General features: G+C 41.3%; 113 protein-coding genes and 1 other annotated feature (1 of these 114 only partly in view). Of the genes, 11 read left to right on the forward strand and 102 right to left on the reverse strand.

The annotated features are described in order from the left end of the window. The 10 genes from smc to AC6CHU_RS03545 all read right to left on the reverse strand — a co-directional run. Window positions 1-418: the start of a chromosome segregation protein SMC gene (gene smc, locus AC6CHU_RS03500; protein WP_498120062.1), read on the reverse strand. 3,149 nt of this gene lie to the left of the window's left edge; only the first 418 of its 3,567 coding nucleotides appear in the window; it begins with the start codon at window positions 416-418; its stop codon lies beyond the left edge, outside the window. 44 nt (window positions 419-462) lie between these two features. Beyond that, a complete protein-coding gene (gene rnc, locus AC6CHU_RS03505) occupies window positions 463-1,203 on the reverse strand; it encodes a ribonuclease III (RefSeq protein WP_159862630.1) in 741 nt (246 codons plus the stop codon). A gap of 769 nt (window positions 1,204-1,972) precedes the next feature. Next, a complete protein-coding gene (locus AC6CHU_RS03510) occupies window positions 1,973-2,206 on the reverse strand; it encodes an acyl carrier protein (RefSeq protein WP_009330799.1) in 234 nt (77 codons plus the stop codon). 92 nt (window positions 2,207-2,298) lie between these two features. Next, window positions 2,299-3,042 carry a 3-oxoacyl-[acyl-carrier-protein] reductase gene (gene fabG, locus AC6CHU_RS03515; RefSeq protein WP_159862629.1) on the reverse strand — a complete coding sequence of 248 codons (744 nt, stop codon included), beginning with the start codon at window positions 3,040-3,042 and terminating at the stop codon, window positions 2,299-2,301. After that, the gene (gene fabD, locus AC6CHU_RS03520) at window positions 3,039-3,986 is read right to left on the reverse strand and encodes an ACP S-malonyltransferase (protein WP_159862628.1); all 948 of its coding nucleotides are present in this window, start codon (window positions 3,984-3,986) and stop codon (window positions 3,039-3,041) included. Before fabD ends, fabG begins: the two co-directional genes overlap by 4 nt. Before the next feature lie 26 nt (window positions 3,987-4,012). After that, window positions 4,013-5,017, reverse strand: coding sequence for a phosphate acyltransferase PlsX (plsX, locus tag AC6CHU_RS03525; RefSeq protein WP_159862627.1), 1,005 nt, complete (start codon window positions 5,015-5,017; stop codon window positions 4,013-4,015). Window positions 5,018-5,037: 20 nt separating this feature from the next. Continuing rightward, window positions 5,038-5,598 (reverse strand): transcription factor FapR, encoded by a 561-nt coding sequence (gene fapR / locus AC6CHU_RS03530; RefSeq protein ID WP_159862626.1) that lies wholly within the window; start codon window positions 5,596-5,598, stop codon window positions 5,038-5,040. Between the two features lie 111 nt (window positions 5,599-5,709). Beyond that, window positions 5,710-7,758, reverse strand: coding sequence for an ATP-dependent DNA helicase RecG (recG, locus tag AC6CHU_RS03535; protein ID WP_159862625.1), 2,049 nt, complete (start codon window positions 7,756-7,758; stop codon window positions 5,710-5,712). A gap of 231 nt (window positions 7,759-7,989) precedes the next feature. Then, window positions 7,990-9,666 carry a DAK2 domain-containing protein gene (locus AC6CHU_RS03540; protein WP_159862624.1) on the reverse strand — a complete coding sequence of 559 codons (1,677 nt, stop codon included), beginning with the start codon at window positions 9,664-9,666 and terminating at the stop codon, window positions 7,990-7,992. Window positions 9,667-9,682: 16 nt separating this feature from the next. Further along, entirely contained in the window at window positions 9,683-10,045 is a 363-nt protein-coding gene (locus AC6CHU_RS03545) for an Asp23/Gls24 family envelope stress response protein (protein WP_009330806.1), read from the reverse strand. Window positions 10,046-10,486: 441 nt separating this feature from the next. On the opposite strand from AC6CHU_RS03545, the gene rpmB reads away from it, so the two are divergent. Then, window positions 10,487-10,675 carry a 50S ribosomal protein L28 gene (rpmB, locus tag AC6CHU_RS03550; protein WP_019381740.1) on the forward strand — a complete coding sequence of 63 codons (189 nt, stop codon included), beginning with the start codon at window positions 10,487-10,489 and terminating at the stop codon, window positions 10,673-10,675. A gap of 144 nt (window positions 10,676-10,819) precedes the next feature. Here the strand turns inward: rpmB and spoVM are convergent, their stop codons facing one another. The 17 genes from spoVM to AC6CHU_RS03635 form a co-directional block, all read right to left on the reverse strand. Further along, a complete protein-coding gene (gene spoVM, locus AC6CHU_RS03555; RefSeq protein ID WP_019381739.1) occupies window positions 10,820-10,900 on the reverse strand; it encodes a stage V sporulation protein SpoVM in 81 nt (26 codons plus the stop codon). A gap of 176 nt (window positions 10,901-11,076) precedes the next feature. Further along, window positions 11,077-11,724, reverse strand: coding sequence for a thiamine diphosphokinase (locus tag AC6CHU_RS03560; protein ID WP_498120066.1), 648 nt, complete (start codon window positions 11,722-11,724; stop codon window positions 11,077-11,079). Between the two features lie 69 nt (window positions 11,725-11,793). Then, the gene (rpe, locus tag AC6CHU_RS03565; protein ID WP_498120068.1) at window positions 11,794-12,444 is read right to left on the reverse strand and encodes a ribulose-phosphate 3-epimerase; all 651 of its coding nucleotides are present in this window, start codon (window positions 12,442-12,444) and stop codon (window positions 11,794-11,796) included. 3 nt (window positions 12,445-12,447) lie between these two features. Then, window positions 12,448-13,329 carry a ribosome small subunit-dependent GTPase A gene (rsgA, locus tag AC6CHU_RS03570; protein ID WP_159862621.1) on the reverse strand — a complete coding sequence of 294 codons (882 nt, stop codon included), beginning with the start codon at window positions 13,327-13,329 and terminating at the stop codon, window positions 12,448-12,450. A 15-nt stretch (window positions 13,330-13,344) separates the two neighbouring features. Further along, on the reverse strand, window positions 13,345-15,339 hold the full coding sequence (gene pknB, locus AC6CHU_RS03575) for a Stk1 family PASTA domain-containing Ser/Thr kinase (protein WP_498120070.1): 1,995 nt from the start codon (window positions 15,337-15,339) through the stop codon (window positions 13,345-13,347). Then, on the reverse strand, window positions 15,332-16,096 hold the full coding sequence (locus AC6CHU_RS03580; protein WP_498120072.1) for a Stp1/IreP family PP2C-type Ser/Thr phosphatase: 765 nt from the start codon (window positions 16,094-16,096) through the stop codon (window positions 15,332-15,334). Before AC6CHU_RS03580 ends, pknB begins: the two co-directional genes overlap by 8 nt. Before the next feature lie 4 nt (window positions 16,097-16,100). Next, window positions 16,101-17,183, reverse strand: a complete 1,083-nt coding sequence (rlmN, locus tag AC6CHU_RS03585; protein ID WP_159862619.1) for a dual-specificity RNA methyltransferase RlmN — start codon at window positions 17,181-17,183, stop codon at window positions 16,101-16,103. Continuing rightward, window positions 17,184-18,539 (reverse strand): 16S rRNA (cytosine(967)-C(5))-methyltransferase RsmB, encoded by a 1,356-nt coding sequence (gene rsmB, locus AC6CHU_RS03590; protein WP_159862618.1) that lies wholly within the window; start codon window positions 18,537-18,539, stop codon window positions 17,184-17,186. Further along, window positions 18,536-19,486 carry a methionyl-tRNA formyltransferase gene (fmt, locus tag AC6CHU_RS03595; protein ID WP_159862617.1) on the reverse strand — a complete coding sequence of 317 codons (951 nt, stop codon included), beginning with the start codon at window positions 19,484-19,486 and terminating at the stop codon, window positions 18,536-18,538. The genes rsmB and fmt overlap by 4 nt, the downstream gene beginning before the upstream one ends. After that, complete coding sequence (def, locus tag AC6CHU_RS03600; RefSeq protein WP_159862616.1) at window positions 19,483-19,968, reverse strand: peptide deformylase; 486 nt, start codon at window positions 19,966-19,968, stop codon at window positions 19,483-19,485. Before def ends, fmt begins: the two co-directional genes overlap by 4 nt. Before the next feature lie 115 nt (window positions 19,969-20,083). After that, a complete protein-coding gene (gene priA / locus AC6CHU_RS03605) occupies window positions 20,084-22,498 on the reverse strand; it encodes a primosomal protein N' (protein ID WP_159862615.1) in 2,415 nt (804 codons plus the stop codon). Then, window positions 22,495-23,703, reverse strand: a complete 1,209-nt coding sequence (gene coaBC, locus AC6CHU_RS03610; protein WP_498120075.1) for a bifunctional phosphopantothenoylcysteine decarboxylase/phosphopantothenate--cysteine ligase CoaBC — start codon at window positions 23,701-23,703, stop codon at window positions 22,495-22,497. Before coaBC ends, priA begins: the two co-directional genes overlap by 4 nt. 196 nt (window positions 23,704-23,899) lie before the next feature. After that, window positions 23,900-24,121 (reverse strand): DNA-directed RNA polymerase subunit omega, encoded by a 222-nt coding sequence (gene rpoZ, locus AC6CHU_RS03615; protein ID WP_048007924.1) that lies wholly within the window; start codon window positions 24,119-24,121, stop codon window positions 23,900-23,902. A 2-nt stretch (window positions 24,122-24,123) separates the two neighbouring features. After that, entirely contained in the window at window positions 24,124-24,738 is a 615-nt protein-coding gene (gene gmk / locus AC6CHU_RS03620; RefSeq protein ID WP_159862613.1) for a guanylate kinase, read from the reverse strand. 10 nt (window positions 24,739-24,748) lie between these two features. Then, entirely contained in the window at window positions 24,749-25,012 is a 264-nt protein-coding gene (gene remA / locus AC6CHU_RS03625; RefSeq protein ID WP_026585597.1) for an extracellular matrix/biofilm regulator RemA, read from the reverse strand. A gap of 60 nt (window positions 25,013-25,072) precedes the next feature. Beyond that, entirely contained in the window at window positions 25,073-25,945 is an 873-nt protein-coding gene (locus AC6CHU_RS03630) for a YicC/YloC family endoribonuclease (protein WP_159862612.1), read from the reverse strand. A 177-nt stretch (window positions 25,946-26,122) separates the two neighbouring features. Then, the gene (locus AC6CHU_RS03635; protein ID WP_251282811.1) at window positions 26,123-28,801 is read right to left on the reverse strand and encodes a calcium-translocating P-type ATPase, SERCA-type; all 2,679 of its coding nucleotides are present in this window, start codon (window positions 28,799-28,801) and stop codon (window positions 26,123-26,125) included. 673 nt (window positions 28,802-29,474) lie between these two features. Here AC6CHU_RS03635 and AC6CHU_RS03640 point away from each other — a divergent pair. Continuing rightward, on the forward strand, window positions 29,475-31,190 hold the full coding sequence (locus AC6CHU_RS03640) for an Rqc2 family fibronectin-binding protein (protein WP_341070392.1): 1,716 nt from the start codon (window positions 29,475-29,477) through the stop codon (window positions 31,188-31,190). A gap of 44 nt (window positions 31,191-31,234) precedes the next feature. On the opposite strand, the gene pyrE is transcribed toward AC6CHU_RS03640, so the two are convergent. From pyrE to spoIIGA, 24 genes are all read right to left on the reverse strand, one after another. Next, the gene (gene pyrE, locus AC6CHU_RS03645) at window positions 31,235-31,870 is read right to left on the reverse strand and encodes an orotate phosphoribosyltransferase (protein WP_498120077.1); all 636 of its coding nucleotides are present in this window, start codon (window positions 31,868-31,870) and stop codon (window positions 31,235-31,237) included. Further along, window positions 31,860-32,576, reverse strand: a complete 717-nt coding sequence (pyrF, locus tag AC6CHU_RS03650; RefSeq protein ID WP_159862609.1) for an orotidine-5'-phosphate decarboxylase — start codon at window positions 32,574-32,576, stop codon at window positions 31,860-31,862. Before pyrF ends, pyrE begins: the two co-directional genes overlap by 11 nt. After that, complete coding sequence (locus tag AC6CHU_RS03655) at window positions 32,548-33,489, reverse strand: dihydroorotate dehydrogenase (RefSeq protein WP_159862608.1); 942 nt, start codon at window positions 33,487-33,489, stop codon at window positions 32,548-32,550. The genes pyrF and AC6CHU_RS03655 overlap by 29 nt, the downstream gene beginning before the upstream one ends. Then, window positions 33,486-34,265, reverse strand: a complete 780-nt coding sequence (locus tag AC6CHU_RS03660; protein WP_498120078.1) for a dihydroorotate dehydrogenase electron transfer subunit — start codon at window positions 34,263-34,265, stop codon at window positions 33,486-33,488. The genes AC6CHU_RS03655 and AC6CHU_RS03660 overlap by 4 nt, the downstream gene beginning before the upstream one ends. After that, window positions 34,262-37,474 carry a carbamoyl-phosphate synthase large subunit gene (gene carB / locus AC6CHU_RS03665; RefSeq protein WP_251282805.1) on the reverse strand — a complete coding sequence of 1,071 codons (3,213 nt, stop codon included), beginning with the start codon at window positions 37,472-37,474 and terminating at the stop codon, window positions 34,262-34,264. The genes AC6CHU_RS03660 and carB overlap by 4 nt, the downstream gene beginning before the upstream one ends. Then, entirely contained in the window at window positions 37,453-38,559 is a 1,107-nt protein-coding gene (locus tag AC6CHU_RS03670) for a carbamoyl phosphate synthase small subunit (protein WP_159862605.1), read from the reverse strand. Before AC6CHU_RS03670 ends, carB begins: the two co-directional genes overlap by 22 nt. Next, window positions 38,556-39,842 carry a dihydroorotase gene (gene pyrC / locus AC6CHU_RS03675; RefSeq protein WP_498120080.1) on the reverse strand — a complete coding sequence of 429 codons (1,287 nt, stop codon included), beginning with the start codon at window positions 39,840-39,842 and terminating at the stop codon, window positions 38,556-38,558. Before pyrC ends, AC6CHU_RS03670 begins: the two co-directional genes overlap by 4 nt. Beyond that, window positions 39,805-40,743: an aspartate carbamoyltransferase catalytic subunit gene (locus AC6CHU_RS03680; protein WP_498120082.1), complete on the reverse strand. Its 939-nt coding sequence runs from the start codon at window positions 40,741-40,743 to the stop codon at window positions 39,805-39,807. Before AC6CHU_RS03680 ends, pyrC begins: the two co-directional genes overlap by 38 nt. Window positions 40,744-40,895: 152 nt before the next feature. Further along, on the reverse strand, window positions 40,896-42,200 hold the full coding sequence (locus AC6CHU_RS03685; RefSeq protein ID WP_498120084.1) for a solute carrier family 23 protein: 1,305 nt from the start codon (window positions 42,198-42,200) through the stop codon (window positions 40,896-40,898). Window positions 42,201-42,338: 138 nt separating this feature from the next. Continuing rightward, a complete protein-coding gene (gene pyrR / locus AC6CHU_RS03690) occupies window positions 42,339-42,884 on the reverse strand; it encodes a bifunctional pyr operon transcriptional regulator/uracil phosphoribosyltransferase PyrR (protein WP_159862751.1) in 546 nt (181 codons plus the stop codon). Between the two features lie 189 nt (window positions 42,885-43,073). Then, window positions 43,074-43,985, reverse strand: a complete 912-nt coding sequence (locus AC6CHU_RS03695) for an RluA family pseudouridine synthase (RefSeq protein WP_159862601.1) — start codon at window positions 43,983-43,985, stop codon at window positions 43,074-43,076. Next, the gene (lspA, locus tag AC6CHU_RS03700) at window positions 43,957-44,454 is read right to left on the reverse strand and encodes a signal peptidase II (RefSeq protein ID WP_159862600.1); all 498 of its coding nucleotides are present in this window, start codon (window positions 44,452-44,454) and stop codon (window positions 43,957-43,959) included. The genes AC6CHU_RS03695 and lspA overlap by 29 nt, the downstream gene beginning before the upstream one ends. A 78-nt stretch (window positions 44,455-44,532) precedes the next feature. Further along, a complete protein-coding gene (locus tag AC6CHU_RS03705; RefSeq protein ID WP_159862599.1) occupies window positions 44,533-44,820 on the reverse strand; it encodes a hypothetical protein in 288 nt (95 codons plus the stop codon). Between the two features lie 387 nt (window positions 44,821-45,207). Next, a complete protein-coding gene (gene ileS, locus AC6CHU_RS03710; RefSeq protein ID WP_498120087.1) occupies window positions 45,208-47,979 on the reverse strand; it encodes an isoleucine--tRNA ligase in 2,772 nt (923 codons plus the stop codon). Window positions 47,980-48,073: 94 nt separating this feature from the next. Further along, window positions 48,074-48,337, reverse strand: a binding site (T-box leader). A gap of 50 nt (window positions 48,338-48,387) precedes the next feature. After that, the gene (locus AC6CHU_RS03715) at window positions 48,388-48,906 is read right to left on the reverse strand and encodes a DivIVA domain-containing protein (RefSeq protein ID WP_048007906.1); all 519 of its coding nucleotides are present in this window, start codon (window positions 48,904-48,906) and stop codon (window positions 48,388-48,390) included. A 312-nt stretch (window positions 48,907-49,218) separates the two neighbouring features. Beyond that, window positions 49,219-49,992 (reverse strand): YlmH family RNA-binding protein, encoded by a 774-nt coding sequence (locus AC6CHU_RS03720; RefSeq protein ID WP_251282796.1) that lies wholly within the window; start codon window positions 49,990-49,992, stop codon window positions 49,219-49,221. A gap of 63 nt (window positions 49,993-50,055) precedes the next feature. Next, complete coding sequence (locus AC6CHU_RS03725; protein WP_159862596.1) at window positions 50,056-50,319, reverse strand: YggT family protein; 264 nt, start codon at window positions 50,317-50,319, stop codon at window positions 50,056-50,058. Window positions 50,320-50,325: 6 nt separating this feature from the next. Continuing rightward, window positions 50,326-50,772, reverse strand: a complete 447-nt coding sequence (locus tag AC6CHU_RS03730) for a cell division protein SepF (protein WP_061790943.1) — start codon at window positions 50,770-50,772, stop codon at window positions 50,326-50,328. A gap of 4 nt (window positions 50,773-50,776) precedes the next feature. Continuing rightward, window positions 50,777-51,463, reverse strand: coding sequence for a YggS family pyridoxal phosphate-dependent enzyme (locus AC6CHU_RS03735; protein ID WP_251282794.1), 687 nt, complete (start codon window positions 51,461-51,463; stop codon window positions 50,777-50,779). Further along, window positions 51,464-52,291 (reverse strand): peptidoglycan editing factor PgeF, encoded by an 828-nt coding sequence (gene pgeF, locus AC6CHU_RS03740; RefSeq protein WP_159862594.1) that lies wholly within the window; start codon window positions 52,289-52,291, stop codon window positions 51,464-51,466. 69 nt (window positions 52,292-52,360) lie between these two features. Continuing rightward, window positions 52,361-52,630, reverse strand: coding sequence for a YlmC/YmxH family sporulation protein (locus tag AC6CHU_RS03745; protein ID WP_251282793.1), 270 nt, complete (start codon window positions 52,628-52,630; stop codon window positions 52,361-52,363). 94 nt (window positions 52,631-52,724) lie between these two features. Continuing rightward, window positions 52,725-53,504 carry an RNA polymerase sporulation sigma factor SigG gene (sigG, locus tag AC6CHU_RS03750; RefSeq protein WP_159862592.1) on the reverse strand — a complete coding sequence of 260 codons (780 nt, stop codon included), beginning with the start codon at window positions 53,502-53,504 and terminating at the stop codon, window positions 52,725-52,727. Window positions 53,505-53,670: 166 nt separating this feature from the next. Next, complete coding sequence (gene sigE, locus AC6CHU_RS03755) at window positions 53,671-54,390, reverse strand: RNA polymerase sporulation sigma factor SigE (protein WP_009330857.1); 720 nt, start codon at window positions 54,388-54,390, stop codon at window positions 53,671-53,673. Between the two features lie 44 nt (window positions 54,391-54,434). Further along, window positions 54,435-55,373, reverse strand: a complete 939-nt coding sequence (gene spoIIGA / locus AC6CHU_RS03760; RefSeq protein WP_159862591.1) for a sigma-E processing peptidase SpoIIGA — start codon at window positions 55,371-55,373, stop codon at window positions 54,435-54,437. Window positions 55,374-55,668: 295 nt separating this feature from the next. On the opposite strand from spoIIGA, the gene hmpA reads away from it, so the two are divergent. Further along, window positions 55,669-56,898, forward strand: coding sequence for an NO-inducible flavohemoprotein (gene hmpA, locus AC6CHU_RS03765; protein WP_159862590.1), 1,230 nt, complete (start codon window positions 55,669-55,671; stop codon window positions 56,896-56,898). Window positions 56,899-57,010: 112 nt separating this feature from the next. Here hmpA and ftsZ read toward each other — a convergent pair whose 3' ends face one another. The 24 genes from ftsZ to AC6CHU_RS03885 all read right to left on the reverse strand — a co-directional run bounded on the left by ftsZ (window position 57,011) and on the right by AC6CHU_RS03885 (window position 83,548). Further along, window positions 57,011-58,156 carry a cell division protein FtsZ gene (gene ftsZ, locus AC6CHU_RS03770; RefSeq protein ID WP_159862589.1) on the reverse strand — a complete coding sequence of 382 codons (1,146 nt, stop codon included), beginning with the start codon at window positions 58,154-58,156 and terminating at the stop codon, window positions 57,011-57,013. 146 nt (window positions 58,157-58,302) lie between these two features. Next, a complete protein-coding gene (gene ftsA, locus AC6CHU_RS03775) occupies window positions 58,303-59,601 on the reverse strand; it encodes a cell division protein FtsA (protein WP_159862588.1) in 1,299 nt (432 codons plus the stop codon). 126 nt (window positions 59,602-59,727) lie between these two features. Next, the gene (locus AC6CHU_RS03780) at window positions 59,728-60,096 is read right to left on the reverse strand and encodes a small basic family protein (protein ID WP_159862587.1); all 369 of its coding nucleotides are present in this window, start codon (window positions 60,094-60,096) and stop codon (window positions 59,728-59,730) included. Further along, the gene (locus tag AC6CHU_RS03785) at window positions 60,096-60,827 is read right to left on the reverse strand and encodes a DUF881 domain-containing protein (protein ID WP_251282789.1); all 732 of its coding nucleotides are present in this window, start codon (window positions 60,825-60,827) and stop codon (window positions 60,096-60,098) included. Before AC6CHU_RS03785 ends, AC6CHU_RS03780 begins: the two co-directional genes overlap by 1 nt. A 69-nt stretch (window positions 60,828-60,896) precedes the next feature. After that, complete coding sequence (locus AC6CHU_RS03790) at window positions 60,897-61,628, reverse strand: DUF881 domain-containing protein (RefSeq protein ID WP_159862585.1); 732 nt, start codon at window positions 61,626-61,628, stop codon at window positions 60,897-60,899. Continuing rightward, a complete protein-coding gene (locus AC6CHU_RS03795; protein WP_251282788.1) occupies window positions 61,576-62,367 on the reverse strand; it encodes a cell division protein FtsQ/DivIB in 792 nt (263 codons plus the stop codon). Before AC6CHU_RS03795 ends, AC6CHU_RS03790 begins: the two co-directional genes overlap by 53 nt. A 192-nt stretch (window positions 62,368-62,559) precedes the next feature. Continuing rightward, window positions 62,560-63,468, reverse strand: a complete 909-nt coding sequence (murB, locus tag AC6CHU_RS03800; RefSeq protein ID WP_159862583.1) for a UDP-N-acetylmuramate dehydrogenase — start codon at window positions 63,466-63,468, stop codon at window positions 62,560-62,562. A 66-nt stretch (window positions 63,469-63,534) separates the two neighbouring features. Next, window positions 63,535-64,638, reverse strand: a complete 1,104-nt coding sequence (gene murG / locus AC6CHU_RS03805; protein ID WP_159862582.1) for an undecaprenyldiphospho-muramoylpentapeptide beta-N-acetylglucosaminyltransferase — start codon at window positions 64,636-64,638, stop codon at window positions 63,535-63,537. Window positions 64,639-64,922: 284 nt separating this feature from the next. Then, a complete protein-coding gene (gene spoVE, locus AC6CHU_RS03810; RefSeq protein WP_159862581.1) occupies window positions 64,923-66,023 on the reverse strand; it encodes a stage V sporulation protein E in 1,101 nt (366 codons plus the stop codon). Window positions 66,024-66,191: 168 nt separating this feature from the next. Next, on the reverse strand, window positions 66,192-67,544 hold the full coding sequence (gene murD / locus AC6CHU_RS03815) for a UDP-N-acetylmuramoyl-L-alanine--D-glutamate ligase (protein ID WP_498120092.1): 1,353 nt from the start codon (window positions 67,542-67,544) through the stop codon (window positions 66,192-66,194). Continuing rightward, window positions 67,545-68,519: a phospho-N-acetylmuramoyl-pentapeptide-transferase gene (gene mraY / locus AC6CHU_RS03820; RefSeq protein ID WP_251282785.1), complete on the reverse strand. Its 975-nt coding sequence runs from the start codon at window positions 68,517-68,519 to the stop codon at window positions 67,545-67,547. A 2-nt stretch (window positions 68,520-68,521) separates the two neighbouring features. Then, window positions 68,522-68,971 (reverse strand): hypothetical protein, encoded by a 450-nt coding sequence (locus tag AC6CHU_RS03825; protein ID WP_251282784.1) that lies wholly within the window; start codon window positions 68,969-68,971, stop codon window positions 68,522-68,524. Between the two features lies 1 nt (window position 68,972). Then, complete coding sequence (locus AC6CHU_RS03830; RefSeq protein WP_159862577.1) at window positions 68,973-70,433, reverse strand: UDP-N-acetylmuramoyl-L-alanyl-D-glutamate--2,6-diaminopimelate ligase; 1,461 nt, start codon at window positions 70,431-70,433, stop codon at window positions 68,973-68,975. 235 nt (window positions 70,434-70,668) lie between these two features. After that, the gene (locus tag AC6CHU_RS03835) at window positions 70,669-72,585 is read right to left on the reverse strand and encodes a stage V sporulation protein D (RefSeq protein ID WP_159862576.1); all 1,917 of its coding nucleotides are present in this window, start codon (window positions 72,583-72,585) and stop codon (window positions 70,669-70,671) included. Between the two features lie 98 nt (window positions 72,586-72,683). Beyond that, window positions 72,684-74,906 (reverse strand): penicillin-binding protein, encoded by a 2,223-nt coding sequence (locus tag AC6CHU_RS03840; protein ID WP_341070411.1) that lies wholly within the window; start codon window positions 74,904-74,906, stop codon window positions 72,684-72,686. After that, window positions 74,906-75,274 (reverse strand): cell division protein FtsL, encoded by a 369-nt coding sequence (ftsL, locus tag AC6CHU_RS03845; RefSeq protein ID WP_159862574.1) that lies wholly within the window; start codon window positions 75,272-75,274, stop codon window positions 74,906-74,908. Before ftsL ends, AC6CHU_RS03840 begins: the two co-directional genes overlap by 1 nt. 43 nt (window positions 75,275-75,317) lie before the next feature. Further along, on the reverse strand, window positions 75,318-76,250 hold the full coding sequence (rsmH, locus tag AC6CHU_RS03850; RefSeq protein WP_498120095.1) for a 16S rRNA (cytosine(1402)-N(4))-methyltransferase RsmH: 933 nt from the start codon (window positions 76,248-76,250) through the stop codon (window positions 75,318-75,320). 111 nt (window positions 76,251-76,361) lie between these two features. After that, window positions 76,362-76,793, reverse strand: coding sequence for a division/cell wall cluster transcriptional repressor MraZ (mraZ, locus tag AC6CHU_RS03855; protein ID WP_251282912.1), 432 nt, complete (start codon window positions 76,791-76,793; stop codon window positions 76,362-76,364). Window positions 76,794-77,070: 277 nt separating this feature from the next. Continuing rightward, window positions 77,071-78,705, reverse strand: a complete 1,635-nt coding sequence (bshC, locus tag AC6CHU_RS03860; protein ID WP_251282781.1) for a bacillithiol biosynthesis cysteine-adding enzyme BshC — start codon at window positions 78,703-78,705, stop codon at window positions 77,071-77,073. 140 nt (window positions 78,706-78,845) lie between these two features. Continuing rightward, window positions 78,846-79,232: a DUF3397 domain-containing protein gene (locus tag AC6CHU_RS03865; RefSeq protein ID WP_311315877.1), complete on the reverse strand. Its 387-nt coding sequence runs from the start codon at window positions 79,230-79,232 to the stop codon at window positions 78,846-78,848. A 10-nt stretch (window positions 79,233-79,242) separates the two neighbouring features. Continuing rightward, window positions 79,243-80,136: a 2-dehydropantoate 2-reductase gene (locus AC6CHU_RS03870; protein ID WP_251282780.1), complete on the reverse strand. Its 894-nt coding sequence runs from the start codon at window positions 80,134-80,136 to the stop codon at window positions 79,243-79,245. Window positions 80,137-80,318: 182 nt separating this feature from the next. Further along, entirely contained in the window at window positions 80,319-81,860 is a 1,542-nt protein-coding gene (locus AC6CHU_RS03875; protein WP_498120098.1) for an acyl-CoA carboxylase subunit beta, read from the reverse strand. Window positions 81,861-81,977: 117 nt separating this feature from the next. Then, window positions 81,978-82,190, reverse strand: coding sequence for an acetyl-CoA carboxylase biotin carboxyl carrier protein subunit (locus AC6CHU_RS03880; protein ID WP_009330910.1), 213 nt, complete (start codon window positions 82,188-82,190; stop codon window positions 81,978-81,980). 14 nt (window positions 82,191-82,204) lie between these two features. Beyond that, the gene (locus AC6CHU_RS03885; RefSeq protein WP_498120100.1) at window positions 82,205-83,548 is read right to left on the reverse strand and encodes an acetyl-CoA carboxylase biotin carboxylase subunit; all 1,344 of its coding nucleotides are present in this window, start codon (window positions 83,546-83,548) and stop codon (window positions 82,205-82,207) included. Between the two features lie 263 nt (window positions 83,549-83,811). Here AC6CHU_RS03885 and AC6CHU_RS03890 point away from each other — a divergent pair, with 263 nt between their 5' ends. Beyond that, window positions 83,812-84,285 carry an N-acetyltransferase gene (locus AC6CHU_RS03890; RefSeq protein WP_159862566.1) on the forward strand — a complete coding sequence of 158 codons (474 nt, stop codon included), beginning with the start codon at window positions 83,812-83,814 and terminating at the stop codon, window positions 84,283-84,285. A 79-nt stretch (window positions 84,286-84,364) separates the two neighbouring features. On the opposite strand, the gene AC6CHU_RS03895 is transcribed toward AC6CHU_RS03890, so the two are convergent. The 4 genes from AC6CHU_RS03895 to AC6CHU_RS03910 form a co-directional block, all read right to left on the reverse strand. Further along, complete coding sequence (locus AC6CHU_RS03895) at window positions 84,365-84,997, reverse strand: RsfA family transcriptional regulator (RefSeq protein ID WP_251282777.1); 633 nt, start codon at window positions 84,995-84,997, stop codon at window positions 84,365-84,367. A gap of 107 nt (window positions 84,998-85,104) precedes the next feature. Beyond that, window positions 85,105-85,863 (reverse strand): enoyl-CoA hydratase/isomerase family protein, encoded by a 759-nt coding sequence (locus tag AC6CHU_RS03900; protein ID WP_159862564.1) that lies wholly within the window; start codon window positions 85,861-85,863, stop codon window positions 85,105-85,107. Between the two features lie 139 nt (window positions 85,864-86,002). Continuing rightward, a complete protein-coding gene (rpmF, locus tag AC6CHU_RS03905; RefSeq protein WP_009791160.1) occupies window positions 86,003-86,176 on the reverse strand; it encodes a 50S ribosomal protein L32 in 174 nt (57 codons plus the stop codon). Between the two features lie 118 nt (window positions 86,177-86,294). Continuing rightward, window positions 86,295-86,819, reverse strand: a complete 525-nt coding sequence (locus tag AC6CHU_RS03910; RefSeq protein WP_159862562.1) for a YceD family protein — start codon at window positions 86,817-86,819, stop codon at window positions 86,295-86,297. A gap of 222 nt (window positions 86,820-87,041) precedes the next feature. Here AC6CHU_RS03910 and AC6CHU_RS03915 point away from each other — a divergent pair, with 222 nt between their 5' ends. Further along, window positions 87,042-88,256: a nucleotidyltransferase gene (locus AC6CHU_RS03915; protein WP_498120102.1), complete on the forward strand. Its 1,215-nt coding sequence runs from the start codon at window positions 87,042-87,044 to the stop codon at window positions 88,254-88,256. Window positions 88,257-88,361: 105 nt separating this feature from the next. Here the strand turns inward: AC6CHU_RS03915 and AC6CHU_RS03920 are convergent, their stop codons facing one another. Continuing rightward, the gene (locus AC6CHU_RS03920) at window positions 88,362-89,372 is read right to left on the reverse strand and encodes a SepM family pheromone-processing serine protease (protein ID WP_498120104.1); all 1,011 of its coding nucleotides are present in this window, start codon (window positions 89,370-89,372) and stop codon (window positions 88,362-88,364) included. Then, window positions 89,369-90,160, reverse strand: a complete 792-nt coding sequence (locus tag AC6CHU_RS03925; protein WP_159862559.1) for a patatin-like phospholipase family protein — start codon at window positions 90,158-90,160, stop codon at window positions 89,369-89,371. Before AC6CHU_RS03925 ends, AC6CHU_RS03920 begins: the two co-directional genes overlap by 4 nt. Window positions 90,161-90,486: 326 nt before the next feature. Here AC6CHU_RS03925 and spoVV point away from each other — a divergent pair, with 326 nt between their 5' ends. Next, window positions 90,487-91,704 carry a dipicolinic acid transporter SpoVV gene (gene spoVV / locus AC6CHU_RS03930; protein ID WP_498120106.1) on the forward strand — a complete coding sequence of 406 codons (1,218 nt, stop codon included), beginning with the start codon at window positions 90,487-90,489 and terminating at the stop codon, window positions 91,702-91,704. A gap of 76 nt (window positions 91,705-91,780) precedes the next feature. Here spoVV and coaD read toward each other — a convergent pair whose 3' ends face one another. The 3 genes from coaD to AC6CHU_RS03945 all read right to left on the reverse strand — a co-directional run bounded on the left by coaD (window position 91,781) and on the right by AC6CHU_RS03945 (window position 94,632). Further along, window positions 91,781-92,260, reverse strand: coding sequence for a pantetheine-phosphate adenylyltransferase (gene coaD / locus AC6CHU_RS03935; protein ID WP_159862557.1), 480 nt, complete (start codon window positions 92,258-92,260; stop codon window positions 91,781-91,783). 59 nt (window positions 92,261-92,319) lie between these two features. Further along, window positions 92,320-92,874 carry a 16S rRNA (guanine(966)-N(2))-methyltransferase RsmD gene (rsmD, locus tag AC6CHU_RS03940; protein WP_498120108.1) on the reverse strand — a complete coding sequence of 185 codons (555 nt, stop codon included), beginning with the start codon at window positions 92,872-92,874 and terminating at the stop codon, window positions 92,320-92,322. A gap of 351 nt (window positions 92,875-93,225) precedes the next feature. Next, the gene (locus AC6CHU_RS03945) at window positions 93,226-94,632 is read right to left on the reverse strand and encodes a stalk domain-containing protein (RefSeq protein ID WP_498120110.1); all 1,407 of its coding nucleotides are present in this window, start codon (window positions 94,630-94,632) and stop codon (window positions 93,226-93,228) included. A 183-nt stretch (window positions 94,633-94,815) separates the two neighbouring features. Here AC6CHU_RS03945 and AC6CHU_RS03950 point away from each other — a divergent pair, with 183 nt between their 5' ends. Then, window positions 94,816-95,205: a DUF7147 family protein gene (locus tag AC6CHU_RS03950; RefSeq protein WP_498120112.1), complete on the forward strand. Its 390-nt coding sequence runs from the start codon at window positions 94,816-94,818 to the stop codon at window positions 95,203-95,205. Between the two features lie 32 nt (window positions 95,206-95,237). Here AC6CHU_RS03950 and AC6CHU_RS03955 read toward each other — a convergent pair whose 3' ends face one another. The 5 genes from AC6CHU_RS03955 to AC6CHU_RS03975 all read right to left on the reverse strand — a co-directional run bounded on the left by AC6CHU_RS03955 (window position 95,238) and on the right by AC6CHU_RS03975 (window position 97,377). Then, on the reverse strand, window positions 95,238-95,513 hold the full coding sequence (locus AC6CHU_RS03955; RefSeq protein ID WP_498120114.1) for a YlbG family protein: 276 nt from the start codon (window positions 95,511-95,513) through the stop codon (window positions 95,238-95,240). 155 nt (window positions 95,514-95,668) lie between these two features. Then, window positions 95,669-96,106, reverse strand: a complete 438-nt coding sequence (locus AC6CHU_RS03960) for a YlbF/YmcA family competence regulator (RefSeq protein ID WP_251282774.1) — start codon at window positions 96,104-96,106, stop codon at window positions 95,669-95,671. Window positions 96,107-96,165: 59 nt separating this feature from the next. Then, the gene (locus tag AC6CHU_RS03965; RefSeq protein ID WP_159862551.1) at window positions 96,166-96,597 is read right to left on the reverse strand and encodes a hypothetical protein; all 432 of its coding nucleotides are present in this window, start codon (window positions 96,595-96,597) and stop codon (window positions 96,166-96,168) included. A gap of 117 nt (window positions 96,598-96,714) precedes the next feature. Next, window positions 96,715-96,957 (reverse strand): YlbE-like family protein, encoded by a 243-nt coding sequence (locus tag AC6CHU_RS03970; RefSeq protein ID WP_159862550.1) that lies wholly within the window; start codon window positions 96,955-96,957, stop codon window positions 96,715-96,717. 12 nt (window positions 96,958-96,969) lie between these two features. Then, window positions 96,970-97,377 carry a YlbD family protein gene (locus AC6CHU_RS03975; RefSeq protein WP_159862549.1) on the reverse strand — a complete coding sequence of 136 codons (408 nt, stop codon included), beginning with the start codon at window positions 97,375-97,377 and terminating at the stop codon, window positions 96,970-96,972. A gap of 164 nt (window positions 97,378-97,541) precedes the next feature. On the opposite strand from AC6CHU_RS03975, the gene AC6CHU_RS03980 reads away from it, so the two are divergent. Together AC6CHU_RS03980 and AC6CHU_RS03985 are read left to right on the forward strand one after the other, a co-directional pair. Continuing rightward, window positions 97,542-98,039: a PaaI family thioesterase gene (locus AC6CHU_RS03980; protein WP_498120117.1), complete on the forward strand. Its 498-nt coding sequence runs from the start codon at window positions 97,542-97,544 to the stop codon at window positions 98,037-98,039. 13 nt (window positions 98,040-98,052) lie between these two features. Then, on the forward strand, window positions 98,053-98,427 hold the full coding sequence (locus AC6CHU_RS03985; protein WP_498120119.1) for a hypothetical protein: 375 nt from the start codon (window positions 98,053-98,055) through the stop codon (window positions 98,425-98,427). An 18-nt stretch (window positions 98,428-98,445) separates the two neighbouring features. Here the strand turns inward: AC6CHU_RS03985 and AC6CHU_RS03990 are convergent, their stop codons facing one another. From AC6CHU_RS03990 to AC6CHU_RS04000, 3 genes are all read right to left on the reverse strand, one after another. Continuing rightward, window positions 98,446-99,480 carry a CAP domain-containing protein gene (locus tag AC6CHU_RS03990; protein ID WP_251282770.1) on the reverse strand — a complete coding sequence of 345 codons (1,035 nt, stop codon included), beginning with the start codon at window positions 99,478-99,480 and terminating at the stop codon, window positions 98,446-98,448. 222 nt (window positions 99,481-99,702) lie between these two features. Then, entirely contained in the window at window positions 99,703-100,134 is a 432-nt protein-coding gene (locus AC6CHU_RS03995) for a CBS domain-containing protein (RefSeq protein ID WP_159862545.1), read from the reverse strand. A gap of 3 nt (window positions 100,135-100,137) precedes the next feature. Continuing rightward, entirely contained in the window at window positions 100,138-100,779 is a 642-nt protein-coding gene (locus AC6CHU_RS04000; RefSeq protein ID WP_498120121.1) for a CAP domain-containing protein, read from the reverse strand. 233 nt (window positions 100,780-101,012) lie between these two features. Between AC6CHU_RS04000 and AC6CHU_RS04005 the strand changes: the two genes are divergently transcribed. Continuing rightward, the gene (locus tag AC6CHU_RS04005; protein ID WP_159862543.1) at window positions 101,013-101,372 is read left to right on the forward strand and encodes a YugN family protein; all 360 of its coding nucleotides are present in this window, start codon (window positions 101,013-101,015) and stop codon (window positions 101,370-101,372) included. Window positions 101,373-101,457: 85 nt separating this feature from the next. On the opposite strand, the gene AC6CHU_RS04010 is transcribed toward AC6CHU_RS04005, so the two are convergent. The 9 genes from AC6CHU_RS04010 to cyoE all read right to left on the reverse strand — a co-directional run bounded on the left by AC6CHU_RS04010 (window position 101,458) and on the right by cyoE (window position 110,079). Beyond that, window positions 101,458-101,808 (reverse strand): Asp23/Gls24 family envelope stress response protein, encoded by a 351-nt coding sequence (locus AC6CHU_RS04010; protein WP_159862750.1) that lies wholly within the window; start codon window positions 101,806-101,808, stop codon window positions 101,458-101,460. 194 nt (window positions 101,809-102,002) lie between these two features. Continuing rightward, a complete protein-coding gene (locus AC6CHU_RS04015) occupies window positions 102,003-103,175 on the reverse strand; it encodes a GNAT family N-acetyltransferase (RefSeq protein WP_159862542.1) in 1,173 nt (390 codons plus the stop codon). 115 nt (window positions 103,176-103,290) lie between these two features. Continuing rightward, complete coding sequence (locus AC6CHU_RS04020) at window positions 103,291-103,758, reverse strand: DUF420 domain-containing protein (protein ID WP_159862541.1); 468 nt, start codon at window positions 103,756-103,758, stop codon at window positions 103,291-103,293. 244 nt (window positions 103,759-104,002) lie between these two features. After that, a complete protein-coding gene (gene ctaG, locus AC6CHU_RS04025) occupies window positions 104,003-104,905 on the reverse strand; it encodes a cytochrome c oxidase assembly factor CtaG (RefSeq protein WP_498120124.1) in 903 nt (300 codons plus the stop codon). Window positions 104,906-105,086: 181 nt separating this feature from the next. Then, a complete protein-coding gene (ctaF, locus tag AC6CHU_RS04030; RefSeq protein WP_159862539.1) occupies window positions 105,087-105,422 on the reverse strand; it encodes a cytochrome c oxidase subunit IVB in 336 nt (111 codons plus the stop codon). Window positions 105,423-105,426: 4 nt separating this feature from the next. Then, window positions 105,427-106,056 carry a cytochrome (ubi)quinol oxidase subunit III gene (locus tag AC6CHU_RS04035; RefSeq protein WP_159862538.1) on the reverse strand — a complete coding sequence of 210 codons (630 nt, stop codon included), beginning with the start codon at window positions 106,054-106,056 and terminating at the stop codon, window positions 105,427-105,429. After that, window positions 106,056-107,924, reverse strand: a complete 1,869-nt coding sequence (gene ctaD, locus AC6CHU_RS04040) for a cytochrome c oxidase subunit I (RefSeq protein ID WP_159862537.1) — start codon at window positions 107,922-107,924, stop codon at window positions 106,056-106,058. Before ctaD ends, AC6CHU_RS04035 begins: the two co-directional genes overlap by 1 nt. 28 nt (window positions 107,925-107,952) lie before the next feature. Then, the gene (gene coxB / locus AC6CHU_RS04045; protein ID WP_159862536.1) at window positions 107,953-109,029 is read right to left on the reverse strand and encodes a cytochrome c oxidase subunit II; all 1,077 of its coding nucleotides are present in this window, start codon (window positions 109,027-109,029) and stop codon (window positions 107,953-107,955) included. 111 nt (window positions 109,030-109,140) lie between these two features. Continuing rightward, window positions 109,141-110,079 (reverse strand): heme o synthase, encoded by a 939-nt coding sequence (gene cyoE / locus AC6CHU_RS04050; protein WP_159862535.1) that lies wholly within the window; start codon window positions 110,077-110,079, stop codon window positions 109,141-109,143. Between the two features lie 633 nt (window positions 110,080-110,712). On the opposite strand from cyoE, the gene AC6CHU_RS04055 reads away from it, so the two are divergent. Then, window positions 110,713-111,690, forward strand: a complete 978-nt coding sequence (locus AC6CHU_RS04055; protein ID WP_159862534.1) for a COX15/CtaA family protein — start codon at window positions 110,713-110,715, stop codon at window positions 111,688-111,690. Between the two features lie 200 nt (window positions 111,691-111,890). On the opposite strand, the gene pyc is transcribed toward AC6CHU_RS04055, so the two are convergent. Next, window positions 111,891-115,331 (reverse strand): pyruvate carboxylase, encoded by a 3,441-nt coding sequence (gene pyc / locus AC6CHU_RS04060; RefSeq protein ID WP_251282765.1) that lies wholly within the window; start codon window positions 115,329-115,331, stop codon window positions 111,891-111,893. Window positions 115,332-115,343: the final 12 nt, after the last annotated feature.

The following is a 115,343-nucleotide window of genomic DNA, read 5'->3' on the forward strand; positions in this document are numbered from 1 at the left end:
TTGAGAAGGCTTCCCTGCCAAGGCCTGAATCCATAAATAAATCTACGATATCTTTAAGTCTGCATGTTTGCTTATTGATCAGGTATTCACTGTCACCTGACCGGTAGACTCTTCTTGTAACACTGACTTCGCTATATTCGATCGGCAGACCCTGATCGGCGTTATCAAGAGTAAGCGTCACCTCTGCAAAATTCTGCGCTCTCCGGGAATCGCTGCCTGCAAAAATGACATCCTCCATTTTTGCACCGCGAAGGGACTTAGCTGATTGTTCCCCCAAAACCCAGCGGATGGCATCAGTTATATTGCTTTTCCCGCTGCCATTCGGACCGACAACCGCTGTGACCCCAGGAACAAAATCAACCGTTATCCGCTCAGCAAACGACTTAAATCCAATTACATCAAGCCTTTTTAAAAACAACCTTGGTCCCCCTCTGTCACCTCATGTATCTGCTCTTTGATGTTTTACTTTATATGGTTTTTTAATACTTCAAGAGCCATTTGGGCCGCATGCTGTTCCGCTTCTTTCTTGGATCGGCCGGTGCCTGTCCCAAGTTCTCTGCCATTTAGAGAAACAGTGGAAACAAATTCCCGATTGTGGGCAGGCCCCTTTTCCTGAAGGATCTTATATTCAATTGCACCTGCACCATCCCGCTGCACAAGCTCCTGCAGCTGGCTTTTAAAATCCATCACATGCGAAAAAGCACCAGAATCAATCTTTGGAAAAACAACTTTTTCCAAAAAGCCAACAACTGTATCCAATCCTTTGTCCAGGTATAATGCACCAATAAAGGCCTCGAATACATCAGCAAGCAGAGCCGGTCGGGTTCTTCCTCCTGTCATTTCCTCACCTTTACCGAGGAGTACCAGTCTGCCAAATGACAATTCGTGGGCAAATGAGACCAGGGATGGTTCGCAGACAACTGCAGCCCTCAGCTTCGTTAACTCACCCTCGCTCATCATTGGATATTTGAGGTAAAGGAATTTTGAAACAGTCAGTTCGAGGACGGCATCACCCAAAAACTCCAGTCTTTCATTGTCTTCATAAGGCTTTCTCCGATGCTCATTCACATATGATGAATGGGTAAAAGCCTGCTTTAGTAATTTTTCATTTTCAAATTGAATTCCGATTTCCGTCTGGAATTCTTTAAATTGTTTTTCGATTGCGCGAAATGATTTTCTTTCTTTATCTTTATTGCTGCGCATAATGCATCCACCTTGCTAATATTAATATTCTTTAAGTTTTATTCTCGATTAAAAAGGCCCTTTTCTGAAAGATTGTTGTTCTGGTTTGTGAATTCTGTCCGTTGATTGCAGCGAAAGGCACGCAGCGAACCCGCGGGGAGGAATGCGAGCCTCCTCGGCTTCGCCTGCGGGGTCTCACACTTCCCTCTCCTCCCGCTGGAGTCAAGTGCCTTCCGCACCAATCAACTCAGCAAAGTAAACTAGGTTATGAAAAAGCAACAAACTTTACGAAAACAGCCATTAAAAATAACTAGACCTTGATTTACACTGTCCTAAGCAAGCCAATGGGCTGTTCGAGATCCTCCTTGAAAGAACAGGGTCCGGAAAAAAATAAACAATCATTTTCGAGGATCTCGCACCTTTCGCCCCAATCAACTCAATGAAAAAAATTCCAGCCCCAAAGTCATAAGGTTTAAGTAAATATACATTCAAAAATTTTAATTAATTGTTCTTCCCTAAGTTTACGTAATAAAGAGGAAAAACGCAAAAAAACTTCTATATAAAGCTATTTATGTTTCATATGGCACGGCCATTTTCACAGAAGAAAGCCCCGTTATCAAACGGAGCTTTTGAGAAACATATTTACTGTCCACAGTCACCTGGTGCAGACCGGAAGCTTAATTCTATGGTGCCTTTCAATGCTGCAGGTAACACCGGACAATAAACATCTGCTGATAAAAATTGCTGCAGTGAGGGGGATTCCCTCACTGCAGAGTGGTCCTACTAACGATTATTGGCTAGCTTTTATGTAATTTACAGCGTCACCGACTGTTGCGATTTTCTCAGCATCATCGTCAGAAATTTCCATGTCGAACTCATCTTCTAATTCCATTACTAATTCTACTACATCAAGGGAATCAGCACCTAGATCATCTTTGAAAGAAGCCTCTAATTTCACTTCAGACTCTTCAACACCAAGACGGTCCACGATGATCTTTGTTACACGTTCTAATACTTCTGCCATGCTTGTTCACCTCCCCTCAAGTATTATAGATTATTTTTAGCCTTTATTGAAAGGTTTTATAAAAAAATTTGCATTACAAGCCTGTTACAATTTTACATGACCATTCCGCCATCAACATGCAGGGTTTGGCCAGTCATATAACGGCTGTCCTCTGAAGCAAGAAACACTGCCACATTTGCAATATCTTCAGGTTCCCCGAAGCGTGCCAATGGAATTTGCTTCAGCATTTGCTCCCTTACATCCTCGTTCAGCTTATCCGTCATATCAGTTGTGATAAAGCCCGGTGCAATGGCATTGACTGTAATCCCTCTCGATGCAAGTTCCTTTGCTGAGGTTTTTGTCAGGCCGATTACCCCCGATTTGGCAGCGACATAGTTAGCCTGTCCAGGATTTCCGCTGACACCCACAATGGATGAAATATTGATAATGCGGCCGCTGCGCTGTTTCATCATCTGTCTGGTAACAGCTTTTGTACACAGGAAAACACCTTTCAGGTTAATGTTAATAACATCATCCCATTCGTCTTCCTTCATTCTCATAAGCAGATTGTCCTTTGTAATCCCTGCATTATTAACCAGAATATCCAGCTTCCCGAATTTTTCAACGGTTTCTTTCACCATGCCGGCAACAGAATCACTGTTCGACACATCACATTGAATAGCGAATGCATTTCGGCCTAATGCTTTAATTTCGTCAACAACTTCGTTTGCCCTTGCCTCACTTCCGGAGTAGTTAACCGCAATATCTGCACCTTGCCTGGCAAGACCCAAAGCGATTTCTCTTCCAATTCCTCGGGAAGCACCTGTTACTAAAGCGGCTTTTCCTTCTAGCTTCATCTCAATTCCTCCTTCAAGGATTCAGTAACTGCCTTGCATGATTCCGCATCTGAAACGGCATACGTTTTAAGGGAACGATCTACCTTTTTCACTAAGCCTGACAGTACTTTTCCTGGCCCAATTTCTATAAATGTATCTACTCCAAGCTTAATCATCCTGCGTATTGAATCCTCCCAGAGTACAGGAGAATACAGCTGTTCAATTAATCTGCCATTTATTTCTGAAGCGGAAGTCATTTCAGATGCGGTTACATTGGCAATGACTGGAACCTTTGCATCTTTAATCTCAATTTCGTCAAGGATTCCCCTGAACTTCTCCGCAGCAGGCTTCATTAATTGGGAATGAAACGGGCCGCTTACCTCCAGTGGAAGCACACGCTTGGCACCTTCTTCTTTAGCCTTCACAGAAGCAAGTTCCACTCCTGCTTTTGAACCTGAAATGACAATTTGTCCAGGACAATTCAAATTTGCAAGCTGAACCGGATTTCCACCTGCAGAAACCTCTTCTGTAACTGCAGTAAGCTTGTCCCTGTCAAGGCCCAATACAGCAGCCATTGTTCCCTCGCCATTAGGAACTGCTTCTTCCATGAATTCCCCACGCTTACGCACAGCATACACTCCATCCTCAAAGGAAATAGCTTCCGCAGCTACCAGTGCTGTATACTCCCCAAGGCTATGGCCCGCCACAAAATCAGGTGTTATTCCAGATCTTTTAAAATAATCGAGAATGGCAATGCCAGTGGTCAACAGTGCAGGCTGTGCATTTGTTGTCAAAGTCAATTGCTCCTGAGGCCCTTCAAAAATAAGGGACGATAATGAAAATCCAAGTTTTTGATCGGCTCTTTCGAAAAATGATTTTACTTTATCATCCTGTGCAGCTAAGGCTTTTCCCATCCCTGCGGCCTGGGATCCCTGCCCAGGGAATATAAATGCGATTTTACCCATCGTGCTTCCCCCCAAGTTTAAATTGTTTATTTAAGAGCTGGTTTTTGGGCTTCTTTTTCAACTGCTTCCTTAATCGTATCAGCAACATTGTTTTCGACCATGTTCCTGGTCTGCCTCACTGCACTGAATAAAGCTGTTGCATCAGAAGAACCATGCGCTTTAATAACCGGCGCCTTTAATCCAAATAAACCTGCACCGCCGTATTCAGAATAATCCATTTGAGATTTCAGCTGGTATAAATCAGGCTTTAAGGCTGCTGCTGCCAATTTAGTTTTTAAGCTGCTGGTCAGAGCTGTTTTCAGCATTTTAAATACTGATAAGGCAGTACCTTCAATTGTCTTAAGCACCATATTGCCTGTAAAGCCATCCGTCACTACCACATCCGCAGCTCCTTCAAGCAAATCGCGCGCCTCTACATTTCCGATAAAATTGATATCTGCCTTCTTCAGCAGATCAAATGTATTTTTTGCCAGCTCATTGCCTTTTTTCTCTTCTGTTCCGATATTTAGAAGGCCTACTCTTGGGTTGGAAACTCCGCGGACCTTTTCGGTATATATAGAACCCATAATGGCATATTGAAGAAGATGCTCAGGCTTCGCGTCCACATTTGCCCCTACATCGAGCAAAAGGAATCCTTCTCCCCCAATTGTTGGAAGAGTCGGGGATAATGCCGGGCGTTCAATGCCCTCAATCCTTCCAACAACAAAAAGGCCTGCTGCCATAAGAGCACCCGTGTTTCCTGCCGAAATGCAGGCATCCGCCTTACCATCTGTTACAAGCTGCGCTGCAAGTACCATTGATGCCTTTTTCTTTCTGCGGACAGCTCTTACCGGCTCATCATCCGGCAAGATGACTTCTTCTGTATGTAAAATGTCAATCCGCTCATTTGAAGTAAGGTATTGGTTTATTTTTGACTGATCGCCTACAAGGGTAATATGTACATCTTTAAATTCTGCGGCAGCTTTCATTGCCCCAAGGACAATTTCCTTTGGGGCATTGTCGCCTCCCATTGCGTCTATGGCAATTTTCATGATGCTTCATCCTTTAGTGATTATTTTTTTCTGAACATGTCAAATTCGCCTTTAAATACTTGCTCGTTATTCACAAAGCTATTGACTTCAACTATCGTTCTTCCGCTGTCAATGTCAATTGTAAGGACCTTTGCTTTTGCGATGACACGCTCATTTAATCTCACTGGCCTGGTAAATTGAATATTGGCTTTTGCCGTTAATGCCAGCTCATCATTTATTACAGCAACTGCCAGTGAATTGGCCTGTGCAAAAAGGTGATGGCCCCTGGCAATTCCATTACGCTTAAAGACATGTTCATTTTTCACATCGAAAATGGATATTGCCGTTTTATCCAATTCTATATCTATTATTTCACCGATTATTTCTTCTATTGGTAAAGATCTCACTTCATCCTCAAAACTTTTTTCGGCAACATGCTTGATTCGCTCACGCAATTCGGGAATCGATAATTCCAGCCGATCGAGTCTGATTGTCTGGACGCTAACTGAAAATTTTTCTGCAAGTTCCTCGTCCGTGACAAAAGGATTTTCTTTTATTGTGTCCGTTAATAATGCTTGGCGTTCTTTTTTATTTCTTTTCATTAAAATCCCACCGTCCGAGATATTAAGACTAGGTACTAATAGTAGTATATAATCAAAAAAAGCAGATTGCAAGAAAGAACTTTTCTGCAATCTGCTCTCATCAACTTTTTTCTAGTCGAGTTTTTCCCCTTCCAGTACTCCTGTTTCCTTTAAATATTGCCGCAAAGGCAGATACTCATCTGCATGCCAGAATTCATTCGATTCCACTAGAGCTGCTGCATCGTTTCTAGCGGTTTCGAGTGCGCGGTAATCATGGACCATGTCGGCGACTTTAAATTCCGGCAGCCCGCTTTGTTTTCTTCCGAAAAAGTCTCCAGGACCTCTCAGTTCAAGATCTTTTTCACTTAGAGCAAAACCATCATTTGTTTCTGTCATGATTTTCATGCGTTCTTTTCCAACTTCCGATTTAGGATCAGCCAGAAGTACACAATAGGATTGTTTATCTCCTCTACCTACTCTGCCCCTCAACTGATGCAGCTGGGCAAGCCCAAACCGCTCCGCATCATAGATCACCATCATCGTTGCATTCGGAACATTTACACCGACCTCAACCACCGTGGTGGAAACAAGAATCTGGCTTTCATTTCGGCTGAAGGCTTTCATAACATTTTCCTTTTCATCCGGATGAATCCTGCCATGCATGAGACCGACATTATAACGGCCATGAAAATGATGCATCAATGTTGCATGGACATCTATTGCGTTTTGAACATCCAGTTTGTCTGACTCCTCAATAAGGGGACAGATCACATATACCTGCTGACCTGCTGAGAGTTCCTTTTCCATAAAACCAAGTACCCTGTCAAGCATTTCAGGTTTTGCCCAATAGGTTTCAATTGCTTTTCGTCCTGCCGGCATTTCATCTATTATGGATACATCCATTTCACCAAAGACTGTTATAGCCAATGTTCTTGGGATCGGCGTTGCAGTCATGAACAGAACATCAGGATTTTCACCTTTCTCCCTGAGTATACGCCGCTGCCCGACCCCGAATCTATGCTGCTCATCCGTAATGACAAGCCCCAGATTATTAAATTCCACTTCTTCCTGAATAAGTGCATGCGTGCCAATGAGAACATCAATTTCTCCATCCTTCAGGTGCTGGAGAATTTCTCTTCTGCGCTTTCCTTTTACAGAGCTTGTCAGGAGCTCACACCGCAGCCCAAACGGCACCAGCATCGTATTTAATGATTCCGCATGCTGTTCTGCCAGGATTTCAGTCGGGACCATTAAGGCTCCCTGAAAGCCTGCTGTCCTGCTGGCAAAAAGAGCAATCGCCGCAACTGCTGTTTTGCCGGAGCCAACATCCCCCTGTAATAGCCTGTTCATCCGGTATGGAGATTTCAGATCAGTCAGGATCTCATTAACTACCCTTTTTTGTGCTCCGGTTAAAGCAAATGGCAGTGAGTCAATAAACTCCATTAATCTTGAAAGATCATATGCCTGCGCAATCCCTTTTGAATGCTCTCTTTCAATCTTTCTTAGTGCCTGCATTTTTAATTGAAAATAGAAAAACTCCTCATAAACAAAACGCCGTCTGCCCTGCTTGAGTTCCTGATCATTTGCAGGAAAGTGAAGCGATCTTATAGCATCCTGCCTATTTAAAAGTCTATATTGCATTAGATATTTTTCAGGCAAAGTTTCCAATATTTCATTCCCATACTGTGAGAAAGCCAGTTTAATAAACCGCCTTATTCCTTTAACTGTGATATTCCCTTTTACTGCGTATACCGGCTCAAAATCCTTATTGTTAGAAGCATTTCCAATTTTCAGTTCACTGGCTGTAATGACCTGCCGATGCTGATCCCATTTTCCAGTAACTGTAACAGTTTCGTTTAATACTATTTTATTCTTCAAATAAGGCTGATTGAATAGGATCACTTGTATGAGATATCGTCCTACAAGCACTCGAACTGTCAGCCTGGAGCGTTTCCTGCCGTAATAAGCAAGTGAAGGTTCACTGTGGACCTTTCCTTCAACGGTTACTCTTTCATCATGCTTTATTTCTGCCAGGTCCTTGAGCCTGTAATCTTCATATCTATATGGTAAATATTCGAGCAAGTCTTTTACAGTGTGTATATTCATATCAGCGAGTAATTCAGCCGATTCCTCTCCGATGCCTTTTACAGCTGTAACAGACTGGATTAAATTTGGATTCACATTAATTGAACGGCTGCCAATTTTATTTTTCTTTCAGACAGTCCGCCACCCCTCCCTGTTCCGTTACTTTTTCTTACAGGCTTATGAAGCACCTGCTTTATAACTAGCACATTATGATTTGAATATGCAAGAAAGATACTTTAATGGCCAATAAAAATTTATGTTTTACAAGCATTAAAAATAGGCTGAAATGGATAAAAGCGAAGGCTGGGCCCCCGCTTTATTTATTGGTTATTCAATTGAGAAAATGAAAGAGTATAGTGGCTGTTTGCCATCGTGGATCTCGACTTCAATATCTTCATATTTATCTTCTATATAGCTGATAAGTGAGTCTACATCCTCTTCTGATGCATCTTCACCCTTTAAGACGGTAAGGATTTCAGAGTCAGCGTCGATCATTCCTTCCAGAAGATCTTTAGCAGCCTGGACTCTATCCTTGTTTTTCACAACAATTTTCCCGTCTGCAATACCCATGAAATCGTCTTTTTCAATCTCAAGGCCATCGATGCTTGTATCACGGACAGCAAATGTTATTTGGCCTGTTTTCACATGCTGAAGGGCATCTGTCATGCCTTCTTCGTTTTCTGCAAGTTCAGCACTTGGGTTAAAAGCAAGAAGTGCAGCCATTCCCTGAGGAACAGTTTTTGAAGGAACAACTACTGCCTCTTCTTCTGTCACTTCTGCAGCCTGCTGTGCAGCCATAATGATATTTTTATTATTTGGCAAAATGATTACTTTTTTTGCATTTACCTCTTTAATGGCTTTTACGATATCTTCCGTGCTCGGATTCATTGTCTGCCCGCCCTCAATGACCGCATGTGCGCCGATGCTTCGGAAAAGATCTGCGATGCCGCTGCCCATTGATACAGTCACAATACCGTACTCCTGTTTTTCTTTAGGCTTAGCTTGAGCTGCTAAAGGTGTAGGGACGTCTTCGACCAGGTTGGTGTGCTGCTGGCGCATATTTTCAATCTTCATATTGATTAAGCTGCCATAGCGCTGTCCGTATGTCAGGCAATCACCAGGCTGTTCAGAGTGGATATGTACTTTAACAAGCTGCTCATCAGCAATTACTAACAGGGAATCGCCATATTGACTTAAATCCTGGCGGAACCTGTCTTCTGAGAAAGGATTGGCAGCAAGCTTTTCATCTTCGAATTTAACCATAAATTCAGTGCAATAGCCAAACTCAATATCCTCGGTGTTCATAAAGCTATGAACATTTTTATGGTGTTCTGCACTTACCAGGTCATCCATCTTCGGAAGGGCTGCCGGTGTATCAGGAAGTTTTTCGCCTTTTAACTCGGCAAGAAATCCTTCATACACAAAAACAAGGCCCTGGCCGCCGCTGTCTACAACTCCAACTTCTTTTAAAACAGGAAGAAGATCAGGAGTGCGGTTTAGGGAAGCCTTGGCTTCCTTCAGAACTTCCTCCATAATCACGATGATATCATCTTCATGATCCGCAGCCTGGACCGCTTTCTTGGCGGAATCTTTAGCAACGGTAAGGATTGTTCCTTCAACCGGCTTCATTACAGCCTTATAGGCCGTTTCTACCCCAGCATTCAAGGCGTCGGCAAACTCTTTTCCATTGATGGTTGCTTTTTGTTCAATCGCTTTTGAAAAGCCCCGAAACAGCTGGGAGAGGATTACTCCCGAGTTTCCCCGTGCTCCCATCAGCAATCCTTTAGAAAGAGCAGAGCCTACCTTTCCAATATGTTCCTGGATATTAGCTTTTACTTCCTTTGCTCCGGAAGTCATTGACAAATTCATGTTGGTTCCTGTGTCTCCATCAGGAACAGGGAAAACATTTAAGGCATCCACTAATTTTGCATTAGCAGATAAATGGTTCGCTCCTTGTATGACCATTTCTGCAAAAAGCTTCCCATCTAAATCTTTTTTTGACACAAGTCTTTCCTCCTCACTACGGGTTCGTTACTCGAACTCCCTGAACGTAAATATTAACCGAGTCAGTGCTAAGCCCAACTGTTTTATCAAGGGTGTATTTCACTTTAGATTGCACATTATGGGCAACCTCGGAAATTTTCGTTCCGTAACTAACAATAATATACATATCAATATGTACTTCATCTTCTTCCTGACGCACAATTACACCACGGGTAAAATTTTCTTTTCGCAGGATATCTGTAAGGCCATCCTTAATTTGATTTTTAGAGGCCATTCCTACGATGCCGTAGCAGTCCACTGCTGCACCACCCGCTATTGTTGCAATTACATCATTAGAGATATCAATTTGCCCGAAATTTGTTTTTAATTCAATGGACATGGTTCGTTCCCCCTTTAGAAATTGCTTTACATAAAAGTTTCTTCAAGCACTCCCGCCTAACGATAGTGCTGGCCTGAATTGAACCCTCCCGAGGCTTAGCCTGCCGGCAAGATACCATTCTCTTTCTAGCCGGGCAGCGGTCTTTCTAACTCCAAGCTTAAAGCATACCTTATAATATTCTACTATATGAGCTTTGATATTGAAAGTCATACTTCTTTATCCCTATTATAGCTCATGCTCCAGCCCCCTATGTCAAGGAAATTTTCTTGAAAGCAAACTATTGCAATCAGAAGGGTTGTATGATAAATTATTAAAGTATCTTTTAATGCCGAAACCCGCAAAGGGATTCCGCATTAATTCAGATGGATGAATCTGACTATTGCAAATGAAAGCATTGAAAAATAGTTTCAGCTTATGCTTTTAGTAAGGAGGGAAACATACATGCCACGCAAATGTGTAGTAACTGGTAAAAAAACAACTTCAGGTAACGCACGTTCTCACGCAATGAACGCTAACAAGCGCACTTGGGGTGCTAACCTTCAGAAGGTACGTATTCTTGTAGACGGTAAACCTAAACGTGTTTGGGTTTCTGCAAGAGCACTTAAATCAGGTAAAGTTGAGCGCGTCTAACATGCTCAGGGACATCCCTTTTGGATGTCCTTTTTTATTTTCCTTCTATGACCCCTTAACATTCTCTCCCATTAAGGCAAAAAATAAAAGCACCCCAATGAGGTGCCAAGTTTAGATGCTATTTTCTTTTTAATTTATGGGTGTCTACCCTTTTTTGAAGGTCCCTAACATGGCACGCACAATGCCTCCTAGAAATTTAGGAAGTTTGATTGTATAAAATCTCATTACTCGTGTCCCTCCTCACGATCTTACGCATCCATTCTGTCCTTAAATCGTCTTTACCATCTTATTCAAATAATGAAAGATGAGTACTCATGATTACAAAAAATGATCAGAAAGCAATTCATGCTAAGACATTTATCCAGCTTCCTGCATCCTGCTGGGCAGCATCTGCCCGGCATTTAATCCTTGCTTCTTACAACCATTAATATGCCTTCAGTAAAAGAAAAAGTACCACAATCATCAATAAGTTCATTGCTGATACAAAGAGTAGAACCGGCAAATACGGTGCGATCTGTCAGCGGATACTTGAAATTTCTTAGGGTGAGGCCTTTAATTTCCATTGTGATCGGAACAAAAGAAATATATTTGAATTCTGAATATTTCTTTATGCTGTACTGCCCCGGAGTCTTAATATAAACCATATTCGTTTTGTCAATAATTTCAACAGGAACTAAGAATTCCGCAAGTGCGGGCTTTATTAGCAGCTGAATATTTGCAAACAAGTGGTCCAGCCTGCCGCCAGTTGCACCAAGTAAACGGACTTTTTCAGGTTTTTGGCCGAGTGCCCAATTCAGGGCAAGCTCCATGTCCGTTTCGTCCTTCTCCGGCTTGAACCTGTTCAGCTCTTTTACATTTTCTTCAATGATAAGAAGCTCGTCTGTTGACACCGAATCAAAATCACCAAATGCCTTTTGCGGCTGAATCCCTCTTTGAATTAGAGTAAGTACCCCTCTGTCTACCCCGACCCAAATATCAGCAGTATCATTTAACGAACTCAGATCAGGCAGCAGGTCATCAGGGCCGCCGGCTAAAATATTGATAATCATTATACATTGCTCCATTCATTTTATGTATCTTAAATGACAAAAAGCCAGCTGTATTCCAGCTGGCTTTTATTAATGCGAACCCTTTAAAGCAGCAATCGCCGCAGCTCTGTCTTTTTGATTATAAATTGCTGACCCAGCAACCAGCACGTTCGCTCCAGCTTCAATACACAATTGGGCTGTTTCTTCATTAACTCCGCCGTCCACTTCAATTTCGATGTTTAGACCTTTTGAGTTAGCCAATTCCTTAACGGCTGAAATCTTCGGAAGAACAGCTGGAATGAATTTTTGCCCTCCAAAACCGGGATTAACAGTCATAAGCAATACCATATCAATATCTTCGATAACATGCTCTAACATATTAACTGGTGTAGCTGGATTTAGAACCACTCCTGCCTTGACATCTAAGGATTTAATAAAATGAACCGTTCTGTGAAGGTGCTTGCATGCTTCTGCATGAACAGTGATGTAATCTGCCCCCGCATTAGCAAATGCTTCAATATAGCTATCCGGATCTTCTATCATCAAATGAACGTCAAGGGGCAGCTTGGTAACAGGACGGATGGCATCAACTATTAATGGACCGATTGTGATATTCGGCACAAAATGGCCGTCCATTACATCCACATGAATATAATCGGCGCCGCCGCGTTCAACATCTTTAATCTCTTCTCCCAATTTAGAAAAGTCTGCCGATAAAATAGAAGGTGCTATTTTTACCATAAATTAATACCTCGGCTTTCTATCTTTGATTTCCTGCAGAAAGGTTTTATAATGTTCATACCTGTAGGCTGGTATTTCACCTTTTTCACAGTCGGCCTTTACAGCACATTTAGGCTCAGCCATGTGCAGGCATCCTCTAAATTTGCAAAGTTCGCTTTTTTCCTGTATTTCCGGAAAGCAATAATTGAGATCCTCCAGTTCAATATCTGTGAATTCAAGTGAGCTGAAACCCGGTGTATCAGCAACAAGCCCTTTTCCAACCTCGATCAGCTCTACATGTCTGGTCGTATGCTTCCCCCGGCCCAAATGTGAAGAAATATCATTTGTTTTCAGCTCCAGGTCCGGTCTTAAAACATTTAACAAAGAAGATTTCCCTACCCCTGACTGTCCGGCAAAAACAGATATCTCACCTTCCAGATAGGGCATAAGATCTTTAACGCCTTCTTCTGTTTCAGAGGAGGTCAGCAAGACATCATAGCCTGCTTTGCGGTAATCCGCTGCATATTGCTGAATTTCCCTATACTCATCCTCGTCCGCCAGGTCAATTTTAGTAATGCAGATGAGCGGCTTAATATGATTAAATTCAACCAGAACCAGGAAACGATCTAAAAGAGAAGTGCTAAAGCCCGGTTCAACAGCTGAGAATACTAGAATGGCCTGATCAACATTGGCAATCGGCGGACGAATCAGCTCATTTTTCCGTTCCTTTACTTCTAAGATGTATCCTTCTGTATTACTTTCAGCCTGAAATACAACTTCATCACCGACAAGCGGTGTAACTTTATTTTTCCTAAAAACTCCGCGTCCGCGGCACTGAATGACTTCATTGCCGCTTAATACATAATAAAACCCGGCTAAGGCTTTAATGATTTTGCCCTCAGGCATAGCAACACTCCTTGCTTATGATTCTTCATCCGGATAAGGTATTTCCTTTTCCTCAAAAACCTGGCCATCCCGCAGAACCTTATAGGAGGCATTCTGTCCAGGGGCTATTGTCAGATCGATTGGTATTACCACATCTTCATATATCAGCTCTGTATGCATGGGTTCAGAACCTGTATTATTCATATCTTTAATGATAATCTGAACTTCGTTTGGCTCACCTTCGGAGGCAGGCTCATATGGAACACTGATCTCAATATTTTCAGTCTTAGGAAGGAGCTCTTTTTTTCCCTTCGAAAGAACCACTGTCACCTTCTGTCCCCTCGTCAGATTAGTTCCTGGAGCCGGATCCTGTTTGATAACAAGCCCTTCAGGGACTTCCTCATGATACTCTTCTTCCCCATAATCAACTTTCAATCCGGAAGATTCTTCGTACTCCTGCAGACCTTTTTCGTTATAGCCGCGTAAATCTTTTAATGCAATCGGCGCTGGGCCTTTGCTGACAGTGAAAATCAATTCCGTATCCTCCGGAACGACGAGATCACCATCTGATAGGTTTTGATCCAAGATGGTCCCGGCCGGCTCACTATCATTAGTTTCTTCGTTTTTTTCAATGCTTTTAAAATTTTTGCTTTCAAGAAGGCGGACAACATCATCAAATTGCCTTCCCTGGTAATCTGCTAATTCAAATTTTTCCTTGCCTGAGCTTTCATAGATATCAATGGCAGTTCCCTCTTTGACAGTCCTGCCTGCTTTTGGATCTGTTTTAACAACCAGGCCTTCTTCAACATCAGGGTCACTGATCGGCTTTGTATCCCTAACCGTAAATCCTGCGGCAATTAGCTCTGCCACTGCATCTTCCACCTCTTTGCCGGACACATCCGGAACCTGAACATCCTTTGGCTCCAAAAGATCAGGGAAAACGGTTATAGCCAGGATTGCTGTCACAATCAAAAACATAAAGACTGATACAAGTATGATTGGCCATTTCTTTTTCTTTTTTTTCTTCTTTTTCTCCTTCTTATTCTTTTCAGGGAGAGGTTTTGCTGCAGGCTGCGTGTCACCCTTTGGATCCTTTGCATGCACAAGGGTTTCGTCCATACTCTGAAATGAGCCGTCATCTGTAATAACAGGGATAGCTTTGGTTGCATCATCGTCAATCGGCACTATAAATTTCTTTTCATGCAGCCTTTCGGGCTCTAGAGCTGTTCTGATATCTTCTTCCATTTCTTCAACAGAATCATACCTGTGAAAAGGATCTTTGGCGGTTGCTTTTAAAACGATATTTTCAACACTTTGCGGAATGGAGGGATTCCATCTCTTAAGCGAAGGCGTCTCCGACTGCAGATGTTTAAGTGCTATTGATACAGCAGATTCACCTGAGAAAGGAAGTCTGCCTGTCAGCAGCTCAAACATAACAATGCCAAGGGAATAGATATCAGACTTTCTATTGGCCATTCCCCCTCTTGCCTGTTCAGGAGAAAGATAATGAACAGAGCCTAACACCGAATTGGTCTGGGTTATGCTGGTTGCACTTAAAGCCATTGCAATTCCAAAGTCAGTAATCTTAACATTACCATGCCTGTCTATCAAAATATTATGCGGTTTAATATCCCTATGGATGATATGGTTCTGATGTGCATGAGAGATGGCTGAGGTCAGCTGTTTCAAAATTTCCAAAGCATCATCTATGGGAATAGGGCTGTTTTGCTGTATGTATTGCTTTAACGTTTGTCCATCTACATATTCCATCACAATATAATAGATTGTATCCTCCTCGCCAACATCATAGATATTGACGATATTCGGGTGGGCTAGGCTGGTAGCAGACTGGGCTTCACGATGAAAACGGCGGATAAATTCTTCATCTTCGGCAAAGTCCATCCGAAGCACTTTCACGGCTACATCACGATCAAGAATCATATCATGGGCCAGATAGACATTTGCCATGCCTCCTCCGCCAATCATTTCAATAATCTTATAGCGGCCGCTTAATCTTTTTCCCTTAATCATCATTTATCATCCCGCTCTCATTGCTTTCATAATACTCAGCAATCACGAGCGTAATATTATCTTCTCCGCCATTATCATTGGCTTTTTCTATCAGCACTGAGGCTTTTTCTTCCAGTGTACCTCCGCTATTGAGAATTTCACTCATATCAGGCACAGCCACCTTGTTAGATAATCCGTCAGAGCATAATAATAATAAGTCGCCTTCTTCGAATGTAATGGTTTTAATATCCATCTCAACAGCTGCTTCAGTTCCCAATGCTCTCAGCAGAACGTTTTTTCTTGGGTGATGCTCGGCATCTTCCTTTGTAATCTGCCCTGACCTTACAAGTTCATTCACCAGGGAATGATCTTCCGTCAGCTGCTGAAAACCTGATTCATTTAAAATATAACATCTGCTGTCTCCGATATTTGCAATAGTCGCAAAACGGTCGGTACAAATCGCAGCAACAACAGTAGTCCCCATACCCTCGCACTGTTCATTCACTTTCGAATGTTCATACAGAATGGTGTTGACCTCTGCAATATGCTTCTGCAGCCACCCTTCAGCCTCATCGGCCGTCTGAAAGTAATCTGTTTGATCCCAGAATCCTTTTAAATTCGTTAAAGTCATTTCGCTTGCCACATCACCAGCACGGTGGCCGCCCATGCCATCTGCTACGATGGCAAGGCGCTGTCCCCCGCTGTTAATATAGATGCCGCCATTATCTTCATTATGCTGCCTGACTTTGCCTCTATCTGTCATAAAAACAGCTTTCATTCTGTCACCTCGTCTCCTCTTTTCGCTCCTTTGCACGAAGTTGTCCGCATGCTGCATCTATATCATGACCGTGCTCCCTGCGAATGGTTACATTAATGCCGTGATTCTTGAGTGTCTTTTCAAATGCAAAAATCTGATCCTTGGGTGTTCTTACATAATCCCGCTCCGGCACATAGTTTACTGGAATCAGGTTAACATGGCACTTAACATTTTTTATTAACTTAGCAAGCTCTTCTGCATGTTCCACCTGATCATTTACCCCTCCAAATAAGCCATATTCGAAGCTTACACGCCTGCCTGTCTTATTAATATAATACCTGATTGAATCCATAAGGTCCGGCAGCTTATATGCTCTATTTATTGGCATAAGGCGGCTTCTGATTTCGGTGTTTGGAGCATGTAAGGAAATCGCGAAATTAATCTGCATATTTTCATCTGCAAATTTATAGATTTTTGGAATGATTCCGCTTGTCGATACAGTGATATGGCGTGCGCCGATGTTCAGTCCTTTATCATGGTTGATAATTTTAAGGAATGAGAGCATGCTGTCATAATTATCAAATGGCTCACCAATTCCCATAATAACAACTGAACTGACCCGTTCATCTGTCTCATCAAGTGCCTGTTGTACTTTTACGACTTGAGCAACAATTTCTCCTGCTTCAAGATTACGTTTTAATCCGCCTAATGTGGAAGCACAGAATGTGCATCCGATCCGGCAGCCAACCTGAGTGGTAACACATACTGAATTCCCGTAGTCATGTCTCATCAGTACAGTTTCAATCGAATAGCCGTCATGAAGTTCAAATAAAAACTTAATCGTCCCATCAGCTGACTCCTGCTGGATGATCGTTTTAAGGGTTGTCAGCGAAAAATTTGCTGATAAGGTATCCCGCAGCCCTTTTGACAGATTTGTCATATCCTCAAATGATGTGACTCTCTTTGTATAAAGCCAATCAAATATTTGCTCAGCCCTGAAGGCTTTCTCATTATTTTCTTTAAGCCATTCCTTCAGCTCATGGAGCTGTAAAGTATAAATGGATGTTTTTTGTTCTGCTGTCATTTTCTCTGCTGTATTTTGTTCCATTTATTGCACCTTCTTTCTCAGACAGGCAATATAAAACCCGTCCGAACCAATATCCTGCGGTAAAATCTGCATTTCAAATCCATTTATTAATGGAGTAATCGCATTAGGCATCCGCTCCTGAACAGATGGATCTCCCTCAAATTCCGCATTGTCCTTTAAAAACGCGTGAACAACATGCTGATTTTCTTCTTTGTCCACTGTACACGTACTATATACAAGAATACCACCTTTTTTCACTAAAGGTGAAACGGCATCCAATAGATCTCTCTGAATCTTATGGAGATGATATAAATCTTCTTCTTTTTTCGTGTATTTCATATCAGGCTTTCTTCTCATGACTCCAAGTCCTGAACAAGGAGCATCCACTAAAATACGGTCAAAAGATTCTTTTTCATAATGCTCCTGGACTTTTCTGCTGTCAAGGGCATTTGTCCTAATATTTGAAAGTCCCAGCCTATCAGCATTATCATTGATCAGCCTTACCTTATGCTCGTGAAGGTCCAGTGATATAACCTGTCCGGTATTTTGCAGTTTTTCTGCTATATGTGTGGTTTTTCCTCCTGGTGCTGCACATGTGTCCAGGATTCTTTCATCTTGATTTCCTCCAAGGGCATAAGCAGCAAGCATGGAGCTTTCATCCTGAATGGTAATCAGCCCATCTTTGAATACACGGGAATTGGCCAGGTTGCCTCTTAAACATTTTATGGCAACTGGTATAAATGGGCTTGGTTCGACTTTATAACCTTCTTCCTCCAGAAGTGACAGGCACTCCTCCCTGGAAGTCTTTACCTCATTTACCCTTGCCGTCTGCAGAGGGGCTGTTAAGTTTATTTCACACATTTTCTTTGCTTCTTCAAATCCAAGCTGATCGACCCATCTTTTAACTAGCCATTCGGGATGACTCGTTTCAATTGAGAGACGCTCCACACTGTCTTCAATTTGTTCGAGATCCGGGAGCCCCTTCCTCTGAATATTTCTTAACACACCGTTGACCATGCCGGAAATTCCTTTATGCCCTCTTCGTTTTGCTATTTCTACTGCTTCAAAAATGGCTGCGCGGTCAGGAATTTTGTCCAGATAAACCATCTGATACAGAGTTAGCCTTAAGAGCTGATTGACCCAGCTTTCGACTTTTTTATTGCCTGCCAAAAAGGGCTTCAGGTAAAAATCGAGTGTCATCCGGCGCTGGAGAGTACCATATGTCAGTTCGGTAAGAAGCCCAATGTCCTTCTGTTCTATTTCATTCTTTTTGATAGCGTTATTCAATAAAAGATTGCTATAAGACTGGTTTTTTTCAATGGCCTCGAGAAGCTCTAATGCAGTTTCTCTTACATTTTTCGTCTTTAGTTTTTTCATTCGGTGTCTCCAAAACGGCTGCCGTCTGTAAGATTGGACCCTGCACCTCTTAAAAATTGTTCTGCTGGCATCTTTTTCTTACCTGATGGCTGCAGTTCAGTAATTTTAACCGCTGTTTCATTCCCTGCTGCCACAACGATTCCGTCTTCTTCAAGCCTGATGATTGTTCCCGGGTCATGGTTTTCAGCATGTCTGATCTTCTTTGAATTCCAGATTTTAATTACTTTGCCTTCAAATGTTGTATAAGCAACCGGCCATGGGTTTAACCCTCTTATGTGGTTATAAATTTCTTCGCCGGTATTGCTCCAGTCGATTTTTTCCTGTTCTCTTTTGATGTTATATGCAAAAGTAGCTTCTTCTTCATTTTGCCTGATGGGATTCAATTCACCATTCAGAAGCTTTGGCAGGGTATCTGATAAAAGTTTGGATCCCGCCTCGCTGAGTTTATCGTGAAGAGTGCCGACTGTATCTGTTTCAGTAATCGGCACCTCAACTTGTGTTAAAATATCCCCGGCATCCAGCTTTTCGGCCATATACATAATCGTGATTCCAGTTTTTTCTTTCCCCTGAAGAATGGCGTAATGAATAGGTGCACCGCCCCGCAATTCCGGAAGCAATGATGCATGTACATTTATACAGCCAAACTTAGGCGCTTCCAAGAGATCTTTCGGCAAAATTTGTCCAAACGCAGCTGTGACGATCAGGTCAGGCTTAAGAGCCAGAACTTTCTCCAGCTCTTCCGGCTGGCGGATTTTTTCGGGCTGATATACAGGGATCCCCTGTTTTTCAGCTTCAACTTTTACAGGCGGGGGAGTAAGGACCTTTCTTCTTCCAACTGGTCTGTCAGGCTGTGTAACCACCCCGATTACTTCATATCCGTCCTCTATTACTTGCTTTAATACCGGCACTGAAAAATCCGGTGTGCCCATAAAAACTATTTTTGTCATTCAGCTTCCAATCCTTCCAACTCTTCTTCGGTCAAGTATCTTGATACTTTTGAGGTAAATAGTACTCCATGCAAATGATCAATTTCATGTAGAATCGCTCTTGCCAGGAAACCTTCAGCCTCAAGGGTATAATATTTCCCTTTTCGGTCCTGTGCCTTTATTTTGACATAGATTGGCCTTGCTACTTCACCATACAATCCCGGAAAACTCAAGCACCCCTCAGGGCCTGTCTGCTCGCCATCTATTTCAAGGATTACCGGATTGATCATTTCAATTGTTCCAAACTCATCATCTATATCAACAATGGCAATTTGCTGCTTTTGCCCAATTTGCGGAGCAGCGAGACCGACACCATCGAATTCAAGCATCGTATCATACATATCATTTAATAATTTGCCAAGCTTCTTATCAAACACTTTAACTGGTTCGCATTCAGCCTCCAGAATTTCAGCCGGATAAGTAACAATTTTTTTTACCGCCAAAACATTTCCTCCATTTTTATCTATTTTCAACCAATGTGGGTTTATATATAACCAAAAAAGCAGAAGCCCCGTAAGGGACTTGGGGGATTTCTTCTAAAAGATGAATCTTTTGGTACTACATTAAAATATATGGATTCAGATCAATAGAAACGGTTAGGCCCCCTGAAGAAATTTCCTGCTGGTAATTATCCAGGATTTTCTTCAATATTTGGCCAAGTTCCGGCTCCCGCTTGTATTTTATCAGACATTGATACCGATATCTATCATTGATCCGCGGTATCGGGGAAGCAACCGGACCAAGAACTATGCTCTCTGCAGATAATTTTGACTGAATGTACTGCGTGATCTTCTCGGTTACCGAAACAGCCTTCATTAATTCCTCATGACTGACAGTGACAAGGGAAATATAGAAGAAAGGAGGATATCTATGGATTTTGCGGACCATCATTTCTCTATCATAGAATTTATTGTAATCCTGATCCCCAGCCAGCTCTATACTATAATGTTCAGGAGTATAGGTCTGAATGATTACCTCACCCTCCAATTGGTGCCTCCCGGCCCGTCCGCTTACCTGTGTCAGCAGCTGAAAGGTTTTTTCTGAAGAGCGGAAATCAGGCAGGTGCAGCATGGTATCTGCCGATAGGACACCTACTAACGTAATATTGGGAAAATCAAGGCCTTTTGCAATCATCTGAGTCCCAAGGAGAATATCTGCATGCCCTTCCTGAAATTGATCGAGGAGTTTTTCATGTGCACCCTTCCGGCTGGTTGTGTCAACATCCATCCGGATTACCTTCGCTTCGGGAAGAATCTTTGTCAATTCCTCTTCCACTTTCTGAGTACCCGTCCCAAAATAACGGATATGCTCACTTTCACATTCCGGGCATGTATTTGGAACCGCTGCCTCATGGCCGCAGTAATGACATTTCATCTGCTGGCTATAACGATGATACGTCAAAGATATATCACAATGCGGGCAATTAAGGACATAACCGCAGTCCCTGCACATAACAAATGATGAGTGACCTCTTTTATTTAGAAATAATACGATCTGTTCTTTTTTTTCCAGGCGGTCTTTTACTTTTTCAAGGAGCTTCCTTGAGAACATTGACCGGTTTCCTTCGCGCAGCTCTTCCCTCATATCAATAATATCAACAGAAGGGAGAGCCTGATTGTTCATCCTTTTTTCGAGAGTGAGGAGATGGTAAACTCCTTTTTGTGCCCGTGCAAAAGATTCCAATGAGGGAGTTGCACTGCCGAGCACCACAGGACATTTGTGATTTCCCGCTCTTTGGATGGCGACGTCCCTTGCATGGTATCTTGGGTTTTCTTCCTGTTTATAGCTGGTTTCGTGTTCTTCATCAATTATAATGATTCCAAGGTTTTCAAAAGGTGCAAAGATTGCCGAACGGGCTCCGACAACAACCTTGACTTCCTTCCGCTGTATTTTTCTCCATTCATCATACTTTTCTCCTGCTGAAAGACCGCTGTGCATAACAGCCACCTGATCGCCAAACCTTCCTTTAAAACGTTTAACCATCTGTGGAGTTAAAGAGATTTCAGGAACAAGGACAATGGCTTCTTTGCCTTCCTCCAGCACCCGCTGGATGGATTGCAGATAAACCTCCGTTTTTCCGCTCCCTGTTACCCCATAAAGTAAAAAGGTTTCATGACGATTGTCTTCAATAGAATTAAGGATAGGGATAATGGCTTTTCTTTGTTCATCGGTCAAAGAGAGCGGATCGGTTCTTTCGAATTTACGGTCTCCAAAAGGATTACGGTAAATTTCTACGTCCTTTCGGCCAATCAGCCCTTTTTGCATAAGACCTTTTATTGTAGAAGAGGTGATGCCAAACATGGAAAATAACTCTTTCTGATCGACCGTTCCCTCTTCCTGAAGAAAATACTCAAGCACTTCCTTTTGTTTAGTTGCATTTCCTGGCAGCTTTTGTAGGTAATCAGCAAGCTCCTCAGAGGGAGCCGCAGCAAACACTTGCTTGATTTTTTTCTTTTTCACCCGTTCTTTAACCTGATAGATAATTTCAATATTTCCTTTGGATGCTTCCTTTTGAAGAAGTGATAAAGCTCCGCCTTTTACAGCATCATCCCAGGTAATTTCATCGGCATTCCGGAAGATTGCCCATACTTTTTCCGGAAGAAGCTTTCGATCTGCCTTTTCGGACATTACAAGTTTCTTTTCATATTTAGCCTTTAATGCTGCAGGCAGCATAGCCTGGAAGGCAGACACTTTATAGCATAATGTTTTTTCTGTCAGCCATTCCCCAAGAGTCAAAAGCTCCTGGTTGAGGACTGGATTTAAATCCATCGGCTCTGCTATGGATTTTAACTGATGAAAATCCGACTCTTCCTTTAATCCTATAACAAACCCCTGTATTTTTCTCGGCCCAAATGGAACAACCACCCTCATGCCAGGGAGAATAACACCTATCAGATGAGAGGGTATTTTATAATCAAACGCCCGGTCAGTCTGTTTGGCAGGAACATCGACAATAACACTAGCTATATTCATTCATGCTCATCCTTTAGCAGCTTCGCAGCTTCTTCAAGAATTTTTTCGGCAACATCCTTCTTGGACATAAGCGGAAGTTTTTCCGATGACCCATCCTTTTTATAAAAGGTAACTATATTAGTGTCCGTTCCAAAGCCTGCACCTTCAGCAGTTACATTATTGGCAACGATCATATCGGCATTTTTCTTCATTAACTTGCTCTTTGCATACTCTTCGACCTGTTCGGTTTCAGCGGCAAACCCTATCAGGATTTGCTTCCTCTTTCTTTGTCCCAGCTCGAACAATATATCCTTCGTCCTTTCAAGCTCCAAAACTTCATCCCCAGGCTTTTTCTTCATTTTATGCGCAGAGGTCTTCTTTGGACGATAATCTGAGACGGCAGCGGTCTTTACGACAATATCGGCATTTTCAAATTCATTTATTGCCGCCTGATACATTTCTTCAGCTGATTCCACCTTTATCAGTGTTAAGCCGGCAGGCGCATCGATTGAAACCGGGCCGGATATTAAGACAACTTCAGCACCTGCAGAGACCGCAGCTTCCGCGATTGCATAGCCCATTTTCCCCGAAGAATGGTTCGTAATATACCGGACTGGATCGATTTTTTCCCTCGTCGGGCCTGCAGTTATGACCACTTTTCGGCCAGTAAACTTAAATCTGGCAGGCTTGAAAAATTCACTAATTGTTTCTGTGATTTTTTCCGGCTCTTCAAGTCTGCCTTTTCCAACATAGCCGCAGGCAAGGTACCCTTCTGAAGGCTCTATGAATCTACAGCCAAAGCAATATAGGGTTTCAATATTTTTTTGGACAGCAGGATGGCTGTACATATGCACATTCATTGCAGGTGCAATCCAGATAGGTGATGTTGCAGCCAAGAGAGTGGTTGTAATCATATTATCTGCAATTCCATTGGCAAGCTTCCCGATAACATTTGCTGTAGCCGGAGCAACAAGAATTAAATCGGCCCAATCAGCCAGGTCGATGTGTGCAATTACTTTCGAGTCTTTTTCATCAAAAGTGTCGGTGTAAACATCATGTCTTGAAAGGGCCTGAAAAGTTAATGGTGCAACAAACTTAGCAGCCGATTCACTTAGGATAACTTTTACCTGTGCCCCGCCCTGTGTCAGCTTGCTCGTTAAGGCTGCAACTTTATAAACAGCAATTCCACCGGTTACACATAATAATATTTTCTTTCCAGTCAGCATTATATGACCCCACCAATCTAAAAAATAATTCTTCTCTATGAAAAACAGCCTGGCTATCTATTTCTATTTAAAGCCTGGCCATTAATAGCAATTACCTTTCATGATAGTTCAATTATGCAAGAAGAGCAGTGAATTTTCATCTAATAAAACCTCAAACAAAAATAACAACCTTTGGAAAGGTTGTTATTCAGCGATTTCACTCGTATGATTCATTGGCAGTTTTTTCGCCCAGGCGGTAATGAAGCTGGTCTGCATGTATTTCCTCAAGTGCCTTGCCCACATTTTTATGTGATTTATATTTTTCAAGCTGAGGTCTGGCATTAAGCTGAAGCTTGCGGGCACGCTTGGCCGCAACTGAAACAAGTGAATATTTGGAGTCAATCTTTGTCATTAGAGAATCAATAGATGGATAAAGCATATTTATTCTACCTCCAGCATTTTTTTATATTTAGGTTCTACACGTTCCCTGCGGCAGTGTTCAGCTACTACAATGGCTTTTATTCTTTCACAGGCCAGATCGATTTGATCATTCTCTACAACATAATCGTATAAATTCATCATTTCAATCTCTTCTTTTGCTGCATTCATGCGATTGTTGATAATATCTTCTGTCTCTGTCCCTCTCGTCACGATACGGTTCTTAAGCTCTGATAAACTAGGGGGAACCAGGAAAATGAACAGGCCGTCCGGAAATTTCTCGCGTACCTGTCGGGCACCCTGAACTTCAATTTCAAGGAAAACATCTTTTCCGCGGTCAAGTGTTTCTCTTACATAATCAACTGGAGTTCCATAGTAGTTCCCCACAAACTCCGCATATTCCAGCAGCTTATCCTGCCGGATGAGCTCTTCAAACTCCTCACGCGTTTTGAAAAAATAATCAACTCCATTGACCTCTCCCTCTCTTGGGGATCTCGTTGTCATTGAAATAGAATATTCAAAAGCAGTATCAGACTGAGCAAATATTTCTTTTCTTACTGTTCCTTTTCCTACACCTGAGGGTCCGGATAGAACGATCAATAACCCTTTTTCTTTCATTTATAAAATCCTACCCTTCCTCAATAATTTCATCACGGTCATTTAATCGGTGCGCGACGGTTTCCGGCTGGACCGCAGACAAAATAACATGGTCACTGTCCATAACGATAACAGCCCGTGTGCGCCTGCCATATGTAGCATCTATTAAAGAGCCCCGGTCCCGCGCGTCCTGAATAATCCGTTTAATCGGGGCAGATTCGGGACTGACTATTGATATAATCCGGTTGGCTGATACAATATTGCCAAAACCGATATTGATCAGTTTAATTGACATTTGGGTCCTCCAATCATCAGTTATTTAGTTTGACCCGCAGAGACGGAATCTAAACAACTGCTATTCAATATTTTGAACCTGTTCCTTCATTTTTTCCAATAAACTCTTTATTTCAACAACTTCGGCAGCTATTTCTGCACTATTTGCCTTGGAGCCGATTGTATTCGCTTCACGGTTCATTTCCTGCAGAATAAAGTCAAGCTTTCTTCCGGCTGGTTCTGTTAGCTGAAGTGTATGCTCAAATTGACTTATGTGGCTTTGCAGTCTTATTAGTTCTTCACTGATATCAGCTTTATCAGCGAATACCGCTACCTCTGTCAAAATTCTCGGTTCATCCACCTGACCATCCAGAAATTCCTTCATGCGCCTCTGCAATCTTTCCTGGTAAAGCTTTGCAACGGTTGGTGCATACTCTTTCAGTTTGATGACCCGATTGCTTAAAAGACTTAGATGGCTGCGAAGATCTTTTTCCAGCTCATCTCCCTCTGCTTTCCTCATCTGCATTAACTGCAGGCATGCCTCTTCAGCAGCAGAAAGGACCAGCTGGCTCAATTCCTCATTGCCGGCCTCTTTTTCTTCAATCCCAATTAATTCTTCACGTATGACATCCCCGATGGAGAGGTCCGTTTGAATTTGATACTTTGCTTGAATTGCAGTTATGTATTGATAATATTCATCTAATAGTTCCCAGTCAACATTTACTTTTCGGCTGGCCAGGCCATCGCCGTCAATAGTGATAAAAACCTCAATTCTCCCTCTTTTGATATGCCTGTTAAGCTTTTTCTTTATTTTGTCTTCAATATGCATCAGCTGTCTGGGCATTCTTATCTGAAATTCGGAAAAGCGATGATTTACAGTTTTTATTTCAACCGTAATGGAGCATTGCCCGGAATCTTTCTTGCTTCTGCCATAACCAGTCATGCTTACTGCCATTTTTCACACTTCCTTTTGGGAAAAGCACAGCTCGTAAAAAGCACTTACTTTCAGTCAGCGGCATGGTGCCTGTGCAGTTTATGTATAAAAATCAAGTAGTGATGGAGATTTATATGTTTGCGCAAAAAAGAAAGGTAATAGAGATCTTCTCTACTACCTAAAGGATTATAACATATTTTATTTTGTTTTTCTTGCCAAAAATGTGCCAGCCAGTAAAAATGTTGGAATGGCTGAGAGCCCTGTAATCATAAACCAGTCGCGGAATTCTATAGGGACTGTGTGAAATATTGGCTGAAGAGGAGGATAGTATATGACAACCAGCACTAAAGCCAGGGAAGAGATGACTGCCCAGACTAAATATTTATTGCCAAATGGATTTCTTGAGAACACAGACTTTTCACTTCGGCAATCAAATACATGAATCAGCTGAGCCATTACCAATGTGGCAAACGCCACTGTCTGTGCATACGCAAGATGATCCGGATTGGCCCGGTAGGCAAAAATAAACGCAAGTAATGTCACAAGTCCGATTAAAAAGCCTCTTGAAACCACTTTCCAGCCAAGCCCTCTTGAAAAGACGCCTTCCTTAGGGCTCCTTGGCTTCCTTTTCATCACATTCTCCTCGGGCTGATCAAGGCCCAGGGCCATTGCCGGAAGTCCATCTGTAACAAGATTCACCCAGAGAATCTGAATTGGAACTAATGGCAGCGGAAGGGCTAGAAGCATAGCAAACAGCATTACCAGAATCTCACCAACATTTGATGCAAGCAAATACCTGATAAACTTGCGGATATTTTCGTAGATATTTCTTCCTTCTTTTATCGCGGCTTTTATAGTAGCAAAATTATCATCCAGCAATACAAGTGCAGATGCCTCTTTAGCAACATCTGTGCCTGTGATGCCCATTGAAATGCCGATATCTGCTGCTTTAATTGCTGGCGCATCATTAACACCATCACCTGTCATGGCGACGATATGACCTCTATTTTGAAGAGCCTTGACAATTTTCAATTTATGTTCAGGCGATACTCTGGCAAATACAGCAACATCCTCAACTACATCTTCAAGGTTTTCTACAGACATCTCTGCCAGGTCTTTGCCTTGAAGTACTTTGGAGCCTTCTGTTAAAATACCTAATTGTTTTGCAATGGCTTGTGCTGTAATCACATGATCTCCTGTGATCATGATCGTTTTGATTCCTGCTTCCCTGCATTCCTTTACTGCTTCTTTAACCTCCGGCCTCGGCGGGTCAATCATCCCCTGGAGCCCGATAAAAGTTAATCCCTTCTCCGCCTCTTTTTCATCCAGAATGACATTTTTTGACGGGATTTCTTTATAGCCTATCGCGATTGTTCTTAATGCCTGTGATGCCAGGTCTTCTATGGCTGCCTGAATTTCACCTGAAAGCTCCCTCGAAAGAATCTGCCGCCTTCCCTCCCAAAGAACTGCTTCACTTTTCCCGACTAAGACATCAGGAGCACCTTTAGTAACAATGAATTGCCTGCCATTATGGTCCTTCACCACAACACTCATCATTTTTCTGGCAGAGTCAAACGGAAACTCATTAATAATCTGAAATTGATTTAGCAGACTGCTCCTGTTATAGCCGCCTTTCATGGCAGCTACAAGGAGAGCACCTTCAGTCGGATCACCATCAATCACAAACTCACTATTTTTCTGCTGTATTTCCGCATGGTTGCACAGCATGCCAAACATAAGCATCTGCTGCAGCGCTTTATCACTTTTCGGATCAATTTGGCTGTCATTTCTATAAAACTGCCCCTGCGGCTCATACCCGACACCATCTACTCTCCATTCTTTCCCTCCGCTCCAGAGATGGGTGACGGTCATTTTATTCTGGGTCATGGTTCCGGTTTTGTCTGAGCAAATAACAGACGCACAGCCAAGTGTTTCAACGGCAGGCAGCTTCCGTACGATTGCCTTTTTCCTTATCATCCTTTGAACACCAAGTGAGAGCGCCACCGTCACAATGGCCGGCAGCCCTTCGGGAATTGCCGCAACAGCCAATGAGACACCTGCAAGGAACATTGTATATAATTCCTGTCCCTGCATTACACCTGCTGCAACAACGAGAACGGTTAGAAAAATCGCTGCCGTAATGAGAATTTTACCGAGCTGTTCCAGCCTCCGCTGAAGCGGTGTTGTCATGGTTTCTGCATTTTGCAGCAAATCTGCAATTTGGCCCATAGCGGTATTCATCCCTGTTCCGACAACCACACCCAATCCGTTGCCGCGGGTCACCATTGTACCCATAAATGCCATATTTTCCATATCGCCAATAGCAAGGTTAGGTGTTTTCAGAGAGCCGGTCCTCTTTTGAACAGGCAGTGACTCTCCCGTTAAGGCAGATTCCTCAATTTCAAGGCTATTGGATTCTACTATTCTTACATCAGCTCCCACTCTGTCACCAGTGGAAAATTTCAGCAGATCCCCAACAGCTACTTCTCTTGAGGGAATCTTCCTCCATTCCCCATCTCGAAGCGCAAGGACCTGTGGAGCAGATAACTCTTTTAGTGCACTTAGTGACTTTTCTGCTTTCCTTTCCTGAAAAAAGCCCAGAAACCCATTTATGATTACAATTGCAATAATGGCAATCGCATCAATATATTCACCAAGCAGCCCCGAAATCAAGGTGGCAGCTAATAAAACAAGAACCATGAAATCCTTAAATTGACTAAAAAATAAGAGCAAAGCAGACTGCTTTTCTCCCTCTTTCAATTCATTTAAGCCATATTGCTTGTGGCGTTTTTTTACATCTTCTTCAGTTAAGCCTGCCTTAATGTCTGTATTTAAGGCTTGCTCAACCTCCCTTTCGTTCATTTCATGGAACTTCATCCGGACATCACACTTCCTCCTTTGTGGTTTGAGAAAAGCCATAAAAGCCTCCGGTGCAGGGATTAAGAACCGAAAAAATCCCGGAAGCACTCACAGCCAGACTTTCAGAGAATCCGCCAAATGGCAGACTATCCTTTTCTGCTAAATCAAGGCAGAGTTGTCCAATCTCACTCTAAAGAAAGCATATTCATCCCTGTCCAAAAAAATGCTATTATTATTAGAAAAGCGGAAGCGCCTTGCCCACCCCCGACAAGCATAAGACGGGGCTGCCGAAAAGGCGTCCTTTGCCTTTTTGGAAGATCCGGCTTGTGACCTCGAGGGGGTAGGCGCTGGAGCTAGACAATTATCGAAGTACAAAGACATAATTTTAGCCCTATTAGAAAAGCGGAAGCGCCTTGTCCACGAAGGAATGCAGACTAAAAAAGCCACGACCAATAGCTGCCGCTTTTGGTCGTGCGATGTATCGCTGCCGCAGCTATCCTTGTCCTGCGGCAACGTCTGCATGACCTTCATCCTCCCACCTTGTTACCTCGAGGGGGCATAGGCATAGGAGGCAGACAGCTTCAGAAAAACGGTAGCTCTTGCAAAAAGTAAGCATTAAAACTTGATTTAATTCAATAAATGAAAGAATAATGTATATCTAGTTATTTTAAAAAGAAGAGAGTGTTTCAATATGTCATTTGATGGTTTGTTCACAAGAGCTATGACGAAAGAGCTTATAGATACTATAAAGGGCGGGAGAATCAATAAGATTCAGCAGCCATATAAAAATGAAATCATTTTAGTTGTGAGGGCAAATGGTAAAAATCACAGGCTTTTGCTGTCTGCCCATCCAAGCTATGCGAGAGTCCAGCTTACAAATGAATCACATGAAAACCCTTCAGAGCCTCCTATGTTCTGCATGCTTTTAAGAAAGCACCTGGAAGGCTACATACTTGAAGATGTACATCAAAACGGGCTAGACCGTATTATGGTGTTTGAGGTAAAAGGCAGGAATGAGATTGGCGATACATCCTATAAACAGCTGATTGTTGAAATTATGGGCCGGCACAGCAATATTACGCTGGTGGATAAATCCCGCAACATCATTCTCGACAGCATCAAACATGTTTCCTTTGCCGTTAATAGCCATCGTGCGATTTTGCCGGGACAGGAGTATATTCTCCCTCCGTCTCAGGACAAAATGAATCCTTTTGAAGCGGATGAAGAAGCTTTACTGCGCAGAATTGATTTTAACAGCGGGAAAGTTGATAAACAGCTTGTGGCAGGTTTCTCCGGAATCTCACCGCTCTTTGCAAAAGAAGTGATTCACCATGCCGGTCTTGTTAACAGGACAACTCTTCCTAAGAGCTTCCAGTATTTTATTGATTTGCTTAAAGACCATAGCATAAGGCCGGCCATTACAGCAGGGGAAAACAAAGAAAGCTTTTATCTATTTCCCCTCCAGCATATAAAAGGCCAAAGCAGTCTATTCAGTTCCCTGAGTAAAATGCTGGACAGATTTTATTTCGGTAAAGCCGAAAGAGACCGCGTAAAACAGCAATCCAATGATCTTGAACGGTTCATCGTAAATGAGAAAGAAAAGAATGAGAAAAAAATTGAGAAATTGAAAAAAACCCTTCATGAAGCTGAAAGTGCCGATAAACATCAACTATACGGGGAATTGATCACAGCAAATATTTATGCGATTCAAAAGGGAATGAAAGAAGCGGAAGTCATCAATTATTACGATGAAAATGGAGCTTCAGTTGTGATTCCTTTAGATCCTCAGAAGACACCTTCAGAAAATGCACAAAAGTATTTTACAAGATACCAAAAAGCAAAAAATGCCGTAATAGCAGTTAAAGAGCAAATTAAAAAAGCAGAAGAAGAAGCGGCATACTTTGAGTCTCTCCTTCAGCAAGTAGAAACGGCATCAACAAGAGACATTGCCGAAATAAGAGAAGAACTCACTGAAGGCGGTTATATTCGTGAAAGGCAGAAACGGGGAAATAAGAAACAGCAGAATCTTAAGCCTGTTCTTGACCGTTATATTTCCAGCGGCGGAACGGAAATTCTAGTGGGTAAAAACAACAAACAGAATGATTACTTAACGAACAAATTAGCCGCAAGGGATGAAATCTGGCTGCATACAAAAGATATCCCCGGTTCACATGTGGTGATCCGAAGCAAGGAACCGGCAGAAAATACAATTCTTGAAGCAGCATCCCTTGCAGCTTACTTCAGCAAAGCACGGAATTCCAGTTCCGTACCTGTTGACTTCACCCAAGTCAGACATGTGAAGAAACCAAGCGGAGGAAAACCTGGATTTGTCATATATGACAATCAGCAGACGGTTTATGTTACCCCTGATGAAGAACTGGTGTTGTCTTTGAAACAAAATCTTTAAATAATTGAAAAAAGCAAGCTCTGATGCTTGCTTTTTTCATTTGACTAAAACTGAGAGACTTTTCCCCACTCAGCAGGGTCTTTTCGCCATTCAATCAGCTTTTTCATATCTTCTTCCTGGATAAAGCCCTTTTCAACTGCTACTTCTGTCAGAGCTTCAATATCAGTCAGTGTATATGCTTCAATTTCCTCTTCGGCGAGCATTTGTTTTCCTTTTTCAAGCTGGTAGGTGAAGATTGCAGCCACACCCAGCACTTCACAGCCTGCTTCCCTTAAAGCTTTGACAGCAGTTATGGCACTTCCTCCTGTTGAGATGAGGTCTTCAACAACAACAACCTTTTGGCCCTTGACTGCTTGACCTTCAATTTGTTTTCCTTTTCCATGCCCCTTTGCCTTAGAGCGGACATAGCACATTGGCAGTTCCATCTTGTCACTGACCCAGGCTGCATGCGGAATGCCTGCCGTGGCTGTCCCTGCAATTAGCTCTGCTTCAGGAAATTTATCAAGGATGATAGCCTGAAGGCCGGCAGCAATTTCTTTTCTGACTTCAGGATGAGACAGTGTCAGACGGTTATCACAATAGATTGGGGAACGCAGCCCTGAAGACCATGTAAACGGCTCGTTTGGGTTTAATGCTACAGCTTTAATATCCAGTAATTTTTCTGCTATTTTATGCTTCATTCAGAACACCCTCCCAGGATTGTTTGCATTGAATATACTTTTCGAATGGATTTTCTGCTCTGGTAATCGACCTTCCCACCACAATGGCAGAAGCCCCTTCTTTTCTTGCGAATTCAGGTGTGGCCACTCTTTTTTGGTCACCTTTATCGTCAGATGACAGGCGTATTCCCGGTGTTACAGTCAAAAAGGCAGAGCCTATTTGCGAAGCTATCGCCCTTGACTCAAAGCTTGAACATACTACACCATCAAGCCCTGCTTCTTTGGCAAGATTAGCATAATGCAGAACAGATTCGTTTAATGAAACAGCGATTAATTGGTCAGACTTCATTTGCTGTTCGGACGTGCTTGTCAGCTGCGTCACAGCAATACAAGATGGCCTTTTCCCTGTACTGCCTGCATCAAGTCCTTCACGTGCAGCTTCCATCATCGCTTTTCCTCCTGCAGCATGCACATTGACCATATCGCAGCCAAGCCCCGCAAGCCGCTTCATGGCACTTTTAACTGTATTAGGAATATCATGAAGCTTGAGATCAAGGAATATATCATGCCCCTGTTCCTTTAACTCGTAAACAATGGAAGGCCCCTCCTGGTAAAATAACTCCATGCCAACCTTTAGAAATAACTTTTCATTTTCAAAGTTTTGCAGAAAATGATGAACTTCCTGTTTCCCTGGAAAATCAAGAGCAATAATGAGCGGCTTTTTCATGTTTCTTCCAGCTCCTTCCTGTGCATTCTGCAATATGATCATACCCGAGTTTTCCAATAAGTTCCGGCAGCTCACCAATAATGTTTGGACAGACAAAAGGATTTACGAAGTTAGCTGTTCCAACCGCTACCGCACTTGCACCTGCATAGAAGTATTCAATGACATCCTCTGCAGATTCGATTCCTCCCATGCCAATAATCGGAAGAGATACCTGCTGGCTCACTTCATATATCATCCGCAGCGCGACTGGCTTAATGGCCGGTCCTGAAAGCCCGCCTGATTTATTTGCCAGAATTGGATTTCCGGTTTTTAGATCGATTCTCATGCCAACAAGCGTGTTGATCATCGTTAAACCGTCTGCTCCCCCATCTTCAACTGCTTTAGCCATTTCTACAATATTTGTGACATTTGGTGATAGCTTCACATAGACAGGTACCTCAGATACCTCTTTTACTTTTTTCGTTAAATTCTTAGCAATTTCCGGAATAGTGCCGAATGCTATTCCGCCTGTCTTCACATTCGGGCAGGAGATGTTGAGTTCAAGCGCATGTACATTCGGGCTTGCAGAAATTTTCCTGGCAACCGCTATATAATCCTCTTCCTGCGAACCGGCTACATTGGCAATGATCGGAACATCAAATTGTTCCAGCCATACTAATTCTTCATTTACCACTTTTTCAAGGCCGGGATTCTGCAGCCCTATTGCATTAAGCATCCCTGCAGATGTCTCAGCCACTCTTGGTGTTGGATTTCCAAATCGGGGCTCTAAAGTCGTCGCCTTGATCATGATTGCGCCTAATTGGCTCAAATCATACAGCTGGCTGAATTCTCTTCCGAAGCCAAAGCACCCTGATGCAGGCATGATTGGATTTTTCAATTTCAGTCCAGGCAAATTGACGCTTAATGAATTCATAGAACTACCTCCCCTGCTTTAAAGACCGGTCCGTCACTGCAGACTTTTTTATAACTGTATCCTTCCGGGTCATCCCCGGTATGGCAGACACATGCAAAGCACGCCCCAATGCCGCATCCCATTCTTTCTTCCAATGACAGGAATACCTTTTTATGCGGGTATTGATATTCAAGCGCCTTCAGCATCGGTGTCGGGCCGCAGGAATATAAAACATCGAAATCAATATTCATCCCATTAATAACATCTGTAACAAAGCCTTTCGTTCCTGCACTGCCATCAGCTGTAGCCAGATAGGTCTGGCCCAGCAGTGCAAACTTTTCTTCATAGAAAACTGCATCGGCTGCTTGGAAGCCCAGAACATGAATTACCTTAACGCCGCGGTTTACAAGCTTCTTAGATAGTTCATATAAAGGGGGTACTCCGATTCCTCCCCCTACAAGCAGTGCTGTATCTCCCCGGCCAGCTTCACTGATTGGAAATCCATTACCAAGCGGTCCCAATACATCAGCGTAATCACCAGGCCTTTTTTCTGAAAGTAATGTTGTTCCTCTGCCTTCAGCACGATAAATCATCTTAAACTGGCTTTGATCAGGTAAAATTTCGGCTATGCTGATTGGCCTTCTCAGCATGGGGTCATAGCCCTCAGATATTTTCAAATGGACAAACTGCCCAGGTTCTTTCATTTCATGAACAAGCTCACCTTGAAGGGTGAGCTCGTAAATGTTTTCGGCCAGTTTTATTTGTGATATTACTTTACATTGTTCCTGTCTGATCAAGATAAAACCGCCTCCCGGACTTCTTCTGGTTTATCCATCGCGTCTGCTGAAAAATTCATTGATTCCACTACTTGAAGAATTGCTTCTGCCGTATCAAGTGAGGTTAGGCACGGCACGCCATTTTCCACTGATTCGCGGCGGATGCGGAAACCATCTCTTGCAGGCTGTTTCCCTTTTGTTAGTGTATTAATAACAAATTGTGCTTCGCCATTTTTTATAACATCCAGAAGGTTAGTACCTTCCGAGCCAATTTTCCCGGTCACTTTTACAGGTATGCCTTCAGATTGCAGGTATAGAGCCGTTCCGCTTGTCGCCATTAGCCTGTAGCCGATGGATACAAATCTTTTTGCCAGCTGCAAAGCTTCTTCTTTATCCTTGTCAGCGACAGTCATGAGCACAGTGCCATACGGCTGGATTTTCATGCCGGAAGCAACAAGGCCTTTATAAAGGGCTTTTTCAAGCGTGGAATCTTTCCCCATAACTTCACCGGTCGACTTCATTTCAGGTCCTAAAGTGATGTCTACCCTTCTTAATTTTGCGAAGGAGAACACCGGCACTTTTACGTACACGCCTTTTCTCTCCGGAAGAAGGCCGGAACCAAAGCCCTGCTCTGCAAGAGTTTGACCCATGATAACCTTTGTGGCAATTTTGGCCATCGGCACATTCGTAATCTTGCTCAGGAACGGAACTGTCCGGCTTGAACGCGGGTTGACTTCCAAGACATATACTTCCCCTTTAGCCACTACATACTGGATATTCAGAAGACCTATAATGCCAAGGCCTTTGGCCATCTTTCCGGTATACTCGACAAGCTTGTCTTTAATAGCTTCTGAAATATTTTGAGGAGGATAGACCGCAATGGAATCACCTGAGTGAACTCCAGCTCTTTCTATATGCTCCATGATGCCGGGTATAAGGACATTTTCACCATCCGAGATAGCGTCCACTTCAATTTCCTTCCCAGTTAAATATCGGTCGATTAATACCGGGTGTTCCGGATTCACTTTTACAGCGTTTTCCATATAGTACAGAAGCTCATCTTCTTTATAGACGATCTCCATGGCTCTTCCGCCAAGTACATATGATGGACGGACAACCACCGGATATCCTATTTCACTGGCAATTGCGACTGCCTGCTCCACAGATAGGGCAGTCTTTCCCTTTGGCATTGGAATGCCAAGCTCTGTAAGAGCATGTTCAAATTTATCCCGGTCTTCTGCCCGGTCTAAGCTTTCGAGAGACGTTCCCAGAATTTTTACGCCTCTTTCTACCAGATCTGCTGCAAGGTTAATCGCCGTTTGTCCTCCAAATTGCACAACTACACCTTCCGGCTTCTCAAGATCGATGATATGCATGACATCTTCTATTGTAAGCGGCTCAAAATATAACTTATCGGAGATGCTAAAGTCAGTAGAGACTGTTTCAGGATTATTATTAATGATGATTGCTTCGTATCCTGCTTCCTTAATGGCCCAAACTGCGTGTACTGTTGAGTAATCAAACTCTACTCCCTGCCCGATACGGATTGGCCCTGAGCCGAGGACGACAACACTTTTGCGGTCAGTTACTTCCGATTCGTTCTCATCTTCATAAGTTCCATAGAAATACGGAGTTTCCGATTCAAATTCTGCTGCACAAGTATCAACCATTTTATAAACCGGTACAATCGCATTTTCTTGTCTCCAGCTGTATACTTCTTTCTCACTCGAATTCCACATTCTAGCAATTACTTGATCGGCAAAGCCCATTTCCTTTGCAGCTTTCCCTGTTTCAGGGTCAAATGGATTTTCAGTTAATACACTCTCAAAATCTATGATTTTCTTAATCTTATGAAGGAAGAATAAATCAATTTTGCTCCATTCATGGATCGTCTCGATCGTGACTCCTCTTCTGATGGCTTCCCCGATATAAAACAGACGTTCATCTCCAGCTTTCCGGATCCGCTTTTCGATTAATTCATCAGAAATTTGGCCGGCATCCTTCAGCTCAAGGTGATAAATGTTGGCTTCAAGTGAGCGGACTGCTTTCAGGAGAGATTCTTCAAAAGTTCGTCCTATCGCCATTACTTCTCCTGTAGCCTTCATTTGGGTGCCAAGCGAACGGTTCGCTGATTCGAACTTATCAAACGGCCAGCGCGGGATTTTTGAGACAATATAATCCAATGCCGGTTCAAAGCAGGCATATGTTTTTCCTGTCACAGGATTCATCATTTCATCAAGTGTCAGCCCCACCGCTATCTTGGCTGCCAGCTTGGCAATCGGATAACCTGTTGCCTTGGATGCCAGCGCTGATGAACGGCTGACACGCGGGTTAACCTCAATGATGTAATAATTGAAGCTTTCCGGATCAAGTGCCAGCTGGACATTGCATCCTCCTTCAATCTCGAGGGCTCGGATGATTTTTAATGAAGTGTTTCTAAGCAGCTGATACTCACGATCACTCAAAGTTTGGCTTGGAGCTACCACAATTGAATCACCTGTATGGACACCTACTGGATCGAAGTTTTCCATATTGCAGACAACAATCGCATTGTCATTGGAGTCCCGCATCACTTCATACTCAATTTCTTTGTATCCCGCAATGCTCTTTTCAAGCAGGCACTGTGTAACTGGGCTGTTCTTTAAGCCGCTTGTCACAATTTCGGTTAATTCTTCATCATCGTGGCAGATTCCGCCGCCCGTTCCCCCCAATGTGAAAGCAGGGCGTACAATTACCGGATAGCCAATTCTGTTTACAAATTCAAATGCTTCATCCAAGTTATGAATAATATCACTTTCAGGCACCGGCTCGCCTAGTTCATTCATCAGGTTTCTGAAAAGATCCCTATCTTCCGCTTTTTGGATAGCAGATAACTTTGTACCGAGGATCTCAACTCCGCATTCTTCCAGTACACCTGATTCGGCAAGTTCTACTGCCAGGTTTAATCCTGTCTGTCCCCCCAGGGTTGGAACGAGTGCATCAGGGCGTTCTTTTCGGATAATCCGGCTGACGAATTCCAGCGTAAGCGGCTCTATATATACTGCGTCAGCAATCTCAGTATCTGTCATAATCGTGGCAGGATTTGAGTTTACTAGAATGACGCGGTAGCCTTCTTCTTTCAATGCAATGCAGGCTTGTGTTCCAGCATAATCAAACTCTGCTGCCTGCCCGATGACGATTGGTCCTGATCCGATTACTAAAATGCTTTTTATATCTGTACGCTTTGGCATGCTGCAGCACCTTCCTCTTTATGTGATTCAATCAATTGCATGAATTGTTCAAATAGCCCGTTTGCGTCTTCAGGTCCCGGCGAAGCTTCAGGATGATATTGCACAGTGAATGCAGGGGCCTGTTTATGCTTTAAGCCTTCGATTGTCCCATCGTTTAAGGCGATATGTGTTACTTCAAGCGGAGTTCCTGTAATGGAATTCTCTTCTACTGAGTATCCATGGTTTTGAGATGTTAAAGCGACTTTTCCGGTTTGCAGATCTTTTACCGGATGGTTTGAACCGCGATGGCCGAATTTCAGTTTTTCTGTATTGGCACCGCAAGCCAGGGCAAAAAGCTGATGTCCCAGGCAAATTCCGAAAATCGGTACTTTACCCAAAAGACCTCTAATCATTGTGATGGCCTCCGGAACATCTTTTGGGTCTCCAGGGCCATTGGAAAGCATTACTCCATCCGGGCTCATGCTGAGTATTTCTTCAGCCGATGTATTATATGGCACAACTATCACATCACAATCCCGTTTGTTTAGCTCTCTTAAAATCCCGTGTTTCATGCCGAAATCAACCAGTACAACCCTTCTGCCGCGGCCGGGGCTTGGATAAGGTGTCTTAGTGGAAACTTGCTTTACCTGATCATTGCGCAGATTGGTTGCCCGAAGTTTTTCAATGATTACTTCAGGGCTTTCACTCATGCTGCAGATAGCACCTTTCAGCGTCCCATGCTGCCTGATAATTCTTGTTAATTTTCTAGTATCAATCCCAGCAATTCCGGGGATGTTTTTCATCTTAAAATAATCAGCGATAGATTGTTCATTTCTCCAGTTTGAAGGAAAATCGCTTGCTTCTTTAACAATGAACCCGGCGATTGCTGGAGAAATTGATTCAAAATCATCCCGATTTATTCCGTAATTTCCGATTAAAGGATATGTCAATGTTACTATCTGCCCGCAGTAGGAAGGGTCAGAGAGAATTTCCTGGTATCCCGTCATTCCTGTATTGAATACTACCTCTCCAATCGATGCTGTATCACTTCCAAATCCTTTTCCAATAAAAATTGTTCCGTCTTCCAGAATCAGCTGTTTTTTCATGCTTTTACACTCCCTCTGTTCCAAACAATTTTTCCGCCTTCTATCGTCACTACTGGCCAGCCTTTACAATCCCAGCCGGCAAATGGCGTATTCTTCCCTTTCGATAAGAACTTTGCAGGGTCAATTTTTTCATGCTGTTTTAGATCAAGCAGGACAAGGTCAGCGATTTCTCCTGCTTGCAATTTTCCAGATTGCAGGCCGAATGCCTGTGCAGGCTTGATGGTTAAAAATTCAATCAGCTGTTTTAGCGTGAATATCCCTTTTTCTACGAAATGTGTGTAAAGAAGCGGAAAGGCTGTCTCAAGGCCGACAATCCCGAAAGGAGCAAGCTCCATTCCTTCTTCTTTTTCTGCTGCTGTGTGAGGTGCATGGTCAGTTGCGATGAAATCAATCGTTCCGTCCAGCAAACCTTCAATTAAGGCAGATCTGTCGTCTGCTCCTCTTAAAGGAGGATTCATTTTAAAGTTGGCATCAAGGCCAGGAATATCCTCTTCACAAAGAAGGAGGTGATGAGGCGTCACTTCAGCCGTTACTTTAATGCCTGCACGCTTTGCATCTCTCACCACTCTGACGGACTCTTTTGTGCTGATATGGCACACATGGTAGTGGCAGCCAGCTGCTTCGGCAAGAAGCACATCCCTTGCGATTTGTACTGATTCACAGACGGAAGGAATACCATTTAAACCATTCTCTTTAGCAAAAACTCCATCATGTACAGAACCTTTGTTAATGAGGGTATTTTCTTCGCAGTGGGCCACAATCGGCATGTCGATCTCTGCTGCATTTTTCATTGCCTGCAGCATCATTGCTGCTGATTGTACCCCAACTCCATCATCTGTAAAAGCAAACGCTCCAGCTTCTTTCAGGGCTTTAAAATCGGTTAATTCCTGGCCCAGCTCACGGATTGTAATCGATGCATACGGCAAAACTTTGACCGCTGCATTCTCTTCAATTCGGCTGTTCAATTTTTCAAGCTGTTCTTTTGTATCAGGTACTGGACGAGTATTTGGCATCGCAGCAACCGTTGTGAAACCGCCTTTAGCAGCTGCCTTTGTGCCAGTTTCAATGGTTTCTTTCTTTTCACCGCCGGGTTCACGCAAGTGTATGTGCAGGTCTATAAAACCGGGTGCGATCAGCAACCCTTCTGCATCAACCACTTCCTGCGCTTCATTTCCGACGCCTGCACCGATCTCAGCGATTTTCCCTGACTTTATATAAATGTCAGTTTTTTTAAGTTTTCCTTCTTTAGTAAGCAACTGGCCATTTTTTATTAACATTGACATGTTTAGCTCCCCCTTCAATATGTTTAATCGATCTTTTTAATACAGCCATTCGGATGTACACACCATTTTGCATTTGCTTAAAGATTCTGGAACGCTCGCATTCCACTAGGCAATCCGCAATTTCCACACCGCGATTTACTGGTGCCGGATGCATGATAATGCTGTTTGGCTTCATTGTTTTTTCACGATCTTCTGTAAGTCCGTATGCCAGGTGGTATTCTTCAGCAGTTTGATTGGTCTTCGATTCATGCCGCTCATGCTGAATTCTCAGCAGCATTACAACATCAGAAGTTTCTATGGCTGTGTCTACATCTTCATACATACCATTTTCAAGCAATTCTTCATTAAACCATTCTTCAGGACCTGAAAAGACAACCTTTGCACCGAGCCTTACAAGCGCATCTGCATTGGATCTCGCGACGCGGCTATGTGCTATATCTCCGATTATCGCTACTTTTAATCCGTCAAAGGAGCCGAATTCCTGTTTAATTGTCAAGAGATCCAGCAGTGATTGGGTTGGATGGTGCCCGCAGCCGTCCCCTGCATTCAGGATGGAAACACCAGATCTACCTGCCAATTCATCAAAATAGCGATCCTGGCTATGGCGGATGACAACTGCGTGAACACCGATTGCTTCCAGGGTTTTGACTGTATCGTATAATGATTCACCCTTGGATACGCTTGATGTGCTGACTTCAAATGGAATGATGTCCAGTCCAAGCCGCCTTTCCGCCACTTCAAAGCTGCATTTTGTTCTTGTGCTATTCTCAAAAAAGAGGTTGGCGACAAAAGTCTTTTGTTCAGGTGACCATATTCCGCCGTTTAAAAAGTATTGTGCATCTTCAAGAATTTCATTGATTTCATTAATTTCTAACTCTGAGGTAGTGAGCAAATGGTTCATTATTAACCTCCTCTTTCAGTAAAAAACACCCTGCCAATTTGGTCAGGGTGCTGCAAAGTTGAGGCAGACAGATATACGGATACACTTTTATACCGTATAGCCAGTTTGCCCCAAACACCCTTTTAAGCCTCGCTGGGCTTAGTTAAAAAGCGTTAAGCTACATTATTTTTTTTTTCATTTTCAGTTTTAAACATGTCTTCCTTCGCCTCTTCCCTGCCAGGGAGAATAAGGTTCAGCAGAACTCCGCTGATCGCCGCCAGGGCCATTCCTTCAAGCTTAAATGCCCAGATTTCTATATGAGCTCCGCCAATTCCCAGTACAAGGATAACTGATGCGATGACCAGGTTGCGGTTGTTTCCAAAATCAACCTTGCTGTCAACCAGCATTCTTAAGCCTGATGAAGCGATGATTCCAAACAGCAGGATGGACACGCCACCCATTACTGGAGTAGGAATGGAGCTGATCAGTGCGGTAACCTTCCCAATGAACCCGAAGATAATGGCGATGACTGCAGCACCGGCAAGTACATAGACACTGTATATTTTCGTAATGGCGAGTACACCGATATTTTCACCGTACGTTGTCTTTGGCGGTCCGCCAATGAGTGCTGAAATCATTGTTCCAGTTCCGTCAGCAAGGATGGAGCGGTGAAGACCCGGTTCTTTAATGTAATCTTTTCCAACTACTTTTCCAAGGACAAGCTGATGGCCGATATGCTCAGATATTGTCACCACAGCCACCGGAATCATTAGAAGTGCCAAATCAAGCGTTACCCTCACTTTATAGTCTGCAAATGGAATCAGGAATTCCGGCATTTCAAACCAAGCTGCCTGCTGTACAAGCGAGAAGTCGATCAGGCCAATGGCCAGAGAGTATACATAACCGATGATGATACCCGCAAGAATCGGAACCATATTGAGTATTCCTTTTGCATATATGGAGAAGATGATTGTTGCACTTAAAGTGATAAGCGCTGCTGAGAAATGCAGCATGCTGTATTCTCCAGTTTCAGGATTGTTCATAGCCATTCCAACTGCTGTTCCTGCTAATGCCAGCCCGATTACAATGATTACAGGACCGACTACAATTGGCGGGAGCAGTTTCATAATCCAGCGGTAGCCTGCTTTTTTGATTATCAAGGCAACTGCTCCATACACAAGTCCAGCCATAAAGCTGCCGATCATGGCAGCACCAGGGCCCCCGGCAGCTTTTGCTGCGATGATTGGGGCAATGAATGCGAAGGATGACCCTAGGTAAGCCGGCACCTGCCATTTCGTTATGATGAGAAATGCTATTGTTGCAAGTCCGCTTGATATTAAAGCAATGGCAGGATTCAATCCAACTAGATAAGGTACAAGTATGGTGGCTCCAAACATTGCGAATAAGTGCTGTATACTTAATGTCAGCCAGTGGACTGGTTTTGGAACATCTTTTATATCTAAAATAGGTTTGTTCATTGCGATCTCTCCTCTGCTTTTTAGTAAAAAACCCTCTTTGCATGGGTGCAAAGAGGGTGCAAGAGCACAGCAAATGACAGACCGATTCTGCTGTGTTCCCCTTTGCCAGCCTCTCTGGACTGCATTTAAAAGGGCTATTTAATTTTCGTATATACTTACCTGGTCGTTCTCATCTACTTCCTTCAGCTCGACAACAATTTTTTCCGAACTGGAGGTTGGAATGTTTTTCCCGACATAATCAGCTCTAATCGGAAGCTCCCTATGGCCACGGTCCACAAGGACTGCCAGCTGGATTTGCGAGGGCCGTCCGATGTCAATCAGTGCATCAAGGGCAGCTCTAACTGTTCTTCCTGTATAAAGAACATCATCGATCAGTATCACTTTCTGATCATTTATATCTTTTGGAACCTCTGACCCTTTGACAAGCGGCTCCTGATTTTCAGTCTTTTTCGTAAGATCATCTCTATACAAAGTGATATCAAGCTCGCCAACATCAATTTTGGCACCTTCTATTTGTTCAATCCGCTCAGCAAGGCGGTTCGCAAGGTAAATCCCCCTTGTTCGGATACCAATAAGAACGCAATTTTCAATCCCTTTATTTTTCTCAATGATTTCATGAGCAATCCTTGTCAGCGCTCTCCTGATTGCCTGGTCATCCAAAACAATTGCTTTTTGCTGCGGCATCATGATCACTCCTATTGTCAAATATTTTAACAAAAAACCCTCTCACCGATTAGGCGAGAGGGTAAACGATTCTTTCAGCAGAATAAGGACACAGTACTCCTTATTCAATCCGTTTCCTTCCCAGCCTCACGGGACTGTTTTAAAGGACTTATTCAACTATAGTCATCTTATAGCACAATTGGACAAATGTCAACGATTATTTGCAAGATTATCGACTAGTTCCTTAAAATAATCCGGTGCAGGTGCTTCAAACTCAAGGTACTCGCCGGAACGCGGATGTTTAAAGCCAAGGACGCCTGCATGTAGTGCTTGTCCCCCAATATCGAGAGTCTTTCTAGGACCATATTTAGGATCTCCTGCCAAAGGAAAGCCAATGTATTTCATATGAACCCTGATTTGATGTGTTCTTCCCGTTTCCAACTGGCATTCCACCAGTGTAAAATCCTTGAAGCGCTCAAGGACCTGAAAATGCGTAACAGCATGTTTCCCGTTGTCCACAACACTCATGCTCTGACGGTCTTTAGGATCGCGGGCGATTGGCGCATCAATAGTACCGTAATCGTGTGGAATAATTCCATGGACAATGGCCCGGTACTTACGTGTAACCGTTTTGTTCATTAGCTGGTTCACAAGACTTTCATGTGCCATATCATTCTTTGCAACCATGAGAAGACCTGATGTATCTTTATCGATTCTGTGAACGATTCCTGGCCTCATGACTCCATTAATTCCTGATAAATCCTTGCAATGAGCCATAAGACCATTTACAAGTGTTCCTGTTCCATGCCCGGCAGCAGGATGGACAACCATTCCTTTTGGTTTATTTACAACAAGTACATCCTGGTCTTCATAATAAATATCCAAGTCCATTTTTTCAGGCACTACATCGAGTTCTTCTGGTTCAGGAATTGATATTTCAATTTTATCGTCTGCTGAACATTTGTAATTGGTTTTAGGCGTTTGGCCATTCACTAAAACATTGCCTTCCTTGATCCATTGCTGTACCTGAGTTCTTGACCAATCTGCATTTAATGAGGATAATACTTTATCTATTCTTTCTCCTGCCTGTTCATCAGGAATGATGTGTTCCATTTTCTCCATAAGATTTCTCCTTCTTCTTTGCTTCTCTCTCTTCAAGCAGCATCTGAATCATCAATAGCCCTACACCGATAACCAGCGCCGAGTCAGCAATATTGAAAACGGGAAAGTCATAGCCAAAAATATAAGTGTTGATAAAATCCACAACTTCTTTTCGATATACCCTGTCAATAAAGTTCCCAATCGCTCCGCCCAGCATCAAGCCTAAAGAAACTCCAAGAAGCAATTTGCCTTTTGCTGCTTTTTGAATGTAATAAATAATCCCAAGAATGACAATCACGGTTATTACGTAGAAGAACCACATTTGCCCCTGCAGGATGCCCCATGCAGCGCCCCGGTTGCGGTGAGATGTTATATAAAGAAAGTCCTCAATAACTTTAACACTTTCACCTAATTCAAAGTTCTTAACAATCAGCCACTTCGTAAACTGATCAAGTAAAATTACGAACAATGCAATTATGTAATAAAACACAAAGGCAACCCCCAAATCTCATATCATTACCTTTGCATTTTAGCACAAACTGAATAAAAAACACAGCACACACCCAGCTCAGTGGAAAATAGATTTTCTATAGAATTTCTCCAGCCTGCTGCAATCCTCCAATGATTTTAAGGTAGGAATCATCTCCAGCAAATTTTCGGGCAGCAGTTCGCCGGAAATTTCACACTTGCCGAAATTTCCCGATTCAATTTTGCTGAGTGTTTGTTCAATATCATGCAGCTCTTCCAATAAAATAGGCTTTATCAGCGCGGAACTGTTGCCTTCCATGAGTCTTTCCAATATTTCCTGTCTTGTATTACGGAGTTCAGTATATAGCCCTTCTGCTTTTGCATCCATGCTTTTTCCTCCGTTCTGTGATGTTTACTTTATTATTTTCTTCGAACGAATTTCAGACACGGATAAACTTTTAGCAAACGGCACAACATTTAGTGAAGGTGGAATTATTTATAATAGGCTCTTTTCGTATAAATTGTTGTTTTTCGCTAAGCAATGTTGTCCGTGATTGCAGCAAAGGGATGGCAAGCGTTCTGCACTGTCCCGCTGCTCCTGCTGGACATTGAATTAGCTTCCTTGAATATACACCGCACAAAGAAAATGCGCAGGCATTTTCGAGGATCTTGCTCCTTCCGCTGCAATCAACTCAGCAAATTTGATACAAAAAACAGCAAGCCTTGCGAAAACGGCAAAAAAACAGTCCCCCAATATTTGAGGGACTGCAGGTAATTAAACCAAATGGCTATAATTATTTTTTACAACATCAGCACAGCGAGGGCAGAGGGCATCATAACCTTCCTTCTGGCCAACTTCCGGAGTGACTGTCCAGCAGCGGTCGCATGTTTCGCCTTCTGCCTTGGAAACTACAATTGCGGTGTTTTCAAACTTTATAGCATGGTCAGGAGCATCGGAAAGGCTGCCTGCTACTTCGAATCCAGATACGATAAAGATCTGCTGAAGATTTTCCTGAATTGAATCAAGAAGGCTCTTTGTTTGATCATTTACATAAAGGGTTACTTTTGCAGTCAGAGATTTGCCGATCACCTTTTCATTACGCGCCTCTTCCAATGCTTTAAGAACGTCATTGCGCAGCTTCATAAATGCAGTCCACTTTTCTTCCAGCTTATTTGCATTAAGAAGCTCTTGATATTCTGGCATATCCGTCAATTGTACACTTTCTTCCTTCACATTTGGAATAAAGTTCCAAACTTCATCTGATGTATGTGAAAGGATAGGTGCAACTAATTTTGTCAGAGCAATCAGGCTTTCATATAGAACCGTTTGGATTGCACGGCGTTCTGCATTATCTTTCGCTTCAATGTAAAGGACGTCTTTCGCAAAATCCAAATAGAATGCACTCAAATCTAAAGTACAGAAATTATTCACAGCATGATAGATGCTGGCGAATTCATAGCGGTCATAAGACTCGCGGACATTCTTGATCAGCTTATTTAGCTTAACCAGCATAAACTGGTCAACTTCGCGCAGGTTTTCAAATGAAACCGAATCTGTTGCCGGGTCGAAATCATTCAGATTTCCAAGCAGGAAGCGGAAAGTATTACGGATCTTTCTATAAACTTCGGCCACCTGTTTTAGAATAGCGTCAGATACCCGGACATCAGCCTGATAGTCAACCGAAGCTACCCATAGGCGCAAAATATCAGCACCAAGCTGGTTCATGACTTTTGCCGGAACAACTACGTTTCCAATGGATTTACTCATTTTTCTTCCTTCACCATCAAGAGTAAAACCGTGGCTCAGCACCCCTTTGTAAGGCGCTTTCCCCGTTACAGCTACAGCAGTTGAAAGGGAAGAGTTAAACCAGCCTCGGTATTGATCAGATCCTTCAAGGTATAAATCAGCAGGACGCTGTAAATCGTCACGCTCTAAAAGAACTGCCTGGTGGGAAGAACCTGAATCAAACCAAACATCCATGATATCCGTTTCTTTTGTAAACTGGCCATTAGGGCTTCCGGAATGCGTAAACCCTTCAGGCAGCAATTCTTTTGCTTCTCTCTCAAACCAGATATTTGAACCATGTTCGCGGAAAAGATTCGATACATGATCAATAGTTTCATCTGTGATAATTTCTTCGCCACTTTCCGCATAAAAGACCGGAATAGGCACTCCCCATACACGCTGGCGGGAGATACACCAATCACCGCGATCCCTGACCATATTAAATAGTCTGGTCTCTCCCCATGCCGGATACCAATTTGTTTCCTTAACAGCTTCCATAAGTTCATTGCGGAAATCTTTAATGGATGCAAACCATTGGGCAGTAGCACGGAAAATAACAGGCTTTTTCGTTCTCCAGTCATGTGGATAAGAGTGAGTAATGAATGACAGTTTTAATAAAGCGCCCGCTTCCTCGAGTTTCTCAGTAACCGGTTTATTGGCTGCATCATAGAATAATCCTTCAAAACCTGGAGCTTCATTTGTCATGTTTCCTTTATCATCTACCGGGCATAATACATCAAGCCCGTACTTCATGCCGACCTGGAAATCATCTTCCCCATGGCCAGGAGCAGTATGAACACATCCAGTACCGGCATCGGTTGTTACATGTTCACCTAGCATGACAAGTGAATCACGGCCATAAATCGGATGTTCGGCAGTAATATACTCAAGGTCAGTTCCTTTTACCGTTTGAACAACTTGATAACCTTCCCATTCGAACTCTTTAGCCACAGCAGTCAATAAATCTTCTGCTACCATAAACTTTTTGCCGTTTACTTCCACTACGGTATAGGAGAGATCCGGATGAACTGAAATTCCAAGGTTTGCCGGAATGGTCCATGGAGTTGTAGTCCAAATGACGATATGAGTATCTTGATCCAATACTTCTTTGCCATCTTTTACTTTAAAAGCTACATAAATGGATGGCGAACGTTTATCTTTATATTCAATTTCTGCCTCTGCCAAAGCAGATTCAGATGATGGAGACCAATAAACAGGCTTTTTGCCTTTATAAATATAGCCTTTTTTCGCCATCTCCCCAAAGACTTTTATTTGCTGGGCTTCATACTCCGGCTTAAGTGTGATGTATGGGTTCTCCCAATCACCGCGTACACCTAAGCGCTTAAATTGTTCGCGCTGGCTGTCGATCTGCCCATATGCGTATTCTTCACATAGTTCGCGGAACTCTGCAACACTCATTTCTTTACGCTTTACACCCTTGTTTGTCAGCGCCTGCTCAATTGGCAGACCATGTGTATCCCAGCCGGGAACATAAGGAGCATTATAGCCAGTCATCGACTTGGACCGTACGATAAAATCCTTTAAAATCTTGTTCAGCGCATGGCCGATGTGAATGTCGCCATTTGCATATGGAGGACCATCATGCAGTACAAACATCGGACGCCCTTTTGTCCGTTCCTGGACTTTTTCATAAATATTCATCTCTTCCCATTTTGCCTGAATTTCTGGTTCGCGCTTTGGAAGATTGCCGCGCATTGGGAATTCTGTCTTTGGCATTAATAAACTATCTTTGTAATCCATTCCTTTTCCTCCTGTTTGTATCTCATTAAATACCATGATAGCCAATGAGGGCTTAGAAAAACCTCAGGAAAATACAAAAAACCCTCTCATCCCGAAAAGGGACGAGAAGGTTCTATTCTCCCGCGGTACCACCCTTGTAGATGAAATAAAATGAAATTTCATCCGCTCAAAGCATTCTTAACGTGAATGATTCGCCTTGGCCTACTGATTGATGAAAGTTCGGCAAGGAACTCAAGGGTGATTTTCCAGCTTTTGCTTATTCCCGGGCTTCCACCATCCCCGGCTCGCTTACAGAGTGAGTATCCACTCTGTATATAAGCTATTGAAAAGACTGTACTGTCCCTCTCATTGTTGATAAACATTGTATTTACTTTGTTTTAAAATTATATGCGATATTTCCCGATTTCGTCAAGCCAGTGATTCTTCTTCTTCTCTTAATGATTTTAGTTCAGTGGAATCCAGCTTATATTCCATCAAATGATCCCAATCATCGTTATTCAGCATATCAAGCTGTGCTTCAACAAGCATTTTGAAGCGTGTTCGGAATACTTTGGACTGTTTCTTTAAATCTTCAATATCCAGCGCAATTTTTCTTGCTTTGGATAAGGACTCGTTTACAATCCTGTCAGCATTTTTTTCTGCTTCCTTGATAATTAGCTTTGCTTCTTTGTGAGCATTGCGTTTCACTTCTTCTGCTGCTTCCTGTGCAACCACAATAGATTTATTCAGTGTTTCTTCTATTGTGGTAAAGTGGCCAATGCGGTCATTTGTTTCATTTAGCTTTTCTTCCAGCTCTTTTTTTTCCCTGATCAGGATTTCGTAGTCCTTTATGATTTGGTCGAGGAATTCGTTCACTTCATCTTCATCATAACCGCGGAACCCTTTGCTGAATTCCTTGTTATGAATATCTAACGGTGTTAATGGCATAAGTGCCACCTCCCAGGTCTGTTGATCTTATGTAAATTGGTTTGAGCCTGCTGGTTCTATTTAATTATAGCAGACTCGGCTGTCTTTTGATTATTTATTCGACAGGTTGTTTCAAAATCCTTCAAGATAATAAAAAATTATATCTGTTTGGAGGTGCTGATTTTCTCTTCAGGCACTCATCGGGAAGAAATGTAAAAGCATTTTTAGGGTATTACACCCTCCACTCTAATCAGTACATTATCACAGTTTGATTAAACATCTTACGGATCACCCATACATAATCATGCTGGAGGAAATTAATCAGCCATTTAGCTATCTCTGTCTCCCGGCAACTATCCTCCATTTGTCCTTTTTTGTTTTCCCGTCTATTTCTATGATTTTGGAGCGGCCCTGCCCCCTGACTGAGATGATATCGCTTTGCTGGCATTCAAATGAAGGATTTTCTATTTGCATCCAATTGACTTTGACAATCCCCTGTTGGATATATAACTGGGATTTTTGTCTCGAGATGTTGTAGATAGCTGACATTACGGTGTCCAATCTAAGGGATGAAGTGGTAACGGAGCTTTCTTTCCACACTTCTGCCGATTGGATCGCCTGAGAAAAGGGCTGTTTTTTTAATGTTACTGACGCTCTGCCAATTGACTGCAGCTGCAGGCTAATATATTCCTCAATTTCTTGTGCAGCAAAGAATTGAATTCTGTCACCTTCAAATAGGATATCACCAAATTTTCCTCTTTTTAGGCCCATTGACATCAGACTGCCGAGGACTTGAGGGTGTTCTATGGTAACAAACTTTTTGGGGTATTCCAATTCAAAAAGCTGAATATGGAAATCACCATCATTGCTTTCATAATAATCAGGAAATATCAGTGCCCTTTTTCTCTCAGCACTTGGCGTCCCGCCAAATAAAGCAAATAAGATTCCCGAATCCTGTCCTATAACGCTTTTTAGAATTTGCTGCTCTCTTGGATCAAGAAAATCAGTAAGCTTTGGTGCGTATGTATTTTCTACAATGTTTTTCCAGTTAAGAACCTGGTCAATAAATTCTCTTTCCTCCGGCCGAAAATGCTGATATATATTCATATCTGGTGAACCTCCTTTTAAACAAATAAAAAAGGGCCATCAATATAGCCCTGTTTGTTAGTCTTATGAAATCCAATATAGAAGCTGGTGCAAACCTCCTGTGGCAAATCGCAAAACTAAGATAGCCACAATTGGAGAAATATCAATCATCCCAAGCGGAGGAATAATTTTGCGGAACGGCTCAAGATACGGTTCACAAATTCTTGCCAGAAATTGGCCAAAGGCTGATTCCCTGGCATTAGGAAACCAGGACAGCAGAATATAAATAATTAGTGCCCATGAGTAATAATAAATTGCCGATGATAATATTCCAAATACTAATTCCATTAAGTGCTACCACCTCGTATTTTCTAATTCTTGTTCTTTCATCAGCTGAGAAATGTTTCCTGATACTTCAACATTGTCAGGTGTACATAGAAAAATATCAGTTCCAATCTTTTGAATATCTCCTCCAATGGCATAAACTGTTCCGCTTAGGAAGTCGACAATGCGCTTTGCCTGATCTTTTTCTATCCTCTGCAGATTGACTACAACAGCTCTTCTGTTTTTCAGCTGATCCGCAATATCCTGTGCTTCTGCATATACCCGCGGTTCAACAAGAACTACTTTAGAAGACTTCTGCACACTTTGCAGACTGACAATGTTTTGTTTTTGAACTGGCTGCTGCTGTTTCTGCACCTGCTTCACCGGCTCTCTTTCTTCTTCGATGTTTTCCTCTTCCTTATAGTCATATTCATCATCCAGGAAGAAAAATGTTTTAAATTTTGATTTTATACTCATTTTATTAAACCTCCTGACCCTCTTGGCCTACTAAAGCTGTCCCAATCCTAACCATGGTGGCTCCTTCTTCAATTGCCAGAGTAAAATCATTGGACATGCCCATTGAAAGCTCGGTACAGGGAGCAAAATCTAAACCTAGCTCTTTTACCTTATTTTGAAGGTCCTTAAGCCTGCGGAAACAGGCACGAAGAATATCCTTGTCTTCTGTAAGTGGTGCCATCGTCATTAGACCAATGATATTGAGATTTTTATAATCGGCCAGACTTGAAATAAAGTCAGCTGCCTCATCAGGGTTTATCCCCTGTTTGGAGGTTTCTCCTGATACATTAACCTGAACAAAGCAATTTATCTTTCGATTCGCCCGCTTGTCAATTTCTTTGGCGAGGGATAGCCTGTCCAGTGAATGTATATAGTCAACTTTATCAATAATATTTTTCACTTTGCGCGTTTGCAGTGTTCCGATAAAATGCCAGGACGGCCGGTCTTTTAACACTTCCCATTTTGCAAGAAGGCCATCATCCCTGTTCTCGCCTAGGTGATGAATACCTGCTTCAAGCGCTTCCTGTGCCCTTTCAGCCGAAACATACTTAGTTACCGCAATTACGGTAATTTCTTCGGGCTTACGGTTAGCCTTTATACATGCTTCGCTGATGGCTGTCTCTATTTCCTTTAAATTTTCTTCTACTCTCATTTAAGTTCCTGCTTCCTCCTTCCAGCCAATAAAGCTCATCATCCTGCCGGTATTTCCCTTATCTCTTCGGTGGGAGAAAAAATAGTCAGTATGACAGCTAGTGCAAAAATCAGTATTCATGATATTTTCATTTGGTATCCCTGCGTTAACAAGAATTTTCCTATTTAATTCTTTAAGATCAAGCTGGAATTGATTGTCACTAATTTGATTATATGGCTTTGTATCGACATCTTCTAGTATTTTTTGCACTTTCGAAATAACATGATTATCAACAATATAACAATTTGCACAAATGGAAGGCCCAATCACAGCCTGGATCTCATTTAAGTTTATTCCTTCACCTGCAAATAGTTCAGCCATATTCCTTCCAATTCCCCCAACAGTCCCTTTCCAGCCTGCATGGGCAATTCCTATGGCTCCTGTCTTTTCATGCAGGAAATAAAGGGGTACACAATCTGCATAACACAGGGTCAGCATGACGCCTTTAGAATAAGTGAAAAAGCCGTCAGTATCCGCTAAGGAATCCTTGTAAACAAGAGCACCTTTTCCACTATCACTCCGGGTAACTTTCTGTATATTCACTCCGTGAGTTTGTTCAGCGCCAACCCAATCTCCAAGAGAAAATCCAAGCAAGTCAGCCACATGCTGCCGATTTTGACTGACTGCTTCATAGCTGTCATTCACATGCAATCCAACATTAAGCGTTTCATATGCGTTACGGCCAAAACCGCCATTTTTAGTTGTAAAACCAGCCATTATATTTGGAAAACGATCCGCCCACTCTTTTATGACAAAATACTCTTCCGTTTTTAAAGAAAATGGTTCCATACGATTAACCCCATTTTATTTTTCTATAGTTTACCACAAGGAAGGCAGTGATGACACCATTTACAACTCTTATGCTTCACCTTCTATATATTTTGGCTCAATCCCATCTTGATAACGGACAAGTATGACATCTTCACCAATTTTTAAAATATTTCTCCATGGAATGACAATTTCTGCGTCTCTGCCAAAGAAACCTAACATTTTCCCCGCTCCTCCGATAATTACAGATTCAATTTTCCCTGTATTTATATTAATATCTATATCCCCAATATTTCCAAGCTTTCTGCCGTCAGCTACATTTACAACATCCTTCATTTGGAATTCAGATATTTTCACCATCGACACTTCACTCCCAATTTATTTTCTTATTCAATATATGTTTGACTCTATAAGAAAAATGTTTGGTAAATATAAAAAGCAGCCAAATTGGCTGCTAGCTTTGAATATTTTTATTCATTTGTTTGATAGCCGCTTTTTCGAGCCTTGAAACTTGTGCCTGGGAAATACCGATTTCCTCCGCCACTTCCATTTGGGTTTTGCCCTGGAAGAAGCGTTTTCTGAGAATCAGTTTTTCCCGTTCATTCAGTCTCCTCATTCCCTCTTTGAGCGCTATTTCTTCAATCCATTGAATATCTTTGTTCCGTTCATCGCTAAGCTGATCCATCACATAAATCGGATCTCCGCCATCATTATAAATCGGCTCAAATAATGAAACAGGATCCTGGATGGCATCCAGTGCAAAAACAATTTCTTCATGAGGCACATCCAGCTCTTTAGCTATTTCCTCTGCTGTTGGCTCTTTGGATGTTTTACTCATCAGGCGTTCTCTTACTTGCAAAGCTTTATAAGCGATATCCCTTAAAGAACGAGAGACACGGATCGGATTATTATCACGCAGATACCTGCGTATTTCCCCAATAATCATCGGAACGGCATAGGTGGAAAACTTAACGTTTTGACTTAGATCAAAATTATCAATAGATTTCATCAGACCGATACAGCCGACCTGGAAAAGGTCATCAACAAATTCGCCTCTGTTATTAAAACGCTGAATCACACTCAATACGAGGCGCAAATTGCCGTTGACGAGTTTTTCCCGTGCGGTTATATCCCCCTTATGCATTTGCTTGAAGAGCTCTCTCATTTCTTCGTTTTTTAAAACTGGAAGCTTTGAAGTATCAACACCGCAAATTTCTACTTTATTTCGAGTCAATCCATTTCCCTCCTCACAGGAGCTGCTGTACAAAAAACAGTATCTCCTCGGGAAGGAAAAATATGCACCTTCTAATCAGCCTGCCGGATGGGAAAACGGTCAAAGCATCATAAATACTAGGTTTCGCCTTGCAAAATTTTGTAAAAAATATTCCTGGATTAAACTTCTAAACCATCTTGTTAAATTCTTTTTTTAGTCTTTTTATTATTCTTTTTTCCAGACGGGAAATATAAGACTGGGAAATCCCCAGCATATCTGCCACGTCCTTTTGAGTTTTTTCTTCACCAGATCCGAGTCCGAATCTGAGCTCCATTATCTGTTTTTCACGATCTGAAAGCTGATGTAATGCTTTTAAAAGGAGCTTCTTATCAACATTTGCTTCAAGATCCTTGGTAATAATGTCATCTTCAGTGCCGAGTACATCTGAAAGAAGGAGCTCATTGCCATCCCAATCAATATTTAGTGGTTCATCAAAGGAAACTTCAGAACGTATTTTATTATTCCTTCTTAAATACATTAGAATTTCATTCTCAATACAGCGGGATGCATATGTAGCCAGCTTGATTTTTTTCTCGGGATTAAAAGTATTTACTGCTTTAATAAGCCCAATCGTTCCAATGCTGATTAAGTCCTCTATATTTATGCCTGTATTTTCAAACTTTCTCGCAATATACACAACAAGACGCAGATTTCTTTCGATTAAAATGGATCTTGCCGCTTTATCTCCTTTTGGAAGCTTGATCAGGAGCATTTCTTCTTCTTCCTTACTGAGTGGAGGAGGTAGTGCTTCGCTTCCGCCTATATAATATACTTCATCTGTTTTAATCCCCAGCTTAATCAACAATTTATACCAATAGTAGGATAAGCGAAGTTTTAACTTTTTCATGAATTGTCCTCCTTCTAAATTAAGTTCGTGCAGAGTATAGTATATTAACTTACTTTTGCATCCGGCTTCAATGTACTTTTACCTGTAAGCATTTTGGGGTGTACGATGCACTGAAACGCATCGTCAGCTGAAAGCTGCTGCATCGAAAATGATATTAACCCGCGTTCCGCCTCAATAATTTCATTCTCTTTCTCAAGGAGAATCCGGTCAGGCTTAAACCCTATGATTAATTGATGCTCTTGTCCAACAACCTTACATGGGATGACCCTCATTTTATGCTCCCAATCCTCTCCAATTGACTCGCTCCCCATGATAATATCCTCCGGGTTACCTGCCATTTTACAAATTTCAGAAGGAAACTCATCTAGCCTGTCTTTAATCGATATGAACATAACAGGCATTTTCGAAATGGGGTCGTATAACTGGTTGCCGCTGTCAATCAGTCCTTTGAAGCAATATTCTGTTTCATTGATTACCACCCGCACGAGAATTAATGAGTCATATTGAATTTTTGTCATCTCAATACCTTCAACATTTTTCTTAGAAAAGTGCCAGGCTAGGGGAAATCCAAGAAGGACGAACAGCCAGCTGATTGGATCACCAAAACCTTTAACACTTGCCAGCATGACAGATGAAGAAAGCTTAAAATCAAAATTGATAAAATAATGAATGCCTATTAAGGCGCCTCCAACTAAAAAAGTAGCAAAATAAAAAGTCATAAGACCTTTTACAAAATAACGCAATCGCTTAAAGCCGAAAACAGCTATTACCATTGCAATCGAGAATAATAGCTTAGTGAAGGGATGCCCTGAATATTCATTAAATGGTGTAAATACTAATAAAATGATGATCGAACCTATGAAGCCGCCCGCAAGTATTCTCCAAAGTCTGATTTCTCTTTTTAGAATTATGGCTGTTAAATAAAGGAGAAGGCTGTCAAACATTAAATTTAATGCCCAGATAACATCCAAATAGATCGTCAATTATCTTCCTCCCTTATTAAATCAGAATCTGATAGATTGACGTGAGGTAACTATTCTCTCATATAGGTAAAGTGCGATGATTCTGTTAGAAAAAAGTATAGCGCATTTAAGTAATGGAAGTGTGTCGCTTTCTGTATGCAAAAAGATAGAAATTTTCCCTATTCCCAACGGAATTTGTCATTATTTTTCTATTGATTTTCCTTCCTATTTTCAATGGGTGTGATTTATATCACATTTTTTATTTTCATTATCAACTATAATGACAGTGAAAATAAGAAAAAGGAGTTTTGCTGATATGCTAGACACAAAGACAATTGAAATTATTAAAAGCACTGTACCTGTACTTGAAAAACATGGTGAAGCTATTACAAAAGCATTCTATAAACTCATGTTTACAAATCACCCAGAACTGCTGAACATTTTCAATCATGCTAATCAAAAGCAGGGGCGTCAGCAAAAAGCACTTGCAAACTCTGTATATGCTGCAGCAAAATATATTGATAATCTAGAAGCTATTATTCCGGTTGTCACTCAAATCGCACATAAACACAGATCATTAGGAATCAAACCTGAACATTATCCTATTGTAGGAGAACATTTAATTCTTGCCATCAAGGAAGTATTGCAGGAGGCTGCTACTGAAGAAATTATTGAAGCATGGGTTAAAGCATATGGTGTGATAGCTGATGCATTTATCGGATTAGAAAAGAGTCTGTACGAGGATGCAGCACATAAGCCAGGAGGCTGGAATGACTTCAGAGCTTTCACTGTAGCCAAAAAGGTAAAAGAAAGTAATGTGATTACATCATTCTACTTCACACCGTGTGATGGAGGAAAAATTTCCAGCTTCCTTCCGGGTCAATATATTAGTGTGAAATTATCGATTCCCGGAGAAGAATACACTCATATTCGCCAATATAGCCTGTCCGATTCCCCGGAAAAATCATATTATCGAATTTCTGTAAAGAAAGAAGAGGGCAACTCTGAGAAGCCGGACGGAAAGGTTTCCAGCTATCTGCACAACAATATTAACGAAGGCGACCTTATAGAAATCAGTGCCCCAGCAGGCGATTTCGTTCTTGAGAATGCAGATAAGCCTGTGGTTCTTCTTAGCGGCGGGGTAGGCATTACACCAATGCACAGTATGCTGCGTCATCTTGATGCCACTGGAGTAAATCATGAAACTATTTTTGTTCATGCTGCACTCAATGGAAATGTACAGGCATTTGCCAACGAGGTTCAGGAGATTGCAAAGAATAACCCATTAGTTAAACCATATTTCTGCTTTGAAAAACCAACAGATAAAGATAAAGCTGACAAAGTTTACAGCAAAGAAGGCTATATTACCTCTGAGTGGCTAAAAACAATCGTGCCAAATAAAGACAGCATGATTTATATGTGTGGACCAGTTCCTTTTATGCAGGCTATGTATGAAGTGTTGCTTGATGCAGGCTTCAAAAAGGAAAACATTCGCTATGAATTCTTCGGGCCAGCAATGCAATTAAAGGAAACTCAATCAGTATAAACAAATTAAGCATGGCTCATATTTTGGGTCATGCTTTTATATTTAAAAACTTAAATGATAATAATAAAAGCACCTGGAATCAAGCTGATTCCAGGTGCTTTTTACATATATATTATCTTCTGCGATTACGATTGCGCAGGAACGTTGGGATATCCAGCGTTTCATCCGGCTGATGAGATTGGCTGCTTCTTACAGTTTCCTGTGGAGCTTCCTCTCTCTTCGGCTCACGCTTGGCACCCGTGCCCATGCTTGGAGCAGATTTAGGCTGTCCAAATGTTGGCCTCATAGGCTTTGGCTGGATCACTTCTTCATTAAAACCCGTTGCAATGACCGTCACAACGATCTCATCTTTAAGATTTTCATTTATAACGGAACCAAAGATCATATTTACGTCCTGATCTGATGCTGAAGCAACAATATCAGCAGCTTCTTGTACTTCATACAGGCTTAGGTTCGACCCTCCCGTAATGTTCATTAAGACACCTTGTGCACCATCAATGGATGTCTCAAGTAAAGGAGATGAAATAGCCTTTTTCGCTGCTTCTGCTGCGCGGTTTTCTCCTGCAGCCACACCAATTCCCATTAGTGCTGAACCTTTATTGGACATGATTGTCTTCACATCTGCAAAGTCAAGGTTAATTAAACCTGGGACAGCGATTAAATCGGAAATACCCTGAACACCCTGGCGAAGAACATTATCCGCTTCGCGGAATGCTTCAAGCATTGGAGTGCTTTTATCAACGATTTCTAATAGCCTGTCATTTGGAATAACGATTAATGTATCAACCGCTTCCTTCATAGCAGCAATTCCGCCGGCTGCCTGAGTGGAGCGCTTTCGGCCCTCAAACGTGAATGGGCGCGTAACAACACCGACTGTAAGAGCTCCTAAATCGCGTGCAATCTGGGCAATAACCGGAGCCGCTCCCGTTCCAGTTCCTCCTCCCATTCCTGCAGTAACGAATACCATATCCGCACCTTTAAGTGCTTCTTCTACCTGCTCTTTACTTTCTTCTGCTGCTTTTTTTCCTACCTCAGGGTTGGCACCAGCCCCAAGCCCCCTTGTTAGCTTGCCTCCGATTTGCATTTTCACTTCTGCTTTTGATAAATTCAGCGCCTGTGCATCCGTGTTCACTGCAATAAACTCAACACCCTGAACACCGTGCTCAATCATTCTGTTTACTGCATTGTTACCGCCGCCTCCAACGCCGATGACTTTTATCGTTGCTAATGAATCCAAATTTGTATCAAATTCCAACATGACTAATCCTCCTAATTCGTCGACATTCCTAAGAACACCTTTTTTGATTCGCTTTAACGCACTTCCCGAATGGGGGTAACAGTGCTTTTTTCTTCCGCCGTATGGCTATCAATTCCGTTTCCCTAACCCTTGCGAATCAAATCAAGTTATTCGAAAAAGTATCCGAGGAACTTTTTAACTCTTGATGTGATCTTTTCTTCCGGCTGTTTTTCCGGCTTTGTTTTTGGTTGCGGTTGCGGCTGCGATTGCGGTTTTTGTACTCTGTTTTCTTTTGTTTCAGGGACAGTCACTGGCTGTTCCATTTTTCTGCCCTGTATTTTAGCATTCTTATATGCGAACTTAATCAATCCAACAGCAGTTGTGTACTGAGGTTCCCTTACTCCAATATAATCTGGAATTGCGATGCGTACTCTGTTTTGGAAAACATCCTGGGCAAGTTCAAGGATTCCCTGAGTGTTCGCTACGCCACCAGATAAAACATAGCCGCCAGGAAGATCTTTTGCACCCAGACGCTTCACTTCGTGCTGGATAAGATCAAAAATTTCTTCCATTCGAGCTTCTATGATATCTGAGATTTCCAGCTGATTAAATTGCTGATGCTGATCACTTCCGATGATGGGCACACTGAACACTTCATCTTCAGATGCATGGTCATAGAATGCGTAGCCATACTTTGTTTTAATTTTTTCTGCATCTTCTGTAGAAGTACGGAGTCCGATTGACAAGTCTTTTGTAATGTGGTCTCCTCCTACAGGAAGCACACTTGTTGCCTTTAAAAAACCATTTTCGAATAAAGCAATGGTTGTGGAGCCGCCGCCAATATCAACAAGTGCCACGCCAAGATTTTTTTCATCCTTGGATAATGCGAATGCACCTGCCGCCAGAGGCTGAAGTGTAATATCCATGATTTCGAGTCCGGCGCGTTCCACACAGCGCAGTGTGTTATGTAAAATTGTTTTTGATCCAGTAATAATCGTGCCTTCCATTTCCAGACGCACACCAATCATTCCACGGGGATCACTGATCTCGTCTAAGCCGTCGACAATAAACTGTTTTGGAATAACATCAATGATATCCCTTTCCGGCGGAATTGATACAACTTGTGCCGCATCTATAACTCTAGCAACATCTTCATCTGTAATTTCCCTATTTTCACTCGAGACTGCGACAACGCCATGGGATGGCTGAAGCATAACATGATTGCCAGTTATTCCCACAATCACATTTTTTATTTCCATTCCTATCATTCTCTCAGCCTGTTCGATTGCCTTTTTAATAGAATGAACGGTTTCGTCTATATCTACAATTGAGCCCTTGCGTAACCCCTCTGAATGTACATTGCCAACACCAATAATATTTAAAGAGTCATTGACCATTTCCCCAATGATTACTTTTACACTGGATGTACCGATGTCAAGACTAACATATATTTCATTGCTGTTCATTCTCTGGCACCTCCTTTTTTTTTTTTGCTATTCCGATTATTGAACAACAATTAATTTTGCTGTTGTTAATTTTAATAAGTTAGTTTATCTATAAAATTATTCGTCAAAACTAATATTTTCCCTTTTTTAAATATCATTTTTTTCTATTTTTTCTCTGTTTTGAGACCATTTTGCGATTAAAATTCTTCTGATGACCGCTATATTCTGAAATAGCCGGACCCCAAAAGCAAATACTGCTGCTAAATACAAGTCTACACCAAGATGCACACCCAGAAAAGCTAAACTTGCTGCCAGCAGGATGTTAAAAAAGAAGCCGGAAACGAAAACTTTTTCATCATAGATGTTTTGAAGCTGTGCCCGAATCCCGCCGAATAGAGTATCCAATGCAGCAAGAACAGCAATGGACAAATAATTCGAGTATTCATCCGGCACTTTTATGTCTGTCATAAGTCCAAGTATCACACCTATGATTAATCCTAAAACAGGAAGCCACATTATGATTTGCCTCCTTCATCAGGTTTCACAGGCTCCATATATCTGATTCTCAATGCCTCGTCATATGCAGGAACCGTGATAGGCTCCACAGCCTTTTCTACCGTTATCCGAAGATTGTCAATAAAGAATTCTTCAGCAGATTTTGATACCTGCATGCGGTTAAAAAGCTTCTCGGCAGATTGAAAATTCTCAGTGATTACTTTCACTTCAATAGGCAGGGATTTTAAGGCGTAGCCGTCAATCATGGTCTCCCTGTTAATATCCCTAATGACAGTAGTGTTGATGATCCTTCTGCCTCCAATGGAAATGTGCATGGCATCATACATATTTAACTCGTTGACCAGTCGCTTAAGCAAATCAGGGGAAACTGACTCAGCCTGCTTTCCGAGGAGCAGCTCCTCATGTACTGGTTCAATGGTTAAGATTATGCCTGGTCCCGTCACTTCACTTAATCCGGCTTCCATTTTTAATTCCTCCAGCGTCTCACGGAGCACTTGTTCTTTGCTTTGTTTGCGCTTTGTTTCATATTGGGCAATTTTTTCTTCATTTGAACTGATTTCACGCAAAAGTTTTAATTGCAGTTCCTTTTCTTTAAGGATGTCAGCTCTAAGCTCCCAGGTATCTCTTGTATCCCGGACAGCAGGTTCCTTAACTGTTTGAAACTGTATGGCAATCATAAAGCCAATTACAGCTGTTATAAAGGTAAAGCTGAGCTTCTTTTTGCTGTCCACTTAAATTCCACCTTGCTTTCCCGAATAAATTATTCTGTGGACAAATTTAATACAAAAGCTGGTTTGGCTTTACGAACCCAGTAATGGTTCAATGATAATTTCGCCCTTTTTCTCTAAAGTGAATTGGATATTTTCATCTACCAATGAATCTTTCACGCCGCCTGTCAGATTGAGAGCTGACGAAAGCACTTCGGCGTCACCAATGGCAGTGATGACAAAAGGTGCAGGATGCTGGTACCCGTCTACTTCTATCACAGGTCCATTGCATACAATATATGAACTGTGGGACAGCCTCTGCCCGTTTATGGCAACTGCAGAAGCACCGGATATATATAGCTCATTAATCACTTTAAAGACATGGTGTTCATGTACAATATAATTATTAATGTTATCTTCATCCGGATTGTAATCGCCATCTGCAAGAGTAACTTCCACACCTGGTCCCTTAACTTTAACTTTTCCAAGATGCATCCTGTACTTCTCAGCATCCTCTGCAAGATTAAAATAAACCTGGGCTTCCTGTGAAAGCTCCTTTTCAATATCAAGAACGTTTTCCTGCTTTTGATTTAATTCTTTTTGAAGAGCTCTGTTTTTTTCCTCAAGCTCAACAAGCTGATTGCGGAGCTCTAGGTCTCTTTCCCACTGTTTCCCGCTCAATGCCGGCTTTTCTTCTTCTCCCTGTGTAAGGTGATAGGAAAAAGCCATCATGTAACCCAGCACGAGAAAGACCAGGGAGAATATTACATGATTACCCTTCACCTTCATTTTCTTCTTCAACCTCTTCAGCTCCCTCTTTTTCATAAGCTTTGAAATAAGAGCCTACTTCCAAGTCAATAATTCCCTTTTTCTCGGGATCCAGCTGGCTTATGATAGAAGGGTAGTGTGCCATTTTTTCTGAAAAGCTTCTTAATGTAGCACTGACTTCAAAACCATCATTCATATACAAAGTAATATGATTGGAATCTGTTTTTTTGGGAGTGTGATGGACTTCGGAAATGGAATTTAATACCTCTTCAGGCAGTGTTTCAAGTTCTCCGATCATCATATCAAGAATGGCTCCCTCAGAAAAGCCATTTAGGATTGGTGCGTTAACAGGGATCTCTGCTGCCTTTACATCCTTTAATATGCTCCCATTCTCCATAACAGGAAGGTAGTGCTTCTCTTTCGCTATGTAGGCAATGCGCTTTAGTTCATCAACCTTGATTATGATTGTGCTTGGCAGCTGAACCTTAACAGTTGAAGATTTTATTTCAGGCAGCTCTTTAAGCTTACCCTTCATTCCCTCTTCGTCAACCTTCCAAATATTTGTTTTTTCAGTAACACCGCTGATTTGAATAATTTCTTCTTTATCATAAATTGAATTGCCGGTGACTTTAATTTGTTTAATATGGCTTAAGGGCGATTGAAAGTAGATAACTAAAACAATCAGTGAGAAAAAAAGCAGCAGCAAAAAGATCAGTCTTCTATTTGCTTTCTTTTTTCTTTGCTGTTTAAGCTTCGGGATTCGATCCTCAAGCGAGACAACCTTACTTTTCTCCACATTTATCACCCCATCAAGAAAAGCGCAAGGACAATAAATTTAAACAATCAAGTGGCTTGTCCAGCACAATTTATGCAATTAATAAATTAGGGAAGAGAACGGCATGCGAAACATGCCGTTTACACTGCATTTACTGTTATCTAATTAATCATTATATCACAATAAATGGTATCTGCGAGGTATTATTTCCCGTTACTTTCGACCGATTATTTCCACTTCTGTCTCCATCTTTACCCCGTACTTATCAAAAATTGTATCCTTAATATGCTGAATAAGTGCAAGGACATCTTCCGCTTTTGCATCTCCTGCATTCACGATGAAGTTCCCATGCATATTGGAAATTTGAGCACCTCCAATGGAGTGGCCTTTCAAGCCGGCTTTTTCTATGAGATTACCGGCATATTCAGGAAGCGGGTTTCGGAAAATACTTCCTGCACATGGGAAGTTCCAAGGCTGAGTTTCCTTCCTGTAATCCTTATTCTTTTGCATTGCAGAGGATATCTTTTCCCTGTCTCCCTCGGCAAGTTGAAAAACGGCTTCAAGAACAATCCCTGGCCGTTTCTTTTGGAGAACAGAGGTTCTATATGAAAACTCCATCTCATCGTTTGTGAGCCAGCCCATCTTTCCATCCTCAAAAAGAACATGAGCTCTGGTCAGGATTTGCGAAATATCCGATCCGTGAGCTCCAGCGTTCATATAAACTGCTCCGCCTACTGATCCGGGTATACCACTGGCAAACTCGAGTCCTGACAGCCCTTTTTTACTGATTATCGTGGAGAGGGCTACAAGTGAATAACCGCCGCCTGCTCTTAGCTCCGTTCCATTAAGATCCAAGTGATCCAAGCCGCGGCCCAATTTAATGACCACACCTTCTATTCCGCCATCCGAAACGAGCAGATTCGACCCTCTTCCAATTGCTCTCCAGTTCACTTCATATTGACGGATCAGTTCCATCGCTTTTGCCAGGCTTTCTATGGATGAAGGCTCAATAAACAAATCGGCGGGACCGCCAATCTTCATTGTTGTATGATTAGCCATCGGTTCATTCTCTTTAATTGTTCCAATGTTTAAATCTCTAAGTTTGCTGATAAATTCGTCCATATTTACCTCCCTTTCTATTGATTTCTGCCTAAATTTATTTATTTTATGCAAATATAGAAGTCATGGCTACTTCCCGCTTTTTGAAACCAATTCTGCCATTAATTTATATAGTCTATTTGATGCATCCCGGATTCCCAGCTTTTTTGAAGCTTCCTTCATGCTATCCATTTTATCCTTATCGAGGATAATCCGATCAATGCTATCTATAAGCTTTTTACCTGTTAATTCTTTCTCAAGCAATAGCTCTGCAGCACCATGGTCACTAAGCGCTCTTGCATTTTTCTCCTGGTGGTTATTTGTGACATACGGACTTGGGATTAAAATGCTTGGAATGCCTAAAGAAGTTATCTCTGCTAAAGTAGTGGCCCCAGCACGTGATACAACAAGGCTTGCTCCGGCCAGCACTTCAGGCATATTGTGAATAAACGGTTTGATTATTACATTTTCAGGGCTTCCCACAAGTTCTACTTCTTTTTGCACATCATCATAATGAACATCCCCTGTAATATAAAGAACCTGATATGGCTTTTCACCCAGCTCTGCCAGTGTTTTTAACACTGCATCATTTATTGGCCTTGCTCCTCTGCTGCCGCCAAATATCAACACAGCCGGAACGCCTGTCTTTAATCCAGCTGACAGCCTTCCTTTGATTCCATCCTGTCCAAGCACCTCTGAGGCACGCGGGTTCCCTGTCAGGACGGTTTTAGTTTCCGGAAAGAAAGCCTTAGCTTCTTCAAAGCAAACAGCGATTTTATCTACATATCTGCTTAAAAATTTATTGGTTAATCCGGGAACGCTGTTTTGCTCATGAATAACAGTTGGAATGCCCAGCTTTGATGCAGCATAAACAACAGGACCGCATACATATCCTCCTGTACCGATGACAACATCCGCCTTAAATTCCTTGAGCATCTTTTTACTGTCGCGAACACCTTTCAGGAACCTTAATACAGTTTTTACATTATCCACGGAGATTTTTCTTTTAAAACCGGTTATATGTATTGATTTAAAAGGGATATTTTCCCGATTCACAATCGTGTTTTCAAGCCCCTTTTCAGTCCCAATATATAAAAATTCAGCATTCTTATGTTCTTTCTGAATTTGTCTTATGAGCGCAAGTGCGGGGTATATATGACCGCCAGTTCCTCCGCCGCTAACAGCAATTTTCATTCTTTCACCTCATAAAAGAGTAATAATCTATAAAATTTTCATTTGTTATGCCATCCAAGAAGATTTAAGATGGCCGCAGTGGGCTGGTGTGAAAACACTCCCTCATTTCCCTATTCTACTATATTCAAAACAAATAGATAGGAACGAACATCATAATGTTAAAGAAATGTAATAATGTGCAAAATTGCAAAGAAGTTTGATAATTCTGCGTCCCGATAAATGATTTCTTTCAAAAAAGGAAACCCTGCTTTACAGGGTTTCCTAAAATGCATGTTATAAATGCGCTAGTACCTTGCATATCTGCTGATATTAAGCAGAACCCCTATAGCCATTAGCATCAGTGTCAGGGATGATCCCCCATAGCTCAGAAATGGGAGTGTTATCCCCGTAACAGGCATCAGACCAGTTACAACCCCGATGTTAATCATTACCTGAATTGCGACCATTGCAATAATGCCAACAGCCAAAAAACTGCCATACAAATCAGGGGCGCCAAGAGCGATGCGGATGCCGCGCCATAAAAGAAGCGCAAATAACAATATGACAAAAGATCCGCCGATAAATCCAAGTTCCTCAGCTAAAATGGCAAAAATAAAGTCTGTCTGCGGTTCAGGAAGATAGAAAAACTTTTGTCTGCTCTGTCCCAGACCAAGGCCAAACAGCCCTCCTGGACCTATTGCATATAAGGATTGTATAATCTGGAATCCGCTGCCCAGCGGATCCTCCCATGGGTCTAGAAAGGATGTTATTCGCTTTATCCTGTAAGGCGCTGACAGAACCAGTGCCACAAATCCGGCCACCCCTGCAGCGGCGAACCAGACAAAGTGGCTGATTCTGGCCCCTGCTATGAAGATCATGACAACACAAGTACCCACCATTACTGTTCCGGTCCCTAAATCAGGCTGCAGCATAATTAATCCAAATGCTAAAAACACAAGCCCCAGAGATGGTACAAGTCCTTTTCGGAAAGAAGTGATCAGCTTCTGCTTTTCGGAGAGGAATTTTGCCATAAACACAATCATGGCCAGCTTCATAAACTCCGAAGGCTGTACAGAAAAGGCACCAACGCCAATCCAGCTCCTGGAACCGTTTCGCACATTGCCAACACCCGGAACCAGCACCAGAAGCAAAAGCACAAAACAGATGATGATCAAGACTTTTGCCCATGTTCTCCAGGTCCAATAATCCACATTCATAATAAAAAACATCGCAATTATTCCAACTCCAGCAAAAAGCATTTGCCTTTTCGCAAAAAAGAAAGAATCGGCAAATTTATAATCTGCCCAAATTGCACTTGCACTGTAAACCATAGTCAGCCCAACAGCAAGCAGCATTAAAGTGACGATCATTAATATAAAATCGGGAGTGGTTTTTTTTGCCGGCAACGAAAACACCTCGAATGCAAGTTTTAGGGCTATTAAAGAGAATAATCTGCTCTGCCGTTAAAAGCTTACATCTCTCCGGCAGGATTTTATTCCTTTTTAAAGCTCTAAATGTCACGCGAGGAAGATGAATTCCTTTGATGAAAGTTTCCTGGTCCCGCAGACAAGCCCTTAACTAAGTTTATGCACCGCATCTATAAACATGTCTCCCCGAACCTCAAAAGTTTTATATTGGTCCCAGCTAGCGCAAGCAGGAGAAAGCAGAATGACATCTCCAGGCTCTGAAAGCTTAAAGGCAGCAGGTACGGCTTTTTCCACATTATCGACACGCTCAATGGTTTTTATTCCCGCTTCCAATGCTGCACTTTCAATCTTTTCAGCTGTTTCCCCGAAGGTTACCAGAGCCTTTACCTTTTTTAGAGATGGAATGAGTTCTTCAAAGCCATTGCCGCGGTCCAGACCGCCCGCAAGAAGAATAACAGGCTGGGCAAATGCTGAGACTGCATTCTTCGTTGCCAGGATGTTTGTTGCCTTTGAATCATTATAAAATTTCCTGTTCTGATATTCTCCAACATACTGAAGGCGGTGTTTGACTCCCGTAAACGAACTTAGAACCTGGCGGATGGCTTCGTTGCCTACACCGGCCAGCTTTGCAGCTGCCATTGAGGAAAGTATATTCTCAAGGTTATGCTCCCCTGGCAATGAAACATCTTTTCTTTTCATCACTTGTTCATCATTAAAATAAATCCAGTCATCTTTCACATATGCACCTTCAGACAGCACTTTGGAGGTTGAAAAAGGAATTATGCGAGCCTTTGACCGGGCAGCCGCTTCCATTACTTTATCTTGATCAGCATTGACAATGAAATAGTCCTGTTCAGTCTGATTCATCGTAATGTTTTCCTTGGCTGCATGGTATTCTTCTCTTGTGCCATGGTAGTCCAAATGGGCATCATATAAATTTGTTAAAATGGCAATTCTCGGCCTGAAATCCTGAATTCCCATCAGCTGAAACGATGAAAGCTCAATCACGATATTGTTTTCTTCCCCGGCATCCTGGGCAACTTCGGAAGCCACTGTACCAATATTTCCTGCAATCAGCGGCATTTTTCTTCCTGCCTGGAGCATTTCAAACACAAGTGTAGTAGTTGTAGTTTTTCCATTTGTACCTGTAATCCCAATAAAAGGAGCTTCAGAAACCTGATAGGCAAGCTCCACTTCTGTAATAACCGGTATGCCCTTTTCGAGGGCTCCTTTTATCATTGGGTTATGATAAGGAATACCAGGATTCTTTACAATCAGCTCGAACCCCTCTTCAAGAAGTTCAATAGGATGGCCACCGCAAATAACCGTAATCCCCTGCTCAAGCAGTCCCTGTGCTTCAGGATTTTCTGAGAGCGGCTTATAATCATTAACAGTCACAAATGCTCCAAGGTTATGTAAAAGGGAAGCTGCACTCACTCCGCTTTTGGCCAGCCCCAGTACTAATATTTTTTTATGTTGATAGCGATTGACTTCTTTCACTTACACCCACACCTCAATATAAATTCCTAAGATTGCAAATAATAACCCAACCGTCCAGAACGTAACAACAACCCGCCATTCTGACCAGCCCACCAATTCATAATGATGATGGAGCGGGCTCATACGAAAAATCCGTCTGCCGGTGGTTTTAAAAGAGGCCACCTGTAAAATAACAGATAATGTTTCAATAACAAAAACACCGCCGATAATAATCAGGATGATTTCAAGTTTTGTCAGAATAGCTATAGTCGCAATGGCGCCGCCAAGAGCTAATGAACCGGTGTCTCCCATAAACACCTTTGCAGGATGGGCGTTAAAGACAAGAAAACCCAATACCGCTCCCACTACAGCCACTGAAAAAATGGCTACATCAAATTGTGACTGATTCCAGGCCAATACTGCAAATGCTCCAAATGCGATTGCAGCAGTCCCTGAAACAAGACCATCGAGTCCATCTGTCAGATTGACAGCATTAGAGAATCCCACCAGCCAGAATATAATAAATAAAACATACCCCCATCCCAAATCAATCGAAACATCTGTCAGCGGAATATGTACTTCTGTAGAAAAGTCATTCTGCTTGAAAACAAAGTAAAAAATCACTGAAATAATAATCTGGCCAAGAAGCTTCTGTTTTGAAGTCAGGCCAAGATTCCGCTTTAAAACCACTTTGATAAAATCATCCAGAAAACCGAGGAGTCCAAAACCCAGGGTAACCAGAAGCAGCAGATATGTTTCTACTGTAGGTTCTGAAAATTTACCTGTCATAAATAAAGTGGTCACCGTAACGGAAAGGAGAATCATAATCCCCCCCATTGTCGGAGTACCTGTCTTCTTCTGATGTGATTTGGGGCCTTCTTCACGGATGCTTTGGCCAAATTTCAATCTTCTCAGAAAGGGAATGAATATGGGAGACAGCAATACCGTAATTAAAAAGCCCGCCAATATTGTGAAAAAAATAACTTGCTCCATCATACTTATCCCCTCCTTTCCTGCTTGCCAATTTCAGCAGCTTCCGCTAATCTTTCAGCCATTACAGCAATATCATATGTTGATTCGTTTTCTTTAAGACTTTCTTCATCCGAAATAAGGAAATTAGTTGTGTTCACACTTTCTTCTGCTTTACTTAATTTATTTAAATATAATTCCATGATATCCTTTAAGCCTTTCGTTAAGTCGTTTGTATAAAAAATAGGAAAATGATTTGGGGTGTATGACGGCGTTTCTGTATCCTCATTCCAGATTGCAGCAATAGCCCCTTTTTCAATAGCTTCCTTCAGATTGCCGGCTTCCCTGTAAGGAATATAGATTCCTTTTGGCTGTTGGTCAGTCGAGGACGAAGCGACGGTATGAAATTCCAGCTTATGATCCTTTATCCCTTTTACAGCCGGAAACAATTCCGCTAAATCCTGATACGTCAAATACATTTTATCGCTCCTCTATTGCCTCTTTTGCCACAAGACGGTCATCAAAATCAAAAACATGGCTGCCTACAATCTGATATGTCTCATGACCCTTTCCTGCTATTAAGATTACGTCTCCTTCATCGGCATTTTTCACCGCATAGTGAATGGCCTCTTTTCGATCGACGAAAACTTTGTAACTTTCCTCTTTTACTCCCTCTTCCATATCCTTCAGGATTTGAACTGGGTCTTCACTTCTCGGATTATCTGAAGTAAAGATTGGGTCTGTACTGTACTGGCATGCAATTTCAGCCATAAGCGGCCGTTTGGATCTGTCTCTGTCTCCTCCGCATCCCACGATGGCAAAGATGCGCTTCCGTGCAAATTGCTTTACCGTTTCCAGAGCATTTTTCAGGCTGTCGGGTGTATGAGAATAATCAACGATCACAGAAAAGTTCTGACCCGCATCCACGGTCTCAAATCTGCCGGCTACACCTTTAACTTCTTCCGCAGATTTAATGATTTGAGAGATTGGTATCCCCGCAGCGATCCCGGCTCCAATACTGGCAAGGACATTATAAATGCTGAACTTGCCTATCATTTTTAAGGAAACTTTATACTTCCCGAAAGGAGAGATCAAATCAAATTCCGTGCCGGCAGCAGTCATCTGAATATTAATGGCCCTCAGATCAGCTTCCTGGTCAATACCATAGGAAATGACATGAGCAGATGTCGATGTTTCATACTCTGCTGAAGCAGGGTCATCTGAATTTAAAATGGCATATTTCGGTTCTACATGATTATAGGCACTTCCAAGCTGGGCAAACAACAGCCCTTTTGCTCTCCTATATTCATCCATTGTTTTATGATAATCCAAATGATCCTGTGACAGATTCGTAAACACGGCTATATTAAAATCACATCCATGAACGCGGCCTTCAACAAGTGCATGTGAAGACACTTCCATTACAGCTGAATCTACACCTGCATCTGCCATTTTTCTAAATGTGCTTTGCAGAGTCAAGCTTTCAGGAGTTGTATTTTTCACTTCAAAGATTTCATCATTTATCTTTGTATACATCGTGCCAATTAAGCCGGTTTTCCTTCCTGCATCCGCAAGAATTTTTTCAATCAAATGGCTTGTTGTTGTTTTGCCATTAGTCCCTGTTATTCCAATCAAATGAAGCTGCTTGCTTGGCTGTTCATAAAAAGCATCAGCAAGAACCGCCAGAGCCCGTTTAGTATTTTTAACTACTATAACCGGGATATCCAAGTCCAGCTCTTTTTGGGCAACTACTGCAGCTGCACCTTTTTCAGCAGCAGAACCTGCAAAGTCATGGCCATCAACCGTATAGCCCTCAATGCAAACAAACAAACTTCCAGGTGTAACTTTCCGGTTATCGTTAACAATTGCTGTTATTTCCAGGTCTTCCCCTTTATAAGTCGTATAAGGCTGTAAAAATCGCAGCAGTTTATGTAATTCCATCTTTACCATTCCTCTCATGTTAAACAGAGCAAACTATTCCTCTTTTTAGTGAAGCTGGTCAATGTAAATAAATATAATCAAAATAACATTCTAAATGATGGCGATATATATTGTACAGGATAATTGCTTTTTTAGCTATTTAATATATAGGAGCCAAACCTGGAAAGTATGTTACAGTTTCCTTACAAACAAAAAAATCAGGCGGCCCAGGAGGACGCCGCCCTCATCCCTCTTCTTATTTATCATCAAAATACAGGCGGATCGTTGAACCTTCTTTTAACTTTATGCCCGGCTGAGGCGTTTGCTTCACCACCGTATTTCCTGTCCCGCTTGCATCTATTTTAAGGTTCAGATAGAGTTCACCAAGATCTTTCTTTGTCAGACCTACCATATCCGGCACCTCAATCATTGGGGAATCCATCCAGGTAAGCTCTTTTTCAATTTGATTTTTGCGGGGCTTTACACCCATCGCACGCAGGCTGTCACCCATGATTTCTCCAACGATTGGAGCAGCAACCACGCCGCCAAATTGAACGGTTCCTTTTGGATTATCCACAGCCACATACACGACGAGCTGAGGATCATCAGCAGGTGCAAATCCAATAAATGATACGATATGGTTATTTTCAAGGTACCGGCCATTTTGCGCTTTTTGCGCAGTTCCTGTTTTTCCCCCAACACGATATCCGTCAACGAACGCTTTTTTTCCTGATCCTTTTGCCACAACCGATTCAAGCGCTTTGCGGATTTCATCTGATGTTTCCTTTGAAATTACTTTCCTTTTTGCATCCGGCGATTTTTTCATCAAAACTTCACCTGTAGCAGGATTTATAAGCTCTTTCGCTATATATGGTGTGTATAATGTCCCGCCATTAACTGCAGCAGAAATGGCCGCTACCTGCTGGATCGGGGTAACGGAAACCCCCTGTCCAAAAGCAGTAGTTGCCTGCTCAACAGGACCAACACGATCGAGGTTAAATAGAATCCCCTTTCCCTCGCCCTGCAGGTCGATGCCGGTCTTCTCGCCAAACCCGAAGTCGCGGATATATTTAAATAGTGCCTCTTTGCCTAATCTCTCACCCAGCTCTACAAATCCCGGGTTGCAGGAATTCTGTACAACTTCAAGATAAGTCTGGCTGCCATGTCCGCCCTTCTTCCAGCATCTCAGTCTGGCACCGCCCACTTCAACAGATCCCGGGTCGTGGAAATGATCCTTTTCCAAGTTTACCTTTCCCTCTTCTAATGCAGCTGCCAGAGTAATGATTTTAAATGTGGAACCTGGCTCGTATGTACTCCATATCGGCAGATTGCGGTTGTAAATTTCCGGAGGCACATTTTTAAAATTCGCAGGGTCAAAATCCGGTCTGCTGGCCATGGCAAGGACCTCTCCGTTATTTGGATTCATGGCAATTGCTATTATTCCATCAGGATTATATTCCGCCTGAGCTATGTCCAGTTCCCTTTCTACAATAGTCTGTATCTTTGAATCGATGGTAAGCTTAAGGTCCATTCCATCAACCGGCGGCTTATAATCATCCGCCATATCGTTCATCCGTTCTCCCTTTGCATTCGCATAAAACTTTACTGATCCCTTTTTTCCTTTTAGTTCTTCATCATAATATAATTCGAGGCCCATTAAACCCTGATTATCAATTCCCGCAAATCCGAGAACATGTGATAGATAGTTACCGAAGGGGTAGTGGCGTTTTGAATCTTCCCCGATGTAGATTCCTTCAATTCCCAGGGCACGGATTTCTTTCGCTTTTTCATGGGAGATCTTTCTGCCTTGAGGAATTTTCACACTTGATGCCTTTTTGGTGATAAGCTCATAGGCTTTTTCTTTTGGCATATTCAGTACTGCAGCCAATTTCTCTGCCGCATCAGCAGGATCTTTGATTTGTCTGGGTACAACATAGACAGTTGGGGCACTGACGTTCGTAGCCAGCGGCACACCGTTGCGGTCGACGATTTCTCCTCTTTCCGGTTCGAAGGGGATATCTCTGCTCCAGAGCTCCTTAGCACCATCTGTAAGCATATTCCCCAGGAAAAATTGAACATATCCAAGACGCAAATCAATAATAAAAAAAATGAGAACACCAACAAACAACGCAGCAGTCAGCCGTTTTCGAACGGTCACATTTGAAACACGCATGTATGGACGAACCTCCTTAAATTATGGCTCGTTCCAATATATGCTTGTACCAAAATGAATAGAACGCACTGCCGCACATCCGGCAGTACGTTCTTCATCTAATCCAGCACCGCTTCTTCTTCTTCCTGCTGAACTTCAGATTGATCGTTCTCCTTGTTATATTTCTCAGCAGGCTGCTCAAGTTCGACTATTAAATAGTCACCTTTCCTAAGCGCAGAACCGGCTTTTAGATTTTGCTTCGCCACATATCCGCTTCCAACAGTATTAAGCTTTAAGTCAGCAATCTTGGCCACCTTCATGACGTCTCTTAGTGACCATCCATCCATATCAGGCACTGTTAATTCGCCATCCGTCTTTAAGATCACCCGTTCGCCTTCAAGCAAATTGTACATATTTCCTGGAACTTGTCTCTGCACCTTGCTGCCCTTTCCAAGCACAATTGCTTCAAATCCGGATTTTTTCAATTCTGCCTTAGCTTCCTCAACTGTTTTCCCTTCTACTTCTGGTGCTTGTTCAGAGTTTGCCTTTAGTTCTTTTGCCGGTTCTATATTTAAATATTGGAGACTGCTTTTCATAACTGGTGTAAAAATCTTAGCTACAGGTTCTGCACCATTTGTACTGAGGTCGATATCCGGCTGCTGGACTGCTACATAGATGATCAGTTCAGGATCATCTTTTGGAGCCATTCCTAAAAACGAGAAGATAAAATTTTCATGACCGGTTAAATATCCACCGCCATTTGGATCAGGTATTTGAGCAGTCCCCGTTTTTCCGGCTACCTCGTACCCTTCGATATTATACCTTTTATAGCCAGTCCCGTTTTCAGAAGACACAACCGTTCCAAGGATATCTCTGGCTTTCTTTGCTGTTTCTGCTGAAATGGGCTTTCCCTTCACCTTCGGCTCCGTTTTATTCACGACTTCATTTTTATCACTATTAACAATACTGCTGATGACATGCGGCTGCATCATTTTGCCATCATTTGCAATGGCAGTAGCAGCCTGTATCTGCTGAATAGGCGTAATGGCTGTACCCTGGCCAAACCCGGTAGTTACCTTATCAAGCGGCCACTCATATGCGATTTTTCCGCCAGTTTCATTCGGCAGGTCAATTCCCGTGGGATTTTCAAATCCAAATTTCGTTAAATATTCCCTGTACTTTTCATACCCGAGCTTTTCTTTTACTATTTTCGCAAAAGCCACATTCGACGAACGCTGAACACCTTCAAGGTAAGTAATGGAACCCCAGCCGCGTCCTTGATTATGGTCGCGGATTGCCGGTGAATTTTCCGTTACTTTATAACTTCCAGATTTATACCATTCATTCGGATCAAACTTGCCCTCCTCAATGGCAGCTGCCAAAGTAAAGATTTTCATGGTTGATCCGGGCTCAAATGAGTTTTCAATCACTTCATTATGCCAAGTGTCTTCGATGCCTTCCTTTGTTTTCGGATGAAATGACGGCCTCTGTCCCATAGCCAGAATTTCACCAGTTTTAGCATCAGCGACTACTGCGACCATCTTTTTGGGCTTATATTCCTCGTCTACTTTATTCATGGAATCTTCGAGAAAGGTCTGAATCTTTTTATCGATTGTCAGATACACATCTTTGCCATTTTGAGCAGGCTGGATTTTTTGATCTCCATTAGGAAGCAGATAGCCCCATATATCACTTTCATAGCTGAACTTTCCATCTTTTCCTGTGAGCGCTTTATTCAAACTCTGCTCAAGACCCAGCATCCCTACTGTATCAGTTGTATTTGTTTTCGTTTTTTTCTTTTCAACATACCCGACTAAATGTGAGGCAAAGACTCCATTTGGATAAAACCGTTTGGAATCTGTTATAAATGTAATCCCTGGCAATTTCATATCTTCTATTTCTCTTTTTGTCTTTAGCGGAAGATCACGGCCCTCTTTTCCAAATTCAACCTGGAATGGCTTATCTCCATCTTTTGTTTTCTTTGTCAAAATCCTATAAATCTCCGACTCTTCCAGATCAATAGCTTTCGAAAGCGCTGCAGCTGTTTTTCCGGGGTCTTTCACATAATCTGGTTTCATGCTTTTGTCAAGGATTGCTACAAGTTTATAAGATATCGTATCCTCTGCAATCACTTCCCCGTTGCGGTCATAAATAGTGCCCCTTTTGGCCTGTATTGTTTTTTCGCGTTCATATTTTTGCTGAGCCTTAGCCGCCAGTGCGTGGCCCGCTGCTTCGCCCGTTGCCTGAATGGAAACAAAGCGAAAAATTAATACAAAAAAGAGCAGGCTGAATATTAAAAATAATATCGCTGCTCCCAAATTGATATTTGGCTGTTTCTTCATTAATCTTCCACGACCTTGACATTATTTCCGCTGAATTTAAGACCCATTTCTTCAGCTTTTGCTTTAATGCGCTCGTATGTACTTAATTCGCTCACCTGCATTTTGAGATCTGTATTCACTTTGTTCTGCGTCTGGATTGCTTCTTCTGTTTGCTGAATTTCTTTGTTTATTTCGTAAATGGCCGACTGATTTGAAACCATTTGCACTGCGCCAAAGCAAACAATTCCAGTAAAGGCGAGTCCCAGTATTTTCTCCCCGGGGGAAAGCCAGGACTTTCTTGTTTTTATTTTTTTCTTAGGGGCCTGTACGGGCTGGGTTTGAACATCAAATTGTTTTTCTTCCTGAATTTTTCGGGCTAAATTGCTCATAATTCCCCTCCTGTAATTTTTTATTCTCTATATCGGTATTCGATTAAAGCTTCTCTGCTATTCTTAGCTTAGCGGACCTTGCACGATTATTGTGTTCCAGTTCTTCCTCTGAAGGCAGAATCGGCTTTCTGTTAATTAGCTTTAAAGTTGGCTTATATTCGTCCGGAATAATAGGCAGGCCGGGAGGCAGATTTGGTGTTTCACTTGCTTTTTTAAAGGCAGCTTTACAAATCCGGTCCTCCAGTGAGTGAAAAGTAATGACACTAATTCTTCCATTGGGATTTAATATGTCAATAGCCTGGTGAAGAGAATCCTCAAATACACCCAGTTCATCATTCACAGCTATTCTAATTGCCTGAAAAACACGCTTGGCGGGATGTCCGCCTTTACGCCTCGCAGGTGCTGGTATGGCCTCTTTAATAATTTCAACCAGCTGGCCAGTTGTTTCTATTGGAGAAACGTCCCTGGCGGCCTCAATTTTTCTCGCAATTTGCTTTGAAAATTTCTCTTCTCCGTATCTGAAGAAGATTTTCACAAGTTCGCTATATTCCCAGCTGTTTACCACATCATAGGCGGAAATATCAGCGCCGGTATCCATTCTCATATCAAGCGGGGCATCATTATGATAGCTGAATCCTCTTTCAGGTGTATCCAGCTGCGGTGATGAAACGCCAAGATCATATAAAACACCATCAACTTTAGAAACACCAAGGTTTTCAAGCTCTTCCTTAAGATACTTAAAATTACTTTTAATAATCGTGATTCTGTCACCATATTCAGCAAGTTTTTCTTTTGCATGTTCAATCGCTGTATCATCCTGGTCAAATGCGTATAGCTTCCCCTTTTCAGACAGCTGGGAAAGAATTAATTTACTGTGGCCTGCGCCGCCTAGGGTACAATCCACATACACACCATCAGGATGAATGTTTAAGCCTTCTACTGTTTCTTTTAATAGTACTGTTGTATGTTCAAACATTGTTGAATGAATCCACCTTTCCAATCAGAGAAGCACAAGACGCAATTAAAGCATCCGGAGCTAAACAAGTATCTTTGTTTCATGGGAAATTATATTACTAAAACATTCCCATTATATATCAAACCCAATCATATTTTCCGCAATATCAGCAAAAGATTCCTCTGATTCTGCAAAATAATCTTCCCAAAGATTTTTGCTCCATATCTCGATCCGATTGGAAACGCCCAGCACTACACATTCTTTTTCCAATTTTGCATATTGCAGAAGCGGGGAAGCAATATTTATTCTTCCTTGTTTATCTATTTCACATTCAGTGGCACCTGAAAAGAAAAAACGGGTAAATGCACGGGCATCCTTTTTAGTAAGCGGAAGACTTTTTAATTTCTCTTCAAGCTGCCTCCACTCATCCATGGGATAGCCAAACAAACATTGATCAAGTCCGCGTGTCAATATAAAGGTTTCACCTAAGTTATCACGAAACTTGGATGGCACGATGAGACGGCCTTTATTATCAACGTTGTGATGGAACTCACCCATGAACATACCCGCTGCACCCACTTTCTAACTCAAATGTACCACAATCCCCCACTTTCCTCCACATGTTTTTAATTATTCTACCACTGCTTTTAAAATCCTGCTTCTCATAAGGTATTCACCCATTTTCTGTTCGTCTTTTTATTACATTTTCTTTAAACTCTTTACTGTTTTTTCACATGTTTTTTTAAATGGGAAATCACATAGGATAAAAGAGTTTCACCCTCTTTTTCACATAGAAAAAGACCTTATCCGAATGGATAAGGCCCGAAGAATATGGCGAATATTAAATTTTTATGACTTTATGTGTCCCATCAAAATCAAATGGGAGATGGAGTAATTCCTCCAGAAAATCTATACCATATTTATTAAGGTAATAAAGAATATTCCATACTCTTTCCTGCGGAATCCCGCCAGGTCTCAGGGAGTTATCAGCTCTTTCATATTTTTTTATGACCACTTCATATTTTTGCTGTATGGATTTCTGGATTTTATTCTCCATGAAATCTATTTGCTTTAACAACAGTTCTTCATTTTTCTTCAACATGGGAAGAAGGGCACTAACCTCTTTTAATGTAAGTTCTTCAATAAACTCATAGTTTTGTTTTAATTGATCTTTTGTTTTTTGGAACTGGCCTTCTACGTTTTCATTTTTAATACTCTTTAAATAAACATCCTTTACTGCTTCGGTTCCTGAAACGAGCACTGCCTGCAAATCAAGTTCTAAATCGTCCAAATCACTCTCTGTAAACCTTTCTAAAAAGGTAATATTTAAACGGGGCATGATAGGAGGCATTTTCATTCCAAACCATTCAAATGCCATCTTAAGCTCAGCCCAATAGGCAATTTCTCCAGGTCCGGCTATAAAGGCAAGAACCGGAAACAGGCATTCCTGAGTGAGGGGTCTTGTCACCACATTATTGCTCAGTCTTTCTGGATGATTTTCAGCAATCTCCAGAAGCTCATTCATGGTAAACTCATGGAAGGATTCTTTTCCCGTAAATACCTTTTTCTCCGGATTGAATTCGAGAAGAATTCTTTCTTTATGCTTTTCATCATAATAAAACAGGTTGGCAGCATTTTCACTTATATCAATGGTATTTGGAAAACCGGCATTCTTCAGGCTATGCTGCTGGCTTTTCACACGATTTGTGATTTCTTGAACCCCTTTGATCTGTTTGGCAAAAATACTGCTTTCAAGTTTCCGGAGTTTTAGGTCACCGGAATCAACCAGAAGCAGCCCAGTTTCTTTAAATAAGTGCATGATAATACCGGCAAAGAACTCCACATAGGTTTGCGATTGCATTATTATTTCTTCCAATATCAAAATGAGATTTTTTGTATGTTCGGTCTCCCCTAGAGCTTCAATGATTCCTTCCACCCATGCCCTGCACGTTTCACGATTCAGCGGGATATTTGATACCATTTTCTTCTCTAAGACTTTTTCAGGATATGTCACTTTTTCCATTTTATGATTCTTCTCAATGAAAATATGATTTACTTCCTGATAGTCATGATCTTCCCCAGCAATCCAGAAAACAGGTACAACAGGAATGCCAAGCTCACTTTCCTGCTGTTTTGCAAGATGAATGATTGAGATGATTTTATGTATTGTATAAAGCGGTCCCGTCAAAATCCCTGCCTGCTGCCCTCCGATAATCACTGCGCTATTTTCTTGCTTCAGCTTGTTTAGTGAGTCATGAACTGCCGGGGAAGAAGGTAAACGATCCATAAACTCTGCAATATATAGAGAAAGTTCATTTCTCATAAACGACCGGCCTCTAAGCTCCGCTAACCTTGCTTTATAATCAGAATCCGAATTATAGCGATAGTGAAAAAACTGCATAATTTCATCTGTTTGTGCAATATAATCTGTTGCAAACCGGTTTGTTGCCGGTAATGAGAGATTAAGAATCTCCATTAATGAACTTCCTTTCTCATAGCTGATCAATTTTAATTTTCATCTTATGAGTATAGCATTGTCTTAATTGAAAAGAAAAAAACTTTGCTTGCCTAAAAGCTTCAATTCAAATAATAAATCATATTGTTAACAAACTTTTACTAAGGAATGAAAACCACTGAAGTTACCCTTTGAACAACCCCTACCAGGATCAGAATGATATAAGCGGTGAAATACAGCAAGAAATTAAATCGCCAAAACCCTTTGAATAAGATACGCATATTGATTTCCTGTTTAATTCTCCAATGTATGATTATAAAAACAACCGCTGTAATTAGAAGGCATAGGAAGATCATCCATAAATAAGATTTATCCCAAATTACAATAATTAAATAATGAACAGACAATATAAATAAAAAAGTGCTGACATCCAAGGCAATATGTACAGATCTTTTATGTTTTTTTGTAATTTGTTTGCTGATAATAAAAACAGCCAGATATCCAAGCAGCGGTATGGTCACCAGCGTTGCAATCAGGCTTGAGAACACAGTGTTCAACTTATTTCCCCCTCTCCCTGCCTTTGATCTGACAATAAAGACTTTCTGTATACGGAGCAGACATCTTCTTCATTTCTGCTTCGTTTACGATATAGCCTAAAATAGCATCTATCTCTGTTTCCCGGCCTTCTTCGATATCCTTAAGCATTGAGGATTTGTTTTCCCCGGTTTCTTTACAGACTCTTTTAACATGGTTTAACGCACTTGCTTTATCCTTTATATTTAAAATGGCACTTACCTCGTCAAACAATTTCAAAAATAGCCGATAATAGTATTTATTCGTAAGGAGTTCCCCATTTCTAACACGAAGAACTGCTGTGAGAGGGTTTATCAGACTGTTTACGATTAATTTTTGAATGAGCATTTCCAGATGATCCCTGACAAAAACAAAAGGAAAATAACCAGATGCCGAACAGGATAATTTCTCCAGAAAACTAATATCCCCCTTTATAGCTGCCACTTTTGTGACTCCAATCCCGGTATGAAGCACAGTGTCAGGCTCTGTTTTTAAAGCACCATGCTCAACACTGCCCGCAAATAAGTTATCAGCTTCCAGCTTTTCAGCCCACTTCAAATGCCCCATCCCATTTTGCAGAAACAAAAATGACCCGGATTTGCCAGCATTCATCCTCAATAAATCCCCTGTCAATTCAGGAATACTATATTGCTTAACTGCAATAATAGTTAAATCCTCCTCCCCCTTCCATTCTTTAAAATGGTAAGTCTTAACCCGGGTATTACTGTGGAATCCCTCTCTCTCGAGCGTAAGACCATTTTTGCACAGTTTTTCCAGCTGGCTGCTGTTTCTCACATAGACAATGACTTCATGATTTTCATTTAAGTAATGGGCAAACAGAAGGCCGACTGCTCCTCCTCCGATAATAGCTATTTTCATAAAAGACCACCATTTTTTACTTTTTAAACATATTTTAACAAAATAAGATAAATTCATGGGTAAAAAGAAATATTTCTAACTTGAAATTTAATGATTATTTTTAAATTCCATTTTTCATCTGCTAAATCCTTTAAAAAAATCCCTTTTTCGAAAATCGAAAAAGGGATTTTTTAATGCTGGGATTAAACCGGATATACCGGATGTTTACGGACACTGAATGTCAATTCTTTAGTCTCATACAGATTAAATCGGTTAATTAAAACATTTCTTAAATCTGAAGGGGCAACTATACCGTCTACAATTAATTCAGAGGCCAGTTTGTAGATATCAATAGTTTCTTTATATTCCTGCTGTTTTTCCTGAACGTACTTGATCTTTTCTTTCGGGTCTTCAATCGCATTGATTTTATTGGAATAAACAGCATTTACTGCGGCTTCAGGACCCATTACTGCAATTTGTGCTGTTGGCAAGGCTATGCAGCAATCAGGTTCAAATGCGGGACCAGCCATGGCATACAGTCCTGCTCCATATGCCTTTCTGACAACAACAGAGATTTTCGGAACTGTTGCAGAACTCATGGCAGCGATAAGCTTTGCACCATGGCGGATAATGCCAGCCCTTTCCACCTTCGTTCCAATCATAAATCCAGGGACATCCGCCAGAAATAAAAGCGGGATATGGAATGCATCACAAAGCTGAATAAACTTGGCTGCCTTATCTGCAGAATCTACAAATAGAACCCCGCCTTTAACCTTTGGCTGGTTGGCAATAATTCCTACAGGCCTTCCCCCTATTCGGGCAAGCCCCGTAATCAGTTCAGCAGCAAAAAGCTTCTTAATTTCAAAAAAGCTGCCTTCATCGATTAAGGAATCTATGCACTCATACATGTCAAATGGGGCATTCTGATTATTTGGTATGATTTCTTCAAGGGCGCGGCCGGATTTTGGCATAATGAACTCAGACCTCACAGGCTTTTCTTTGAAGCTTGCCGGGAAGTAAGCCAAGTATCTTCTTGCTGATTCAATGGCTTCTTCCTCACTATAAGCAAGAACATCGCCACATCCGCTTACAGAACAATGCATGCGGGCGCCGCCCATTTCTTCCAGTGTAACCTTTTCCCCGATAACCTTTTCTGCCATCCTTGGCGAGCCCAGATACATTGAAGCATTTTGGTCTACCATGATGACGATATCACAGAACGCAGGAATATACGCTCCTCCTGCAGCAGATGGTCCAAAAAGAAGACAAATCTGCGGTACCATGCCTGAGAGCTTTACCTGATTATAAAAAATTCTTCCTGCTCCGCGTCTATTTGGAAACATCTCAAGCTGATCCGTAATTCGGGCACCGGCAGAGTCAACCAGATATAGAATCGGAACTTTTAACTTCTCTGCTGTCTCCTGGATACGGATGATCTTTTCTACCGTTCTTGCACCCCATGAGCCAGCTTTTACTGTTGAATCATTTGCCATTACGCAAACAGTCTGGCCGTTAATCTTACCAACAGCAGTTACAACTCCATCTGCAGGCAGATCATTTGCCTGGCAATTCGCAAATTTGCCGTCTTCCTCATAAAATCCGTCGTCAAACAAAAGCTCAAGCCGTTTTCTGACAAATAGTTTGTTTTGCGCTTCATTCTTTTCATGATATTTTGGATGTCCGCCCGCTTCAATTACCACGCTTCTTTCCTGGAGCGTCTCAGTTAATGTCTTTGCAGTAGTCATTCCCATCCTCCTCAAATATATATTCCCATATTGCAATGATTTTTGTGGAGAGTTAAACGGAGCATACGGGCGCAGAAGAAGCCCGATGCCTCACTGAATAACTGTATCCCTGCCTTCTTATTCAAATACGATTAGTACATCGCCTTCGTTCACAAAATCTCCTATACTTACCTTTACTTCGGCAACTTTCCCAGCAGCTTCACTTTCAACCGGAATTTCCATTTTCATGGATTCAAGCATAAGCACTTCCTGGCCAGCATTTACCTCCTGGCCCGCTTCGACTAACACATTTAATACAGTACCTGCCATTGATGATGTTATTTCTTTCATTGTAATTTCCTCCTTTAGTTAACGGCAAAAGCCTTCTGAGATAGATATGATGTAGAATAATTCCCTTTGCAGAAATCATCGTCTTTTAAAATTTCCTTAAATAATGGGGCATTCGTTTTAATACCTTCAATCTTAAGCCCCTCAAAGAATTGCCGTGCATTCTTTATTGCTTCATCTCTTGACTGCCCAAATATAATGCATTTTGCGATCATTGGATCATAAAATGGGCTGACAGCAGTATTTGAAGCATACCCGTAATCAACCCGTACACCTGGATTGTCTGCCCATTCAAATTTAGACAAATTGCCTGGAGAAGGCAGGAAGCTTACAGGATCCTCGGCATAAAGTCTAAACTCAATCGAATGGCCCTGCTGCTCTATGCTGTTCTGTTCAAGCGGAAGCTCTTCCCCTCTTGCTGAGATGATCTGCCACTTTACAAGATCAAGCCCTGTTACTTGCTCAGTTACGGGATGCTCAACCTGAAGCCTTGTATTCATTTCAAGGAAATAAAAGTTCTCCTGTTCATCCACAATAAATTCAATTGTTCCGGCATTTTTATAATTAACTGCTTTAGCAGCAGTCAATGCCGTATCATACATCTTTTGTTTTGTTTCATCTGAAAGAAAAGGAGAAGGTGATTCCTCCACTACCTTCTGATGTCTCCTCTGAATAGAGCAATCTCTTTCAAATAAGTGGACGTTATTCCCATGATGGTCACCAAACACCTGTATTTCAACATGTCTGGCATTCTCAATATACTTTTCTACAAAAACCTCATCAGAACCAAAATAGGCTTTAGCACGGGCCTTTGTTGAGTTATAGGATTTAGCGAGCGCTTGCTCATTTTCACAGCACACCATTCCAATTCCTCCGCCTCCACCGCTGGCCTTGAGCATGACGGGATACCCCATATCATCAGCAAGTCTGCATGCTTCCTCCAGGGTCGAAGTTCCCTCTCCGCTTCCCGGGACAACCGGCACTCCTGCTTCCTTCATGGTTTTACGGGATACAATTTTATCCCCCATCAGTTCAATAGTTTCCGGATCTGGTCCAATAAAGGCAATGCCCGCATCAATTACAGCTCTTGCAAAGCCGGCGTTTTCTGATAAAAATCCGTATCCAGGATGAATTCCATCTGCCTTTTCCCTTTTAGCAATCTCAAGAATTGCATCTGTTTTTAAATAAGACTTATTAACAGGCGGTTCTCCAATACGGAAAGCATATGTAGCCTCTTTAACAAATGGCAGGTCTTTATCTGCATCAGAATATATAGCAACGGTTTCTATTTCCATTTCACGGCAGGTTTTTATGATTCTTAAAGCGATTTCTCCCCTGTTGGCAATCAAAATTTTTCGCACAATCGGACCCCTTTCTACTTGTATTAATCCTGCAATAATAAATATTTCTACAAACTTCTGCTTATTTCCTGCTATTTTTGTAAACGCTTTCTGATTTTTATTAAAAAACTAAAAATATATTAAGTTTTTCATATGTGCAGAATTTTTTGTTTACTTGTTATATAATAATAGACATAGAAGAAACCTTCCGACTTTAAGGAAGGGATTATAAAGCGTTTACAACCGCAGAATTCCTACACACCGATGGCTAAGGGGGAGATTTTATGAACTATAAGGTTGAGAAATTAAAAGTAAATTATAAAACTCTGGAAGAGTTTAAGAAATTTAAAGAGTATGGACTGCAGGAACTTTCCATGCTTGAAGACCTTGAAGCTAATATTATCGAAAATGACAGTGAATCGCCTTTTTATGGTATTTATTTCGGGGATAAACTTGTGGCACGAATGAGCCTTTACCAGATCGACGCAAGATTCGACCGCTATTTCGAACCCGCACAGGATTATTTAGAGCTATGGAAGCTTGAAGTTTTGCCTGACTATCAAAACAAGGGCTATGGACAATCACTAGTAGAATTCGCAAAAGGGTTTGGACTTCCTATTAAAACAAATCCACGCGTGAAATCAAAAGCCTTCTGGGAGAAGATGGGATTTGAACCCGTTCATTATGATATGGAACGTGATCTGGGAGAGAATCCGCTTGCCTGGTTCCCGGCTGGTGTTAAAGAACAAACTCATTAAGCAGCTATCTTCTGCAGCTTAAGCATAAAAATAAGCGGGCAAATTTTGTCCGCTTATTTTTTTATTTTATTTTCAATTTCTATTTCTCAACCTTTTGAGGCTTTATTTCGGGATTTACAGTAAAATTCAAGTTTTTGTGGCGGCTGCCATCCTTGAGCCCAACAAGCTTTCTTGCACTTTCCATAATCTCTACCAGTGCTTTGTAATCCTGTTCCAGCGTGTTTAACTCTTTAATTAATTTTTCATTTTCCGCTGCCAGATAGTACATTTGCTTCTCCAGCTCCTGAAAGCGTTTTTTGTCATAAGGATCTTCCGTAAGCTGGGGTTTCTGAGCATTATCATATAAGTCTTTCAGAAAACCAACTAATTCATCAAATTCGATTGTCCTATTAATTGCCTGAATTGCGTTTTCGTTTCTTTTTTCCTGCCTTTCCTCAGGAACTGCACGAAGTTCTTGTTCTCTTTCAGCAGCCTGCGGGTTTTTCTTCATTTCTTTTCTCTGTTTTTTTGCCAATTCAATACCTGATTTATATTGTTTTCTAACATAAGAATTCCACCGAAATCCGCAGGCAGCCGCGGTTCTGTTTAACTGTTTGCCAACTTCTTCAAATGCCTGAAGCTGAGTTCCTCCTTCGCGTATATGACGGAGCACAACTTCTGCAAGCAGTAAATCTTCATCTTGAGACCAAGCATCCTGACGGGTTGAAGACATCAGTATATCCCTCCTAGTGTTTTTCTTTATACATATGCCAATGCTAGAAAAGATAGACTGATATCATATGATAAAATGAAACTTTATTCACCCCGCAATGAATATGCTTATGGCTTATTCAGGAAACTGTCAACTTTAGCATGATGTGCTTCATCTTCCCATAAAACCGAACAGCCGCGCACTTCCTGATCAATTCTCTCTTCTAAGCTACCCTTCTCCCATTTTTTTACAAGAAGATCTTTAAAAGCTTCCAATACCTCACTCTCAAGTCTAAGTATTCTTTCCAGAAAGCTCTGGCACGCATCAAGCGAGTCACCATGAAAGACTGAGTGAATGAAACCTAATTCTGTTAATTCTCCATCTGTATATAATTTTGCTTCCATCAGCATTTTCAAGGCGTTGGCAGGAAGCATCTTTTCCATAATGATGGAGCCTCCGCCCCAGCCGGTAGTTATGGCTAAAGTTCCCTGGATGAAACCGGCTTTTATCCCTGCTTTTGCAATCCGGTAATCACAGGCAGACGCCAGCTCACAGCCGCCGCCGACAGCTGTTCCATTCAGTATGGCGATAGTCGGTTTTCGTAAGAATAGTAATTTTTTTAAAAGAACAGCCATTCTGCTCAGCATTCCAAAGGCTTCATCTTCTGTCTTTAAACTATGAAAGGAAGATAGATCTCCTCCTGAGCAAAAAGCCTGTTCTCCCTCCCCAGTAATCCCAAGCGCCTTAATTGATTTCTTTCCAGCCATATCAATTGCGGCCTCCAGACCATCCATAACCTCATAATTTATGGCATTTCTTTTTTCAGGCCTGTTAATCCTGAAAATCAACAGTCCATTCTCATATTCTTCAATTATGTAAGGTTTCATGGCTGCCTCCTTAAATTTTGATTAAACTATTTTTAATATTAGCAAAAATTCAGATAGGCTTGCAGGTATTAAGATTAAATCTATCCTAAAAAACGACAAAAGCACAAGAACTATGTTCTTGTGCTTTGTATCTAAAGGATTAGTCGTTAACTACTTCTTTTCCTTTGTAAGTTCCGCAAGCTTTGCAAACGCGGTGAGCAAGTTTCATTTCACCACAGTTTGGGCATTCCACCATACCAGGAACCTGTAATTTAAAATGGGTACGACGTTTTCTCTTCGCAGTTTTAGATGTTCTTCTAAAAGGTACAGCCATTCTTCCCACCTCCTTAAAGAGTATTAGAGGATGTCCAGAGGAATTGGACAAACCCATTAAGAAAGTTATGAAGGCCAGAGCAAGCTGGTGTCTTCAAGTGCTTCTTGTTTTTCTTCCGTTATGAATCGGAAGAAGGATCATTCTGATCAAAAAATTGAGCAAGTCCGGCAAGACGAGGATCTACTTTATCCTGTTTATCCTGCTCCTGAATGACCTCCCAATCCTTACCGGATTGAGGAGCTCCCTCTTCACTGCTGTCTTCGCAGAAAACTTGCATTGGGACTTCGAGTAAAAGGATTTCATGAAGGATCGGATTTAAATCAATCACATCCCCTTTTACTTGGTGAACCTCCTCTTCAGTCTCATAATCAAGACCTTTTAAAAGGAAAGTTTCAGTTGTTTCAACATTAATTGGATAATTTACGTCAACTAAAGTACGAGAACAAGGCAGTATTAAATGACCCTTTATAATTAAATGAAAAGTCACTTTGGCAGAATCGATATCCGCACGGCCTGTCACATGCATTGGTGAAGCACCGCGTATTTCCGGATTCAATTTCATGACCTCATCAACATTGACAGTTTCATCAATGGGAAAATCCTTGCTTCGATATTTTTGTAACTGACTTAAAGTCCATTTCATACGAATCACCCCAAGGCAACAAAGGTAATTATAGCCTTCCTATAATTATTTGTCAATATTTTTTCTTTACACTATAATGTAGCTAATATCATACTATTGAAGGCTTCTTTAGTAAAAAGTTTTTGCGGGATTTAGAGTTTACTGGGCAAGGCGCTTCCACTTTTCTTTTAATACTTTTTCCAATACATATCTTTTTAAACCTTTTCGAGGAGTATGTCAAATATGAATGCTACAGGTGTAATTGTAGAATATAATCCTTTTCATAATGGCCATGCCTTCCATTTGGAGCAGGCCAAAAATATTTCAGGTGCTGAAACCATTATTGCAGTCATGAGCGGCAACTTTCTGCAGAGAGGAGAACCTGCATTAGTTTCAAAATGGAAACGTGCAGAAATGGCGCTAAAAGCAGGTGCAGATATTGTATTTGAGCTACCCTACCAGTTTGCTGTTCAGCAGGCAGATATTTTCGCAAGCGGAGCAGTATCCATTCTGGAAGCAGCCGGATGCAGCAGCTTATGCTTTGGGAGTGAATCCGGAAATATAGAAAGCTTTCACCGAACGCTGTCATTTCTCAAAAAACACCGTGCTCCCTACCAGGAAAGAGTTAAAGTGCATCTGGCAGGGGGGGTCAGCTATCCAAAAGCAACATCCATGGCATTCCTTGATCTGAACCCTGATGAGGAAATGGTTGACCTTTCAAAACCAAATAACATCCTTGGCTTTCAATATTTAAATTCAGCCCGCAGGCTAAATTCTTCTATGCAGCTTTTTACAGTTGAAAGAAAAAGTGCAGGATATCATGATGAGCAATTTGCTTCCGAATCTATAGCAAGTGCGACAAGCATTAGAAAAGCTCTTTTTACCGGGAATGGAGAAGTTGAAGGGATTCGCCAATATGTTCCGAGGTCTACTTATCAGGGTTTGCTTCAATATAAAGAAGAGTTTGGTGCTTTTCATCATTGGGAACATTACTGGCCTCTATTAAAATTCCGCCTGGTACAGCTTCAGCCGGAAAAGTTAAGATACATGTATGAAATGGAAGAAGGCCTGGAAAATAGGTTTTTGTCTGCAGCCATTCAGGCGGAAAGCTTTCAGCAGTTCATGGAAAAAATTAAAACAAAAAGATACACTTGGACAAGGCTGCAGAGGGCATGTGTACATATCCTAACCAATACAGAAAAAACAGAGATGCCCAATAGACCAAAAAAAGCGGAATATCTTCGCCTTCTCGGAATGTCCGGGAATGGCAGGAAGTATTTAAACACGAATAAGTCCAACTTAAAGCTTCCGCTGATATCAAGAATTTCATCCCAGGCTGCAGAGCAGCTGCATTTGGATATCAAAGCCTCCAGGGTATATGCAATGGGTCTACAGTCTGCCGGGGACACCAGTCTTATGCAGCAGGAATTTAACCAGCCTCCTATTATCGTTGACTAGATCCTGTTTGTGTATTTGCTAAAGAAAAACAAAGCCGGATAAAATAGAAAAGCCAGCGGCAATTCTCGATTGCCGCTGGCTTTTTGCTGCCGGTTGAAGTCATTATTAATCCAGGTTTCTTAAATATTTAACTGCATCATCAAAAGTATTCACTGGAACAATTTTCATATCGCTCTTGATATCCCTGGCTGTCGCAGCAGCAGCTTTATAATTGGAGTCTTCTGCCCCATTTTCATTAGGCGCAAGGAAAATATCTGCTCCCGCTTTGTCTGCTGCGACTACTTTCTGCTCGATCCCGCCTATTCTGCCAACTGTCCCTTCAGAATTGATTGTTCCGGTACCCGCTATTTTATAGCCTCCCGTTAAATCTTCTTTTATTAACTGATTGTAAATTTCAAGCGAAAACATCAGTCCGGCAGAGGGACCGCCAATTTCTTCACTGTTAATATTCACAGCCGGGTCTACCTCTATTTCTTTATCGTCGACAAGAGTAATCCCCACTCCCGGCTTTCCGGTTTCCTCAAGCTTTTTTAAAGGAATCGAGGTTTCCATAGTTTTATCCTGGCGTTCAAAAGTCAGTGTTATTTCACTGCCCTCCTGTTTCCTGGAAACCGTGCTGATAAATTCATCAGATGATTTGAACTCCATTCCATCCACTTTAAAGATGCGGTCACCTGCCTTCAGCTTGCCGTCAGCGGGCATATCAGGCAGCACATTAAGGACATATACCCCGTTATAATGATAATGAATGGGCAGGCCCGCTTTTTTATAGGCTGATTCAATAGCAGCCAGTTTGGAAGTTGCCATAAGATGAAGCTGACGTACATTATACTCTTCATCTGTTTCATTTTCAGCCCGAATCTCTTCCACTGGATACAGTTCCTGATACTTGCTGAATTTGGCAGCCAAATAGGCATATATATTCGCACGTCCCATTCTTACGGTGGTCAGCATGAAGCTCCCTTGTTCTTCATAGCCATTATCCACTTCAATAATCGGCTCGAGTTCTTTTGCCATACCCGGCTTTGATACATAATAAGGCAGATAATAAAATGAACTGGCCACAAGGATAACTGCCAAAATCAAGAAGGAACGGGTATAAAATTTGCTTCTCATGAGTCAGGAGGCTCCTTCCATTTAGTTATGTAACGATGAATGCTGTCAATATGCTTTTTTGCTTCCTCTTCGCCAATTTTGATGATTTCTTCAATATTTGTAAAGGCTCGTGAGCTATACATTTCCACCCTGGGCCTGATCATGAAATCTGAAGCAATTTCCCGGTGACTGACAAGCTCCATCTGCATGATATCCAGACTTTGCATGATTACGTCATAGATTGAGGTGATTTCTGCATTTGTTTTAACATGTGAAACATCGATAGCGATTATGATATCAGCTCCCATTTCCTTAACAACTGACACAGGAACCCTATCCACTACTCCTCCGTCCACTAAAAGCCGGCCATTTAATCTTTCAGGCACAAATATACCCGGGATGGATATGCTTGCCCTTACAGCATCAGATATGGGACCGCTATTAAAGACTATTTTCTCTCCAGTCATTAAATCTGTGGCCACAACATTAACTGGAATATCCAGGTCCTCAAGGTTTTTTCCATGAGTAAATATACGGATTAATTCCTTTACTCGTTTCCCTGCCACAAAACCCATTTTAGGGACTGTAAAATCTAAATAATACTTCCTTTTAAACGCTTTGGAAAGCTTATATAAACGATCAACATCCAGACCTGCCCCATAAAAGCAGCCTACCATCGCACCCATGCTGCTGCCGGCTATATAGTCAATCGGGATGCCGGATTCCTTCAAGACCTTGATAGCACCCAGGTGGGCGAATCCACGAGCTCCTCCCGAACCAAGTGCCAAACCTATTTTCGGACGCTGCAAAAGACTCCCCCCTAATATGCCAATGACCGATTCGAAAACTTACCCTTATTCTATTCTTTTTATTTCCAAAAGAAGCATACAATAAAAATCCTCAGCTAAAAATTCACATGCCTGTACTTAATTCTATGGTCTATTTTAAAGTTCTATGAGTATATTGGGTTATATGGGGACAAGACTTGACATCACAGGCTCAATCACCGTATACCATTGTTCCGTATCTCGAAAAAAAATGAAAAGGCCTGAGAAAAAATAGATGCAAATGCTTCTTTATTTTACCATTGTTTATTTTCGTTTCACAGTCAGTACAACTTGAGGGAGGCTTGTCCGTGTTTCGTTCGAAAGTAAAAACGGTTACTCTTGCACTCTCTGTAACCTTAATGGCCATCTCATTAATCTCATTTCCCCAGGAATCGGTTGATGCATCCATCAGGGGATTAAATATGTGGTGGGAGATTGTCTTCCCTTCATTGCTGCCCTTTTTCATAGTATCAGAAATGCTGATCGGCTTTGGTGTAGTAAAATTCATTGGAGTACTCCTTGAACCTTTGATGAGGCCATTATTCAGAGTACCAGGAGTTGGCGGGTTTGTTTGGGCAATGGGGATGGCTTCAGGCTTTCCCGCCGGGGCAAAATTGACAGCAAGATTACGGCAGGAAGGACAGCTAACAAAAACAGAAGCAGAGCGTCTCGTTTCCTTTACAAATTGTTCAAATCCATTGTTTATATTTGGTGCAGTATCAGTTGGTTTTTTTAATAACGCCAAGCTTGGTATGATATTGGCCCTGTCACATTATCTCGGCAATATTACAGTCGGATTATTAATGAGGTTCTATGGAAAGAACTCCAAGCACCCTTCGCATGGCAAAAGGAAATTGAAACCATCTTTGCGGGCAGCATTATCAGCTCTTCATCGGACAAGAATAAAGGATAACCGTCCGATTGGCAAGCTCCTGGGAGATGCAGTCATGTCATCCATCCAAACGCTTCTAATGATAGGCGGATTTATCATTTTATTTTCTGTTATTAACAAACTCTTATTTCATATTGGAATCACAGCATTTTTGGCTAAAGGCATAGAAGCCGTACTGTCAATTTTCAGTCTGCCAATAGAATTAAGTATCCCGTTCATTTCAGGATTGTTTGAAATAACACTTGGCAGCCAGCTGACAAGCCAGGTTGAGCAGGCAACACTAATGAACCAGGTCATCATTGTGAGTTTCATACTCGCTTTCAGCGGATTCAGCGTGCAGGCTCAGGTAGCGAGCATCCTGGCACAAACTGATATTGATTTCAAGCCTTTCTTCTTCGCAAGAATTATTCATGGCTTTGCGTCTGCCTTTTATGCATTTATTCTTTGGCAGCCAATTTATGAACGCTATTACAATACAGAGCAGCCATCCAATGCCATTCCGGTCGGATTCTTTGAGAAATATTCGTTCCTCGGCAGATTAATGGATGGAATCATCTCTTCCGGACCGCTTATCACTATCCTTGCACTTTTTGTTTATACTCTTCTGCTCGCCAGGCGTTTGGATCAAAAGTAGCAGCAAAACGGGTACCAGCCGGCACCCGTTTTGTTAAGTCATACAATCAGCGGGTAAGGACACTCCTGCTGATTAATTATTGAAATTTGTTCTTAAGAGCTTTTTCTACAATATCAGGAACCAGTTCTGATATGTCCCCGTTATATTTTGCCACTTCTTTCACAATGCTTGAGCTTAAAAACGAATATTGATTATTGGTCATAATAAAAAAGGTTTCCACTTCATCATTCAAGACTCTGTTCATGGACGTGATCTGCATTTCATATTCAAAATCAGAAACTGCACGAAGGCCTCGTATAACTGCATTCGCATTAACTGACTGTGCATAATCCATCAGCAGCCCCTGAAAAGAATCGACTTTAACATTATTTAGATCCTTTGTTACTTCTTCTATCAGCTGAATTCTTTCTTCTACACTAAAAAGAGGTTTTTTAGAAGAATTATTCAATACAACTACATAGACCTGTTCAAATACCTTTGCCGCTCTCTTAATAATATCCAGATGACCATAAGTAATTGGATCGAAGCTGCCTGGACAAACCGCAATGCCTCCCATTGTTATCCCCCTGTCATGTTCTTATTATGTATTTTTTCCATTACAATTCCAAGTATGTATTATTCAGCCCAGCTGTAGATAGAGATAGAAATGATCCCATAATTTTCGTGTTTCTGCTGAACCAGTCTTCCAACGGTTTCAGGGAGCTCCACATCTGATCCATGTTCGCATAAAATCGTCCCCTGATCCGAGAGCAGATTATTCTCATCAATTATCGTGAGAAGCTTTAGCAGCTGCTGCTTGCGATATGGAGGATCGAGAAATATATAATCAAAAACCAGATCTCTTTTTAATATAGCCTTGAGAGCACGATCTGCATCATTTCGATATATTTCTGCTTTATCTTCAAATCCGCAAGTACGAATATTTTCATGAATAGTATGAATGGCCTTTCCGTCCCTATCCACAAAAATGATCTTGTCCGCTCCTCTGCTCAGAGCTTCAATGCCAAGGCCGCCGCTGCCAGCAAACAGATCAAGCCCTTGGCCGCCGTCAAAATAAGGCCCTATTATATTAAAAATAGCTTCTTTTACTTTATCAGTAGTCGGACGGGTTGAGCTGCCCGGAACAGCTTTTAATATTTTCCCTTTTCTAGTTCCCGATACCACTCGCATTCGATCACCACTAACCTGCAATATTTCAATTTCCCAGACTGCTCAGATTGGAAAACTGTTTTTTTCTATCCTATCCTACCATATCTTACAATTTGTAGCCAACCGGCAACTTGAAAGAGAAATCATGATCTGGAAAAAAATATAGTATTAAGTGTATATCCATGAGGATTGTGGAAATAATGTAGTTAACAGCATCTATTCAAGGATGTTGTTGCCAACCGCGGAGAAGACTTACGTTTCCCCATAAGTTCTTCCTCCGGTTTCTCCTCTCCCTTTGCCTTCTATCCTGAAAAGGATATAGAAGGACCCTGCAGTTAACTGCAGGGCTTTTTATTTTGTATTCATTTAGTCCTAATACGGATTCAGGTGAATTCCGTCATCTTTTTCTTCAGCCGTCACTCTGAAGAGTTTTTTTAACCATTGGATCTCCATCCATACAGTTCCGTTTTGCCTGGTTAGCGGATTAATAAGCAATCCATAATCCTCTTCATTATAGATGAAAACATTTTTTTCCAAATAAAACCGATAACTGTTATTCCCTTTTGACAAAAAGATCGTATCCTCGCCGGATAAGAACTTGACATCATATCCCAATGCCTGCATCGTTTCTGCAAAAGGAAGAAAAATTAAGCCATCCCTATAAATTAAATTAATGCTTCCCATATCAGCACCTGACACCAAGAGCTTTTTGTCAGCCTGAAAATACAGTGGAACAAGCTGTGCTCCGCTTATGATATTCATGGTGAAAAATTGGGTGTGCAGTCCTTTAGCATTGCCTAAAAGCTTGTCTAGCTTTTCCGCATTTAGAGATTCCACCTGAAATACATTTATAAGAAAATCCTTTTGTTCATCTTCAGTCAGCTCCCCCTGCAATTCCTTCAGGGCTTTTGCCGCTTTTGCTGACTCAGGTTTTGCATCTAATACGCCTGCTGTCAAAGCATCAATAATCCAGGCAGGAGTATCACCTGCAAACAATCTGTGAAGCTGCAAAGCAATAAGCTTTTTCTCCAGTTCGTTGGTTTTAATATGAGGAGATGCAATCAGGATATGTTCATCCCTATATTCTGGATAAAGATTGGTAAGGATGATTGACATAAATGGAAATTTCCCTAGATCATTTAGTTTCTTAAAATCCAGGCTTGCCTCCTGACTATCTGCTGTGAATGCATCTATATTGTTTATTGATGTCTTCAATAGCGGCTCCCCTTGCCAGTAAAGGGATGGAATTTCTCCAGAGCCCTCGAAAAAATAATAATCGATATGATCTAATTTCTTTTTGGCTTTCAGCCTGATTCCTGCAGCCCATGAACCCTCTCTTTTGATAGAATCCGAAATGGATATGGACAAGCCCTCAGCCTTTAGACCCGGGATTTTTACAAACCAATCAGTTAATAAAAGTGCCTTACTTCTTTCATTTATCGGTACAGTATATTCAAATATCATTTGACCATCACCAGAAAAAAATGTATAAAGAATTTCGTCTGCTGAATCACAGGGTTTTCCGTTCCCATCTTTGCAATTCCAGTTATATAGAGTGTCGGGGATATCAAGTCTATATTCTTTACGGGCCATAAGCCCGTATAACTTTTGGGTGATTTTTAGTTCTTTCAGATGCGTTTCAACTGTTAGTTCCTGTGTAATCGCCTCGGAACTTTCCAGTGAATTTGCGCGATCAGAATAAGTCTGCCACTGCCACAGCATCATACATGAAATAATTCCAGTAAATATTAAAAAAATAAATAAAGATGCCTTCCACATTACTATGCCCTCTTAGTCCTTTTTCTTTTAACCTAACAATACCAAAAGGGAAGGACATCAGTCACATTAATTTTTATAAATTTTATAGTTTTTTTCCATTCTATTTTTATGCAGGGAATGATAGTATTGATGGGGAAATTCATATAAAAAGCATATACCTGGAGTATTAAGGAGGTTCAAATTTTGATACAGCGTTTTATAGAAATTGGCGAAGGTTACTCTGACATTTATGAATTAATTGAAATAGCGCGGGCGAACAAGCATCGATTATCACACATGGCCGTTTTCCATACGAGCATCAATGATAAAGAAATGACATCCCTGGCGGTCATATTAAAGCCGACAGATCCGGGAGAATTTCAGCCTTTATATATTTGCCGTGAGGGAATACCAAATCCAGAGTCAACTCCAAATAAGAGGTATAATCTTTTCGAGAATGCTGCGAAGGAACTGAATAAAGAGATAATTCAGCTGACAGTAAAACCTTCTGCCATTTTTAATGAAAAGGAATTATATTATCAGTATCTGATTGGAATTCTAAGGCTTAATCATTTTATTGCACCTTTGCATTAAACGAGAAAAAGGCTTGAGCTTTGCTCAAGCCTTTATATTCCCATCTTATAATCATATTCCTTCGCTTTGTCCGGTTTGGAATTTTCAAATTCCGTTTTTAGGAAAGGCTTATAGGAGGGTTCCACTTTTTTTACAAAAGAATATGAATTTATCTTCTCCATAATTGTTTCCGTATCGGCAAGATCACAGTATAGCAATACATATTTAAGCCGCTTTGAAACATAATGAACATTTCCAAATCTTCTTAACATTTTTGCCTGTTTTAAAGAATAAAGCCATACAACAATTCCTTGCCTTTGACCAAGCATATATTTTTCCCCTTCGGTATTCGTTTGTTTTATTTAGTCTAGCACAGAAAAATAATAGTTTTCAATGGGAAGGTTCACAAACTGCATTTTTTGTCCAAAAGAAAAACCAGCCTGAGCTGGTTTTGTTTTGAAGGTTGACTCTAGGGAAAGCTTTTTTATGAACACCCGCAGCTGCCTCCAGAACCGCAGCCCCCTCCGCAGCTGGATTCAAAGAAAGGATTACCAGTGGGAACTTTAATATGTTCAGACACAGACCTTCCTATCAGCGTACTCACTTCATCCAGGAGGGTTTGCAGTTCAGTCTCTGCTCTTCTGAACTCTGCCACATGAATATCCATGTCCATGTCTCGCTTTAGCTCCCTAATAGACATCATCACCCTTTTGTACTCCGGATGATATTTGCCAAATCGCTGAACTTCTTCATACAGTTCTTTCATTTTGATAAAATCCTGTATCTTCCGCTGGGTTTCACGGCTGTTCTTTAATTTATATAAACTTTTGCGGTATTGTTCCGCTTCTTCAGATTCTGTAATCATCGCTGCAAGCTCGTCAGCTTTGTCCAAAATAGCCACTCTTTCTAATGTAGCAAGCAAAATAGCTCACCTCCGTTTCTTATTTTATCATGAAACGGTTTAAAGCTAAAGCAAGTAGACTAAGGGATCACCACAATAAAATCTCTTTTTAAAGAGACATCGGCATTTTTTCCTTTAACAAGTTCCAGCCCAATTCGATGTTTTCCTGAAGGAAGCCCTTTGATGATAAAAGCAGCTGAATGGATTTCCTCCTTCTTCTTTCCGTTTAGATACAGGATAATTTTCCCTTTTTCTTTGCTGCTTTGTTTTCTAAAGGACACATCCTGCACAATACATTCAACAAGTACATCTTTCCCCTTAATTTGATGCCTGACATAAAAAGGATCCTTGGCTTCACTTTCCACCCCTGAAACAGGCATTAATGGTTCTGCTGTTTCTTCATTTGCAGGAGTACTGGCCGCCATTTTTGTTTCTGGCTCAGGAATATCTTTATGGCACGCTGTAAGAACCAAAATAACCAGCAATATTAAGAAGTATTTTTGGCTTTTCATTATTTTAACACTCCTTTAGGATGTATTCCGTAAATATCTAATAAAGTTAGTGTTTGCCCGTCTGATTATTTTTACTCCATAACAAATAAAAAGCTCTCTCTTGTTCGAGAAAGCTTTTTAATTGGATTGAGAATTCATGGCCTGAAACATGCTCATCATCATGGAGGCCATTTGAACTCCATTCGTAATTTTTTCAACCTTATGGGGAATCGTTTTTTTATAATAGTGCAGTGCTGCCACTTCCAAAGATTGAATCTCATTCGGATTTCTGCTGAGTTTTCTATACCAGTGAGGCTGTTCACGGATAAATTGCCTAAGCTCCTGCTTTTGTTCAAGGTACTCGACGATATCTTTTCTCATCTGTTCAACCCCTTAATCCTTTTTAAATGTAAAAGGGCTGCTTGGTTTTGTCACACTTGGCTTTGAACCTCCTGATGGTATCTGGCCCCCGCCCTGAAATTGTGAAATAACCCCCTGCACAGCTGAAAGTGCCTGGCTGAGATTAGTGATGTACCCCTGCATTTGATTTGCATCCATTTGCTTAAGAGTACCCATAATGTTTCCCATCCAGTCACTTTTTTTCTCAGTGTTCTTTTGTGTATTATCTTTGTTTTCTCTCAAGGAATCCCACCTTGGATCTTCTTCACCAAGCAAATACCAATCCTCATATAATTCCTGCCATGTTGTTTTTCCATCCCTTACTTCTTTGATGATCCGGGGATTCTGTTTTACAAACTCTTTGAACTTTTCAACAGAGGGGTGAAGCTTCGTTTTGGACATGCCATATCACCTCGTTCTGATGCAAATGCCTATAATACCATATGAAAATGAATGAAAAAGGTGAATAAAAATGGCTGCTTTATTTATTGGTCCATTAAAATTCAAAAATTCAGCCATTAATGTTACTATTATGAATGCAGAAAGATATTGAAAGGTGAACAATAATGAATAAAGATCTTATGGAGTTATTCAATCAGTGCACAAAGAATGCGACTGACGATGAAATAACAGCTTTAGAATCCCTGCTTTTAGGTTTTCAAAAAAGACAAACCGGGCAAAACAGCTCATATATAGGCGGTATGCTTCATATGGAGCGGCACATAACTGAAGATGTGTGCATACTGACTGTTCCTTTGAGTGAGATTGTCAATAATCCGCTCGGAATTCTCCATGGGGGAATAACTGCAACAATAGTTGACTCTGCCATGGGAACACTTGCGGCTTCCCTGCTTCCTGAAGGTTTTGCTGCTGTTACGACACAGTTGAATATTCATTATCTCGCTGTCGGCAAAGGGGAATACCTAACCTGCCGTGCCGCTATTGACCATAAGGGAACAAAAACCATGGTATTATCTGCAGATGTAATCCGTTCGGATGGCAGAAAAATTGCACAGGCAACAGGCAGCTTTTTTATCATCGAAAAGAAAAATGTAAATAATTAAAGGCGGTGGGAAGATGGTCACTGCTATCGTCATACCAATAATTTGCCTTTATTTTTTTTGGCTGACTAAAAAGGAAATGCGGGATGGTTATGAGAGGTGGGCGAAACTGGCAGATGTTCCTGAAGAGGCCATTATTACAGGTGAAATCGTCCATCTAAGCGAGCGCAGGCAACGGTATCTTTACAGCCGCTATGTGCATGTCCTTGAACTAACCGTCCAGACAAAGAGCTTCAAATATTCAAATATTAAAAAAATAACTCCAATAATGTATAATACCCAAACTCCTTCCGTCAAGATCGGTGACCATGTTCACTTGTATGGAAATTGGAAGGATGACTTTTTTCAGGTTGGCAGGATTCAGATTACTCCTAACAGAAAAGAGCCTTAATTTAGGCTCTTTTCTCTTTTAGCTTTCGCCATCGGCTTTTTTTATGAAGTTTTGCGTATAATGCTTTTTATAAACCCCAACTCCAAGATGGGTAAATTCTTCTTTCAGGAGACTATCCCTATGGCCCTTACTGTTAAGCCATCCTTCAACTACAGCAGGTGCATCCGTATAATTTGCAGCAATGTTTTCCCCAGCTGCCTCATACAGCACCTCTTTAGCTTGAAGCCGGTCCTTCAAATCTCCATAAGTTTTGGAAGTATGTGAAAAGTCATTGGATTCGTACATATCTTTACTGTGATCTAATGCTGCTGATGCAGTCTGATCATCCCATTTCAGCGGCTGTAAATGATGTCTGACTCTTATAACATTAGTGATGTCGAAAATTTGCTTCTCTTTCGCTCTCTCAACTTCTTCTTCGAGGGCAGGGGAAGGCAAGGGAGACTCCAATAATTCACCACGGTAAACCATTTCATACGGGCGAAGCTTAATTAAAGTGGCTGCATCCATTAACCTCACGCTGGATAGCGTTCCTGTAAACCTGTCTATATTCAGCTGCGAATAAAAATCTCCGACCATTACAAGCGGCCTTGTATTGAGGTCATCTTCTGATAATTCAAAGCGATATGAGCTGCCTTTTACTTTAAGGCTGAATTCTGTTTCAAAAAAGACGGATGAATATAATTCACCAATGGGCTGCCCAATTTTAAAAGGATAAATGTCTGAGTCTTCTCCTGTCACAAACAAACTGACCACTTTATTATTGCTGACGCCAGCCTGAATATATTCCGTGCTGCTTATATCATAAATCCACCAATCGTAGCCGAAAAAAGACGGGTCTATTCTGGACGGCTCTCCCAAACTTCCTTTGAGCTCCCCTGATGATTTCCCCATGAGTGCTGCCACACCCTTTTCAGGAAACCCCGTATTGGAAGATAGGTTATTTTCCTTATTATTTATATCTTTAATTGTGCTTTCCTGACTGACAAGTATTTCCCCTTTTTCTTTGCGATCAATATCGATGTAAAAGCCTGCTGCCAGAAAAATGCAAATCAATACTAAAATTCGGAAAAGCGCTCGCAGAGAACCTTCCCCCCTTCGATTACTCACTGTTTCTTAGGCATTTTACTGTGATTTCTTTTAAATGAATTCTAAATGGAATAATTGCATATATACTATTTATCATACCATTAGGCGTATGGTTTATCTATTATTTTCGATAAGTTCCGAATTCAGCAATCTTTGCTGCAAAAAAAAAGAACACCGAGTGGTGTCCTCTTAATGCTGTGCTCCAGTTTCATGTTTTGAAATATCAGTCAGGGCTTCACCAGCCTGGTCATCTGTTAAATGACGTACCGCAAAGTCGCCCAAAGATACTATTCCAACTAGCCTGTCCCCTTCCACAACAGGAAGCCTGCGAATTTGGTGTTCAGCCATCAATCTTGCTGCTTCCTGAGCCTCTGTATCCCTCGTAACAGTTACTAAGTGGCTGCTCATAATATCTTCTACTTTAGATGAGGCAGGGTGTTTTTCTGCCACACAGCGCAGAACGATATCCCGGTCAGTAATCATTCCCACGAGCTTATCATTATCCACGATTGGGATAGCTCCTACGTTTAATTCTTTCATCTTAACTGCCACTTCGTAAACATTGTCTAATAAAGAACAGCTTTCAACCTGGTCTGTCATAATATCGCTGATTTTTTCCACTTTTTATCCTCCTTCGTTTTTTTCCACAATGAAAATAGTCCAGTAATGACCGTGCAGTCCTCCTTGACTATATCCGGAGCCAAAATGAGTTGCCTTTTTGCTTAGAATATTTTCCCGGAGGACTGCAGAATTCATCCAGGCATTAAACATTTCATCAGCTGTTTTATAGCCTGCCCCGATATTCTCTTTTACGGTCATAAAAGATATTTGCTGATTCCTCAGCATTTCTGTAGGATTTCCATAAGTAGGAGAATTATGTGAAACATATTGTAGTTTCATCATATCCGACGATTTTTTTTTGGCGGCAATATTCAGTTTTACATCTACTGACAACGGCTTTAACCTTAATTCCTTTCGCTTTTCATTTGTAAGTCTCATTAGCTCATTTTCATTATCATCCATTTTAGGAGAATAATTCCACTTTCCACGGCTGGGAATGATAATAATTTCACCAGGAAAAATCAAATCAGGATTTTCAATTTGAGGGTTGCTGTTAATAATGTCCTGAAGGTCTTTCTGAAATTTTAGTGCAATTTCCCAAAGTGTATCCTGCTGCTCAACTCTGTAATCTGCTGCAGCACCTGCAGACAGTGGTGTAATAAATAATAGCAAAAAGAAGATACTGATGACTTTGTATTTATGCAATTGACGCTTCCCCTTTCACAGTTTAGCTGCTGCGAGTACAGTTGTCCCAGATATGCCGGCCATGGTGTAAATTTTCGGCATTTCAGTTATCGTTCTTCGACAGACGGATGTTTTCTTGCATGAATCCGTTGCAAGTTACGCTTTTTTCTACTATTATTAAATTTGAGATAAACTTGTTAAAATTATGCATGGATCGTTCAACACAACCATGGATGTTTTCAGGAGGGACAAATATGAAATTTGAAAACACAGGTCTGGAAAATAAAAAAGCAGACTTAACCCGCTTAGATGAAGTAATGCTTTCTCACGGCCTGGTCCGTGAAGGGCAATGGGATTATGAAAGAGTTACATATGACCGTAAATTCGAATTAAAAGAGGGCGTTTTTTACCTTCGTGTATTTGGATATGCGGTTGAAGGAGATGTAGGAGCTCATAGAGCAACTATTCAACTTATGACCCCGCTTCTTGGCAAACATTATTATCCGCATGGGATAGAATATGGTGAGGGCGAAAGCTTCCCTAAATCATTAGTAAGCCAGTGCGAAAAAACTTTGAATGAGATAAAAGCAGAGATTGACCAATTCGCTGAGTAATTTTATTTTCTAAAGATTACTGAATTAGAAAAGACGCATGGATATCATGCGTCTTTTTCATATTAGCTTATAGGTCCTTTATAACTTAGTTTTCAGAAAGAGCGTTTTCTGCAGATATTATTTTTTGAACTGAGAGATCTACTCTTTTAACCTCAAGTCCCGTTAAATGGACAATTTCATCCTTTATTTCTTTCTGAATCCTGAGCGTTTCCTCCAAGATATTTTTACCTTTTACTATGTTAAGCTTTATTTTCAAATATACTTCAGTGTTTCTGAAAAATATGGAAATCGGCTCGTTTTTTTTCTTAAAGAATGTGAATCTTTCATGCTTAAGCGGAATGACACTTTTTTTTTCCTCCAGGCTGGATTCTACAATTGCGGAGATTATGTCACTGGCTGCCTGCATCGTCTCGAAGTTAAGATGATCGTTATTCATCTTCATTTCACTTCTTTCTGTGCGATTTTTTAAACAGGGCAACAATCTCTCAGGGAAAATGCATTAATTTAATTTTTATAATATGTAATGCTTAAAATACTAAAAGTGTTACAGTCTATTTATCACCGCCTTGATAAGGACTAATATTTGACTGTCCAAAGAAAAAAAGCGCCACCTTGGACGCTTTTATTTCCTTAAAAGAAATCATAGAAAAAGGACTTTTGCACAGGAATTTTTCTTTCAAGTATTTCCAAATCATTTCTGGGACCCTTTATTTCGCCAAGTTCATATAACTCTATGGGCCTTTTGTAGCCAATAACTATTGCTGAAAGGGCATTAATAGACATATGCAAACCTTTTGCGGGAGGGTTTGCACATCGGCTTCCTTCCTTCTCTTTAAACAGTCTGACGCCGTTTTCAGAAAGTAAGTAGCTTCCTTGATTCCATGGTGCATGGTGGTCCTCAATATGAAGAAAAACATTTTCGCTATTGTCCTGGAATTTATATTGCATAAGACATTTTTCAGCATTAACGATTCTTCCCATAAAGTACGGAAAAACCTCCATTTTTAAACTGGGCTGATTCAAATAATAAGGAAATGGGTCATGTACAGAGGTGGTGATCTTTACTTCCTCAACCATTGAGTCATGCTGACAGATAAAATTCCATAAATTCACTCTAGCTTCCTGGTTTAGAGCTGCAAATTCTTCGATATCCATTTTATTGTCTTGGACCTTAAATAAGATATAGCCCTGTCCCTCACCTGATTCATCAAAGTACACTGCAATCTGGTAATCAGAATACACAAAGTTCTCCCACCAATAGGTGTCTCTTACAAGCCCTCCTGAATACCGCTGCATAAATTCTTGATAAATCTTTTCGATGGTTAATGTGTGCTGATTCTTAGTAAACCGCTTAATGGCCCCTGAAGATTTCCCCGCCATTTTTAAATTAATTTTCTTAATATGCGTTTTCTTATATTCTGTGAATATCTCCCATCCGTATTTTCGATAGAACGAAATATCAAATGGATGCAAAAATGAAAATAACTGACCCTTATTATTCATTTCGGCTAAAGCGTACTTGATCAGTTTGCTTACATGGCCTTTTCTTCTATATTCAGGATATGTCGCCACCCCGGCAACACCTCCCATATCCCAATCAAAACCATTAATATGAACCTTAAGGGGGATGATGTGAAGCTTGGCAGCCAAACTTTCCTCTTCCCAAATACCAAAAATGTCATGAGTTTTTAAACGTTCTATCCGGGCCGGGATGTCAGCTTCAGGCACATTGTACTGGAAGGCATACATGGAAAGCTTTATGGCCTCTTTAAATTCGCTCTCAGTTAATCTTCTTACCGACACAAAATCCACTCCCAATTAAAATATCATTATTAATATTCGCCATATAGCCAATATGTCCTTTTAATATTATAGGCATAAAAAAATACCGCTAACAGCTAGCGGCATCTTAGTCCTGTTACGTACCCAGGATTGCTTTTATTACAGAGGTAGTTTCTCCTCCATGGTAGAAAACATACAGCAGCAGATAGACTGCAACACCTGTTATGCCGGTAAAAAACCAGACAACACTGGTTATCGGTCCCAATTTCCTATGTGCAGCAACTTTATTTTTATAGCCAGTATATAGCGAACAAATTCCTAAAACTGCCCCCACAGTTGCCAGTGTAATATGGAAAATTAAAAAGATCGTATAATAAATTTTTATATCATCAGGGCCGCCAAAAGCAGTATTTCCAATAAAAACTGTCCTGCTGGCATAAATGATAAAGAAAATAACAGCAAACACAGCTGCTAAAGTCATTGTTTTCTTATGAGCCTCAAGCTTCTTTTTACTGATTTGCACCCAGCCAATAGCAACCGTTATTGCACTTAGAACAATAAAGGTTGTGCTTATGGTTGGGAGTATAGGCAATGAGTATTCCATAAATTCTTCCTTTCTCCAAATAACAGTTTAAAAATCTAATTCACGTTTTTTCTCACAAAGATCATTTTATTAAAGTGTACTATATTTTTCAACAAACTGTTTGGCTTTAAGGAAAAGTTCCTTAAATGTTCAATATTTATTTAAAACCCGGTGATCATTATTATGCAATATGCCAACATTTTTACTTTATTGAAAAAATCAACCCCAGCCTCTGACTGGAGTTGAGTTGATTTTTATTTTTTATTTATTTTACTAAATGAGGATTTAGTATTGTTTCTTCTTCTGAAGGAGTAATTTCCTGTTCTTTTTTGTACCATGCATAGAAGATTTGAGCAAGAATAAAGCCATATACAATTTCCTGGATCATCTTCATGATGACCCCGCCAAGCTGCTGATCGTGTATAAGTGACATTGAATTAAACATTTCAGGCCCGCTAAGATTCAGGCTTGCCAGTGTCGCAGAAGGTACACATAACTGAAGGGCCTGCGCCCATGCATTCGGATCAGAATAGGTACTGTACATTGGAGTATCTGAAAAAATGATTAGAGCACATGCAGGAGTCAATAAAACACCATTTGCAAAAATATACCCTACCTTCTTTAGACCGTCCAGTGACTCCATTTCAGGAAGTTCATTAATAGTTGGCCACCACATAAAGATTGCCAGCAGAAACAGGCCAGATGTGTATACAGTATGAAGCATCATATCCGTTTTAACCACATCAAAAACATCTGGTATGTGGTAGATTGAAAATACTCCATTGAACAGGATAATAGCTATTAATGGCTTTGTAAAAATATTGAATACAGGTTTAATAGCTTTATGATTAACCACTGCTCTCCACACCCATTGGGGAATTCCCATAACTACAAGCGGAGGAACAACTAAATACAGGACAGCCATCTGAATCATATGAGCATAGAACATTAAATGGCCCATTAGGTCAAGCGGGGAACCTTTGATCGCATATAACACAATCATACCGATAGTAAAATACACACCCTGCCTTTTGGTTAATGGCTCACTATCTTTGAACCTTCCACGGTACTTGACTGTTAACATATAGTATCCTGCAAGAATTAATGCAACAAATAAAAAGAAATATGGACTCCAAAGAGCACGGAAACCGAATATTTCCAAAGACATGCTATCACCTCATTGAATATTGCTCAATCTGCCTTGAACGTAACCAATTCTAATCTTATATTGACAAGTACTATTATACCCTCTTCAGCCTGCAATCTCAATAAGCCCGAATTTGGGTAATGATTACAAACTCTGCTTTACATAAAAAGAAAATCGGCCTTCAGCCGATTTTCTTTTTAACTTACCACCAAATAACGGTCAAGAAAGCAATGATTGTAATGAATCCGACAAATGCTCCCGAATATAAGAACAAAGACGGTGCTTCATGACCTTTATGACTCATATGCATGAAATAATATAATTGAAAAACTACTTGCACGAGAGCAAGAATCAGAATGAATGGCACTACAAACCATCCAGAGAAACCTTCATAACCTGCTGCAACGAACGCAACAATTGTCAGGAAGATCATTAGTGCAAAAGTGATAACCTGGTGTTTCATCTCATCTGCACTTTTTTTGCGTCTATATTCAATGTCTACTCTTGGGTTACCTGAGTTTGGTTGTTGATTGGCCATCAGTTTATCCCACCATTCCCATTAAATATACTACTGTGAAGATGAATACCCAAACAACGTCGATAAAGTGCCAGTAAAGGCTGGCCACATAAAACTTAGGAGCATTGTATAGGCTCAATCCTCTTTTGCTGTTGCGGATCATCAAAGTAGTGATCCAAAGTAAACCGAATGCCACGTGAGCACCATGGAAACCAACTAATGTGTAGAAGGCTGAACCGAAGGCACTGCTTGTGAAGCTATGATGGAATTCATGCACATAGTGATTGAACTCGTAAATCTCCAAACCGAGGAATCCAAGCCCAAGTAAAACAGTAATTCCAAGCCATAGCTGCATTTTTTTGAAGTCGAAATTCTTCATGTGATACATAGCATATACACTTGTCAGCGAGCTTGTTAGTAACAGCATTGTCATAATGAATGCCAATGGAATTTCAAACAAGTCTTTCGCAAGAGCCATGTCACTGCTAGGTACTTTGTCTTTTAAAGCAAGATAAGTAGCGAAAAGGGAGGCGAATAAAACTGTCTCTCCCCCAAGGAAAAACCAGAAACCTAAGAATTTGTTCTTGGCTTCGAGGGTTTGCTTTTCAGGCGACGCAGGCCATGTTTCGTAAGTCATTTTTTGTTCAGCAGCCATTATGCCTTAACCCCCTTATCATTATTATCTTCCAAATCTTCTTTGTGAATGTGGTATCCATGATCATCCTTGACAGAACGTACAAACATAGAGCCCAGAGTAATAAGCATACCCACGATTAGTACCGGGATACCCCAGCTGTGTTCTGCGCGGTACATTGCACCAAATGCGGCAACAAATAGACCTAAAGAAATCACAAATGGGATGAAAGAGTTATTAGGCATATGGATATCACCAAGCGGCTCTGCAGGTGACATGCCTTTTTTGCCTTCCATTTTTTCAAGCCAATATGCATCCAGACCGCGAACAAGCGGAAGCTGCTTGAAGTTATAGAACGGAGGCGGTGATGGAATAGCCCATTCTAATGTACGGCCATCTCCCCAAGGGTCATTGCCGACTTTTTCATTTTTAACACTTGTAATAACAATATTAACTAACATAATGATTACTGCGGCTGCCATGAAGAACGCACCTACAGTACTTACCATGTTCGACGTTTCGAAACCCTGTCCAGGAAGGAAAGTGAAAATACGTCGAGGCATTCCCCAAAGTCCGAGGAAATGCTGAATAAAGAATGTTAAATGGAATCCAATAAAGAATAATACGAACGTAATTTTTCCAAGGAATTCGTTTAACATTGTACCGAACATTTTTGGCCAGTATAGATGTGCGCCAGCAAATAATGCAAACACAACACCGCCGACGATAACATAGTGGAAGTGAGCAACTACAAAGTAGCTGTCATGATACTGGTAATCCTGTGCCGCAGATGCAAGCATTACACCAGTAACACCACCGGCTACAAATGAAGGAATAAAGGCAATAGCCCAAAGCATCGGAGTTGTGAATGTAATGCTTCCGCCCCACATTGTAAATAGCCAGTTAAAGATCTTAATACCAGTCGGTACTGCAATTGCCATTGTTGCTACAGCAAAAATCGCGTTTGCAATCGGACCCATACCAGTTGTAAACATATGGTGAGCCCAAACCATGAAGCCTAAGAAACCAATAAGAACCGTTGCGAATACCATTGAAGAGTATCCGAAAAGGCGCTTTCTTGAGAAAATCGCAAAAATCTCGGAGAAAATACCGAAAGCCGGCAATACCAAGATGTAAACTTCAGGGTGTCCAAAAATCCAGAAGAAGTGCTCCCAGATAATTGTATTACCGCCCATAGCAGGATCAAAGAAGTTAGATCCAAACATACGGTCGAAAATTAACAGGAAAAGTCCTACTGTTAAAGCTGGAAAAGCAAATAAAATCAATGCTGATGTAACAAATGTAGCCCAAGTGAACATAGGCATACGCATGTAGGTCATACCAGGAGCACGCATGTTAATAATGGTAACAAGGAAGTTGATTCCCCCGATTAACGTACCAGCACCTGATATCTGCAGTCCGAGTGCATAGAAGTCGATTCCATGCCCTTCAGAAGCAATTGAAAGTGAAGCATAAGAAGTCCAGCCGGCATCAGGAGCTCCGCCTAAGAACCATGATAGGTTCAAGAAAACTCCTCCGAAGAAGAACAGCCAGAATCCTAAAGAATTCAAGAATGGAAATGCAACGTCACGCGCACCTATCTGAAGTGGCATAACAGCATTCATAAAAGCAAAAATCAGTGGCATAGCTGCCAAGAAGATCATCGTTGTACCGTGCATAGTTAAAATTTCATTATACAATCCGGCACTTACAAAATCATTATTTGGTACTGCAAGCTGGATACGGATGAACATGGCTTCCAATCCGCCAAGCAAGAAGAAAAATCCGCCAGCTATAAGATAAAGGATTGCGATTTTTTTATGGTCAACTGTTGTTAAGTAGTCCCATAAAACCGCTCCGAAACCTTTTTTTTGTGCTAAGGTACTCACAATTTTACCTCCCTTTTCAAAAAATCCCCTATTGTTCCATAACTTTCAAGCCCATTAAATATTCAGCAAGGGCATCAAGCTCTTCTTCAGACAATTCACCATAAGTACCTGTCATTTTATTGCCAGGCTTGAATGTTTCAGGATCTCTTAACCAATCCTTAAGGTCCTCTTCAGTATGATCAAGGATACCTGCAATACGGTCACGATCACCGAAGTTTGTTAAGTTTGGAGCTAAACGAGCTGCTTCAGGAGCAGTGTTTGCCGGTGTTACAGCATGACAGCCGATACAGCTGTTGTTGAAGACTTCCTGACCAGCTTGAGCCAGATCTGTCTCCGCTTTTTTAGGTTCTTTAACTTCTGCCATAGCAGTTGCCCATTGATCGAATTCTTCACGTGGAACCGCTTTAACTTTGAAATCCATTAATGCGTGGGATGGACCGCAAAGCTCAGCACACTTTCCGTAGAAGAAATTATCTGCTTCTTCAGCCTTTTCACTGTCAAACTTCAGCCAGAATTTATTCACGTTGTCCGTGTTTGTATCCAGCTTACCGCCTACAGCAGGAATCCAGAAGGAGTGCTTTACATCAGAAGCAATAAGATTGAAATAAACTTTTTCATCCGTTGGAACAACTAATTCCTGGCCAGTGATGATTTCCTGGTTTGGATACTCAAATTCCCACCAGTATAAGTTTGCACGCACATTTACAACAAGTGCATCTGTCTTGCCTTCTTCATTCTTCTTTTCCATTGGGCCTACATCAGCAAGCTTAAAGGTAGCTGAAACTGTCGGTACAGCAAGAATAAGAAGCAAAAGAATAGGAATAACAGTCCAAATGATTTCCAGTTTGTGGCTTCCTTCAACTTGTTTTGGAATTCTGTCGTCCTTTCGGCGGAACTTAAATACAACAATAAAGAAGATTACTGTTACGACCGCAATTACTCCTACCATAATTACAGTACTTAACACCATCAAATCAAATTGTGTCTGCGCCACTTCGCCGGCAGGATTCAGCGTTGATAAATACGGTTTGCCGGAGCAAGCGGAAAGAATGAGCGCCATCATTGCAAACAGAGAAAAAAGACGCCACTTTGCAAGCCTTTTCATAGCTTAATCAAACCCCTCTTTCGTAAAGATTTCATTTTTTGAATTGTTTGATCAAAAAATATGGATAAATCCCCTCCCGTTATAAACGAAAGAAGGAATTTCCTAACTAAGTTAAATAAGTGTAATGATTACCATAGCTACAAACATAATGGTCAGATATTGCAGGGAGTATACAAACATTAATGTAGCCCATTTAATATCATCATTAAACTTTCTTGCGTATAACCCGGTTAATAACCAGCCAATATTTAAAGCACCAGCAAGTATTAAGAAAGGCAATCCTAATGATGGCATAAGAAACGGCAGCGGCAATAGTGCTGCAACCCATAAATAAATATGCCTTTTAGTTGTTTTAAATCCTTTTACTACTGGAAGCATCGGAACTCCCGCAGCCCTATATTCCTCTGCCCTTCTCATTGCAAGTGCATAAAAGTGAGGAGGCTGCCAGATGAACACGATAGCAAACAGTACCCAGGCCATGGGATCAAGGTTGCCATCCACTGCTGCCCACCCGATCAGCGGGGGAACTGCCCCTGAAATGCTGCCTACAATCGTATTGGATACAAACCTGCGCTTCGTCCACATTGTATATAGAACAACATAGCTGAAAACACCTAGTAATCCAATTACAACCGCTGCTGCTGTTGTAAACATTAAAAAGGCCGTACCAAGGCCAATAAGCAGAAAACTCAAAAGTGCCACCTTGCCTGGGTTCACTTTCCCAGTAACAGTTGGCCTCCCTTTTGTCCTTTCCATTAAAGGATCAATGTCGCGGTCAATAAAATTATTTAAGCTGCAGGAGCCTGCAATAATCAGTGAAGAGCCGATTACTGTATAAAGAACTAAATCCAGATTATTGAAAAATCCTTTTCCGGAAAAATGCAGTGCAAGCCAAAGACCGGTGAAAGTTGTAATTAGATTGGAATTCACAATGCCAATTTTGATTAGAGCAAGGAAATCCTTCCAAACTGTAGTCTCAGGCAGATCTTTTTGAAGGCTTCGCTCTGTGTTCTCAATAGCTGCATCACTCAAAGCCCGTGAGTCAGACATATCTTTTCCTCCTTAATCCCTTATCGCGAACATTACACCTACTATAAAGTATAAATGCCCTGAATGCCATATTCACGATAAAAAACGAGGGGTGAACCCTGGATGAATAATAATCATACTAATAGTTTTCTACCATTAATAATGTATTTAAACTGTTTACTATCTAAATGAACCCAAACCATTTCTCTGTATATTAAATCACACTTTAAAACTCTTTTGTGAATTTTTTTAGAATAATTTATGACTAATTTGTGTCAAAGCCTAAATTCACTTAAAGAAAGGGTTTATTTTTGAGATAATAAAGCTGCTTCAGAAAACTACGGAGGATAAAGTATTCTCACTTTTATGTATTTTAGGTTATTTTCCGCGACAGGGGACAACCATTTTATACCCCCTTTATATTTCTAGCAAACTCTATTATAAGTTTCAACCTTTTTTACTATAATTAACTTTATAATTTTTATAACTGTTGTAAAAAGCATTTTATTCCTGTACTATCGAAAAAGTAACTAGACTCTCTTCATATATGGATTTTCAGAGGATCTCTGTTAAGATATATAATGAATAAATACGCAGTAATTCAATTATAGACACTATTGATAAACACAGAATATATAAAGAAGGTGAAAGGCTTTGCAACGATCTTTAAAATGGTTTGCCGTTCTAACATCATTCGGCATGCTTTTAGTCTTGCTGGGCGGTGCCCTGGTTACGAAAACTGAATCAGGAATGGGGTGCGGGAAATCGTGGCCGCTTTGCAATGGCGAACTGGTTCCGACCGATATTACTCCTGAACTGATTATTGAACTGGCCCATAGACTGGTTTCAGGCTCTATCGGGTTTATGGTACTTATATTATCGATTTGGACATGGAGAAAAATAGGTCATATTAGGGAAACAAAGTTTTTATCACTGACTTCTCTGTTTTTCCTTATCCTGCAGGCTTTAATTGGAGCTGCCGCCGTAGTCTGGGGGCAATCTGATTTTGTGCTCGCCCTTCATTTCGGGATATCTTTAATATCATTTGCTGCAGTACTGCTCCTGACTTTGCTTATTTTTGAAGTAGATAAAAAATTCGAGGCAGAGAAGCTTATTATCGATAAAAGAATGAGGAAACATATTATTGGGGTTTCGTTATACAGCTATGCAGTTGTTTACACCGGCGCTCTAGTGCGCCATGTAAATGCCAGCCTTGTATGCCGTGACTGGCCATTATGCATAAATGATTCCTTCGCACTTCCTGCCAATATGTATGAATGGGTACAGATGGGGCACCGGGCCGCTGCTGGATTAATTTTTATATGGATTGCTTATATTACCTATCTAGCCGTTAAACATTACCGGGAACAGAAGGTGATTTACTGGGGCTGGATTATATCATTTATCTTAGTATCGCTCCAGGTTGCTGCAGGTGCATTAGTTGTTTTAACCAGACTTAACTTGTATATAGCTCTTGCCCACGCCTTCTTTATTTCCTGCTTATTTGGAGTATTAAGCTATTTTATCCTCCTGACTTCACGAAGCAGAAAGAATGAGCTTGCTGTTTCAGGAGTTAAGGAAAAAGAGAAAAATGAAGAATCTGGAATTCCTACCGTTACTTCTATCCCTTAATTTAAATAAACAAAAGAGCTTCGGCATTCTTCGCCGAAGCTCTTTTGTTATGAATTCTGCTGTTGATTTCCGCTCCAGACACGCAGCAAACCAGCGGGGAGGAATGCAAGTCTCCCCTGCGAGGATCAAGTGCCGCGGCGAAGTTCACTCAGCAAATTTAATTAAGTTAGAGAAGCAATAGACTTTACGAAAACAGCTATTTATTTAGATAAATCTATCAGTAAATCTCCTGTTTGAATTGCTTCTCCATTAGAGACGAAAATATCCTTTACCGTTCCAGAGAATGGTGCTTGTACAGTGGTTTCCATCTTCATAGCCTCGGTAATCATTAAATGATCCCCTTTTTCGACTTTTTCACCTTTTTCTACAAGTAACTTGATGACAGTTCCCGGCATGCTGGCTGCAATATGGCTTTCATTATGCGGATCAGCTTTTGCCTTGGCTGCTGTTGTATCTTTAATGCTTTCATCTTTTATGCTTACTTCACGCGGTTGTCCATTTAGCTCGAAATAAACAATTCTGGTCCCATCTGCTTGAGGCTGGCCAATCGAAACTAATTTAACAATTAATGTTTTACCTGTTTCAATTTCAATTTCCACTTCCTCACCCAGTCTTAAACCATATAGGAATGTAGGGGTATCAAGAACGGAAATATCACCAAATTGATCACAGGTCTTTATATATTCCATAAATACTTTTGGATACAGCGCATAGGCAATTGCCTCAAAGCTTGTTACCTGTCTGCCCAATTCTTTAAAGAGTTTTTCTTTTATTGCATCGAAGTCGGCATCTTCTAGAAGCTCACCCGGGCGTACAGTGATTGGCTCCCTGTCTTTCAATATGACCTTCTGCAAGTCCGCCGGGAACCCTCCATATGGCTGTCCTAAGTAGCCCTCGAATAATTCTACCACTGAGTCAGGAAAATCCAGAGATTTGCCTTTATTCAAAACATCCTGCTCTGTCAGCTGATTCTGGACCATAAACAATGCCATATCACCGACTACCTTGGATGAAGGTGTAACTTTAACGATATCTCCAAACATATGATTCACTCTGGAGTACATGTCCTTAACTTCATCCCACTTATCCCCCAGGCCTACCGCTTTAGCCTGCTGCTGAAGATTACTGTATTGCCCTCCAGGCATCTCATGCTGGTAGACTTCTGAATGAGGGGCTTTCATGCCGCTTTCGAAGTCCTCGTAATATTTGCGGACATCCTCCCAATAGTAAGATAATTGCTCGAGCGACTGGATATCAATATTTGGCTGCCTGTCATTCCCCTGCAGTGCGTAATATAATGAATTAGCACTTGGCTGAGAGGTCAGGCCAGCCATTGTGCTTAAAGCTGTATCCACAATATCCACTCCAGCTTCAATAGCTTTTGCATATGTGTAAATTCCATTTCCGCTTGTATCATGGGTATGAAGATGAATTGGAATATCTACTGTTTCTTTCAATTCAGAAATAAGAGTGTATGCTGATTGCGGCTTCAGTAAACCAGCCATATCTTTGATGGCCAGAATATGAGCTCCCTGATTTTCCAGCTCTTTTGCCAAATCTTTATAGTATTTAAGGTTGTACTTCGTTCTGGCTGGATCCAGAATATCACCTGTATAGCACATAGCGGCTTCGGCAATTTTTCCTGTCTGGCGGACAGCATCGATTGCGACTTCCATCCCTTTAACCCAGTTAAGGCTATCGAAAATACGGAATACATCGATTCCTGCGTAGGCTGATTTTTCTACGAATTCCCTTATGACATTATCTGGATAGTTCTTATATCCCACCGCATTCGAAGCTCTAAGAAGCATCTGGAATAAAACATTTGGCATCTTTTCCCGCAAAGTCAGCAGCCTATCCCAAGGATCTTCTTTCAGGAATCTATAAGCAACATCAAAAGTTGCACCGCCCCACATCTCAAAAGAGAACATATCCGGAAGCAATTTTGCTGTCGGCTCTGCGATATGCTTCAGATCATTTGTTCTTACCCTTGTCGCGAGCAGCGATTGATGCGCATCACGGAAGGTAGTATCCGTAATCAGGACTTCTTTTTGTTCTTTAATCCATTTAACAAGCCCTTCAGGACCTTGATTATCTAAAATTTGCTTGGTCCCGTCCCGGTAATCTGTGCTGTATTTTAATTTCGGAACTCGCGGCACATCAAATACCGGACGTTTTTTCTTTTCAATTCCCGGAAATCCATTTACTGTTACGTTCCCGATATAATTCAGCATCTTTGTTCCGCGGTCTTTCTTTTTCGAGAAAAGGAATAGTTCAGGAGTTTCATCAATAAATGATGTATCATATTCACCAATTAAGAATTTCTCATGTTTTACCACATTCTCAAGGAAAGGAATATTTGTTTTAATTCCCCGGATACGGAACTCCTGAAGGTTCCTTACCATTTTTGAAGCTGCCTGCTGAAAAGTCATTGCGTGTGTTGATAGTTTAACTAGCAGTGAATCATAATATGGTGTGATCACTGCTCCCTGGAAACCATTTCCTGCATCAAGTCTCACGCCGAAACCGCCGCCTGATCTGTATGCCATTAATCTGCCTGTATCAGGCATGAAGTTATTTAACGGATCCTCTGTTGTAACACGTGATTGAATGGCATAGCCATGTATATGAATATTTTCCTGTTTAGGAACACCAACTTCTTTGCTGTGCAGCGAGTAGCCTTCAGCCACAAGGATTTGCGTCTGTACGATATCAACACCTGTTACCATTTCGGTGATCGTATGCTCAACTTGCACACGCGGATTTACTTCTATGAAATAAAACTGATCACCTGAAACAAGGAATTCGACCGTTCCTGCATTTAAATAATCTACGTTCTTCATCAGGTTTACAGCAGCTTGGCATATATCGTCTCTCAGATTCTCAGCAAGGGACACGCAAGGTGCAACTTCAACAACCTTCTGATGGCGCCTTTGGACTGAACAATCTCTTTCATATAGATGAACAATATTTCCTTCTTGGTCACCGATGATTTGAACTTCAATATGTTTTGGTCTTTCTATGAATCTTTCAACATAAACCTCATCATTGCCAAAAGCTGCTTTTGCCTCTGATTTTGCACGCTCATATGATTCCTTTACTTCCTCAAGGCTCCTTACGATACGCATTCCTCTTCCGCCGCCGCCCAATGAAGCCTTAATGATAATCGGGAAGCCGTAATTTTTTCCGAAGCTAATTACATCATCCAGGCTCTCTACCGGACCATCACTGCCTGGAATAACCGGAATTTCAGCAAGCTGGGCTTGAGTTCTTGCTTTTACTTTATCTCCAAACATATCCAGGTGCTTCGAAGTAGGGCCTATAAATATGATCCCTTCTTCCTCACACCGTTTTGCAAATTCAATATTTTCAGACAGAAACCCGTAGCCCGGGTGAATTGCATCAACATCACTGCTTTTAGCTATATCAATGATTCCTTCAATATCAAGATAGGCTTCAATCGGTTTTTTGCCTTCCCCTACCAGATAAGCTTCATCCGCTTTATAGCGGTGGTAGGATCCGGAATCTTCTTTGGAATAGACAGCTACCGTGCGAATATCCAGCTCTGTGCACGCACGGAATACACGAATGGCGATTTCTCCTCTGTTGGCTACTAACACCTTGTTAATTCTTCTGCTCAAATAAAACACCCC

The sequence above is a fragment of the Cytobacillus sp. GQ23 genome (assembly GCF_059758675.1).

Excerpts from the sequence above, each read along its gene's own strand:
- rnc (WP_159862630.1), bottom strand. The coding sequence starts at position 1,203 with ATGCGCAGCAATAAAGATAAAGAAAGAAAATCATTTCGCGCAATCGAA.
- AC6CHU_RS03510 (WP_009330799.1), bottom strand. The coding sequence starts at position 2,206 with ATGGCAGAAGTATTAGAACGTGTAACAAAGATCATCGTGGACCGTCTT.
- fabG (WP_159862629.1), bottom strand. The coding sequence starts at position 3,042 with ATGAAGCTAGAAGGAAAAGCCGCTTTAGTAACAGGTGCTTCCCGAGGA.
- fabD (WP_159862628.1), bottom strand. The coding sequence starts at position 3,986 with ATGGGTAAAATCGCATTTATATTCCCTGGGCAGGGATCCCAGGCCGCA.
- plsX (WP_159862627.1), bottom strand. The coding sequence starts at position 5,017 with ATGAAAATTGCCATAGACGCAATGGGAGGCGACAATGCCCCAAAGGAA.
- fapR (WP_159862626.1), bottom strand. The coding sequence starts at position 5,598 with ATGAAAAGAAATAAAAAAGAACGCCAAGCATTATTAACGGACACAATA.
- AC6CHU_RS03545 (WP_009330806.1), bottom strand. The coding sequence starts at position 10,045 with ATGTCCATTGAATTAAAAACAAATTTCGGGCAAATTGATATCTCTAAT.
- rpmB (WP_019381740.1), top strand. The coding sequence starts at position 10,487 with ATGCCACGCAAATGTGTAGTAACTGGTAAAAAAACAACTTCAGGTAAC.
- spoVM (WP_019381739.1), bottom strand. The coding sequence starts at position 10,900 with ATGAGATTTTATACAATCAAACTTCCTAAATTTCTAGGAGGCATTGTG.
- AC6CHU_RS03560 (WP_498120066.1), bottom strand. The coding sequence starts at position 11,724 with ATGATTATCAATATTTTAGCCGGCGGCCCTGATGACCTGCTGCCTGAT.
- rpe (WP_498120068.1), bottom strand. The coding sequence starts at position 12,444 with ATGGTAAAAATAGCACCTTCTATTTTATCGGCAGACTTTTCTAAATTG.
- rsgA (WP_159862621.1), bottom strand. The coding sequence starts at position 13,329 with ATGCCTGAGGGCAAAATCATTAAAGCCTTAGCCGGGTTTTATTATGTA.
- pknB (WP_498120070.1), bottom strand. The coding sequence starts at position 15,339 with ATGATTAAGGGAAAAAGATTAAGCGGCCGCTATAAGATTATTGAAATG.
- AC6CHU_RS03580 (WP_498120072.1), bottom strand. The coding sequence starts at position 16,096 with ATGAAAGCTGTTTTTATGACAGATAGAGGCAAAGTCAGGCAGCATAAT.
- rlmN (WP_159862619.1), bottom strand. The coding sequence starts at position 17,183 with ATGGAACAAAATACAGCAGAGAAAATGACAGCAGAACAAAAAACATCC.
- rsmB (WP_159862618.1), bottom strand. The coding sequence starts at position 18,539 with ATGAAAAAACTAAAGACGAAAAATGTAAGAGAAACTGCATTAGAGCTT.
- fmt (WP_159862617.1), bottom strand. The coding sequence starts at position 19,486 with ATGACAAAAATAGTTTTTATGGGCACACCGGATTTTTCAGTGCCGGTA.
- priA (WP_159862615.1), bottom strand. The coding sequence starts at position 22,498 with ATGAATATAGCTAGTGTTATTGTCGATGTTCCTGCCAAACAGACTGAC.
- coaBC (WP_498120075.1), bottom strand. The coding sequence starts at position 23,703 with ATGCTGACTGGAAAGAAAATATTATTATGTGTAACCGGTGGAATTGCT.
- rpoZ (WP_048007924.1), bottom strand. The coding sequence starts at position 24,121 with ATGCTTTATCCATCTATTGATTCTCTAATGACAAAGATTGACTCCAAA.
- gmk (WP_159862613.1), bottom strand. The coding sequence starts at position 24,738 with ATGAAAGAAAAAGGGTTATTGATCGTTCTATCCGGACCCTCAGGTGTA.
- remA (WP_026585597.1), bottom strand. The coding sequence starts at position 25,012 with ATGTCAATTAAACTGATCAATATCGGTTTTGGCAATATTGTATCAGCC.
- AC6CHU_RS03630 (WP_159862612.1), bottom strand. The coding sequence starts at position 25,945 with ATGGCAGTAAGCATGACTGGTTATGGCAGAAGCAAGAAAGATTCCGGG.
- AC6CHU_RS03635 (WP_251282811.1), bottom strand. The coding sequence starts at position 28,801 with ATGAAGTTCCATGAAATGAACGAAAGGGAGGTTGAGCAAGCCTTAAAT.
- AC6CHU_RS03640 (WP_341070392.1), top strand. The coding sequence starts at position 29,475 with ATGTCATTTGATGGTTTGTTCACAAGAGCTATGACGAAAGAGCTTATA.
- pyrE (WP_498120077.1), bottom strand. The coding sequence starts at position 31,870 with ATGAAGCATAAAATAGCAGAAAAATTACTGGATATTAAAGCTGTAGCA.
- pyrF (WP_159862609.1), bottom strand. The coding sequence starts at position 32,576 with ATGAAAAAGCCGCTCATTATTGCTCTTGATTTTCCAGGGAAACAGGAA.
- AC6CHU_RS03655 (WP_159862608.1), bottom strand. The coding sequence starts at position 33,489 with ATGAATTCATTAAGCGTCAATTTGCCTGGACTGAAATTGAAAAATCCA.
- carB (WP_251282805.1), bottom strand. The coding sequence starts at position 37,474 with ATGCCAAAGCGTACAGATATAAAAAGCATTTTAGTAATCGGATCAGGA.
- AC6CHU_RS03670 (WP_159862605.1), bottom strand. The coding sequence starts at position 38,559 with ATGAAAAAACAGCTGATTCTGGAAGACGGAACAATTTTTATTGGAAAA.
- pyrC (WP_498120080.1), bottom strand. The coding sequence starts at position 39,842 with ATGTCAATGTTAATAAAAAATGGCCAGTTGCTTACTAAAGAAGGAAAA.
- AC6CHU_RS03680 (WP_498120082.1), bottom strand. The coding sequence starts at position 40,743 with ATGAACCATTTGCTCACTACCTCAGAGTTAGAAATTAATGAAATCAAT.
- AC6CHU_RS03685 (WP_498120084.1), bottom strand. The coding sequence starts at position 42,200 with ATGAACAAACCTATTTTAGATATAAAAGATGTTCCAAAACCAGTCCAC.
- pyrR (WP_159862751.1), bottom strand. The coding sequence starts at position 42,884 with ATGCCGCAGCAAAAAGCAATTGTTTTGGATGACCAGGCAATCAGGAGA.
- AC6CHU_RS03695 (WP_159862601.1), bottom strand. The coding sequence starts at position 43,985 with ATGGAGAAAATGGAACACATCATTCCTGATGAACAGGCAGGAGAAAGA.
- AC6CHU_RS03705 (WP_159862599.1), bottom strand. The coding sequence starts at position 44,820 with ATGGATGCAAAAGCAGAAGGGCTATATACTGAACTCCGTAATACAAGA.
- ileS (WP_498120087.1), bottom strand. The coding sequence starts at position 47,979 with ATGGATTACAAAGATAGTTTATTAATGCCAAAGACAGAATTCCCAATG.
- AC6CHU_RS03715 (WP_048007906.1), bottom strand. The coding sequence starts at position 48,906 with ATGCCATTAACACCGTTAGATATTCATAACAAGGAATTCAGCAAAGGG.
- AC6CHU_RS03720 (WP_251282796.1), bottom strand. The coding sequence starts at position 49,992 with ATGAATATATATCAGCATTTTCGGCCGGAGGAAAGAGAATTTATTGAC.
- AC6CHU_RS03725 (WP_159862596.1), bottom strand. The coding sequence starts at position 50,319 with ATGGAATTAGTATTTGGAATATTATCATCGGCAATTTATTATTACTCA.
- AC6CHU_RS03730 (WP_061790943.1), bottom strand. The coding sequence starts at position 50,772 with ATGAGTATAAAATCAAAATTTAAAACATTTTTCTTCCTGGATGATGAA.
- AC6CHU_RS03735 (WP_251282794.1), bottom strand. The coding sequence starts at position 51,463 with ATGAGAGTAGAAGAAAATTTAAAGGAAATAGAGACAGCCATCAGCGAA.
- pgeF (WP_159862594.1), bottom strand. The coding sequence starts at position 52,291 with ATGGAACCATTTTCTTTAAAAACGGAAGAGTATTTTGTCATAAAAGAG.
- AC6CHU_RS03745 (WP_251282793.1), bottom strand. The coding sequence starts at position 52,630 with ATGGTGAAAATATCTGAATTCCAAATGAAGGATGTTGTAAATGTAGCT.
- sigE (WP_009330857.1), bottom strand. The coding sequence starts at position 54,390 with ATGAAAAAGTTAAAACTTCGCTTATCCTACTATTGGTATAAATTGTTG.
- hmpA (WP_159862590.1), top strand. The coding sequence starts at position 55,669 with ATGCTAGACACAAAGACAATTGAAATTATTAAAAGCACTGTACCTGTA.
- ftsZ (WP_159862589.1), bottom strand. The coding sequence starts at position 58,156 with ATGTTGGAATTTGATACAAATTTGGATTCATTAGCAACGATAAAAGTC.
- ftsA (WP_159862588.1), bottom strand. The coding sequence starts at position 59,601 with ATGAACAGCAATGAAATATATGTTAGTCTTGACATCGGTACATCCAGT.
- AC6CHU_RS03780 (WP_159862587.1), bottom strand. The coding sequence starts at position 60,096 with ATGTGGCTTCCTGTTTTAGGATTAATCATAGGTGTGATACTTGGACTT.
- AC6CHU_RS03790 (WP_159862585.1), bottom strand. The coding sequence starts at position 61,628 with ATGAAAAAGAGGGAGCTGAAGAGGTTGAAGAAGAAAATGAAGGTGAAG.
- murB (WP_159862583.1), bottom strand. The coding sequence starts at position 63,468 with ATGGACGAATTTATCAGCAAACTTAGAGATTTAAACATTGGAACAATT.
- murG (WP_159862582.1), bottom strand. The coding sequence starts at position 64,638 with ATGAAAATTGCTGTTAGCGGCGGAGGAACTGGCGGTCATATATACCCC.
- mraY (WP_251282785.1), bottom strand. The coding sequence starts at position 68,519 with ATGATGGAGCAAGTTATTTTTTTCACAATATTGGCGGGCTTTTTAATT.
- AC6CHU_RS03825 (WP_251282784.1), bottom strand. The coding sequence starts at position 68,971 with ATGTATTTGACGTATCAGGATTTAGCGGAATTGTTTCCGGCTGTAAAA.
- AC6CHU_RS03830 (WP_159862577.1), bottom strand. The coding sequence starts at position 70,433 with ATGGAATTACATAAACTGCTGCGATTTTTACAGCCTTATACGACTTAT.
- AC6CHU_RS03835 (WP_159862576.1), bottom strand. The coding sequence starts at position 72,585 with ATGCGTGTTTCAAATGTGACCGTTCGAAAACGGCTGACTGCTGCGTTG.
- AC6CHU_RS03840 (WP_341070411.1), bottom strand. The coding sequence starts at position 74,906 with ATGAAGAAACAGCCAAATATCAATTTGGGAGCAGCGATATTATTTTTA.
- ftsL (WP_159862574.1), bottom strand. The coding sequence starts at position 75,274 with ATGAGCAATTTAGCCCGAAAAATTCAGGAAGAAAAACAATTTGATGTT.
- rsmH (WP_498120095.1), bottom strand. The coding sequence starts at position 76,250 with ATGTTTGAACATACAACAGTACTATTAAAAGAAACAGTAGAAGGCTTA.
- mraZ (WP_251282912.1), bottom strand. The coding sequence starts at position 76,793 with ATGTTCATGGGTGAGTTCCATCACAACGTTGATAATAAAGGCCGTCTC.
- bshC (WP_251282781.1), bottom strand. The coding sequence starts at position 78,705 with ATGGAGATTCTTAATCTCTCATTACCGGCAACAAACCGGTTTGCAACA.
- AC6CHU_RS03870 (WP_251282780.1), bottom strand. The coding sequence starts at position 80,136 with ATGAAAATAGCTATTATCGGAGGAGGAGCAGTCGGCCTTCTGTTTGCC.
- AC6CHU_RS03875 (WP_498120098.1), bottom strand. The coding sequence starts at position 81,860 with ATGACTACTGCAAAGACATTAACTGAGACGCTCCAGGAAAGAAGCGTG.
- AC6CHU_RS03880 (WP_009330910.1), bottom strand. The coding sequence starts at position 82,190 with ATGAAAGAAATAACATCATCAATGGCAGGTACTGTATTAAATGTGTTA.
- AC6CHU_RS03890 (WP_159862566.1), top strand. The coding sequence starts at position 83,812 with ATGAACTATAAGGTTGAGAAATTAAAAGTAAATTATAAAACTCTGGAA.
- AC6CHU_RS03895 (WP_251282777.1), bottom strand. The coding sequence starts at position 84,997 with ATGTCTTCAACCCGTCAGGATGCTTGGTCTCAAGATGAAGATTTACTG.
- AC6CHU_RS03900 (WP_159862564.1), bottom strand. The coding sequence starts at position 85,863 with ATGAAACCTTACATAATTGAAGAATATGAGAATGGACTGTTGATTTTC.
- rpmF (WP_009791160.1), bottom strand. The coding sequence starts at position 86,176 with ATGGCTGTACCTTTTAGAAGAACATCTAAAACTGCGAAGAGAAAACGT.
- AC6CHU_RS03910 (WP_159862562.1), bottom strand. The coding sequence starts at position 86,819 with ATGAAATGGACTTTAAGTCAGTTACAAAAATATCGAAGCAAGGATTTT.
- AC6CHU_RS03915 (WP_498120102.1), top strand. The coding sequence starts at position 87,042 with ATGAATGCTACAGGTGTAATTGTAGAATATAATCCTTTTCATAATGGC.
- AC6CHU_RS03920 (WP_498120104.1), bottom strand. The coding sequence starts at position 89,372 with ATGAGAAGCAAATTTTATACCCGTTCCTTCTTGATTTTGGCAGTTATC.
- coaD (WP_159862557.1), bottom strand. The coding sequence starts at position 92,260 with ATGGGAGGCATTGCGGTTTGTCCAGGCAGCTTCGATCCAATTACTTAT.
- rsmD (WP_498120108.1), bottom strand. The coding sequence starts at position 92,874 with ATGCGAGTGGTATCGGGAACTAGAAAAGGGAAAATATTAAAAGCTGTT.
- AC6CHU_RS03945 (WP_498120110.1), bottom strand. The coding sequence starts at position 94,632 with ATGTGGAAGGCATCTTTATTTATTTTTTTAATATTTACTGGAATTATT.
- AC6CHU_RS03955 (WP_498120114.1), bottom strand. The coding sequence starts at position 95,513 with ATGCTTGGTCAAAGGCAAGGAATTGTTGTATGGCTTTATTCTTTAAAA.
- AC6CHU_RS03965 (WP_159862551.1), bottom strand. The coding sequence starts at position 96,597 with ATGAAAAGCCAAAAATACTTCTTAATATTGCTGGTTATTTTGGTTCTT.
- AC6CHU_RS03970 (WP_159862550.1), bottom strand. The coding sequence starts at position 96,957 with ATGAGAAAAGATATCGTCGAGTACCTTGAACAAAAGCAGGAGCTTAGG.
- AC6CHU_RS03975 (WP_159862549.1), bottom strand. The coding sequence starts at position 97,377 with ATGTCCAAAACGAAGCTTCACCCCTCTGTTGAAAAGTTCAAAGAGTTT.
- AC6CHU_RS03980 (WP_498120117.1), top strand. The coding sequence starts at position 97,542 with ATGAATAAAGATCTTATGGAGTTATTCAATCAGTGCACAAAGAATGCG.
- AC6CHU_RS03985 (WP_498120119.1), top strand. The coding sequence starts at position 98,053 with ATGGTCACTGCTATCGTCATACCAATAATTTGCCTTTATTTTTTTTGG.
- AC6CHU_RS04005 (WP_159862543.1), top strand. The coding sequence starts at position 101,013 with ATGAAATTTGAAAACACAGGTCTGGAAAATAAAAAAGCAGACTTAACC.
- AC6CHU_RS04010 (WP_159862750.1), bottom strand. The coding sequence starts at position 101,808 with ATGAATAACGATCATCTTAACTTCGAGACGATGCAGGCAGCCAGTGAC.
- AC6CHU_RS04020 (WP_159862541.1), bottom strand. The coding sequence starts at position 103,758 with ATGGAATACTCATTGCCTATACTCCCAACCATAAGCACAACCTTTATT.
- ctaG (WP_498120124.1), bottom strand. The coding sequence starts at position 104,905 with ATGTCTTTGGAAATATTCGGTTTCCGTGCTCTTTGGAGTCCATATTTC.
- ctaF (WP_159862539.1), bottom strand. The coding sequence starts at position 105,422 with ATGGCCAATCAACAACCAAACTCAGGTAACCCAAGAGTAGACATTGAA.
- AC6CHU_RS04035 (WP_159862538.1), bottom strand. The coding sequence starts at position 106,056 with ATGGCTGCTGAACAAAAAATGACTTACGAAACATGGCCTGCGTCGCCT.
- coxB (WP_159862536.1), bottom strand. The coding sequence starts at position 109,029 with ATGAAAAGGCTTGCAAAGTGGCGTCTTTTTTCTCTGTTTGCAATGATG.
- cyoE (WP_159862535.1), bottom strand. The coding sequence starts at position 110,079 with ATGTCTGACTCACGGGCTTTGAGTGATGCAGCTATTGAGAACACAGAG.